Below are 115,343 nucleotides of genomic sequence, written 5' to 3' on the forward strand. Positions count from 1 at the left end.
GGCCGAGCATTTCCAGGGCCGCGTAGGTGGTGACCAGCTTCATGGTCGAGGCCGGGTTGACCGACACGTCGGCGTTGAACACGGTGGGTGTGCCCGGGCCATTGAGGGGAATCATCACCAGAGACAGAGCGTTGTTTTGCAGCTTGGCTTTCTGGAGGGCTTCCTGGACCTTGGGTGGCAAGGAAGTGTTGATCGGGGCAGCGGTAACGGAAAAGGCCAGGGGGAGAAGAAAACCGGCCAGTAACAATGGACGCAAAGATTTGATCATAAGAATTAAAACCCTACTGCTGAGGGGTAAAAAAGGTGAGGGGTATGTACGAAAAATCCCTCAATGGTCATGAAAGTGTCGGCATTATGCCCCAAGGCCGTCGCACTTGTGCCTGAACGATAGCTGCTATTCGCGGTTTTTTTTACTGGCACTCTGCCGCCTGTCCCAGAGAAGCGGGCAAAGGCCGGCTTAAACTGCTAAAGTGCCGCCCGTTATTACTTAAGAGGATTGTTCCAATGGCGACTAACCGTTCCCGGCGTCTGCGCAAAAAACTGTGCGTTGATGAATTTCAAGAGCTGGGTTTCGAACTGAACCTGGACTTCAAAGAAGGTTTGGACGATGAAGCGGTTGACGCTTTCCTCGAAGCATTCCTGACTGAAGCAATGGACGGCAACGGCCTGGACTACGTCGGCGGTGATGACTTCGGTCTGGTTTGCAAAGCCACCCGTGGTTCGGTCAACGAAGAACAGCGTGCTGCTGTTGAAGCGTGGCTGAAGGCTCGTCCAGAGCTGACCCGCGTTGAAGTCAGCGCCCTGTTGGACGCTTGGCATCCAGAAAAGCCGATCAACCCGGCAGTCTGATGTCATGAAAAAGCGACCCGTCCGGGTCGCTTTTTCGTTACTGGGTCTAAAGAATCAGGCCTTGCGCCAGTTCAGAATCACCAGCGTCAACACCCCCGCGACAATCCCCCAGAACGCCGAACCGATGGAAAACAACGTCAACCCCGACGCTGTGACCATAAAGGTGATCAACGCTGCTTCGCGTTCCTTCGGCTCATTCATGGCGATGCTCAGGCCATTGATGATCGAGCCGAACAACGCCAGTGCCGCGATCGACAGCACCAGCTCCTTGGGCAACGCAGCGAACAACGCGGCCAATGTCGCGCCAAACACCCCGGCAATCCCGTAGAAAATCCCGCACCAGACTGCGGCGGTGTAGCGCTTGTTGCGATCTTCGTGGGCATGGGGCCCGGTGCAGATCGCCGCGCTGATGGCCGCCAGGTTGATGCCATGGGAGCCAAACGGCGCCAGCACCAGCGAGGCCAGCCCGGTGGTGGTGATCAAGGGTGAAGCCGGCACGTTATAGCCATCGGCCCGCAACACCGCGACCCCGGGCATGTTTTGCGAGGTCATGGCCACCACGAACAGCGGGATGCCGATGCTGATGGTCGCGGCCAGGGAGAAGTGCGGTGTGGTCCACACCGGCGTTGCCACTTCGAGGTGAAAGCCACTGAAATCCAGCAGCCCCATCAGCCCGGACAGCGCCGTGCCGATCAGCAATGCCGCGAGCACGGCATAACGCGGTGACAGGCGCTTGATGACCAGGTAAGTGAAGAACATCCCCAGTACCAGACCGGTGCGGTGCTGCGCGGCGACGAAAATCTCGCTGCCGATCTTGAACAGAATCCCCGCCAGCAAGGCTGCCGCCAGGGAAGCCGGGATGCGCTTGACGAGTTTTTCGAAGCTGCCGGTCAACCCGCAGATCGTCACCAGCACCGCACAGGTGATGTAGGCGCCGATGGCTTCGCCGTAACTCACACCGCCCAGGCTGGTGATCAACAACGCCGCGCCCGGGGTGGACCAGGCAATGGTGATCGGCGTGCGATAGCGCAGGGACAGGCCAATGCTGCACACCGCCATGCCGATGGAGATCGCCCAGATCCACGAGGAAATTTGCGCCGTGGTCAGGCCGGCGGCTTGGCCAGCTTGAAACATCAGCACCAGGGAACTGGTGTAGCCGGTCATCATGGCAATGAAACCGGCGACGATGGCCGAAGGCGAAGTGTCGGCCAGTGGGCGTAATCGCGCTTGGGGGACGTCTGACATGGTGCGGTGTTCCTTTTACCGGGCTGTCTGTAGGAGCGAGCTTGCTCGCGAAGGTCGTTAACGGTGACGCTGGCATCCTGAATGAATGCGGTGCTTATACGTTTTTCGCGAGCAAGCTCGCTCCTACAAAGGAGAAAACGTGGAATCAAGCCTAAACTCAAACGTAACGATTCATTGCAATACAGCCGGCGCCGCAAACAGCCGTACAGTGTGTTGGCGCAGTGGGTTGTGTACAATGTGCGCTGATTTTACGCGATACTTGCCAGCGACCCTCTGCGCCGTATTACAGTCAACGTCAATTCGCCGCCGTTCTCCCGACCCGAGTGCCCATGAACGAACAGTTGCAGCCCCTCAAGAAACAACCGCGAGCCGGTAAGGCCGGTCGCAGTGGAACCCAGGACGATATCGTCTACGCGCATATCTTCGAGGCGATCCTCGAACAACGCCTGGCGCCCGGTACCAAATTGAGTGAAGAAGCGCTGGGCGAAATTTTCGGCGTCAGCCGCACCATCATTCGCCGTGCGCTGTCGCGCCTGGCCCATGAAGGCGTGGTACTGCTGCGGCCCAATCGCGGCGCTGTAGTGGCCAGCCCGAGTGTCGAGGAAGCCCGTCAGGTGTTCCTCGCCCGGCGTCTGGTGGAGCGAGCGATCACTGAATTGGCGGTACAGCATGCCACGGCCGAGCAACTGGCCGAGCTGCGGCAGATGGTCAACGACGAGCGCGACAGCTTTTCCCGGGGTGATCGCGGTGCGGGCATCCGGCTTTCTGGCGAATTCCACCTGAAACTGGCTGAGGCGGCGAAGAACGCCCCGCTGATCAGCTTCCAGCGCAGCCTGGTGTCCCAGACCTCGTTGATCATCGCCCAGTACGAAAGCGGCAACCGCTCCCACTGTTCCTACGATGAACACACCCAACTGATCGACGCGATCGAAGCGCGGGATGCGGGTCTGGCGGTGAACCTGATGATGCATCACATGGATCACATCGACAGCAAGCTCAACCTCGATGAGGAGAGCGCTTCGGATGATCTGCATGCGGTGTTCTCGCATTTGTTGCAGACCAAGAAGCCGGGGCGCTCGTCTGTAAAGTTGTGATGTGATCGACTCCACTGTAGGAGCGAGCTTGCTCGCGAAAACCGCATAGGCGCCGTGTTCATCCAGGATGCCAGCGTTATTGTTAACGACCTTCGCGAGCAAGCTCGCTCCTACAGAGAAGGGCGCAAAAAAATCCCCGGTTCAATGAACCGGGGATTTTTAGTTTCTGGACCGCTTAGCGTTGGTGCACCAATTGCCCCGCCGCATACGTCTGCAACACCGCCCGGTCATCTCCCAGCGTCATCAACACAAACAACGTCTCGGCAATGTTATTGGCCTGCTTCAGGCGATAGCTGAGCAGCGGGGTGGCGTTGTAATCCAGCACCAAAAAGTCCGCATCAGTGCCCGGCTGCAATGTGCCGATCTTGTCTTCCAACCGCAGTGCCCGCGCGCCGCCCAGGGTCGCGAGATACAGTGACTTGAACGGACTCAAGCGCGCGCCTTGCAACTGCATCACCTTGTACGCTTCGTTCAGTGTCTGCAGCAGCGAGAAGCTGGTGCCGCCACCGACATCTGTCCCCAGGCCCACATTCAGCTTGTGCTTCTCAGCCATTGGCAGATTGAACAACCCGCTGCCCAGGAAGAAGTTCGACGTCGGGCAGAATGCGACCGCCGACCCGGCTTCCGCCAACCGCGCGCATTCGTCATCGCACAGGTGCACACCGTGGGCGAACACCGAACGCTCACCCAGCAGTTTGTAATGGTCGTACACGTCCAGGTAGCCCTTGCGCTCCGGGAACAGTTCTTTCACCCACTCCACTTCCTGCAGGTTTTCACTGATGTGGGTCTGCATGTACAGGTCCGGGTATTCCCCCAGCAACTGCCCGGCGAGGGTCAGTTGTTCAGGCGTACTGGTCGGTGCGAAACGTGGCGTGACCGCGTAGTGCAAACGGCCCTTGCCGTGCCAGCGCTCGATCAGCGCCTTGCTTTCCTGGTAGCCGGACTCGGCGGTGTCTGTCAGATAGTCCGGCGCGTTGCGGTCCATCATCACCTTGCCGGCGATCATCCGCAGGTCGAGCTTCTCGGCTGCTTCAAAAAACGAGTTCACTGACTGCGGGTGCACGCTGCCGAATACCAGGGCGGTGGTGGTGCCGTTGCGCAGCAGTTCCTTGATGAAAATGTCCGCGACTTCTTCAGCGTGGGCCTTGTCGGCGAACTGGCTTTCACACGGGAAGGTGTAGGTATTGAGCCAGTCCAGCAACTGCTCGCCATAGGCACCGACCATGCCGGTTTGCGGCAGGTGAATGTGAGTGTCGATCAGGCCTGGGGTGATCAATGCGTCCTGGTAATGGGTGACTTCGATGTCAGCGGGCAGGGTAGCGAGCAATTCGCTGGCGTGGCCCAGGGCGCTGATCTGGCCGTTGTCGATCACCAGCAGGCCGTCTTCGAAATACTCGTAGGAGGCTTCGATTCCTACTTCGGCAGGGTCGGCGATGCTGTGCAAAATGGCGGCACGGTAGGCTTTGCGAGTCAAAGGCATGGTCGTCTCAGTTAGTCGCTTGGCTGCGGCGTGAAACCGGCAGCAGTTTGGCAATGGGTTCGGCGCTCGCAGTGTGCTGGCCGAAATTGGCGTTATAGGTGGCGATGATCTCGCCGGCGATGGAGATGGCGATTTCAACAGGCAGTTTGCCCTTGACCTCAGTCAGCCCCATCGGGCAATGCATGCGTTGCAGTTGCGCGGTGTCGAAACCGCGATCCCGCAGGCGGTGTTCGAACTTGGCGCGCTTGGTCTTCGAACCGATCAGGCCGAAGTAGGTGAAGTCATTGCGCTTGAGCAGGGCGGCGGTCAGCTCCAGGTCCAGTGCGTGGTTGTGGGTCATGACGATGCAGTAACTGCCCACAGGCAAGTGGTCGATTTCATCCACCGGCTCTTCGCTGACGATTTTACGCACGCCTTGGGGGATGTGTTCCGGGAATTCCTGTCCCCGGGAATCGATCCAGCGCACCCGGCACGGCAGGCTGGCCAGCAACGGCACCAGCGCGCGGCCCACATGGCCGGCGCCGAACACTGCGATCTGCGCCTGCACCTGGCCCATCGGTTCAAACAACAATACCGTCACGCCGCCGCAGCACTGGCCCAGGCTGGCGCCGAGGCTGAAGCGCTCCAGGTGCGTGTTCTGCTGGCCGCGCACGAGCATGTCCCGGGCGATCTGCATGGCCTTGTATTCCAGGTGCCCGCCACCGATGGTGTCGAACGTCTGGGCGGCACTGATGACCATCTTCGAGCCGGCATTGCGCGGCGTGGAGCCGAGCTCTTCGATGATGGTCACCAGCACGCAGGGTTCACCCTGGTTCTGCAGGTCGGCGAGGGCGCTGATCCAGTTGTTCATGTTTACCTCAGCATCTCTGTTGTCAGTTCGACCGCTATCGCAGGCAAGCCGGCTCCCACATTTGATTGGGTTCACACATCAGAATGTGGGAGCCGGGCTTGCTCGCGAAGGCAGCGCCTCGGTCTAGAGCGAAGCCAACTCGGTTTCAGTTTCCACAGCTTTTGCAGCGGTCAGTTGGCGCATCTGCTCACACCCCCACAACACCCGCTCCGGGGTCGCCGGTGCATCAATCTTCGGCTGATGACGATAGTCACCCAGGCTCGCCACGGCATCCTTGATCGCACACCACGAGGCGATGCCGAGCATGAACGGCGGCTCGCCCACGGCCTTGGAATGGAACACGGTGTCTTCCGGGTTCTTGCGGTTTTCCACCAGTTTCACCCGCAGGTCCAGCGGCATGTCGGCGACGGCCGGGATCTTGTAGCTGGCCGGGCCGTTGGTCATCAGCTTGCCTTTGTTATTCCAGACAAGCTCTTCCATGGTCAGCCAGCCCATGCCCTGGATGAAGCCGCCTTCGACCTGGCCGATGTCGATAGCCGGGTTCAGCGAGGCGCCCACGTCGTGCAGGATATCGGTGCGCAGCATTTTGTATTCGCCGGTCAGCGTGTCGACGATCACTTCGCAACAGGCCGCGCCGAACGCGAAGTAGTAGAACGGTCGGCCACGCGCCTGGCTGCGGTCGTAAAAGATTTTCGGGGTCTTGTAGAAGCCGGTGCTCGACAGTGAAACCTGGGCGAAATACGCCTGCTGGATCAGCGCTTCAAACGTCAGGATGTGATCGCGAACCCGCACATGCCCGTTGTGGAATTCAACGTCGGCCTCGCTGACTTCATACTTACGCGCCGCAAATTCCACCAGGCGCTGCTTGATGGTTTCGGCGGCATTCTGCGCGGCCTTGCCGTTCAGGTCGGCGCCGCTGGAAGCCGCCGTCGGCGAGGTGTTCGGCACCTTGTCGGTGTTGGTGGCGGTGATCTGTACGCGGTCGATTTCTACCTGGAAGATCTCGGCCACCACCTGCGCGACCTTGATGTTCAACCCCTGGCCCATTTCGGTGCCGCCGTGGTTCAGGTGGATGCTGCCGTCGGTGTAGATGTGGATCAGCGCACCGGCCTGGTTGAGGAAGCTGGCGGTGAAGGAAATCCCGAATTTCACCGGCGTCAGCGCCAGGCCTTTTTTCAGGATCGGGCTGTTGGCGTTGTAGCGACGGATCGCTTCGCGGCGCTCGAAATACTGGCTGCTTTGTTCCAGTTCGGCGGTCATCTCTTCGAGCATGTTGTGCTCGACGGTCTGGTAGTAGTGGGTGACGTTGCGCTCGGTCTTGCCGTAGTAGTTGGCCTTGCGCACGGCCAGCGGGTCGAGGGCCAGATGCCGGGCAATCGCGTCCATCACTTCCTCGATCGCGACCATGCCTTGGGGGCCGCCGAAGCCCCGGTAAGCCGTGTTGGACGCGGTGTTGGTCTTGCAGCGGTGGCCGTTGACCGTGGCGTCGCCCAGGTAATACGAGTTGTCGGAGTGGAACATCGCACGGTCGACAATCGAGTTCGACAGGTCCGGTGAGCAACCGCAGTTGCCCGCCAGTTCCAGATTGATACCGTGCAGGCGGCCGGTGTCGTCGAAGCCCACGTCGTACTCGATATAGAACGGGTGGCGCTTGCCGGTCATCAGCATGTCTTCCACGCGCGGCAGGCGCATTTTGGTCGGCTGGCCGGTGAGGCGCGCGACCACCGCACACAGGCATGCCGGGCTGGCGGCCTGGGTTTCCTTGCCGCCAAAACCACCGCCCATGCGGCGCATGTCGACCACGATTTTGTTCATCGAAACGTCGAGTACTTCGGCCACCAGCTTCTGCACTTCGGTGGGGTTTTGCGTGGAACAGTAGACGATCATGCCGCCGTCTTCGGTGGGCATCACCGAGGAGATCTGGGTTTCCAGGTAGAAGTGTTCCTGGCCGCCGATGTGCAGGGTGCCCTGGATGCGATTTTTTGCCGTCGCCAGCGCGCCCGCCGAATCGCCGCGTTGGTGGGTGTGGCTGTCCAGCACAAAATGCTTTTTGCGAAACGCCTCGACCACGTCCAGCACCGGCTCGAGGTCTTCGTATTCGATCACGGCAGCCATCGCGGCTTTGCGTGCGGTTTCCAGGTCGCGGGCGGCAACGGCCAGCACTACCTGGCCGACGAACTGCACGGTGTCGATGGCCAGCAACGGGTCGCCGGGCATCAACGGGCCGATGTCTTTCAGGCCCGGCACGTCTTCGTGGGTGATGACGATGCGCACGCCTTCAAAGGCGTAGCAGGGCGCAGTGTCGATGCTGATGATCTTCGCGTGGGCGCGGTCCGACATGCGTGCGTACAGGTGCAACTGGTTCGGAAACTCCAGGCGGTCATCGATGTACTGCGCCTCGCCCGAGACGTGCTTGGCGGCGCTGTCGTGCTTGACGCTGCGACCGACTCCGCTGGTGAGGTCCTTGGCGAACAGTTCGGCGAGTTCGGCCTGGGATTTTTCCACGGCATGATGGTTAGACATAAGCGGTCACCCGAGTCTCGATGTGCGGCGTTTGCAGTTCGATGAAGTATTTGCGCAGCAGGTTTTGTGCGCTGAGCAGGCGGTATTCCTTGCTGGCGCGGAAGTCCGATAGCGGGGTGAAATCTTCGGCCAGCGCGGCGCAGGCTTTTTCCACGGTGGCGGAATTCCAGGTGGCGCCGTTCAGTGCGGCTTCGCAGCTTTTCGCACGTTTTGGGGTGGCGGCCATGCCACCGAACGCCACGCGGGCATCGGCGATCACGCCGTTATCAATCTTCAGGTTGAAGGCGGCGCAGACGGCGGAAATGTCATCGTCCAGACGCTTGGAAACCTTGTAGGCACGGAACAGAGGCACGCCTTTGGGCACGATGATTTTTTCGATGAATTCGCTGTCCTGGCGGGCAGTGACACGGTAGTCGATGAAGTAGTCTTCCAGCGCCAGGGTGCGGCGGGTGTTGCCTTTGCACAGTACGATCTGCGCACCGAGAGCGATCAGCAGTGGCGGCGAATCACCGATGGGCGACGCGTTGCCGATATTGCCGCCCAGGGTGCCCTGGTTGCGGATCTGCAACGAGGCGAAGCGGTGAAGCAATTCGCCGAAGTCCGGGTATTCGTTGTTGAGTGCGGTGTAGCAGTCGGAGAGGGAAGTGGCGGCGCCGATTTCCAGGCGGTCGTCGAAGCTTTCGATGCGCTTCATTTCTTCGATATTGCCGACGTAGATCATCACCGGCAGCGTGCGGTGGAACTGCGTGACTTCCAGCGCCAGGTCGGTGCCGCCAGCCAACAGCCGGGCTTGTGGGTAAGCGTCGTAAAGGTCGGCCAGGTCGGCGACGGTCAACGGCACCAGGCAGCGTTTGTCGCCGCTGTTCAATTCGCCGGTTTGAGTCGGCGCGATGGATTTCAGGCGGGCGATGGTTTCGGCCTGGCGACTGTCGAACTGGTCCTGGGGCTTGTTGCAGCAGGCCTGTTCGGCGGCGGCGAGAATCGGGCGATAACCGGTGCAGCGGCAGAGGTTGCCGGCCAGGGCTTCATGGGCTTTCTGGCTGTCGGGTGCATCACTGTTTTTTTGCAGGGCGAACAGCGACATCACAAAGCCCGGGGTGCAGAAGCCGCACTGCGAACCGTGGCACTCCACCATGGCTTGTTGCACGCTGTGGAGTTGGCCCTGGTGCTTGAGGTCTTCGACGCTGATCAGTTGCTTGCCGTGCAGGGACGAGACAAAGGTCAGGCACGAGTTGAGGCTGCGATAGCGAATCTGCTCCGCGCCTTGATCGTCGGTGTGCAGCTCGCCGACCACCACGGTACAGGCGCCACAGTCGCCGCTGGCGCAGCCTTCCTTGGTACCGGATTTGCCCAGGTGCTCACGCAAATAGTTGAGCACAGTCAGGTTCGGGTCCAGGGCGTGCTCACTACGGAGTTCCTGGTTGAGTAAAAACTGGATCACGGAAGGCCTCGCAGACTCATTATTGTTGTTAACCGCTTTGCGCCGAATCTAGTCATGTCTGACTTTTCGGTCAACGATTTTCTGACCTAAGGGTCAAGAAAGTGCGATTTCAACATGCTTAATTATGGTCCAGTTCTCTGGAACCGCCGTTTTTGGGGGCTTCTGGACTTTAACGGCTGCTTATTTCATGCCAAATTCGTGCTTGTGGGCCGTACGCCATCAACCGGCAAGTGCGCTACACTGCCGCGCTTGTACCGATAGAAGATTTTGAAGGGAAAACATGACGTTCAAGGCGCCGGATAGTCTTGCCGAGCAAATCGCTCACCACCTCGCCGAACGTATCATTCGCGGCGACCTCAAGCCTGGGGAGCGGATCCAGGAGCAGAAGGTCACACTGGCGCTTAATGTCAGCCGTGGTTCCGTGCGCGAAGCCTTGCTGATCCTTGAGCGTCGGCACCTGATCGCGATCCTGCCGCGCCGTGGCGCCCATGTCACCGAGCTGACTGCCCACAAGGTGCAGAGCCTGTGCACGCTGATGGGCGAGCTGTATATCTTGCTGGGCAACGCCGTCGCCGCCGGCTGGCAGACCCAGGCTGACATGGCGCCGTTTGTGCAGATCCAGCAGCGCCTGGTCGCCAGCTTCGAACGCCAGGACATCCGTGCCTTCGTCGAGGAAAGCTTCAATGTGATGCGCGCTGCGTATCCGTTCGCCAACAACCCGTATTTGCAGGAAACCGTCGAGAACCTGCAGCCGGCGATGAACCGCGCCTATTACCTGGCGCTGGATCAACGCAAGGCGTCCATGAGCGAGTACCTGGTGCTGTTCGAGCAATTGCTCGCCGCCGTGCTGGCCCGTGACCTGCCACAGATTCGCGAAGTACTCTCGGCCTACGGCGAGCGCAGTTGCTCGCTGGTCATTGCTGCGTTGGCGGAAGCCTAAGCGTGCGGCTCAAGTGCATCAAACTGGCGGGGTTCAAATCCTTCGTCGATCCGACCACGGTGAACTTCCCCAGTAACATGGCGGCGGTGGTCGGGCCCAATGGCTGCGGCAAGTCGAACATTATCGACGCCGTACGCTGGGTGATGGGCGAGAGCTCCGCGAAAAACCTGCGTGGCGAGTCGATGACCGACGTCATCTTCAACGGCTCCACCAGCCGCAAGCCGGTGAGCCAGGCCAGTATCGAGCTGGTGTTCGACAACTCCGATGGCACCTTGGTGGGCGAGTACGCGGCCTATGCGGAAATTTCCATCCGCCGCAAAGTGACCCGCGACAGCCAGAACAGCTACTTCCTCAACGGCACCAAATGTCGCCGACGGGACATTACCGACATCTTCCTCGGCACCGGCCTGGGCCCGCGCAGCTACTCGATCATCGAGCAGGGCATGATCTCCAAGCTGATCGAAGCCAAGCCCGAGGACCTGCGTAACTTTATCGAAGAAGCAGCCGGCATCTCCAAGTACAAGGAGCGCCGCCGCGAGACCGAAAACCGTATCCGTCGTACCCACGAAAACCTCGCCCGCCTGACTGACCTGCGTGACGAACTGGAGCGCCAGTTGGAGCGCCTGCACCGCCAGGCCCAGGCCGCCGAGAAGTATCAGGAATACAAGGGCGAGGAGCGTCAGCTCAAGGCGCAACTGTCAGCCCTGCGCTGGCAGGCGTTGAACGACCAGGTGGGCCAGCGCGAAGCGATCATCGGCACCCAGGAAATCAGCTTCGAAGCCTTGGTGGCCGAGCAGCGCAATGCCGACGCCAGCATCGAGCGCCTGCGGGACGGTCACCATGACCTGTCCGAGCGCTTCAATCTGGTGCAGGGGCGCTTCTATTCGGTGGGCGGTGACATCGCCCGGGTCGAGCAGAGCATCCAGCACGGCCAGCAACGCTTGCGCCAGTTGCAGGACGACCTGAAGGAGGCCGAACGCGCGCGCCTGGAAACCGAATCGCACCTGGGCCACGACCGCACCTTGCTGCTGACCCTCGGGGAGGAGCTGGACATGCTCACTCCCGAGCAGGAAGTCACCAGCGCTGCCGCCGAGGAAGCCGCTGCGGCTCTGGAAGAATCCGAAACCACCATGCACGCCTGGCAGGAGCAGTGGGACACCTTCAACCTGCAATCCGCCGAGCCGCGCCGCCAGGCTGAGGTGCAGCAGTCGCGCATCCAGCAACTGGAAACCAGCATGGAGCGCCTGGCCGAGCGTCAGCGGCGTTTGGTGGAAGAGCGCGTGTTGCTCGCGGCCGACCCGGAAGACGCGGCGATCCTCGAGCTGAGCGAGAAACTCGCCGAAAGCGAAATGACGCTGGAAGAGCTGGAAGCCAGCGAAGAACAACAAGTGGAACGCTTGGAGCAATTGCGTCAGCAACTGCAACAGGCGACCCAGGCACAACAAACCGCCCAGGGTGATTTGCAGCGGCTTAACGGTCGATTGGCCTCCCTGGAAGCCTTGCAGCAAGCGGCGCTCGACCCGGGCACTGGCACGGCCGAATGGCTGCGCGATCAACACCTGGCCGAGCGCCCGCGCCTGGCCGAAGGCTTGAAGGTTGAAGCCGGTTGGGAGCTGGCGGTGGAAACCGTGCTCGGTGCCGACCTGCAAGCGGTGCTGGTGGATGACTTCGGCGGTTTTGACCTGGCGGGTTTTGCCCAGGGCGATCTGCGCTTGCTCAGTCCAGCGGCAGACGGCATACGCGTGCCGGGCAGCTTGCTGGACAAAGTCGAGGCGGCGATTGATCTGTCGCCCTGGCTCGGTCAGGTCAAGCCGGTGGACAGCCTCGAGCAGGCTCTGGCCCAGCGCGGCCAATTGGCGGCCGGGCAAAGCCTGATCAGCCGTGACGGTTTTTGGGTCGGCCGGCACTTTTTGCGGGTGCGTCGCGCCAGCGAAGCGGAAAGCGGCGTTCTGGCCCGCGGCCAGGAAATCGTCAACCTGACCGCCGAACGCGAAGAGCGCGAAGCCACACTCGAATCCCTGGAAAACCAGCTGCAAACCCTGCGCGCCACCCAGCGCCAGCAAGAGACCGGCCGCGAACACCTGCGCCGGCTGTTGCAGGACGAAGCGCGCCAGCAAGGCGAATTGAAAGCCCAGCTCTCGGCGAGCAAAGCCAAGGTCGAACAACTGACCTTGCGCCGCACCCGGCTCGATGAAGAAGTGGCCGAGATGGGCGAGCAGCGCGCCCTCGAACACGAACAAGTCGGCGAAGCGCGTCTGCAACTGCAGGAAGCCCTCGACAGCATGGCCCTGGACACCGAGCAGCGCGAGTTGCTGCTGGCCCAGCGCGACAGCTTGCGCGAGCGCCTCGACCGGGTGCGCCAGGAAGCCCGCCAGCACAAGGACCACGCCCATCAACTGGCCGTGCGCCTCGGCTCCCTGCGGGCGCAACACGACTCCACGCGCCAGGCCCTCGAGCGCCTGGAAATGCAGTCCGAACGCCTGACCGAAAAGCGCGAGCAACTGAGCCTCAACCTGGAGGAGGGCGAAGCCCCGCTGGAAGAGCTGCGCCTGAAGCTCGAAGAATTGCTCGACAAGCGCATGACCGTCGACGAAGAACTCAAGACTGCACAAATCGCCCTGGAAGATGCCGACCGCGAACTGCGCGACGCGGAAAAGCGTCGGACCCAGGCCGAACAGCAATCGCAACTGATCCGCGGCCAGCTCGAACAGCAGCGCATGGAATGGCAGGCCCTGACGGTTCGCCGCAAAACCCTGCAAGACCAGTTGCTGGAAGACGGCTACGACTTGCACGGCGTGCTCAATACCCTGACCGCCGAGGCCAACGAGAAAGAAGCCGAAGAAGAACTTGAGCGGATTGCTGCACGCATTCAGCGACTCGGTGCGATCAACCTCGCGGCCATCGACGAGTACCAGCAGCAGTCCGAGCGCAAACGTTATCTGGACGCGCAGAACGCCGATCTGGTGGAAGCCCTGGACACCCTGGAAAACGTGATCCGCAAGATCGACAAGGAAACCCGTAATCGCTTCAAAGATACCTTTGATCAGATTAATGGCGGTTTACAGGCGTTATTCCCGAAAGTTTTCGGTGGTGGCAGCGCTTACTTGGAACTGACGGGCGAAGATCTACTCGATACAGGGGTAACGATCATGGCGCGGCCTCCGGGCAAGAAGAACAGCACCATCCATTTGTTGTCCGGTGGCGAGAAGGCACTCACCGCATTGGCCCTGGTATTTGCGATCTTCAAGTTGAACCCGGCACCGTTCTGCATGCTCGACGAAGTTGACGCCCCGCTGGATGACGCTAACGTTGGACGGTATGCGCGACTGGTTAAAGAGATGTCCCAGACCGTGCAGTTCATCTATATCACCCACAACAAGATCGCCATGGAAATGGCCGATCAGTTGATGGGCGTGACGATGCACGAGCCGGGCTGTTCGCGATTGGTGGCGGTGGATGTCGAAGAGGCGATGGCGCTGGTGGAATCCTGAGGCGCACTTCGTAGGAAGATTTCCAGCGCGATGTATGGTGATTTACCGGTCTGGGAAAAGTGGCAAATGGACATATTTGTTCAAGGCATTTTGACAGACGGTGTAAAGTTATCTTTGGTCGTGCTAGTTTAATGTCAAATTTTCGTATGCGTGGGCAAAACGTCATTCAGAACATAGAGTTGGCGCCACGTTTTAAAGCGGTTTGCACGGTGCTAAACCCCTTATTTTTCAGCATTTTTTATTAGAGGCACGGGATTACATGGAAATCGGTCTGCGCGAGTGGCTGATCGTCATCGGCATTATTGTCATTGCCGGTATTCTTTTTGATGGCTGGCGTCGGATGCGCGGCGGCAAGGGCAAGTTGAAATTTCGCCTGGACCGCAACCTGTCCAATTTGCCGGACGACGACGGCAGCGCCGAGCTGCTGGGGCCTCCGCGTGTCCTGGATAACCATAAAGAGCCGCAATTGGACGAGCACGATCTGCCGTCGATGAGCGCACCGGTGCGTGAAGCCCGCGAGCCCAAGCGCGGCAAGCGCAGCGCGGCCAGCGAGCCATCCCAGGGCGACCTGAACCTGGACCTGGAAGAAGGCCCGAGCTTCAGCAGCCGTGATGATGACTTCCCGGATGAGTCCCCGACCAAGAGCGCCCATAAAGAATCCGTCAAGGATCAACCGGCTGCCGAAGAGGTGCTGGTGATCAGTGTGATCTGTCGCGACGCCGCCGGCTTCAAAGGCCCGGCCCTGCTGCAAAATATTTTGGAAAGCGGCCTGCGTTTCGGCGAGATGGATATTTTCCACCGCCACGAAAGCATGGCCGGCAACGGCGAAGTCCTGTTCTCCATGGCCAACGCGGTCAAGCCGGGCATCTTCGATCTGGACGACATCGACCATTTCAGCACCCCGGCAGTGAGCTTCTTCCTTGGTTTGCCAGGCCCGCGTCACCCGAAACAAGCGTTCGACGTGATGGTGGCTGCAGCCCGCAAGCTGTCCCAGGAGCTCAACGGCGAACTCAAGGACGACCAACGCAGCGTCCTGACCGCCCAGACCATCGAGCACTACCGTCAGCGCATCGTCGAGTTCGAGCGTCGCGCCCTGACACAGAAGCGCTAAGGTCCAAGCTTACGCGTTGCCTGTAGAATCCATGCACTAACATATTGAGCAGCTTCGGCTGCTCTTTTGCTTTATGAGAGAACACCCATGACCGCCGCCCACACCCGCATCCTCGAACTGCGCGCTGAACTGGATCAGCACAACTACCGTTACCACGTCCTCGACGAACCGAGCATCCCGGACGCCGAGTACGACCGGTTGTTCCACGAGCTCAAGGCCCTGGAAGCCGAGCATCCGGACCTGGTCACCCGTGATTCACCGACGCAGCGGGTCGGCAGTGCGGCGTTGTCGGCGTTCACTCAGGTGCGTCACGAAATTCCGATGCTCAGCCTGGGCAATGCCTTCGATGAAAGTACCATGCTCGAATTCGATCGCCGGGTCACCGAAGGCCTCGACCTGCCGGTGGGCGACCTGTTTGGCGGTGGCGCGGCGGTGGAATACAGCTGCGAGCCGAAGCTTGATGGCCTGGCGGTCAGCCTGCTGTATCAGGACGGTGAACTGGTGCGTGGCGCCACCCGCGGCGACGGCACCACCGGCGAAGACATCAGCGTCAACGTGCGCACCGTGCGCAATATTCCTTTGAAGCTGCACGGCACCGGCTGGCCGGCGACCCTTGAAGTGCGCGGTGAAGTGTTCATGTCCAAGGCTGGCTTCGAGCGGCTGAACGCCACGCAACTGGAAGTTGGCGGCAAGACCTTCGCCAACCCGCGCAACGCGGCGGCGGGCAGCCTGCGTCAGTTGGATTCGAAGATTACCGCCAGCCGCCCGCTGGAATTCTGCTGCTATGGCGTGACCACGGATATCAGCGACACCCATATCGGCAACCTGCAACAGTTGAAGAAGTGGGGCATGCCCATCAGCCATGAGCTGAAACTGGCAAAAGGGATTCAGGATTGCCTCGACTACTACCGCGATATCGGTGAGCGGCGTAATGCCTTGCCCTATGAAATCGACGGCGTGGTGTTCAAGGTCAATAGCATTGCCTATCAACGGGAACTGGGCTTCCGTGCCCGCGAACCGCGTTGGGCAATCGCCCATAAATTCCCGGCAATGGAAGAGCTGACCGAACTGCTGGATGTTGAATTCCAGGTTGGCCGTACCGGCGCTGTGACGCCCGTGGCACGCTTGAAACCCGTCAAGGTCGCGGGTGTGACCGTGTCCAATGCCACCTTGCACAACATGGACGAAGTGGCGCGCCTGGGCCTGATGATCGGCGACACCGTGATCATCCGCCGTGCCGGTGACGTAATCCCCCAGGTGGTGTCGGTGGTCACCGAGCGTCGCCCGGAAAACGCCCGCGCGGTGCAAATCCCCGAGAGCTGCCCGGTGTGCGGCTCCCACGTTGAGCGCACGCAACTGGTCAAGCGCAGCAAGGGCAAGGAGACCGTCAGCGAAGGCGCGGTATACCGCTGCGTCGGGCGCCTGGCCTGCGGTGCGCAGCTCAAGCAGGCGATCATCCATTTCGTCTCGCGCCGCGCCATGGACATTGATGGCCTGGGCGACAAGACCATCGAGCAACTGGTGGATGAGAAGCTGATCGGCTCCCCGGCTGACCTCTACAAGCTCAAGTACGATCAGATCATCGACCTGGAAGGTTTCGCCGACGTCTCCAGCAAGAAGCTGATCACCGCCATCGAAAACAGCAAGACGCCGACCCTCGCACGGTTCATCTATGCCCTCGGTATTCCCGATGTAGGCGAGGAGACGGCCAAGGTGCTGGCACGCTCCCTGGCGTCCCTGGAGCGCGTGCAGCAGGCCTTGCCGGAAGTGCTGACGTACTTGCCGGACGTTGGCCTGGAAGTGGCCCACGAGATTCACAGCTTCTTTGAAGACAGTCATAACCAGAAAGTGATCGGTGCCTTGATCTCCAAGGACGAGTGCGGGCTGGAATTGCAGGAGCAGGGCGACCTGAGCGCCGAGTTCGCGGCCAGCACCACGTTGGGCGGCTTGCTCGACAAGCTGCACGTACCGTCCGTAGGGCCGGGCGCCGCGCAGAAACTGGCCGACAAGTTTGGCTCCCTCGAAGGCGTGATCAAGGCCGACTGGCTCGACATGCGCCAGGCGTTGCCGGAGAAGCAGGCCAAGGCCGTCCGGGATTTCTTCGACATCGAAGAAAACGCCAATCGTGCGCTGGCCATCGAGCAACAGCTCAAGGACTTCGGCATGCACTGGCAGAGCGAGAAGAAAGTCGTCGAAGGTTTGCCCGAGGCGGGTCACACCTGGGTGCTTACCGGCTCCCTGGAACTGATGAGCCGCGATGTCGCCAAGGAAAAACTCGAAAGCCTTGGCGCCAAGGTAGCGGGCTCGGTTTCAGCGAAAACCCATTGTGTTGTGGCCGGGCCAGGTGCCGGGTCGAAGCTGGCGAAGGCCAGTGAGCTGGGCTTGAAGGTGCTGGATGAAGAGGCGTTCGTGGCGTTTTTGGCCAAGCACAACATCACGGTCTGATGCTTTTTGTGATGAGCGGGCTTGTTGTGGCGAGGGGGCTTGTCCCCTCGCCACAAGTAATAGGCTGCCAATAAAAAACTGGAACGATCAGCTCGTAACCATGATCTAGTCTTGGGCAGCCCAGGGAGAGATCGCCATGTACCGCTTCTTCGAACAACTCAGTTCGCGCATTGCCGCACCGTTCATGGCTGAGACCTCGCGCAACAGCAAGGTCTGGCAGTGCCGTTGCGGGCAGTCCCTGTTCTTTCGCAACAGCCAGTGTCTGGCCTGCTCGGCGCTGCTGGGCTATCAGCCGGAGCAGAGTCGCCTTTCATCCTTGCAACCCGGCCCGTACGCCGATACGTGGGTGCTCGACGCCGACTCTGAAGCGGGCGTATTTCGTCGCTGCGCCAACCTCGACACGCCAGCCGCCTGCAATTGGCTGCTGCCTGCCGACAATGGCCAGACCTTGTGCGTGGCGTGCAGCCTGAACCGCACCATTCCCGACCTGTCGATCCCTGAAAACCCCGAACGCTGGCGCAAGGTCGAAACCGCCAAGCGCCGCCTCGTGGCGCAACTCATCAGCCTGGGCTTGCAGGTCATTCCCAAGGCGGCCGATGAAGACACGGGCCTTGCGTTTGATTTCGTCGGCATCGACCTGGAAGGCAACGCACCTACCACCGGCCATGCCAACGGCCTGATCACCCTCGATATCAAAGAAGCCGACGACGCTCATCGCGAGCAGATCCGCGTACAGATGCGCGAGCCTTACCGCACCTTGCTCGGTCATTTCCGTCATGAGGTCGGCCATTACTACTGGGACCGCCTGATCGCCAACAGTCACTGGCTGGAGCCGTTCCGCAGCCTGTTCGGCGACGAGCGCGCCAGCTACGCCGAGGCCCTCGAGCACCACTACCAGAACGGCCCGCGCCCGGACTGGCAGCAAACCTGTGTCAGCGCCTACGCCACCATGCACCCGTGGGAAGACTGGGCGGAAACCTGGGCGCATTACCTGCACATGATGGACGCCGTCGACACTGCTCTGGGTTTCGGCATGAGTGCCCGGGAGATGGACCTGGACTACCAGCCATTCCCCCTGAGCACCCTCTACGACCCTGAACATCCCGGTGGAACGGCGTTCCTGTCATTCGTCAACGCATGGATCGAACTGGCCGGCATGCTCAACGAACTGTCCCGCAGCATGGGCCAGCCGGATTTCTATCCGTTCGTCCTGCCGCCGGCGGTGATTGCCAAGCTGCACTTCATTCACTTGGTGATCCAGCAAGAGGGCGGCAGGGCAGATGAGGTCGTGCTTTTGTAGGAGCAAGCTTGCTCGCGAAGGTCGTCAACGATAACGCGTCTGTCCTGAATGAGCGCAGTGTCTTTGGGTTCTTCGCGGGCACGCTCACTCCTGCTGGCAAGTACTTGAACCATCAGATATTTTTAATCCGGCGCGAACGGTTGTAACTTCCGATGAGATCGGTACAATGGCGCGGCTTGCCGAGAGGCGAGCGTCGTTATGGTGATCCCATCGGTCCCCCCGCAACGATTACCCGTGAACCTGGTCAGAGCCGGAAGGCAGCAGCCACAGCGGGAACATTGTGTGCCGGGGTGTGGCTGGTGGGGTTGCCTCCATAACGCCACCCTCCTTGATTCAAAAAAATACCTTTATGAAACCCTTCGCTGACAATCGTCACCTGCGAAGCGATTTCTGCTGTTCGTGCTTCAGCAAAGTGCTCACAAGCCCGAAAGCAATCGCTACCGGCAAAAGACTGTGAGGGCTCTTTCACAACTTCAAGCTTCCACTCTGGACAACCCAAAACCACCTTGCTAGTTTGCGCCAGTCACATATTTCAAAATATGTCGACGGTACGTGGATGATATTAAAGTGATAGCGCTTTATTGCTCATTCACCCTAACTAACAAGGATGTCGGTCATGAAAAGCCTGCAAGGGTTGCCCACGCTCATCAGCGCTTCCGTCGGTGCACCCGGCAAAGCCCGCAACTTGCCCGCCGACGTTCAGTGCATCCAGTATTTGTTCAACTTGATCATTCCCAAGTTGAGTTTCCCCCTGGCCGAAAATGGCAAGTGCGACGGCCAGTTGGTACAGTGCATCAGCCAGTATCAGTTTCGCTACCTCAAGTACGCCCATCCCGACGGGGTTATCGACCCCACCGGGCGCACCTTCAATAGCCTGATCGAAGAGGCGGTGAAGGTGGCGGTCAAGCCGAATCCTGCCCTGCGTATTCCGACCTTCCTGAATGTGTTCGGCAACACCAGTTCGGATATGGTCCAGGCCACGGTCAACCATTACCTGGATCGCATGCGGGCGATGATCGAGGCCGAGCGACGCAACCGGCAGATGATGCTCCAGGCCACGTGCGACGGGGGCACGACGCTCACGGACACGGACTTCCAGAACGCCGCCACGCAGTTGGGCAGCGGGATTTCGGTCAATATCATCAAGGCGTTTGCCACGGTGGAGTCGGGCGGGCGCTCCGGGTTCGGGCCGGCCAAGTTGCCGGTGATCGCTTTTGAAGGGCACCACTTTCGCAAGTACACCCACCATAAATACGATCAGACCCACCCGCTGTTGTCGTATCCCTACGTGAAAAAAGCCGGCCCCCAGTGGAAGGCCAATAACAAGGACCAGACCAAGGCCTGGGAAACCATGGCCACGGCCTTTGCGTTGGATCAGGAAGCGGCCTTGAAGTCGGCCTCCTGGGGTATGTTTCAGATAATGGGGTCCAACTTCACGGCATGTGGTTATAAAACGGTGTTTGAGTTTGTCGTGGCCATGAAGATTAATGCCGGGCATCAACTCAAGGGCTTCCTCGGTTTTTGCGGTCAGAGCCCGGCCCTGGTCAAGGCCATGAAGAACAAGGATTACGCCGCCATGGCGCTGAACTATAACGGCAAGGATTATGGCGACTATGACCATCGAATCAAAAAAGCCTACGAAGCACTTGAAGGGAAAAAATAGAATGCCGTTCAAACTTTGCCTGTCCCGATTGCTGGTTGCCTCTTTCGTTTGTGTTGCCGCGGGAACGCCGGCGTTTGCCGCTGCGCTGCACTCGGGCAAGTACGAAGGGCTGATGCTGGCCGTGACGCCTGAGCATCAGGTGGAAGGTTTTTATGCTGAAGAGATGGGCGAGGGCGTGACCCGCACGTGCACGTTCTTCCTGCAGGGCAAGGTCGAGGGTGCGAAGGCGTCGGTGTCCACGTGGCTGGATGCGACTTACCCGGGAACCGTTGCGGCTTCCTCGGATGGTGTGACGCTGACGGTGGAGAAGGGCCGCGAACATCCCGGTTGCATCAGCGTGCTGATGCCCGAAATCGCCACCGGCCTGGACCTGACCCAGACGGCTGCCAAGAAGTGGATTGGCCTGGTGACCGTTTCAGCCGACAAGGCCTTCTTGCAGAAGACCCCAGACGCCAAGGCCAGTCATCGTGCCTATGTGGTCAAGGACGATGTGGTCGCGGTGTTGGCGTTCAAGGATGGCTGGGCCCAGGTCGAGTTCATCAATGGCGAAGGCCGCTCTTCCAAGGGCTGGATCAGCCAGGACCAGTACGCCAGGCTGACCCCGGCAAAAAGCTGAGGGTACTCCCCGCGCCGCGGTGTGCCAGGCACGCCGCGGCTTTTTTATGCCTGCAATTCAGGCCTTGTTGCGGTTGAACAGCTTGCGGATAACGGCGAACAGCGCCACGACGCCGATCACCAGGAACTTCTTCGCCGCCAGCAGGAAGATGCCGATCTTGGCAAACAGCCCGGCCTTGGCCGCGATCCCGCCAGCAACCAGTGCGGCAAGGCCGTAGGTCGCGAGTTTGTCGGTCTTCGGGTTGAAGTCGGTGTACAGGTTGCCATCAGTGAAGTTGGTAAAGGCCAGGACCTTGGGCAACTCTTGCTTGATGGTGGCCAGGTCGGCCATGGCGGCGACGGCGTTGAGTTCCAGCACGCCTTCACGGCCCAGCACGCGGATGCTGTAGTTGAGGGTGGTTTGCTTGGCGTCGTCGGCTTTCAGTTCGCGGGCCCAGTACATCTTGTGGGTGGTGTCGTCGTAGTGCGGCGGCTCGGCCCAGCCCAGCCCAGCAGGTGCAGGCCTGCGTAGCCTTGTTTCTGGCGTTCTTTGTTGTCTTCGACGTCTTCTTCCTGCATTTGCTTGAGCAATTCGGTGTAGTCGATTTTCGCAGCGTCTTCGTCAGAAATGTGCCCGTCGGCCTTGTAGCTGACGATCACGCCCCAGCCGCGCTCCGATAATGGGCTGACGGCTTTTGGCACGATCATGCCCAGGGTCTTGAAGCCTGGCGGGTTGCCCCAACCATCGGTCAGCAGGCGCTCGGTGTCTGTGGGGTCGAGGTAGTAGAACTCGTCGTTGAGCTTGAGGGTCGCAATACCGCCGGGCAGGGTGACGGTACCGGTCTTCTGTTTGAGAGAGCCGAGAAAGTGTTCGGCGGTCTCGGGCGCTTCGGCGGATGCAGCGGCTTCAACGGGGGCAGGCTTGGCGGCAGCAAAGGCGGGCGCGACGGGCAGGCTCAGGGCGGCCGCCGCTAGCAATAGGCGGAAGTAATTCATGGTAGTCCCTTACAATTTGAATTAATTTCGCGCGAGGATAACTGAAACATGCTGTAACGGGTTAGCTGAATGTCTCCCGCAGCAGTCCCGCAAAGGCGTCCCGTGCCAGGTGGCGTTGGGTGTCTTTGTGCCAGAACAGCAGGTTATCCACGGCAGCCAATTCGTCGAAGCGGTAGGACGTCAATTGGTTGGCCTGCTCGTAGCGCGCCAGGATGCCTTCCGGCGCCAGCGCCACGCCAATCCCCGCGCTGACGCAGCCAATGATCGTGCCCCAACTGGCATAACTCGCGATGGCCGGCTTGATGTCGTGGGGCTTGAGCCAGTTTTCCAGGGCGGCGCGGTACGGGCAGCCGGGCGGCCAGACCAGCAAGGTGCGGCCGGCTAAGTCCCGGGCATCCTCGATAGGCGCGCTGGAGGCGCTGGTGATCAGCACCAGGCGCTCGCTGTAGACCACGCTTTGTTCGAGCTTCGGGCGTTTGCCGCCGGCGGCCACCAGCGCCGCATCGATGCGGTGATGTTGCAGGTCATCGAGTAACTGCGCCCAGGCACCGGTCACCAATTCCAATTCCACCTGTGGATAGCGCCGATGGTATTCAGCCAGCAACGGCGGCAGGCGGCCACTGGCACTCGACTCCACCGCGCCGATGCGCAGCTTGCCGCGTGGAATTGCATTGCTGTCGACGGCGCGCTTGGACTCTTCCACCAGCGCCAGGATGCGCTCGCAGTAGTCGAGAAACACTTCGCCGGCCGCACTGATCGACAACCCGCGCCCGGCACGAATGAACAGCGGGGTGCCCAACTCGCCTTCCAGTTGCTTGATGCGCGTGGTGATGTTGGACGGCACGCAGTGCAGTTGCAGGGCGGCCTGGGCCACGCTGCCGGTTTGCGCCACGGCTTTCACCATTTTCAGTTGGGCCAGTTCCATCGCTCAGTTCCAGTGATTACAGAAGTCAGAAACGGTTAATTGTCTTGCGCCGTGCCGGGGCCAAGACTGACGGCATTCCCACTGCTGGACGCCGTTCATGAATGCCCCATCACCCGTAAAGCTTACGCTAGTCACTGCCAGCGTCATCCTCTGTTGGGCATATTCGCCGATCGGCGTGCACATGGCCTTGCACAGTTACAGCCCGGGCCAACTGGCCTTGGGGCGGTTTCTGATTGCTTCGGTGTTGATGGCCGGCGTGGCATTGGTCGGGAAGATCGAGCGGCCACGGCTGCGGGACCTCCCGTGGCTGCTGGTGCTGGGGTTCTTCGGGATTTTCCTGCACCACCTCACGATCAATTTCGGCCAGCAATTTGTCACGGCTGCCGCTTCCAGTGTGCTGGCGCAGTCGGTTCCGCTGTTTACAGTGCTGGTGGCGTTTTTTGGCTTGAAGGAGCGGGTCACCGGCTGGCGCTGGGGTTGCGTGTTGCTGGGTTTGAGCGGGGTACTGGTGGTGATCTGGGGTGAGCATGGCCTGGGGGAGATTGACCCCCGTGGCTTGATGATCCTGGTGGCAGCGCTGTCGTGGAGCCTTTATTTCACGATCCAGAAACACTATTCCCGGCGCTACAGCCCGCTGACCACGGTGTGCTACACGGTGTGGTCGGGCACCTTGCTGCTGTGTGTGTATTTGCCGGATTTACCGGCAGTGGTGGCGCAGTCATCAGCCCAAGCCAACTGGGCGGTGTTGTTGCTCGGCGTGTTTCCCAGCGCCCTGGCGTACCTGGCCTGGGCCTACGTGTTGCGGCATGTCGAAGTCAGCCGCGCTTCAGTGGCGCTGTACCTGGTGCCGCCGGTGGCGATGGTGATGGCCGCCTCGCTGCTGGGCGAGCAGGTTTCGATGCGCGTGGTGCTGGGTGGCCTGATCGTGCTGGCCAGTGTCGGCGCCATCAGCCTGGAAGGGCGCAGGCGCCGCAAGCCGTTACGGGTTCACGGTGAACACCCGCAGGCGGTGACCGTCGGGGTCCTGGGCGACAAAGGTGTAGCCGAAATCCGCCTCGACCGGTGACTGGATGATGCTCAACCCCAGTTGCACCCAGCGCGCGTGCAGTTCATCGACCGCTGCTATATCAGCGACGCAGAATCCCACCTCGCCACCGCCGACGGTGGCCTGGGCAGCCGGCTCCACGGTATGGCGCGACCACAGCCCGAGTTTTACCCCGTTGTCGAGGATGAACAATGCGAAGGTCGGCCCCAGCTCTACAGGTGCATTGTCCAGCAGGCGGCTATAGAGGTTGGCGCTGGTGGCCGGGCTGTCGACGTACAACAAAAAGTAATGGGCAGTGCTATTCATGATGACTCCCTGATAGTGCGCAGCAATGCTGCGGCTCAGTCCCTAGTCTAAGGGGCTGTCCTGTCAGTTCATGTCAGGAGTCATCAAGCAAAGAGCAGACAGTCTCGCTGTCTGCTCTTTTTATTGCGTGCACTGGTGTTGCGAGCTCTAAGGCTTGGACAAGGCCTGGTCTACCGCTGCGATCAGCTTTCCCAGATCCTTCGGGGTGGCTTTATGAATGACACCGAACAGATAAGCGCGCTGTTCCTCTTCGTCGACCAAGTCTGCGAAAAAGACTTTCAGCTTCACTCCCAGCGCCTCTGCGAACAAGAACAGAGCCTCGACGCTGGGTGTATAGGTGCCGGTTTCGAAGCGGCTGATGGTTTTAGGGTCAAAACCGGTTTTTTCACCTAGTTCAGCCTGAGTAAGCCCTGCGACCTTGCGGTAACGTCTGATGGCCGGACCCAAACTTGAAATGTGCATCGCTCAATTCCCATTTAGAATCAAGAACTTAACGATAAATCTTAAAAATAGACAACCGCATATACCATCACCTTTTCTTGCAAAATGTGATGTAATTCGTAGAATCGGCATCTAGGACAAGTATTTGGTGGTCTCGTTTCAGAAGGCAGGTTTATGAAACAGGAAATCATTGCTTTCTCCTTACTCTCATAAATGTGCCCATAAAACGGACGCTTGGCAGGGACTGAAACGTCGCTCGTCAGTGCCACGCTTCATTGCGCCTCACGTGCTGGATACCCGAATTCAAGCCTAGTTGATCATCTCTGAATGGATGATGAATTGCTGTGCAAAATCGTGGGTTTGCGCCCGTTGCGGCCAACCAGCCGATCGACGGCGCAGCCCGACTGGAAATACGAATCCGCCTGTCCTGCCTACCCGGTAGTCGAGAGAGCGATCGAATGCTGTCCATGGAGCTTTAACGTGCGTCTCAACTTGCCGGTCACTGCTGTTGAACAGACTTTTGGGGAGCAGCAACGGCTAATTTCCGCGACTGACGTCAACAGCCACATTACCTACTGCAACGCCGAGTTTGCCGCCATGAGCGGTTTTACCCAGGCCGAGCTGATCGGCAGCACCCATAACCTGGTGCGCCACCCGGACATGCCGCCTGCCGTATTCCAACTGATGTGGAGCTACCTCAAGGCCGGGCAGAGCTGGATGGGCGTGGTGAAGAACCGCTGCAAGAACGGCAACTACTATTGGGTCAGCGCCTATGTGACGCCGATTCTCGAAGACGGGCGGCTGACCGGATACGAGTCGGTGCGGGTCAAGCCCACCCGCGAACAGGTACGGCGCGCCGAAGCGCTGTACGCGCGTTTGCAGGCCGGTGGTGCGGCGGTCGCGCCAGTGCGGCGCCTGGCGTCCGTGGCCCAGGCCTTGGCTTTGCCATTGGTGGCCGCCGCCGCCAGCGTCGCCGCCTTTCAATGGGCTCCGGGTGTGTGGGGTCAGGCGGTGACCGTTGGCCTGTTTCTCGGTGTAGGCATCTGGGCCCATCAACGCTTGGGACTACAGCTCAAGCGGATTGTGCAGAACACGCCCAATACCTTTTCCGACCCTATCAGCGCTATGACCTACAGCGATGCGCTGGGGCCGACCGCGCAGTTGGAAATGATCCTGATCAGCGAAGAAGCGCGACTTAAGACTGCCCTTACGCGCCTCAGCGATCTGGCCAACCAGATGGCCGAAGCGGCCGCCCATTCCAGCGTGCTGTCGAGCACCACCGAGTCGGCGCTGTTGGAACAACGTGCCGAGACCGACATGACTGCCGCCGCCATGACCGAGATGGCCGCGTCCATCGCCGAAGTGGCGGTGCACGTGCAGCAAACCGCCAGCGAAGCCCACACCGCCAACACCCTCGCCGAGCAGGGCAGCCAGGTGGCCGGCACGTCGCGCGAGGCGATCCAGTTGCTGGCCGGCACCGTCACCCAGATCAACCAGGCGGTGGGCAACCTCGCCGGGCAGACCCAGCAAATCCAGGTGGCCGCGAGCATGATCCAGGCGATCGCCGACCAGACCAACCTGTTGGCCCTCAACGCGGCCATTGAAGCGGCCCGCGCCGGTGAGCAGGGCCGCGGTTTTGCCGTGGTGGCCGACGAGGTGCGCGCATTGGCGGGCAAGACCCGCGAGTCGACCCAGCAGATCCAGGGCATCATCCAGAACCTGCGGGCCGGCGCCGATGAGGCGGTCGAGATCGCGAGCCTGGGCATTCACGAAGCCGAGCAGGGCGTGCAGCAGGTGCTTGAGGCGCAGCAGGCGCTGCAAGGTATTCGCCACGCGGTGGAGCGAATTACCGACATGAGTCAGCAAATGGCTGCCGCCTCCCAGGAACAATCCCACGTCGCCGAGGAAGTTTCACAACAGATCAATAACGTCGCCGCCACGGTGCAAAAGACAGCGGGCAATGCCAACGCTGCAGTCACCCGTGGCAGGGAACTCGATAGCATCTCTTCCGGGTTGCGCGCCCTGGTCGAGCGGTTCAACCGCTAGCCACAGTGAGCCTCACTCATGGAAGAGAAATACCGCAGGGCCGTGGATGCAGCCGCCATTTTCTCCGAGACTGACCTGGCGGGCTGCATCACTTACGTCAATGACCAGTTCTGCGGCATGTCCGGCTACGGGCGTGACGAGTTACTGGGGCAAAACCACCGGATCCTGAGTTCTGGCCTGCACCCTGCCGCATTCTTCCAGGGCATGTGGCAGGCCATCAGCGAAGGCCGGGTATGGCGTGGGGAAATCTGCAACCGGGCCAAGGATGGAACCCTGTATTGGGTGGACAGCACCATGGTGCCACTGGTCGATGAAAAGACCGGGCGGGTGCAGAAGTACGTGTCGATCCGCTTTGATGTGAGCGAAAAGCGCCAGTTGTTGCACACCCTGCAATGGCGGGTCGGCCACGACGTGCTGACCGGCTTGCCCAACCGTGCCTATCTGTCCGAGCTGCTCAATCAGTCCCTGGAGTTCTCCCGCAGCGAAAACATTCCGCTGGCGCTGTGCATGCTCGATCTGGATGGCTTCAAGGCGGTCAACGATGGCTATGGGCATGCCTGTGGCGATCTGTTGTTGGTGGAGGTGGCCACGCGGCTGCGGGAGATTATTCGCGGCGAAGATGTGGTCGCCCGGTTGGCGGGTGATGAGTTTGTGCTGATCCTGCGTTACGTGCGCGATATCGACGAGCTTAACGCCGCCTTGCTGCGCATCCTCAAGGCGATTTCCGAGCCTTACTCGATCCAGGGGGCCGAGCTGAACGTGTTCGCCAGCATTGGCGTCACCCTGTTCCCCTTGGATGACGAAGACGCCGACACCTTGCTGCGTCATGCCGACCAGGCGATGTATGTGGCCAAGCAGAGCGGGCGCAACCGTTACCAGTTGTTTGATGTGTCCCTGGAGCAGGAGGTGAAGGCCAGTCACCAGACCGTGGAGCAGATTCGCCAGGCCCTGGCGGCGGGCCAGTTGTGCCTGCATTACCAGCCCAAGGTCAATCTGCGCTGCGGCACGGTGGTGGGGTTCGAAGCGTTGTTACGCTGGCAGCACCCCGAGCGCGGGTTGGTGGCGCCGGGGGATTTCCTGCCGCTGATCGAGCAGACCGACCTGATTGTCGACATCGGCGAATGGGTGATCGACCAGGTGTTGGGGCAGATGCACCGCTGGCAGGTGCGTGGGCACTGGTGGTCGGTGAGCGTGAATATCGCGGCGCGGCATTTCCAGCGCGAGGATTTTGTCGAGCGGCTGCAGGATTTACTGGCGCAGTACCCGCAGGTGGAGCCGCACCGGCTGGACCTGGAAATCGCCGAGTCGGTGGCGGTCGACAACATCCAGCGCGTCACCCAGCACCTGCAAGCCTGCCAGGCCCTGGGCGTGCAGTTCTCCCTGGATGATTTTGGCACTGGCTATTCTTCCCTGAGTTACCTCAAGCGCCTGCCGACCCAGACCATCAAGATCGACAAGTCATTTGTGCGCGACATCCTGCACGACAAAGACGACCTGGCGCTGACCAAGGCGGTGATCGGCCTCGCCCGGGCGTTTGGTCGTGAAGTGATTGCCGAAGGTCTGGAAACCCTGGAGCACGGGCAGCTATTGATGCGCATGGGCTGCGAAGTGGCCCAGGGCTACTTCATCGCCCGGCCGATGCCGGCGGGCGAGGTCCCAGGTTGGGTGGAAGGGTTCAGGCCGCCGGCTCAGTGGCAAAAGCTTGAGTGATGTTTACTGTGGCGAGGGAGCTTGCTCCCGCTGGAGTGCGCAGCGCTCCCAAAGATCTTGGGGCCGCTACGCAGCCCAGCGGGAGCAAGCTCCCTCGCCACAAGGTAAATCAGGTGATCTCAAGGGGACGGCGCGCTGTTCCCGGTATAGAGATTGATGATTTCATCAATCTCACCGGACATTTTCATTCGCAACAACGTGCGCAGAATCTGCTGGACCGGCACCAGCGGGTCGTTGCGCACATAGCACCCCAGGCTTTGCTCCTCAATCACGGCCACCGTGTGCAGGCGCTGTGTGGGCGGTAACTGCTGATTGAAGCGGTCGAGAATCCATTCGTTGCTCACCGCGTACTTGAAGCGTCCGGCCACCAGTTTTTGCAGCACTTGCTCTTCACTGCGGCTGTCGTCGCGGCTGAGCTGACCGCTGGCGAAGCGTGCCTCCAGGGTCGGGTAGCTATAGCCGAGTACCGTGCCGATGTGTTGCGGCGCCAGTCTGTCCAGTACCACCGAAGGCGGCGGCACGTGCGCCGTGACCAGCACATTGCGCTGCACCAGCAGCGGGATGCTCCAGGTGTAGTCACCCGACAGGTTGTTCAGCCACGCCGGCGTCACGTAGCAGCGCACATCAACGTCGCCACGCTCCATGGCGGTGTCGATGCGCGCCCGGGGGAGTACATGGAATTTCGCGGGGCGCCCGACCTGGGTGGCCAGGCTCAACATCAGGTCATACAAAATCCCTTGGGTCGGCTGGCCCTGGTCGAGTTGCACCATGGGCATGGTCCAGCTGTCGGAAATCGAGAAACGCAGAGGTGCGGGCGCCGCCGCGCTGACCGTGGCGATCATCCACAAGGCGCCCAGGACTGCGCGCATAAACTCTCCGGGTTCAGCCTTTTACGGGCTTGGTTAGACCAGCTTAGTCAGATTAGACGAGCGTGCCGGATGCAATTTCCCCCTTGCTCCGCTAGCATTACCCGCTTCCGCTTCCCAGTTGCGACGGTTTTCGATGAGTTATCAGGTTCTTGCACGTAAATGGCGTCCGCGCTCGTTCCGCGAAATGGTCGGCCAGACCCATGTGCTCAAGGCTCTGATCAATGCCTTGGACAGCCAGCGGCTGCACCACGCCTACCTGTTCACCGGTACCCGCGGTGTGGGCAAGACCACCATTGCGCGCATCATCGCCAAGTGCCTGAACTGTGAAACCGGCATCACCTCGACGCCGTGCGGTACGTGCTCGGTGTGCCGGGAAATCGACGAAGGGCGCTTTGTCGACCTGATCGAGATCGACGCCGCGAGCCGCACCAAGGTCGAAGACACCCGCGAACTGCTCGACAACGTGCAGTACGCGCCCAGCCGTGGCCGCTTCAAGGTCTACCTGATCGACGAAGTGCACATGCTGTCCAGCCACTCTTTCAACGCGTTGTTGAAAACCCTGGAAGAGCCGCCGCCCTACGTCAAATTCATCCTGGCCACCACTGACCCGCAGAAACTTCCTGCAACGATCCTGTCGCGGTGCCTGCAGTTCTCCCTGAAAAACATGACCCCGGAGCGCGTAGTCGAGCATTTGACCCACGTGCTGGGTGTCGAGAACGTGCCGTTCGAAGACGACGCCCTGTGGTTGCTGGGCCGCGCCGCCGACGGCTCGATGCGCGACGCCATGAGCCTCACCGACCAGGCCATCGCCTTCGGTGAAGGCAAGGTTATGGCCGCCGACGTGCGGGCGATGCTCGGCACGCTCGACCACGGCCAAGTGTTCGATGTGCTGCACGCGCTGATCGAAGGCGACGCCAAGGCGTTGCTCGAAGCCGTGCGTCACCTGTCCGAGCAAGGCCCGGACTGGAATGGCGTGCTCTCGGAAATCCTTAATGTGTTGCACCGCGTCGCCATCGCCCAGGCCTTGCCTGAAGGTGTCGACAACGGCCATGGCGACCGCGACCGTGTGTTGGCCCTGGCCCAGGCGTTGCCGGCCGAAGATGTGCAGTTCTACTACCAGATGGGCCTGATTGGCCGACGTGACTTGCCGTTGGCCCCCGACCCGCGTGGCGGCTTCGAAATGGTCCTGCTGCGGATGCTGGCCTTCAGGCCCGCGGACACGGCGGATGCACCGAGACAGCCGCTAAAGCCAGTGGGGATCAGCCAGGCCACAGTTGATTCCGCCAAACCAGTGGCTGGCCCGGCTGTCGTCGCGCCAGTGGTTGCGCCGCCTGCGGCTGTTGCTCCCGCGCCAGCCCCGGTTGTCGCTGAGCCGGTGGCGCCTGTGGTCGTGCCTGAGCCGGTGGTCGAGCCTGCGCCCGTGCCTGAAGTCGACCTGCCGTGGAACGACCCGGTAGAGGCCGAGGTCGAGCTGCAGCCTGCCGTCGAGCCGGTGCTGGAAACCACCAGCGAGCAGCCTGAACTGACACCTATGCCCGCGCCGACCCCGGACAGCGTAGTGCCGGACGCCCCCGAGTGGGTTTCGGCCCCGGTGCCGGAGCCGACCGTCGCGCAAGTGGACGCTGCCACCCCGGGAACCGACCTCGACGACGAGCCGCCGCTGGACGAAGACTACATCGAGCCGGACATGGATTCGGCCTACAGCTACCTGGATGACTTGGCCAGCGAACACACCGCCGAGCCTGCCCCGGAGCCTGAACCTGAACCCGCAGCGATGCCGGCCACCGGCCTGGCGTTGCAATGGCTGGAACTGTTCCCGAAACTGCCGATCTCGGGCATGACCGGCAGCATCGCCGCCAACTGCACGCTGATTGCCGTGGATGGCGACCATTGGCTGTTGCACCTGGACCCGGCCCACAGCGCCCTGTTCAACGCGACCCAGCAGCGCCGGCTCAACGATGCCCTGAACCAGTTCCACGGCCGTACGCTGACCATCAGCATCGAGCTGATCAAGCCCGAACAGGAAACCCCGGCCCAGGCTGCGTCCCGCCGCCGGGTCAACCGCCAGCGCGAAGCTGAAGAGTCGATCCAGGGTGATCCGCTCATCCAGCAGATGATGCAGCAGTTTGGCGCGGTGGTGCGTCACGATACTATTGAACCTGTAGAAGCTCCGGTTCAGGCGTCATAAGCCGGGGCCAATAATTGATCCACGTACTTTTGAGGTGATTCCCATGATGAAAGGTGGCATGGCCGGCCTGATGAAGCAGGCGCAGCAGATGCAGGAAAAGATGGCCAAGATGCAGGAAGAACTGGCCAACGCCGAAGTCACCGGTAAAGCCGGTGGCGATATGGTCAGTGTGGTGATGACCGGTCGTCATGACATCAAGCGCGTGAGCATCGACCCAAGCGTATTGCCGGGCGTGGGCGAAGACGACCTGGAAATGCTCGAGGCGCTGTTTGCCGCGGCCGTCAACGACGCCGTGCGCAAGATCGAAGCCAACAGCCAGGACAAAATGTCCGGCGTGACCGCTGGCATGCAACTGCCGCCGGGTATGAAGCTGCCGTTCTGATCGGCAAGCGCAGCACCGAAAATGCCAGGCCCCGTGCCTGGCATTTTTTTTGCCGGCTATTTTCCATACCCGTAGCAGCTGTCGAGCACCAGCGAGGCTGCGTCGGCAGCGACTCGGCCCCACGTCTGGCATGAAATCAGCGGTGCGGCTAACGTAGCCTCGCTGGCGCTCGACAACTGCTACTGCGAGAGTTTTGTCGAACCCTGGGCCCTGTTTCGGGGTCTGCACCCTATACCGTTGAATTCAATCACCGATAGAAGGAGCCTCGCTGATGTCCGAAGCATTGACCCTCAACCAGCGCATTGTGCTGGTCTCACGCCCCCACGGCGCACCGGTGCCGGAAAACTTTCGACTGGAGCGCGTCGCGCTGCCGGAACTGGCCGACGGCCAGGTCCTGCTGAAAACCCTTTACCTGTCGCTGGATCCCTACATGCGCGGGCGCATGAGTGATGCGCCGTCCTACGCCGCGCCGGTGGAAATCGACGAGGTGATGACCGGTGGCGCTGTCAGCCGTATCGAGCAATCACGTAATCCCAAGTTCGAAGTGGGTGACCTGGTGGTCGGTTCCACCGGCTGGCAGAGCCACAGCATCTCCGATGGCCGCAACCTGATGCCGGTGCCCAAGGGCCTGGCCAGTCCGTCCATGGCCTTGGGCGTGCTGGGTATGCCCGGCATGACCGCTTACATGGGCCTCATGGATATCGGCCAACCCAAGTCCGGGGAAACCCTGGTGGTGGCGGCGGCTTCCGGCGCGGTGGGCTCGGTGGTCGGCCAGGTGGCGAAGATCAAGGGCCTTAGGGTGGTCGGCGTGGCGGGTGGGGCGGACAAGTGCCGCTATGTGGTGGACGAGCTGGGCTTTGATGCCTGCGTCGATCACAAGAGCGACAACTTTGCCGAGGAACTTGCCCAAGCGTGTCCCGAGGGCATCGACATCTACTTTGAAAACGTTGGCGGCAAGGTGTTCGACGCGGTTGTGCCGCTGCTGAATGCCAAGGCCCGAATCCCGTTGTGTGGCCTGATCGCCGGCTACAACGCCCACGAAGCCCCCAGCGGCCCCGACCGGCTGCCAGCGCTGCAGCGCACCCTGCTGACCAAGCGTGTGCGCATCCAGGGCTTTATCGTGTTCGACGACTATGGCGACCGTCAGCCGGAATTCCTCAGCGCCATGGCGCCGTGGGTGCGGGACGGCAAGATCAAGTTCCGCGAGGACGTTGTGGAAGGCCTGGAGCAGGCGCCCGAAGCCTTTATCGGTTTGCTGGAGGGGCGCAACTTCGGCAAGTTGGTGGTGCACGTCGCACAAGATTGAGCATTTGACGCTAATCCGGGGCGCGGGTATAAACCGCGTCTCGTTGTTTTGTCGGACCTTTCCCCATGAGCTTCAGCCCCCTGATTCGTCAACTGATCGACGCCCTGCGCACTTTGCCAGGCGTGGGTCAGAAAACCGCACAGCGCATGGCGCTGCAACTGCTGGAGCGTGATCGCAGCGGCGGCTCCCGACTGGCCCAGGCGTTGAGCCAGGCCATGGAAGGGGTAGGCCACTGCCGCCAGTGCCGCACCTTGACCGAGGAAGAACTCTGCCCGCAATGCGCCGACCCGCGTCGCGACGACACACTGCTGTGCGTCGTTGAAGGGCCGATGGACGTGTACGCGGTGGAGCAGACCGGTTACCGCGGGCGCTACTTTGTGCTCAAGGGCCACCTGTCGCCGCTGGACGGCCTGGGGCCGGAAGCTATCGGTATTCCGCAACTGGTGACGCGGATCGAGGAGCAGGGCACCTTCGTCGAGGTGATCCTGGCCACCAACCCTACGGTGGAAGGCGAAGCGACGGCCCATTACATCGCGCAGTTGCTGACCAACAAAGGCCTGATCACCTCGCGCATCGCCCACGGCGTGCCGTTGGGTGGCGAGCTGGAACTGGTGGATGGCGGTACCTTGGCGCATTCGTTTGCCGGGCGTAAGCCGATCGCCCTGTAACAAACACCGCAGGACAAAATGTGGGAGCTGGGCTTTATGTGGGAGCTGGCTTGCCTGCGATAGCATCACCTCGGTTTAACTGAAAGACCGAGTTGTCTGCATCGCAGGCAAGCCAGCTCCCACATTTGATCTTTACTGTTCATCTAAGTCTTCGTCAGGCTCTGCCTTATATCTTGATAACCAAGCAAGCGCTTGGTAAGTTCGCTCCACCTTCCCGTGGAGCTTGCCGATGTCTGCCTATCAGGAATACTTCGACCCCAGCCACCAATTGGTCCGCGACAGCGTGCGCCGTTTCGTCGAACGCGAGATGTTGCCGGGCATCGAGCAGTGGGAGGAAGCCGAGAGCTTTCCCCGGGAGTTGTACCTGAAGGCCGGCGCGGCGGGGATCCTGGGGATCGGTTACCCCGAAGCCCTTGGCGGCAGCCACGAAGGTGATCTGTTCGCCAAGGTCGCGGCCAGCGAAGAGCTGATGCGCTGCGGCTCCGGCGGTGTGGTGGCGGGGTTGGGCTCGCTGGATATCGGCTTGCCACCCATCGTCAAATGGGCCCGGCCTGAAGTACGCGATCGTGTCGCGCCGCAGGTTTTGTCCGGCGAGAAGATCGCCGCCCTGGCGGTCACCGAGCCTGGTGGTGGATCCGACGTCGCCAACCTGCAAACCCGTGCCGTGCGCGACGGTGATCATTACCGGGTCAGCGGCAGCAAAACCTTTATCACCAGCGGCCAGCGCGCCGACTTCTACACCGTCGCGGTACGTACCGGTGGGCCGGGCTTTGCCGGCATCAGCCTGTTGTTGATCGAAAAGGGCACGCCTGGTTTCACCACCGGCACACCGCTGAAGAAAATGGGCTGGTGGGCGTCGGACACTGCCGAATTATTCTTCGACGATTGCCGCGTACCCGTAGGCAATCTGATCGGCGCCGAGAACATGGGCTTCGCCTGCATCATGGGCAACTTCCAGAGCGAGCGGCTGGCCCTGGCGTTGATGGCCAACATGACCGCGCAGATGGCCCTGGAAGAAAGCCTCAAGTGGGCGGCCCAGCGCGAGGCCTTCGGCAAACCCATTGGCAAGTTCCAGGTGCTCAAGCATCGCTTGGCGGAAATGGCCACGGCGGTGGAAGTCTCCCGGGAATTCACCTACCGCCAGGCCGCCAAGATGGCCGCAGGCAAGAGTGTGATCAAGGAGATTTCCATGGCCAAGAACCTCGCCACCGATACCGCCGACCGCGTGACCTATGACGCAGTGCAGATCCTCGGCGGCCAGGGTTACATGCGCGGCAACCTGGTGGAGCGGCTGTATCGCGACAACCGCATCCTGTCCATCGGCGGCGGGACTCGGGAAGTGATGAACGAAATCATCAGCAAGCAGATGGGCTTGTAGAAAGCGCTTGTGTGGCGAGGGAGCAAGCTCCCTCGCCACACAAGCTCCCTGCCAAAGAAGCTCCCTCGCCACACGAATCCCGGGTTATTGGTCCGTCAGCGCAAACTGGGTCAGGCAGAACGTAGGAATTCCCATGTCTTCCAAACGCTGGGACCCACCCAGCTCCGGCAGATCAATGATCGCTGCCGCTTCGAAAATCCGTGCGCCCATGCGCCGCACCAGGTTGGCCGCCGCGATCAGCGTGCCGCCGGTGGCGATCAGGTCATCGAACATCAGCACCGAATCACCTTCACACAGGCTGTCGGCGTGCACTTCCAGGAAGGCTTCGCCGTACTCGGTCTGGTAACCCTCGGCCAGCACGTCAGCCGGCAATTTGCCTTGCTTGCGGAACAGGATCAGCGGTTTGTTCAACTGATAGGCAATGATCGAGCCGATCAAAAAACCGCGGGCATCCATCGCACCAATGTGGGTGAAGTCGGCTTCGACGTAGCGGTGCACAAAGGTATCGGCCACCAGGCGCAAGGCCTTGGGCGACTGGAACAGCGGCGTAATATCGCGAAAGATCACCCCAGGCTTGGGGAAGTCGATGACTGGGCGAATCAGGGATTTGATGTCGAACGAATCGAAGACCATCGTCGAGGAGTCCTGGGGAGGAAAACGGACTCGAAGTATACCTGCGGCCCAGCCGATTGGCTCGGCCGCAAGCGTCTGGATCAACCGTCGAGCGACCCGCCAGCGAGGGCGCAGAGCTGGATCGGGTCGAGGATATGCACTTCCTTGCCTTCAGCTGCAATCAGCTCATTCTGCTGGAAGCGGGTAAATACCCGGGACACGGTTTCCACCGCCAGGCCCAAATAGTTGCCGATTTCGTTGCGCGACATGCTCAGGCGGAACTGATTGGCCGAGAAACCCCGCGCACGGAACCGCGCGGAGAGGTTGACCAGGAAGGTAGCGATCCGCTCGTCGGCGGTTTTCTTCGACAGGAGCAGCATCATCTGCTGGTCGTCGCGGATTTCACGGCTCATCACGCGCATCAATTGGCGGCGCAATTGCGGCAACTGCAGGGCCAGTTCATCCAGGCGCTCGAACGGGATTTCACACACCGAGGTGGTTTCCAGGGCCTGGGCCGACACTGGATGAATCTCGGTGTCCATGCCCGACAGCCCCACCAGTTCGCTCGGCAGGTGGAAACCGGTGATCTGCTCTTCGCCGCCATCGCTCAGGCTGAAGGTTTTCAACGCGCCAGAACGTACTGCATAAACGGAATCAAACTTGTCGCCCTGGCGAAACAGAAACTCGCCTTTTTTAAGTGGGCGACCGCGTTTAACGATTTCGTCCAGCGCTTCCATGTCTTCCAAATTCAACGAAAGTGGCAGGCAGAGGGGGGCCAGGCTGCAATCCTTGCAATGGGCCTGGCTATGAGCGCGCAGTTTAACTGGCTCGGACATTTCTTAAATCCTTGTGGGAAAACACACATAAGACGTAAGGGTACCGCACTGGGGGATGATCCGGCCAGCGTGTACAAAAAAGCAGCAGCGGTATAAAGGTTTATGTATCGGCGCCGATACATGAACGTATCTCTATGAGCTGGAGCTCAGATCATGTCAGTGAGCACTGTCCAAAACCCGATTATCAACGCGCCTGCGGTGTCGATTTGGAAGGCTGCCGATGCAGCCAAGGAAAAAGAAGCCGCCGCCAAGGCGCCGGCCTCTGAAACCAAGCCTGCCGAGCCCAACGCCACTGAAGGCGTGAAGGTCATCATTTCCGGTGCGGGGATGGGCATGGCCTCGGCTGAGAAATCCTCCAATAGCGATATTGATGAGAGCAGCCTGAGCGACAGCGCCAAGCAGCTGTTGAAAATGATCCGCGAGCTGAGAAAGCAGTTAGCCGAAAAGATGGCTGAGCTCTCTGCCGTCATGGCCGACACATCCATGAGCCCGGAAGCGCGCCAGGCCAAAGTGGCAGGCTTGCAGGGCGAAGTGGCGGCCATTCAGGCCGGCTTGACGACAGCCCAGACGCAATTGGCCAAAGTCCTGAAAGACGAACCGCCTCAGGCTCAGATGGAAGCCATAAGCCTGATGGCGAAGTAACACGCGATCAGATGACCCTGGAGAAGCGCTGCCGGTTCTGGTGTTCGAGGTAGGCATCGAACACCATGCACACCGAGCGCACCAGCAGGCGTCCAGCCGGCAATACTCGGATGCCTTGTGGGTCGAGTTCGATCAGCCCGTCCTCGGCCATCGCTTCCAGTTGTGGCCACAGCTCATCGAAGTAACCACGAAAATCGATGTTGAAAGCCTGTTCGATCTTCTCGAATGCCAGGCTGAAATTGCAGATCAACTGCTGAATCACTTCCCGTCGCAACCGATCATCCGTGGTGCACAACAGCCCTCGGCTGGTAGCCAGTTGCGCGCCTGCCAGAGCGTTCTGGTAGTGGTTCAGGTCACTGCTGTTCTGGCAGTACAGGTCGCCAATCTGGCTGATCGCCGACACCCCAAGCCCGATCAAGTCGCAATGCCCGTGGGTGGTGTAGCCCTGGAAGTTGCGTTGCAGCCTGCCTTCCTCCTGAGCGACGGCCAGTTCGTCATCCGGCAGGGCAAAGTGGTCCATGCCGATGTAGCGGTAGCCGGCCTGGGTCAATTGTTCGATGGTGGTTTGCAGCATCAGCAGCTTTTCGGCCGGGGAGGGCAGGTCATCAGTATCGATCCGCCGCTGAGGCATGAAACGCTCCGGCAGGTGTGCGTAGTTGAACACCGAGAGGCGGTCCGGTTGCAGGCTGATTACTTCTTCCACGGTGCGTGCGAAATTCAGCGGCGTCTGTTTGGGCAAGCCGTAGATCAGGTCGATATTGATCGAACGAAACTGCAGGGTGCGCGCTGCGTCGATCACTGCGCGGGTTTCTTCCAGGCTTTGCAAGCGGTTCACCGCACGCTGCACTTCGGGATCGAGGTCCTGCACGCCGATGCTGACGCGGTTGAAGCCCAGCTCACGCAGCAGGCCCATGGTCGCCCAGTCGGCTTCTCGTGGGTCGATTTCGATCCCGTAGTCGCCGGAATCATCGTCCAGCAGGTTGAAGTGCTGTCGCAGCCGGCCCATGACCTGACGCAGCTCGTCATGGCTGAGAAAGGTCGGGGTGCCACCGCCAAAATGCAGTTGCTCCACCGGCTGCTTGGGGTCGAGGTGGCAGGCCACCAACTGGATTTCCTGCTCCAGGCGTTGCAGATAGGCGTGAGCCCGGCCGCGGTCCTTGGTAATGACCTTGTTGCAGGCGCAGTAGTAGCAAATATTCGCGCAGAACGGCACATGCACATACAGCGACAATGGCCGTGCGGCCTTGCGACTGTCGCGCAGGGCGTGGAGCAGGTCGAAGGTGCCGACCTGGCTGTCGAATTGTACGGCGGTGGGGTACGAGGTATAGCGCGGCCCCGCCAGGTCGTAGCGGTGAATCAGATCAGTGTCCCAACGAATGGCGTCGAGCATGCGGGCGTTCCCCCGGATAGGCTAGTGGGCCGAGTCTAGGGGCTGGGTGGGCAAGCCATCTTGATTTGCATCAACGGGGAGCGGCGCTATGCCACATAGCCTTTTAATGGCCCATTAGCCAGTGCTGGTGCGGGCCGGGTAGCGTCCACAGGCCAAATACAATCACCAGCACGCCACCGGTCATGCGCACGCTTCGTTTGCGCAACAGCGCGGTGACACGCTCGGCCGCCAGCCCAGTGGCCAGCAGTACCGGCCAGGTGCCGAGGCCGAAGGCGAGCATCAGCAATGCACTGTCCAGTGCGTTGCCCTGGCTGGCCGCCCACAGCAGAGTGCTGTAGACCAACCCGCACGGCAGCCAGCCCCACAGCGCGCCCAGCAGTAATGCCCGGGGCAGGCTGGACACCGGCAGCAACCGGTTGGCAACCGGCTGGATATGGCGCCACAGGCCGCGACCGAGGCTTTCGATACGGGTCAGGCCGCTCCACCAGCCGGCCAGGTACAAGCCCATGCAGATCAGCAACAGCCCGGCGAGGATGCGCATGAACATCGCCGCCGGGCTATTGGCCACGGCCCAGCCCGCCAGGCCGATCAACAGGCCGGCGGTGGCATAGCTGAGGATGCGTCCGAGGTTATAGGCCAGCAGCAGGCGAAAGCGGCGACTGCGTTGTTCCTTGGGAATCGCCAGCGTCAGCGCGCCCATCAGGCCGCCGCACATGCCCAGGCAATGGCCGCCGCCGAGCAGGCCGAGGATCACCGCCGAGACCAGCAGGGGCGCCAGTTCAAGCATGGGGCGGGTCTTTGGGCTTGGGCGGTTGCTCAGGGCCATTGGCTTCGTCGACGGCGGCCAGATGATTCGGGTCCTGGTCGTCGAACAGCACGCTGTGGGCCGGGCCATCGAGGTCGTCGTACTGGCCGCTGTCCACCGCCCAGAAGAAGATGTAAATGGCGATGGCCACGATCAACAGCGCCGCCGGGATCATCACGTAAAGAGCTGGCATCTGCACTCCATGCCCGCGCGGCTCAAGCCGGCAGCGGACGGGTTACGGGGGTGGAGCTCACGGCTGGCGCGCTCGGCATGCGAGTCAGGCGCAGGGCGTTGAGCACCACGGTCAACGAACTGAGGGACATGCCAATCGCCGCCCAGATGGGGGTGATCCAGCCGAGGGCGGCAAACGGCAACATCAGGCCATTGTACAGCCCGGCCCACAGCAGGTTTTCAATGATTACCCGACGGGTGCGCCGGGCCAGGGTAAAGGCTTGTACCAGGGCGTCGAGGCGGTTCGACAGCAGTACCGCGTCGGCACTGGTCTTGGCCAGGTCGGTGGCCGAGCCCATGGCCACGCTGATATCGGCGGCGGCCAGCACCGGCACGTCGTTGACGCCGTCACCGAGCATCAGCACCTTGCGGCCTTCCTTGTGCAACTGTTGCAGCATTTGCAGCTTGTCGTCTGGGCGCAGGCCGCCGTGGGCTTCATCGATGCCCAGCTCAAGGGCGACGCTGGCGACCATTGGCGAGCTGTCGCCGGACAACAGCAAGGTGCGCCAGCCGCGTGCCTTGCAGGCGGCGAGCAAGGCGGGGGCGTCGCTGCGCAGGCGATCATCCAGGACAAACCAGGCCAGTGCGCCGTCGGTGTCCCCCAGCAGCAACCATTGCCCGGCTTCTGTTGGCGAGGTGGGAAGCGCGCAGCCGCTCAATTCGCAGACAAAACCCGGCTGGCCAATGCGCAAGCGGCGTTTACCGACAATGCCTTCCAGCCCCAGTCCCGGCATGCTGAGCACTTCATCCGCCGCCAGTGGTGCGCGGCCGAATGCGCGGGCGATCGGGTGTTCAGAACGTTGCTCCAGCGCGGCAGCAAGGCTCAGGCATTCGTCGCTGCCCAGCACACCCAGCGCACGGATGGCGCGCAAGGCCAGGCGGCCTTCGGTGAGGGTGCCGGTCTTGTCGAAAATCACTGTGTCGATCTGGTTCAGGCCTTCCAGCACGTGGCCCCGTGTCAGTAGCAGGCCGAGTTTGTGCAGGGTGCCGGTGGCTGCCGTCAGGGCGGTTGGCGTCGCCAGGGACAGGGCACAAGGGCAGGTTGCAACCAGCATCGCCAGGACTATCCAGAACGCCCGTGACGAATCCAGCTCCCACCACACCAGGCCGATCACAGCAGCGGCGATCAACGAACACAGCAGGAACCATTGGGCGGCGCGGTCGGCGATTTCCGCCAGCCGGGGTTTTTCCGCCTGGGCCCGCTCCAGCAGACGCACGATGGCCGACAGGCGCGTGTCGTGGCCCAGGGCGCGGACTTCGACGGTCAGCGCGCCTTCGACGTTGAGGGTGCCGGCGGTAACCGCATCGCCGACCTGGCGCGGCTGCGGCAGGTACTCGCCGGTCAGCAGGGATTCGTCGATGCTCGACTGGCCGTCGAGGATGATGCCGTCCGCCGGCAGCACCGCGCCCGGGTGCACCAGCACCCGATCACCCAAGGCCAGCTCGCTGAGCAGGATCCGTTCACTTTGCCCATCAACACTCATGCGCAGGCACGAAGCCGGCAACAGGTTGACCAACTGCGCGGTCGCCGCCGCCGTACGTTCCCGGGCGCGGCGCTCCAGGTAGCGTCCGGCCAACAGGAACAGGGCAAACATGCCGACTGCATCGAAATACAGCTCGCCGGTGCCGGTGATGGCAGTCCAGATCCCGGCCAGGTACGCACCGCCGATCGCCAGCGACACTGAGACATCCATGGTCAGGTGGCGGGTGCGCAGGTCGCGCATCGCGCCTTTGAAGAAGGGCGCGCAGCTGTAGAACACGATTGGTGTTGTAAGAAACATCGCGACCCAGCGCAGGATCACGTGCAGCTCGGGGCTCAGGTCGATATTGAATTCCGGCCAGGTGGCCATCGTTGCCATCATTGCCTGGAACCACAGCAGCCCGGCGACGCCCAGTTGACGCAACGCCAGACGGTTTTCGCTGGCCAGTTGTTCGGCGGCGCGGTCGGCTTGGTACGGGTGGGCGGCGTAGCCGATGTGGCGCAACTCGCCGAGCAGTTGGCTCAGTGGCAGTTGCCCATCGGCCCAACGCACGTGCAGGCGGTGGTTGGACAGGTTCAGCCGCGCCTCGGCCACGGCCGGCAGGTTGCGCAGGTGTTTTTCGATCAGCCAGCCACAGGCGGCGCAACTGATGCCCTCCATCAACAGCGTGGCTTCCGACAGATCACCGTCGTGGCGCACGAAGGGCTTTTGCACATCCGCACGGTCATACAGCGCCAGCTCGTCCACCAGTTGCACCGGCAGCGCATCGGGGTTGGCCGAGGCTTCGCTGCGGTGCTGGTAATAGCTTTCCAGGCCACCGGCGACAATCGCCTCGGCCACCGCCTGGCAGCCCGGGCAACACAGCTCGCGGGACTCGCCGAGGATAACGGCAGTGAACCGGCTGCCGGGCGGCACGGGCAGGGCGCAGTGGTAGCAGGGGGTTGGGGTGGTCATGGCCGGTGCTATTTTTTCAGGTCTTCAGCACCCTGCAGCGGCTCGTCGCCCAGCAGCAAGTCCTTGTCATGGCTGACCTGTTCTTCTTCAAACATGCGCCAGGTCCTGTCGCCTTCCACACCCAGCAATTCGACGAAGCGGCGGCCTTCGACCTTGTCGGTCACCTGGCCGATGTAGCGGCCAGGCTCGCTGTCGCTGCGGGTCAGGATGATCTTGCGATCCTTCTCCGGCTGGGTCGGCGAAATCAGGTTCAGTTCCAGAGTGCCGGGCCCGCTGTTACCGGTCAGGTGCAACTCGACTTCGCCGGTCAGCTCGTCCAGGTGCACCTTGGCGCGCAGTTGCAGGGTCTGGGCCAGTAGCTCGCGGTCCAGTGAGCGGTTGATACCTTTGCCGGCCTCGTAGTAGTTGTCGTTGACCAGGTTGTCGGGGTTGTTCACCGCGATGGTCACCATGGACAAGGTCAACGTCACCGAGCACGCCAGGATCCCAATGATGATCCAGGGCCAGAGGTGCTTGTACCAGGGGCTTGCGGCAGTTGCTGCGGGCATTGTTCTGCTCTCTTGTTTAGCGAATTTGTGGGCCGATGAATCGGCTCTTGGCTTCAATGTGGACGCTGTCGTCATCGGCATCCTTGAGGATGAATTTCACCTCGTTGGTGCTCGACGGCAGCTGTTCCGGTGCGCTCGACAGCTCCACCGGCATGCTGAAGATCTCCCCGGCAGCCACCTTGATCTCGCGCCGGCCTTGCAGCTTGAGGTCCGGCAGGCCTGCGGCTTCCAGCACGTAAGTGTGGTCGCGCTGGTCCTTGTTCATGATCTTCAGGCTGTAGACGTTTTCGATCCGGCCTTCGGCGTTTTCGCGGTACAAAACACGGTCCTTGCTGACGTCGAAACCCACCAGCGAACGCATGAAGAATGCGCCTGCCAACAGGCCCATCATCGCCAGCAGCACCAAGGCATAACCGATCAGGCGCGGGCGCAGTTTATGGGTTTTCTGCCCCGACAGGTTGTGCTCGGTGGTGTAGCTGATCAGCCCGCGCGGATACTCCATCTTGTCCATGATGTTGTCGCAGGCGTCGATGCAGGCCGCGCAGCCGATGCATTCGATCTGCAGGCCGTCACGGATGTCGATGCCGGTGGGGCACACCTGCACGCACATCGTGCAATCGATGCAGTCCCCCAGGCCCTCGGCCTTGTAGTCGATACCTTTTTTGCGCGGGCCACGGGTTTCGCCACGGCGTGGGTCGTAGGAAACAATCAGGGTGTCCTTGTCGAACATCACACTCTGGAAACGCGCGTATGGGCACATGTAGATGCACACTTGCTCGCGCAGCCAACCGGCGTTGCCGTAGGTGGCGAGGGTGAAGAAACCTACCCAGAAATACGACCAGCCATCGGCCTGGCCGGTGAAGAAGTCGAACACCAGTTCACAGATCGGCGAAAAGTAGCCGACGAAGGTCATGCCGGTGACAAAGCCGATGACCAGCCACAGGCTGTGCTTACTGAATTTGCGCAGGAACTTGTTGGCGCTCATCGGCGCCTTGTCCAGTTTGATGCGCTGGTTGCGGTCGCCTTCGGTGACTTTTTCGCACCACATGAAGATCCAGGTCCACACGCTTTGCGGGCAGGTGTAGCCGCACCAGACGCGGCCGGCATACACGGTGATGAAGAACAGGCCAAACGCCGCGACGATCAGGATGCCCGACAGCAGGATGAAATCCTGAGGCCAGAAGGTCGCGCCAAAAATAAAGAACTTACGCTCCGGCAGGTTCCACCACACGGCTTGATGGCCACCCCAGTTCAGCCACACGGTGCCGAAGTAGAGCAGGAACAAGCCGGCGCCACCGAGCATCCGCAAATTGCGGAACAAACCGGTGAAGGCGCGGGTGTAGATTTTCTCCCGTGATGCGTAGAGATCGACAGTGTTGCTTGATTTTTTGGCAGGCGGGGTAACGTCATGTACCGGAATCTGGTTGCTCATCATTGCATCCCACGGCAGTGGAGATTTGCCTCGGCCAGTACGTGCCAACCGGGGTCAAAATAGGGGTGTTGCAGTGGCCTAATGATACGCCCCTGATACCCTTCGACGGGTGCGACCTTTGGTCGCGTTGGGAGAAATCAATTGATGGTGTACGTGATCTGGATCAATTGACTTGTGAAGTATGGACGGTTTTTGCTGTTGCGGTGGGCGGGCAGGTCCTGAATGCAGTCAGCCAAGAGACCCGGATCTTCAAAACACAGCAGGTCTGATGTGGGAGCGGGCTTGCTCGCGAATGCGCAGTGTCAGTCAACTTATTGGTTGCTGATACACCGCATTCGCGAGCAAGCCCGCTCCCACATTGGATCTTTGGTGGTTTCAAAAACAGCCCTGTCAGCTTCCGCTGGCGGGGCCGTTTTTTATACCGTTTTGCCTTACTCGGCGTCCGCCGGCTTGTCCCCATGGGACAGGCTGTAAACATACGCCGCCAGCAGGTGCACCTTGTCGTTCCCCTGCAACTGCTCTTGCGCAGGCATCTGGCCCTGACGGCCATAACGGATGGTCTGCTGCAGTTGCGCGAAGCTCGAACCGTAGATGAACGCGCCCGGGTGGGTCAGGTCAGGTGCGCCCATTGCGGGGGTACCTTTACCGGCGGGACCGTGGCATGCCACGCAGTTGGCGGCGAAGAGTTTCTCGCCGTTGGCCACGTCTGCCTTCGCGCCTTCCGGCAGTTTGCGGCCATCCAGGTTGGTCACCACAAAGCCGGCCACATCGGCCACGCCTTGCTCGCCAATGACTTCGGCCCAGGCCGGCATCACCGCGTGGCGGCCCTTCATGATGGTTTCCTTGATGGTGGCCGGGTCACCGCCCCAGCGCCAGTCGGCGTCGGTCAGGTTGGGGAAACCGTACGCGCCCTTCGCATCGGAACCGTGGCACACCGAGCAGTTGGAGGCGAACAGGCGGCCACCCATCTTCAAGGCTTGCGGGTCCTTGGCCACTTCTTCAATCGGCATGGCGGCGAACTTGGCGAAGATCGGCCCGAACCGGGCGTCCGACTTGGCCATTTCCTTTTCCCATTCGTGCACGCCGGTCCAGCCGGTCTGGCCATTGGCAAACGGGGTTTGCTTATCGTTGTCGAGGTAGTTGTAGCCCGGCAGCAGGCCTTTCCAGTTGCCCAGGCCGGGGTACAGCGCCAGGTAACCGAGGGCGAAGATGATGGTGCCGACGAACAGCATGAACCACCATTTTGGCAGCGGGTTGTCGTACTCCTCGATACCGTCGAACGAGTGGCCAACGGTTTCATCGGTTTGCTCGGCGCGCTGGCCCTTGCGGGTCGACAGCAGCAGCCAGGTCAGGGCGAAAATGGTACCCAGACTGAGGACTGTGACGTACAGACTCCAGAACGTAGTCATTCTTTGTTACTCCTAGACGCTTCTACGACGTGCTTGATGGCTTCGGGATCATCCGCGAAGGGCAGCAACGTCGCGTCTTCAAACTCCGACTTGCGCTTGGGGCTGAACACCCACAAGGCCAGGCCGATAAAGGCCACCATCACGACAACGGTGCCCAGGCCTCGAATCATCCCGATATCCATCTCGATCACCGTTTGCTTTTGATGATGGTGCCAAGGCCTTGCAAGTAGGCCACCAGTGCGTCCATTTCGGTCTTGCCCTTGACGGCAGCTGCCGCGCCGGCGATGTCTTCGTCGGTGTAAGGCACGCCGAGGGTGCGCAAGACTTCCATCTTCTTGGCGGTGTCCTTGCCGTCGAGTTTGTTTTCGACCAGGAACGGGTACGCCGGCATTTTCGACTCGGGCACGACGTTGCGCGGGTTGTACAAGTGCGCACGCTGCCAGTCATCGGAGTAACGACCGCCGACCCGGGCCAGGTCCGGGCCAGTGCGCTTGGAACCCCACAGGAACGGGTGGTCCCACACGCTTTCACCGGCTACCGAGTAGTGGCCGTAGCGTTCGGTTTCGGCGCGGAACGGACGGATCATCTGCGAGTGGCAGCCGACACAGCCGTTGGCGATGTAGACGTCGCGGCCTTCCAGTTCAAGGGCGGTGCGCGGCTTCATGCCTTCCACCGGCTTGTTGGTCACGTCCTGGAAAAACAGCGGAACGATCTGGGTCAGGCCGCCGATACTCACGGCGATGACCATGAAGAAGGCCAGCAGGCCGATATTCTTCTCGACTACTTCATGCTTCATCAGTGAGCTCCCACAACGGCGATCTGGCTGGCGGCTTCGGCTTCTTTAGGGTCGGAGGCACGCACGGTGCGCCAGACGTTGTAGGCCATGAAGAACATGCCGCTGGCAAAGATCGCACCGCCGAGGGCGCGCACGATGTAACCCGGATGGCTGGCTTGCAGCCCTTCGACGAAGGAGTAAGTAAGGGTGCCGTCGTCGTTGATCGCACGCCACATCAGGCCCTGGGTGATGCCGTTGACCCACATCGAGGCGATGTAGAGCACGGTACCGATGGTGGCCAGCCAGAAGTGTGTGTTGATCAGGCTGACGCTGTGCATCTGCGCACGGCCGAACAGTTTCGGGATCATGTGGTACAGCGCACCGATGGAGATCATCGCTACCCAACCGAGAGCGCCGGCGTGTACGTGGCCGATGGTCCAGTCGGTGTAGTGGGACAGCGAGTTGACGGTCTTGATGGCCATCATCGGGCCTTCGAAGGTCGACATGCCGTAGAACGCCAGGGATACCACGAGGAACCGCAGGATCGGGTCGGTGCGCAATTTATGCCAGGCACCCGACAGGGTCATCATGCCGTTGATCATGCCGCCCCAGCTTGGGGCCAGCAGGATGATCGACATCGCCATGCCCAGGGACTGTGCCCAGTCCGGCAACGCGGTGTAGTGCAGGTGGTGCGGACCGGCCCAGATGTACAGGGTGATCAGCGCCCAGAAGTGCACGATGGACAGGCGATAGGAGTAGATCGGACGCTCGGCCTGTTTCGGCACGAAGTAGTACATCATCCCCAGGAAACCGGTGGTGAGGAAGAAGCCTACGGCGTTGTGGCCGTACCACCACTGGATCATTGCGTCTGTCGCACCGGCGTAGGCCGAGTAGGACTTGAAGAAGCTCACCGGCAAGGAAGCGTGGTTGACGATGTGCAGCATCGCCGTCACCAGGATAAATGCCCCGTAGAACCAGTTGCCGACGTAGATGTGCTTGGTCTTGCGCTTGACGATGGTGCCGAAGAACACCACCGCGTAGGTCACCCAGACAATCGCCAGCAAAATGGCGATCGGCCATTCCAGCTCGGCGTATTCCTTGGTGGTGGTGTAGCCCAGCGGCAGGGTGATGATCGCGCCAACGATGACCGCTTGCCAGCCCCAGAAGGTAAAGGCAGCCAATGCATCGGAAATCAGTCGCGTTTGGCAGGTTCGCTGCACGACGTAGTAAGAAGTGGCAAACAGTGCACATCCACCGAAGGCGAAAATCACCAGGTTGGTGTGCAGCGGGCGCAGGCGTCCAAACGTCGTCCATGGCAGGCCAAAATTCAACTCTGGCCAAACCAGTTGCGAGGCGATGAAGACACCGAGCCCCATGCCAAGGATCCCCCAGACCACCGTCATGATGGCGAACTGGCGGACTACCTTATAGTTATAAGCAGTCGGACTGATTGCTGTGCTCATTCTAAGGTTCCACGGTTTAGGTTTTTTTATAGGGTAAAAATCGGTCGCAAGTATGGAGAAAGCAAGATTCCATTGCAACGCAAGGTGACCTGCGTCAATGCGTTCCAAACCAGATTCTGCGCCCTTTCCATGTTTGGTGTAAGGACAAAATTCAGGGTTAAAAGTTGACGACTTGGACAGGATTTTAAACGGGTCGAAGGTACTTGTAACTGAGTGTGTGTAAACAAGCAGCTCGGGTGACGAGTGGTCAGTGGCACGACAGCCGGTAAGTACCAGCCTTTGCGCCTGTCATCGAGCAGAAATGTTTCAACCCATCGAGTGCAAGTCGGCCGTCGACCGGCCAATGCCAGTCCACTGTGCAAACAAGCGTAGACCCGAATGGCAGGAGGGGAAAGTCGCTGATCGGAAGGGTGCGACAATGGGTCGCAAAAAAGCCGCGCCTGAATCAGGCGCGGCTTTTGGGTACTGCGCGATTACTCGGGTTGGCTGTCAGCCGTTGCGCCATCGGCGTTATGGGACAGGCTGTAGACGTAGGCCGCGAGCAAATGCACCTTGTCATTGCCTTGCAGCACTTCCTGCGCGGGCATCTGGCCTTGGCGGCCGTGGCGAATGGTCTGCTGCAACTGCGCCAGGCTGGTGCCGTAGATAAAGCCACTTGGCTGCGTCAGGTTCGGTGCGCCCATGGCTTCCACACCATGGCCTTGCGGACCGTGGCAGGCGACACAGGTGGTGCTGAACGCCACTTGGCCCGCCGCGACATCCGCCGTGCTGTCGGCCGGCAACGGCAGGCCCGCCAGTTCATGGCGCACGTAGGCCGCGACGTTTTTCACACCGTCTTCTCCCAGCACTTCACCCCAGGCCGGCATCGCTGCATGACGGCCATTCATGATGGTCATCTTGATTGCGTCCGCCGAGCCGCCCCAGCGCCAGATGTTGTCTGCCAGGTTCGGGAAGCCGTAGGCGCCCTTGGCATCCGAGCCGTGGCACACCGCGCAGTTGGAGGCGAACAGGCGGCCGCCCATTTTCAGCGCTTGCGGGTCCTTGGCGACTTCTTCTACCGGCATGGCCGCGAATTTGGCGAAGATCGGCCCGAACTTGGCGTCGGCCTTGGCCATCTCCTTGTCCCATTCCTTGGTCTGGGTCCAGCCGTCTTCATAGCCCGGCAACACGCCTTTCCAGTTGCCCAGGCCCGGGTAGAGGATCAGGTAGCCGACGGCAAACACCAGGGTGCCGGCGAACAGCATGAACCACCATTGCGGCAGCGGGTTGTCGTACTCCTCGATCCCGTCGAAGGCGTGGCCCATGGTCTGGTCCACGCTGCCCTTGGTCTCGCCCTTGCGGGTGCCGATCAACAGCCAGGTCAGGCCGATCAGGCTGCCGAGGGTCAGTACACAGATCCATGTACTCCAGAAGGTAGTCATGGCCGGTTGCTCCTTGTTGCAGGCTCTTCTTGAGCGTCGGGGGTTGGCGGTAGCGGTTCATCGGCAAACGGCAGCAGGCAGGCTTCGGCGAACTCCGCATTGCGCCGGGCGTTGAACACCCACAGCGACAAGCCGATGAAGGCGATGGCTACGACCAGCGTGCCGAGGCCGCGGATGGTTCCAGCATCGAAATCAAATCCCATGGCTCACCTCTTGCTCTTGATGGCAGTGCCGAGCACTTGCAGGTACGAAACCAGCGCGTCCATCTCGGTCTTGCCCTTGAGGGAGGCCACGGCGCCGGCGATATCGTCGTCGGTGTACGGCACGCCGAGGGTGCGCATCACTTTGAGCTTGGTCTCGGTGTGGCTGCTGTCGACCGCAGCGGTGACCAGCCATGGGTACGCCGGCATCTTCGATTCCGGCACCACGTTGCGCGGGTTGTACAAGTGCGCGCGGTGCCAGTCGTCCGAGTAGCGCGCGCCGACGCGGGCCAGGTCCGGCCCGGTGCGCTTGGAGCCCCACAGGAACGGGTGATCCCACACACTTTCACCGGCCACCGAGTAGTGGCCGTAGCGCTCGGTTTCGGCGCGGAACGGACGGATCATCTGCGAGTGGCACTGTACGCAACCTTCGCGGATGTAGATGTCGCGGCCTTCCAGTTGCAGCGCGGTGTAGGGCTTCATGCCTTCCACCGGCTTGTTGGTCACATCCTGGAAGAACAGTGGCACGATCTGGGTCAGGCCGCCGATGCTCACGGCGAGCACCATCAGCAGCATCAACAGGCCGACGTTCTTTTCAATGGTTTCGTGTTTCATCATCGACTCCTCAGGCCATCTGCGCGGCGTTGATCACTTCGGCAGGCTGCGCCGAACGCACGGTGCGCCACGTGTTGTAAGCCATCAGGAACATGCCGCTGAGGAAGATCGCCCCGCCCACCAGCCGCACGATGAAGCCTGGGTGGCTGGCCACCAGGGTTTCGACGAAGGAGTAGGTCAAGGTGCCGTCTTCGTTGACCGCACGCCACATCAGGCCCTGGGCAATGCCGTTGACCCACATCGAAGCGATGTAGAGCACGGTGCCGATGGTGGCCAGCCAGAAGTGCGCGTTGATCAGGCCGAGGCTGTACATCTGCTCGCGACCGAAGACTTTCGGGATCATGTGGTACAGCGCGCCGATGGAGATCATCGCTACCCAACCGAGGGCGCCGGCGTGAACGTGGCCGATGGTCCAGTCGGTGTAGTGGGAGAGGGCGTTGACCGTCTTGATGGCCATCATCGGCCCTTCGAAGGTCGACATGCCGTAGAACGCGAGAGACACGACAAGGAAGCGCAGGATCGGGTCGCTGCGCAACTTATGCCAGGCACCCGACAAGGTCATCATGCCGTTGATCATCCCGCCCCAGCTTGGCGCCAGTAGCACCAGCGACATCACCATGCCCAGGGACTGTGCCCAGTCCGGCAGCGCGGTGTAGTGCAAGTGGTGCGGGCCGGCCCAGATGTACAGGGTGATCAGTGCCCAGAAGTGCACGATGGACAGGCGATAGGAATACACCGGACGCTCGGCCTGTTTCGGCACGAAGTAGTACATCATCCCCAGGAAGCCGGCGGTGAGGAAAAAGCCTACCGCGTTATGCCCATACCACCACTGCACCATGGCATCCGTCGCACCGCCGTACAGCGAGTAGGACTTGGTCAGGCTGACCGGGATTTCCAGGTTGTTGACGATATGCAGAATGGCCACGGTGATGATGAACGCACCAAAGAACCAGTTACCCACGTAGATGTGCTTGGTGTTGCGCTTCATCACCGTGCCAAAGAACACGACGGCGTAGGCCACCCAGACGATGGTGATCAGGATGTCGATCGGCCATTCCAGCTCGGCGTATTCCTTGGAGCTGGTGTAGCCCAGCGGCAAGGTGATCGCGGCCAGCACAATGACCAGTTGCCAGCCCCAGAAGCAGAATTGCGCGATCTTGGGTGCGAACAGCTGGGTCTGGCAGGTGCGTTGCACCGAGTAGAAGGAGCTGGCAAACAGCGCGCAACCGCCGAAGGCAAAGATCACCGCGTTGGTGTGCAGCGGGCGCAAACGGCCGAAACTGGTCCAGGGCAAATTGAAGTTGAGTTCGGGCCATACCAACTGGGCTGCGAGAAAAACCCCGAGCCCCATGCCGACGATGCCCCACACCACCGTCATAATGGCGAATTGGCGGACCACCTTGTAGTTATAGGCGGTACTTAAAGTAGTGTTCATGGTTCCCCATCCACGGTTCAACCCAAGCAAATGCGGCACTTGGGCTGGAGTTATAGGCAGACTAAAAAGCGAGGCAAGCATGGGCAAAGAGCACAAGGCCAGTATTGACGGGGATCAATGGGCGCAGTGTGTGCGGGAGCGCGGCTGGTTGTGGGATGTCGCCACAGGGTCTATCGCGCGTACGCCCGCGACGTTGATCCTGGCCCACGGCGCGGGTGCGCCGATGGACTCGGGCTTCATGAACGACATGGCTGCACGCCTTGCCGGGCATGGCGTGAACGTGTTGCGCTTCGAGTTTCCCTACATGGCCCAGCGCCGTGTGGACGGGGGCAAACGCCCACCCAATCCAGCCCCGAAATTGCTGGAATGCTGGCGTGAGGTGTATGCCGAGGTGCGACGTCATGTCGCTGGGAAACTGGCGGTTGGCGGCAAGTCCATGGGCGGGCGGATGGCCAGTTTGCTGGCGGATGAACTGGGCGCGGATGCGCTGGTGTGCCTGGGTTATCCGTTTTATGCGGTGGGCAAACCGGAGAAGCCCCGGACCGAGCATCTGGCCGGGCTGAAGACGCCGACCTTGATTGTGCAGGGCGAGCGGGATGCGCTGGGCAATCGGGCGGCGGTGGAGGGGTATGTGTTGTCGGCGAGCATCGAAGTGATGTGGTTGGTGGCGGGGGATCATGATTTGAAGCCGTTGAAGGCTTCGGGGTTTAGCCATGAGCAGCATTTGGAGGCTGCGGCGGTGGCAGTCTCAGGGTTTCTCGCTGGTCTTGAGTGAAAACTGTGGCGAGGGAGCTTGCTCCCGCTGGGCTGCGTAGCGGCCCCAAAATCCAGGGAGCGCTGCGCACTGGAGCGCCAGCCCGGTCCAGCGGGAGCAAGCTCCCTCGCCACATGTGAGTCGATTACCGGTTAAACCGCTCCACCAGCGAGTACTGGGTATTGGCGGTATGCGTCAGCTCTTCACTCAACTGCGCCGAGTTCAACGCCTGTTCCGATGTCTGGTCCGCCAACAGCGCAATGGTGCTGATATTACGGCTGATCTCTTCCGCTACCGAGCTCTGCTCCTCGGTCGCCGCCGCAATCTGCGCCGTCATGTCGGTGATATGCGCCACCGCTTCACTGATCCCGATCAGCGCCTGGTCCGCTTCCATCACCCGTGCCACACCTTCCTCCGCCTGGCGATGCCCGGCGTCCATGGTCTGAACGGCGGCGTTGGCGGTTTGTTGCAGCTTGGCGATCAGCGCGTGAATCTGCCCGGTGGACTCGCTGGTACGCTGGGCCAATTGCCGCACTTCATCCGCCACCACCGCAAAGCCCCGGCCCATCTCGCCGGCACGGGCCGCTTCGATGGCCGCGTTCAGCGCCAGCAGGTTGGTCTGGTCGGCGATGCCTTTGATCACATCCACCACGCCGCCGATCTCATCGCTGTCCTTGGCCAGTTGGGTCACGGTCACGCCGGTTTCGCCCACGGCCACCGACAGGCGCTGAATCGCCTCGCGGGTTTCGCCGGCGATATCACGGCCACGCCCGGTCAGGCGATTGGCTTCCTGGGTGGCATCGGCGGTGCGTTGTACATGGCTGGCGACTTCCTGGGTCGTCGCGGCCATTTGATTGACCGCGGTGGCCACCTGTTCGGTCTCCACGCGTTGGCGTTCAAGACCGCTGGAGCTGTTATGCGCCAGGGTGTTGGACTGCGCCGCCTGGGAGTTGAGGTGTTCAGCCGTGTCCTGCAAACGGGTAAGACACGTCTTCAGGCGCGCCTCCTGGCTGAGGATCGACATCTCCAGGCGTGCCTGGGCGCCGCGGCTGTCGGTGTACATCTGCGCAATCAGCGGGTCGGACGTGGTCTGCTCGGCCAGGCGCAGCAAACGCTTCAGCCCGCGCTGTTGCCAGCTCAGGCCCAACAGGCCCAGCGGCACCGACAGTGCGGCGGCCAGGGCAAAGCCCCAATGAGAGTCGAGCCACACACCGATCAGGAAGCTCAGTTGGCTGACCAGGATAAACGGCAGCCAGTCCTGCAACACCGGCAACCACTTGTCACTGCTCGGAATCGCCGACTTGCCCTGGTTGATACGCTGGTAAAGCGCTTCGGCACGGCGGATCTGCTCGGCGGTGGGCTTGACCCGCACCGACTCGTAGCCGATCACCTGATTGCCGTCGAAGACCGGTGTCACATAGGCGTTGACCCAATAGTGATCACCGCTCTTGCAGCGGTTCTTGACGATGCCCATCCATGGCAAGCCTTGTTTGAGCGTCGACCACATGTGTGCGAACACAGCCGCCGGAACATCCGGATGACGAACCAGGTTGTGCGGGGCACGCAACAGTTCGTCATGGGAAAACCCACTGATTTCGACGAAGGCGTCGTTGCAGTAGGTGATCACGCCTTTGGCATCCGTGGTGGAGATCAACCGTTGCTGAGCGGGGAAGGTACGTTCGCGCTGGGTAACGGGTTGGTTATTACGCATGAGTTTTCAATCCGCGAGGCTTTGATTAGTTGTCGGCCGTTACGGGGGTTTATTTAACTTAATTTTTGCAACAATCGGCTCAGCCTCAGCCCGCCAGCATCGGATAGGTAAACAACCCGAAATGCAGCAGGTTCAAGCCGAAGTGCGTAACGATTGCCGCGCCCAACCCACCAAAGCGATACGCCAGGCCGTAGCCTACGCCTGCGATGGTCGCCAGCAACGTCCACTGCCAGCCGGCGCCCAGGTGTACCAGCCCGAACAGCAGGGCTGCCAACAACAGTGCGAGGTTTTCACCGTAAGGCAGTTGTTTGAAGCGACGGCTCAGGCCGCCCTGGATGTAACCGCGAAACAGCGCCTCCTCCACCAGCGTCACCAGCAGCAGGTTGTTCAGCACCCATAGCCACGCCTGCTCCGGCCACTTCGGAGCCCAACTGATAACCCCCAGCAACGCAGCACCGCCAAGTGCGGCAATCGCCGTCAGGGTCAATGCCAGCGCCGTGGCATAGATCGACAGTCGCAATGACCGTCGCGCCACAATCCATGGGCAGGCCAGCAGCAGCCAAAAGCCGATCAGCGGCTTGTCCTGGTTCAGGTACATCGAGAACGGCACGGCATCATCAGTAAAGCGCTGCGGTGCTATTCCGCGACCGTTGTAGAACCCCGGCAGCCAATGCATCGCCAGCCCAAGCGCCAGCACGATAAACAGGCCGTGGCCGAGATAGCGCACCCAAGGGTTTCGCTGCTGGCGCACAGCAAACCCGGCCAATAGCAACATCGCGACGGACAACGCTGCCATCAAACCCAGTTGCCCATAGCTCAAGGCGAGTACATAGCCGATGGAAAGAAGTGCCAGGTACAGCCATGGCAGAGCAAGCATGGGGAATCCTTGTGACTATCGAAATCTGAGGGCGGCAGTATAACGAGCGTCACCGACGGTAAAAATGAAAACACCGCCTGGGGAGGCGGTGTTTTGTGTAGCGCGTGTCAGTTACGAGGCAATCAGCTGCCGCAACACGTAGTGCAGGATCCCGCCGGCCTTGAAGTACTCGACCTCATTCAGCGTATCGATACGGCACAGCACTTCGACCTTCTCGCTGCTGCCGTCTTCACGGGTGATCACCAGCGTCAGGTTCATGCGCGGTTCGATCTCGGCATGGGTCAGCCCGAGGATGTCGATCTTCTCCTTGCCGGTCAGTTTGAGTGCCTTGCGGTTCTGGTCCAGCTTGAACTGCAGCGGCAGCACGCCCATGCCCACCAGGTTGGAGCGGTGGATCCGCTCGAAGCTCTCGGCGATCACCGCCTTGACCCCCAGCAGGTTGGTGCCCTTGGCGGCCCAGTCGCGGCTTGAGCCGGTGCCATATTCCTGGCCGGCGATCACCACCAGTGGGGTGCCCGAGGCCTGGTATTTCATGGCGGCATCGTAGATCGGCATTTTCTCGCCGGTAGGGATGTAGATCGTGTTGCCGCCTTCCTCACCGCCAAGCATTTCATTGCGGATGCGGATGTTGGCGAAGGTGCCGCGCATCATCACTTCATGGTTGCCGCGACGTGAGCCGTAGGAGTTGAAGTCCCGCGGTTCGACACCTTGCTCGCGCAGGTACTTGCCGGCCGGGCTGTCGGTCTTGATGTTACCGGCGGGGGAGATGTGGTCGGTGGTCACCGAGTCCCCCAGCAATGCCAGCACGTTGGCGCCCTTGACGTCTTCGATCACCGGCAGCGGGCCGCCAATGTCGTCGAAGAAGGGTGGATGCTGAATGTAGGTGGAATCCTTCTGCCACACGTAAGTAGCGGCCTGTGGCACTTCAATGGCCTGCCACTGTTCGTCGCCGGCAAACACCTCGGCGTATTCCTTGTGGAACATCCCGGTGCTGACTTGGGCGACGGCGTCGGCGATTTCCTTGCTGCTGGGCCAGATGTCCCGCAGGTACACCGGTTTCCCGTCCGAGCCGGTGCCCAGCGGTTCGCTGCTGATGTCCATACGCACCGTGCCGGCCAAGGCGTAGGCCACCACGAGGGGCGGGGAGGCCAGCCAGTTGGTTTTCACCAGCGGGTGCACCCGGCCTTCGAAGTTACGGTTGCCCGAAAGCACCGAGGCTACGGCCAGGTCGGCTTTCTGAATGGCTTTTTCGATCGGCTCGGGCAGCGGCCCGGAGTTGCCGATGCAGGTGGTGCAGCCATAACCCACCAGGGCGAAACCCAGCTTGTCGAGGTATTGGGTCAGCCCCGCCGCTTTGTAGTAGTCGGTGACCACCTTGGAGCCGGGTGCCAGGGACGTTTTCACCCATGGCTTGCTCTTCAATCCTTTCTCCACGGCCTTTTTCGCCACCAGGCCCGCCGCCATCATCACGCTGGGGTTGGAGGTGTTTGTGCAGGAGGTAATCGCCGCGATCACCACCGCGCCGTTTTTCAGGCGATAGGTCTGGCCTTCGAAGTCGTAGTCGGCTTCACCGATCAGGTCGGCGTTGCCCACCGCAACGCCACCGCCGCCTTCACTTTCCAGGCGGCCTTCTTCCTTGTTGGTGGGTTTGAATTGCAGGTCGAGGAAGTCGCTGAAGGCCTGGCCGACGTTCGGCAGGGAAACACGGTCTTGTGGGCGTTTCGGGCCGGCCAGGCTGGCTTCGACGCTGCCCATGTCCAGCGCCAGGCTGTCAGTGAAGATGGGCTCCTGACCGGCGTTGCGCCACAGGCCCTGGGCCTTGGTGTACGCCTCTACCAGCTTGACGGTTTCGGTAGGACGGCCCGACAGGCGCAGGTAGTCCAGAGTCACGTCGTCCACCGGGAAGAAGCCGCAAGTGGCGCCGTATTCCGGGGCCATGTTGGCAATGGTGGCACGGTCTGCCAGGGGCAGGTCAGCCAGGCCATCACCATAGAATTCGACGAATTTCCCGACCACGCCTTTTTTGCGCAACATCTGGGTGACGGTCAGCACCAGGTCGGTGGCGGTGATGCCTTCTTTCAGCTTGCCGGTGAGCTTGAAGCCGATCACTTCCGGGATCAGCATCGACACTGGCTGGCCGAGCATCGCGGCTTCCGCTTCGATCCCGCCCACGCCCCAGCCCAGTACGCCGAGGCCGTTGATCATGGTGGTGTGGGAGTCGGTGCCTACCAATGTGTCGGGGAAGGCGTAGGTGCGGCCGTCTTCATCTTTGGTCCAGACGGTGCGGCCGAGGTATTCCAGGTTGACCTGGTGGCAGATGCCGGTGCCCGGTGGCACTACGCTGAAGTTGTCGAAGGCGCTCTGGCCCCAGCGCAGGAAGGCGTAGCGTTCGCCGTTGCGCTGCATTTCGATGTCGACGTTTTCTTGAAAGGCGCCGGTGGTTGCGAACTTGTCGACCATCACCGAGTGGTCGATCACCAAATCCACCGGTGACAGCGGGTTGATGCGCTGCGGGTCGCCGCCGGCCTTGGCCACCGCGGCGCGCATGGCAGCCAGGTCGACCACCGCGGGCACGCCGGTAAAGTCTTGCATCAGTACACGGGCGGGGCGGTATTGAATCTCGCGGTCGGAGCGGCGCTCCTTGAGCCAGGCGGCAATGGCCTTGAGGTCGGCGCCGGTGACGGTCTTTTCGTCTTCCCAGCGCAGCAGGTTTTCCAGCAGCACCTTGAGGGACATTGGCAGTTTGTCCAGGTCACCCAGGCTCTTGGCGGCTTCGGGCAGGCTGAAGTAGTGATAGGCCTTGTCGTCAATCTGTAAGGTTTTAAGGGTTCTCAGGCTATCAAGGGATGACATTACATGACTCCTTATGGTCCGCACGGCTACGGACCTGACGGGACGAACAGAGCTTCTAAATTAGCCCTGTTTTAAGTAGCTGGCTAATTACTGGACTCTATGGACAAGTCCAAGGTTCCGAACTCGGCTATCATGCGCGCGTTTTCATGACAGGCATTGCGCTATAGCAAGCCCGTGATCCAGGAGAGTTGATGAACACCCTTTTTATGCACTGCCGCCCGGGTTTTGAAGGCGAAGTCTGTTCCGAGATCGCGGAACACGCCGCTCGCCTGAACGTTTCGGGCTATGCCAAGGCCAAGACCGGCAGCGCCTGCGCCGAATTTGTCTGTACCGAAGAAGACGGCGCCCAGCGCCTGATGCGCGGCCAACGCTTTGCCGAGCTGATCTTCCCGAGGCAGTGGGCGCGCGGGGTGTTCATCGATTTGCCGGAAACCGACCGAATCAGCGTGATCCTCGCGCACCTGCGGGATTTCCCGGTGTGCGGCAGCCTGTGGCTGGAAATGGTCGACACCAACGATGGCAAGGAACTCTCGAACTTCTGCAAGAAATTCGAAGTGCACCTGCGCAAGGCGCTGATGGCTGCCGGCAAGCTGGTGGAAGACGCCAGCAAGCCGCGCCTGTTGCTGACCTTCAAGAGTGGCCGTGAAGTGTTCATGGGCCTGGCCGAGTCGAACAACTCGGCGATGTGGCCGATGGGCATTCCGCGCCTGAAATTCCCACGGGACGCGCCAAGCCGTTCGACCTTGAAGCTGGAGGAGGCCTGGCACCACTTTATCCCCCGTGATCAGTGGGACGAGCGCCTGCACAGCGACATGACCGGCGTCGACCTCGGCGCCGCGCCTGGCGGCTGGACCTGGCAGTTGGTCAACCGTGGCATGCTGGTGACCGCCATCGACAACGGCCCGATGGCCGAAAGCCTGATGGATACCGGCCTGGTGCAGCACTTGATGGCCGACGGCTTCATCTACACCCCCAAGCAGCCGGTGGACTGGATGGTGTGCGACATCGTCGAGAAACCGGCGCGTAACGCGGCCCTGCTGGAAACCTGGATCGGCGAGGGGCATTGCCGCGAGGCGGTGGTTAACCTGAAGTTGCCGATGAAGCAGCGTTATGCCGAAGTGAAGCGCCTGCTTGAACGCATCGCGGAAGGCTTCAAGGAGCGGGGCATTCGGGTGGAGATTGGCTGCAAGCAGCTGTACCACGACCGTGAAGAAGTGACCTGCCATCTGCGTCGGCTGGATGTAAAGAAGCCAAAGGCCCGGTAACCGAGCGAGCTCGCTCGCGAAAACCTTGAGGGCGCCGCTGACTACCTGGCGCCCCGCATTACCGCTAAAATGCCGGCCTGTTTAGGAGTAAACCATGAGCCTGACCCCTGATTTGCCCGTCGATGGCATTCTCGACGCCACCGGCCTCAACTGCCCCGAACCGGTGATGATGCTGCACCAGCACATCCGTGACCTGGCGCCCGGCGGCTTGCTCAAGGTGATCGCGACCGATCCGTCGACCCGTCGCGATATCCCCAAGTTCTGCGTGTTTCTCGACCATGAGCTGGTGGACCAACAGGAACAGGCTGGCACCTACCTGTACTGGATCCGCAAGAAGTCCCTGTAGGAGCGAGCTTGCTCGCGAAGGTCGTTAACGATAACGCGGGCTGCCAGGCTTAACGCGGCGCTCCAGGGTTTTTCGCGAGCAAGCTCGCTCCTACAGTTTTTTCTCGTGGCGAATCCGCTTGCGTGCACTGCGCACCAGGCGGATTACCAGCATCGCCGCCGCACAGCTCAGGCCCACGATCAGGCCCTGCCACAAGCCACTCGGGCCGCGTGCCTGGCCCAGCCACTCGGTCAACCCCAGCGCGTAGCCCACCGGCAAGCCCACACCCCAATACGCAAACAGCGTCAGCACCATGGTCACCCGTGTGTCCTGGTAACCGCGCAAAGCGCCGGCTGCCGTGACCTGAATCGCGTCCGAGAACTGAAACAACGCCGCAAACACAATCAGCATCGCCGCCACCTGGATCACCAGCGGGTCTTGGGTGTAGATGGTGGCGATCTGTTCGCGAAACAGCAGCATCAGGCTGCAGGACAGGCAGGCATACACCAGCGCCGTGCCCATCCCAACACCTGCCGCGAAGCGCGCTTCACGGGGTTCGCCGCGGCCGAGGGCCTGGCCGACGCGCACGGTGACCGCCATGCTCAGGGAGTAGGGAATCATGAACACCAGCGAGCTGAAGTTCAGCGCGATCTGGTGCCCGGCTACCACGGTGGCGCCGAGGCTGCCGATCAGCAGCGCGATCACCGCAAAGATGCTCGACTCGGCAAACACCGCGATCCCGATCGGCAAGCCAATGCTCAGCACGCGCTTGATCACCGACCATTGCGGCCAGTCAAAGCGCTTGAACAGCTCGCTGCTCTGATACACCGGCGCCCAGCGGGTCCAGGCGGCCAGGCCGAGCATCATTACCCACATCACGATCGCCGTGGCCCAGCCACAACCAATACCGCCCATGGCCGGCACGCCGAAGTGGCCGTAGATAAACACATAGTTCAGCGGAATATTCAGCGCCAGCCCGCACAGGCCCATGACCATGCTCGGCCGCGTTCGGCCCAGGCCGTCGCTGAAACACCGCAATACGTAATACAGCGCAATGGCCGGCATGCCCGAGGCGATGCCGTGCAGGTAGCCCATGCACGGCTTGATCAGCTCGGGATCGACCTTCATCAAATGCAGGATCGGTTCGGCGCTGATCAGCAACAGCAGCGCGGTAATCCCCACCACCAGGGCCAGCCACATCGACTGTCGCACCAGCGGGCCGATTTCGCCGTGGGTGCCGGCGCCAAAGCGCTGGGCGACTTTCGGCGTGGTGGCCAGCAGCGTGCCGGTCATCAGCAGGTACACCGGGATCCAGATGGAGTTGCCCAAGGCGACCGCCGCCAGGTCCCGGGAGCTGACACGCCCGGCCATGACCGCATCGACAAAACCCATGGCCGTGGTCGCCAGTTGCCCGATCATGATCGGCAAGGCCAGGGCCAGCAGGTTGCGTACTTCAAGGCTGACGCGGGCGGGGCGGGAGAGGGCGGTGGTGGCAGTGTTCACGTACAGATGTCCGATAAGGGGAAGCGCAGGACGGCGCATTCTACGCCTTGACGTGTTGGTCAGGAAAAAACCTGTGTTGTGGATTTGTAAACACATCCCAGCGCAAATGTTGCTTTTTGTGGCGAGGGAGCTTGCTGTGGCGAGGGAGCTTGCTCCCGCTGGGCTGCGCAGCAGCCCCCCCCCAGAACGGGCAACCGATGTGTACCTGAAAAAACACGGCGCTTCATTCGGGAGCGCTCCGCACTCCAGCGGGAGCAAGCTCCCTCGCCACACGGAAAACCGCTGTACACTGCTGATCCGCGAAAGGAGCCTGCCATGCTGATTGTTGCCGACGAAAATATCCCGCTGCTCGATGCATTCTTCGAAGGATTCGGCGAGATTCGCCGGGTTCCGGGCCGGTCCATCGACCGCGCGACCATCGAACAGGCCGATGTGCTGCTGGTGCGTTCGGTGACCAACGTCACCCGTGCCTTGCTCGAAGGCTCGCCAGTGCGGTTTGTCGGCACCTGCACCATCGGCACTGATCACCTCGACCTTGATTATTTCCAGCGCGCCGGCATCCAGTGGTCCAGCGCTCCCGGCTGCAACGCCCGTGGCGTGGTCGACTATGTGCTGGGCAGCCTGCTGACCCTCGCCGAGATCGAAGGCGCCGACCTGGCCCAACGTACCTACGGCGTGGTGGGCGCCGGTGAAGTCGGCGGGCGCCTGGTCAAAGTGCTCAAGGCGTTGGGCTGGAAGGTGCTGGTGTGCGACCCGCCCCGGCAAATCGCCGAGGACGGTGACTACGTGAGCCTGCAGCAGATTGTCGAGCAGTGCGATGTGATCAGCCTGCACACGCCGCTGAACAAATCCGGCAACGGGTCTACCTGGCACTTGTTCGATCGCGAGCGCCTCAACCAGCTCAAGCCCGGCGCCTGGCTGATCAACGCCAGCCGCGGCCCGGTGGTGGACAATGCCGCCCTCAGGGACGTGCTGCTGGAGCGCGAAGACCTGCAGGCGGTGCTGGATGTGTGGGAAGGCGAGCCCCAGGTGGACGTCGATCTGGCCGACTTGTGTGTGCTGGCCACCCCGCATATCGCCGGCTACAGCTTGGACGGCAGGCAGCGCGGCACGGCGCAGATCTACCAGGCGCTGTGCCGGTATCTTGGGCAAGAGGCGACCATTCAACTCCGCGACTTGCTGCCGGAACCGTGGTTGGCCGAAGTTACCCTCAACGCCAATACCGACCCGGCCTGGGCGCTGGCGGCCCTGTGCCGTGGGGTGTACGACCCGCGCCGTGATGACGCGGATTTTCGCCGCAGCCTGGTAGGCACCGTGGACGAGCAGCGCAAGGCGTTTGACCAACTGCGCAAGCACTACCCGCCGCGGCGCGAGATTGAGGGTTTGAAGGTGCGAATCAGCGGCGACTCTGCGGCTTTGTCTAACATCGTGGCGGCATTGGGCGCGCAGGCAATCTGAAGGCATAAAAAACCCGGCCATCAAGGCCGGGTTTAAAAGAGCGTGGGCGATTCAGCCTCGCTTGGCAGGCTTGACCAATTTCTGTTCCAGTTCGGCGCAGGCGCTCTGGATCATCTCTTCGGTGATTTGCACTTCGCGGCCTTGAGCGTCGATGTATGAGCAAGGCAACTGCTGCGGTTGGCGGATCACTTCAATTTTGGCGTTGCTGCTGTTTTGCAAGGACATGGCCCGTCTCCTCATCAGGTTGTGTACCTACTTTAAAATCACCGCGTGACCGCGTTGTTACAACTCCTTTCGCGGTCAGCAGATCGAATGCCCAGTCCAGCAGAAACCGATACAAATTTCCAGCCGGGCCTTAGACCGATAGCCTCTAGGGCCTAGGTTCGGTAAGCATAATTAACCTGACTCATTGTGATTCGCTCAAGTTCCCCCCATGTAGCTACGTAGGTTCCCGTCTCCCACCCTCAGGTGAAACCCTCCATGCTCTCAGCCCGTCAACGCCGCGCAATTCGCCTGGCCAGCCGCTTCGTCGCTCCCTACCGCTGGCAGGCCCTGGGGGCCTTGTTGGCGTTGATCGTCACCGCCGGCATCACCTTGTCCATGGGGCAGGGCATTCGCCTGCTGGTGGACCAGGGCTTCATGACCCAGTCGCCGCACCTGCTCAACCAGTCCATCGGCCTGTTCATGATTCTGGTGCTGGGCCTGGCGGTGGGCACCTTTGCGCGGTTTTACCTAGTGTCGTGGATCGGCGAACGGGTAGTGGCAGACATCCGGCGGCAGGTGTTCAACCATTTGATCTACCTGCACCCGGGCTTCTATGAAAACAACCGCAGTTCGGAAATCCAGTCGCGCCTGACCACCGACACTACCTTGCTGCAATCGGTGATCGGCTCCTCGCTTTCACTGTTCCTGCGCAACGCCTTAATGGTGATCGGCGGGATCGTGCTGTTGTTTGTCACCAACCCCAAGCTCACCAGCATCGTGGTAATAGCGCTGCCACTGGTACTGGCGCCGATCTTGATCTTCGGCCGCCGGGTACGCAGCCTGTCGCGCCAAAGCCAGGACCGGATCGCCGATGTCGGCAGCTACGTGTCCGAGACCCTCGGCCAGATCAAGACCGTGCAGGCCTATAACCACCAGGTGCAGGACGAGCAGCGCTTTGCGGTGACGGTGGAAGAGGCGTTCACCACCGCACGCAAGCGTATCCTGCAGCGTTCGTGGCTGATTACGTTGGTGATCATGCTGGTGCTGGGCGCCGTGGGCGTGATGCTTTGGGTGGGCGGCATGGACGTGATCGGTGGGCGTATTTCCGGCGGAGAGCTGGCCGCGTTCGTGTTCTACAGCCTGATCGTCGGCAGTGCCGTCGGCACCTTGAGTGAAGTGTTGGGCGAATTGCAGCGAGCGGCCGGCGCGGCAGAGCGGATTGGCGAATTGCTGCAATCGAGCAATGAGATCAAGGCGCCTGAGGCAAACGTGATCAAGCTGCCGGAGCGGGTCAGCGGCCGCCTGGAAATCCAGGATCTGCGCTTCTCCTATCCGTCGCGCCCAGATCGTTTTGCTATCGACGGCTTGAGCCTGAGCATCAATGCCGGTGAAACCCTGGCGCTGGTCGGCCCCTCCGGCGCGGGTAAATCGACGATCTTCGATCTGTTGCTGCGTTTCTACGATCCGCAGCAAGGCCGGATCCTGCTTGAAGGTCAGCCGCTGACCGAACTGGACCCGCTGGACCTGCGCCGCTGTTTCGCCCTGGTGTCCCAGAGCCCGGCGCTGTTCTTCGGCACTGTCGAAGAGAACATCCGCTACGGCAATCCGTCGGCCACCTTTGCCCAGGTCGAAGAAGCGGCGCGCATCGCCCATGCCCATGATTTTATCCTGCAAATGCCCGACGGTTACCAGACCCACCTCGGCGATGGCGGCATGGGCCTTTCCGGCGGCCAGCGTCAACGCCTGGCCATCGCCCGGGCGCTTTTGGTGGACGCACCGATCCTGCTGCTGGACGAAGCCACCAGCGCACTGGATGCCCAGAGCGAACACCTGATCCAGCAAGCGCTGCCACAGTTGATGGAAGGGCGCACCACGCTGGTGATTGCCCACCGGTTGGCCACCGTGAAGAACGCAGACCGGATTGCCGTGATGGACCAGGGCAAGCTGGTGGCGGTGGGGACGCACCAGCAGTTGATCGCCAGCAATCCGCTCTACGCGCGGTTGGCGGCGTTGCAGTTCAGTGATGGTGCTGAAGTTGATTGAGGCTGTGGTGTGACCGTCCCTTAGGGCATTATGTTGGCTTTCGTTACAGACTTGGATGAGGAAATGAGCCGTTATCAACCTCCGTTGACCCTGACTGCCAAGATGTTGAGTCTGGTTGCTGATATCAGTGAGCAGATTGGTCAGCTTTCAGCTGGCGACGACAGCCGGCAGACCCCGCAATTGAGGCGTGGCAACCGGATTCGTACGATTCAAGCGTCGTTGGCCATCGAGAACAACACCCTGAGTGTCGAACAGGTGACCGCTGTGCTGGAAGGCAAGCGTGTGTTGGGCTTGCCCCGGGAGATTCAGGAAGTACGCAACGCTTTTTCCGCTTACGAGGCTATGCCGCAGTGGGCACCGGGCGAACGTGGGGACCTGCTGCGTGCCCATGAGTTATTGATGTATGGATTGATCGACGATGCGGGTCGGTTTCGTCAAGCGGGCGTAGGGATCTATCGGGGCGAACAGTTGGTGCACATGGCGCCGCCGGCGAGCCGTGTTACGCATTTGGTTGATGATTTGCTGAAGTGGCAGTCGGCCTCTGACTGGCATCCACTGATCGTCAGTTGCGTCTTCCACTACGAATTCGAGTTTATCCATCCTTTTGCCGATGGAAACGGGCGCATGGGCCGCTTATGGCAAACCCTGATTCTCAGTCAGTGGCGCCCGGTGCTGGCTTACTTGCCGGTAGAGGCGGTGATTCGCGATCAGCAGGATGCTTATTACGCCGCATTGTCGGCGGCGGACCAGCAGGCAGAGGTAACTCCCTTTGTCGAGTTCATGCTGCAAGCCTTGAGCCTTGCGCTGGCAGAAGCGGGGCAAAGCGAGTCCCCGGCAGCGCCATAAAAAATGCCCGCATCTCTCATTGCGGGCATTTTTCTTTCAGCTTCAAGCTTGCTGCTTGCAGCTGCTCCCCTTACTGATCATCAAAATACCGCTCATGCCAATCCACCAGCGGCTGTGGCGCATTGAGCTTCTGCCCGTAGATCACTGAATAAGACAGCACGTTCTGCACGTACTGACGGGTTTCGTCGAACGGGATGCTTTCCACCCACACATCGAAACTCAGGTGATCGGCGCCGCGCAGCCATTGGCGTACACGGCCCGGGCCGGCGTTGTACGCGGCGGTGGCGAGCACGCGGTTGCCGTTGAACTGGGCATGAACCTGGCTCAGGTACGCCGCGCCGAGCTGGATGTTCTTGTCCGGGTCGAGCACCTGCTGTTGCGAGGCCAGGGGGATGCTGAACTTGCGTGCGGTCTCTTTGGCGGTGCCGGGCATCAGTTGCATCAGGCCGGTGGCACCGACGCCGGAACGCGCGTCGTCCATAAAGGCGCTTTCCTGGCGGGTGATTGCAAACACCCAGCTTGAATGCACGCCGCGGACCTTGGCTTCACGCACCAGGGTATCGCGGTGGGCCATCGGGAAGCGGATGTCCAGGTCGTCCCAGTACTGGGCCTGGCTGATGGTGCGGATCGCCGGGAAGTACCACTTCATGTCGTAGGCCAGCTTGGCCTGGGCGACCATTTCGTCACGGTTGAAGTGCCGGCTGACGTGGTACCACTCGCGACGGCCATCAACGATCTGGCCGCGGGCGTAGAACTCCAGGGCGCGGCGTACGCCTGGGGTGTTACGCACCTTGTTCATCAGCGCCTGGCTCATCACCAGCGGCTTGTTGTTCAGCTGGTACGGCGACTGGGAGCGATCCGCGGCCAGGAAGCCGTAAAAGTCTCGTTCCTTGGCCAGGCCCTTGTACATCACCAGGGCTTGCGGGTTCTTCGGCTCTGCCAATTCCAGGCTGCGGGCCTGCCAGTAGCGCCAGCGGTTGGTGGTGGCCAAATCCTGGGGCAGCTTGCGGGTCAACTGGTAAGCGTCTTCCCAACGGGCCAGGCGCAACAGCAGGCGCAGGCGCCATTCGGAGACGGTGTTGTCCCGCAGTTCCGGATCGTATTTGGTCATCACGTCGAGGGCGCGCGGGTCGTAGCGGCGCGCCAGGGTCAGGCCGATTTCCCGGGCGATCGACACTTTTTCGTCACGAGAGAAGTGCATGCTGCTGGCATAACCGTCGAGCAGGGCCATGGCCTTGTCCGGGTCCTGGCGTGCCAGGCGGCGAAGGCCCAGGCCGACGGCGTCGGACATGGCTTCGTTGGCCGGCAGGAAGCGCGACGGGTCGCTGAGCATGTCGGGCTTCTGCGCCACGTCCACCATCAGGCGGCCTTGAGCGCCGAGGGTCGGCAGGGTTTTTACCAGGCTGTTGGCCAGCGGGTAGTTGCGGGCTTCGGCAGCGAGTTTGGCGCGGTCCCAGATTTTCTGTTCGGTGAGTTGGCCGTCGGCGGCCCACTGGCCAAAGGTTGCATCACAGGCAGCAGGCTGGGATTTACCGGTCAGCCACAGCTTCTCGGTGGTTTTATAACCTTCGGCTTTTTGGTTATGGGTCAGTTGGAACTGGCCGTGCAGGCAGTCCAGTTCGACGAAATTGAGTTTGGCGTCGTAGTACTTTTCAAAGGTTTGCCAGTCGCCACGGTCGGCCAGCCAGCGCAACCAGCGCAGCTTCATCCAGTTGGCCTGGGGCAGGTCGCCGTTCTTGGCAAGGAATTGTTCGATTTCCTCGTTGCTGGCGGTTTTCAGGCGCGCGGTCAGTTCGTCGTAGGCGAGGTACGGCGTCAAGGGGTAGTCGGCCAGGGCCTGGCTGTATTGGAAATACGGGCCGCTGTCGCCTTTGGCGAGGGCTCGTTTGGCTTCATCGTAATATTGACGTTGGGTGGTGAGGTCCACGGCCTGGGCAGATTGAACGGCGGTGGCAGAAAGAAGCAGACAAGATAAAAAGCTGAAAAGGCGACTGCGCATGAGACGTCCGTGCAGAGGAATCTGGACTAGTGCCGACGTCGCCGACACTGATTGCCCCTAGCTTAGCCTTTTGGCTGCAACCGGTGAAAGCTTTGCCGGTCGCTTCGTTCAAGTTCATCTGAAATGTCCGACAGAACATGTCAGCGACGAAAATGCCGGCCGCCTCGAGCCCTAAGTCAGGTAGAATGCGCGCCCAGTTTTTGGAGAAGCGTATGACCCTGCTCAAATTCAGCGATGTGTCCCTTGCTTTCGGCGCTATGCCGTTGTTGGACAAGGTGTCCTGGCAGATCGCCCGTGGTGAGCGGGTGTGCATCATCGGCCGCAACGGCACCGGCAAGTCCAGCATGATGAAGCTGGTAAAAGGCGACCAGAAGTCCGACGAAGGCTCTGTATGGCGCGCGCCGGGCCTCAAGATCGGCGAATTGCCGCAAGAATTGCCGGTGGCCGACGGACGGACAGTATTCGACGTGGTTGCCGAAGGCCTGGATGGCGTGGGCGCACTGCTCGCCGAATACCATCACCTGGCACAGAACTGCGTCACCGAAGAAGACCTGGACAAGCTGATGCACGTCCAGCAAGACCTTGAAGCCCGTGACGGCTGGCGCTTGCAGCAATTGGTCGACAGCACGTTGAGCCGCCTGCAACTGCCGGCCGACAAGACCCTCGCCGAATTGTCCGGCGGCTGGCGTCGCCGCGTCCTGCTGGCCCAGGCGCTGGTTTCCGAACCAGACCTGCTGCTGCTCGACGAACCGACCAACCACCTGGACATCGGCGCAATCGCCTGGCTGGAAGAAGCCCTCAAGGATTTCCAGGGCGCCGTGCTGTTCATCACGCACGACCGTTCCTTCCTGCAAAACCTCGCCACGCGCATCCTCGAACTGGATCGCGGCGGCCTGATCGACTGGAACGGCGACTACGCCAGCTTCCTGGTGCACAAGGAAGCCAGCCTGGCTGCCGAAGACACCGCCAACGCGCTGTTTGACAAGAAACTGGCCCAGGAAGAAGTCTGGATCCGCCAGGGCATCAAGGCGCGTCGCACCCGTAACGAAGGTCGCGTCCGCGCCCTCAAGGCCCTGCGTAACGAGCGCAGCGAGCGTCGTGAGCGCACCGGCAAGGCCAACATTCAGCTGGATACCGCCGACAAGTCCGGCAAGCAAGTGATGGTCCTGGAAAATGTGAGCTTCCATCACCCGGACGGCCCGTTCCTGATCAAGGACTTCTCCATGGTCCTGCAGCGCGGCGACCGTATCGGCCTGCTTGGCGCCAACGGTACCGGCAAGACCACCTTGCTCAAGCTGATGCTCAACGGCCTGCAACCGACCAGCGGCACAGTGGAAGAGGGCACACGCATCGACGTGGCCTACTTCGACCAGTTGCGCCACCAGTTGGACCTGGAAAAAACCGTGATCGACAACGTCGCCGAAGGTCGCGACTTTATCGACATCGACGGCCAGAGCCGCCACGTGTTGAGCTACCTGGGCGACTTCCTGTTCAGCCCGCAGCGTGCGCGTACGCCGGTTAAAGCCTTGTCTGGTGGTGAGCGTGCGCGCCTGCTGCTGGCCAAGCTGTTCAGCAAGCCAGCCAACCTGCTGGTGCTCGACGAACCGACCAACGACCTCGACGTTGAAACCCTGGAACTGCTGGAAGAGGTCTTGCTGACCTTCAACGGCACCGTGCTGATGGTCAGTCACGACCGGGCATTCCTCGACAACGTGGTCACCAGCACCCTGGTCTTCGAAGGTGAGGGCAAGGTACGTGAATACGTCGGTGGTTATCAGGACTGGCTGCGTCAGGGCGGCTCGCCGCGCTTGCTGGGCGTGACCGAGAGCAAATCCGGCAAGGCTGACTTGACCTCGGCCGTGGTTGCCCCGGTGGCTGCTGCCGCTTCTGCTCCTGTGCAAGAAGCGCCTGCAGCCAAGAAGAAGCTCAGCTACAAGCTGCAACGTGAGCTGGAAGCGCTGCCGGGCGATATCGACGCCAAGGAACAGCAGATCGCTGCCGTTGAAGCTGAAATGGCTGACGCGGGTTTCTATCTGCGTCCTGCTGCAGAAACTGCCAAGGTGATTGCATCCCTCGAGCAGTTGAACAGCGAGCTGGAAGCTCTGGTTGAGCGCTGGGCCGAGCTGGATGCCTGAGTGATTCAAGCGCAATAAAAAACCCGGCGCTCATTTGTATGAGCACCGGGTTTTTTGTATGAAACGCGGTTCAAATGTGGGAGCGGGCTTGCTCGCTCCCACATTAGATTGCCGTTGGTCTTACGAGCTCTTTACCAGTTTCACTGCCAGCACATCGCAAGGTGCGCCGTGCAGCACGTCATTGGCGGTGGAGCCCAGCAGCAAGGCCAGGCCGTGACGGCCGTGGCTGCCGACCACGATCAGGTCGCAACCCTGTTCCTTGGCCAAGTGGTGTATTTCCTGGCGCGGCTGGCCGTAGGTCAGGTGGCTCTGGTCTTTTTTCAGGGCGGGATACTTGTTGATCAGTCGATCAAGACGCTCCTTGGCCTGGTCGAACTGCTGCTGTTGCAGTTGGGAAAGGTCCATTGGCACGTCGCCACCAAAGGCCATGGCCATCGGTTCGACGATATGCACCAGGGACAGTTTCACCGAGTCGCCTGCAAGGCCTACGGCCCGCTTGATCACGGGGTCGCATTCTTCGGTCAGGTCCACGGCGACCAGAATATGTTCGTAGGGCATGAGGGGTTTCTCCAAAGGAAAGCGATAAGTTCAGTATGGCTGGTTTCAAGCGGATGGGGTTGGGTCAGGTCAAATCCGCTCTTCAAGAAATTCGGGAGTACACATATGACGGTCTGGATAGTGGTGTCAATCCTTGCGCTGGTTTTAAGCCCCCTGGCGTGGCTGCGTCCTTCGCGCCATTCAAGCGGGCGCATGGCGTTGCGCATGGAGGCACGGCGCATCGGTTTGACCATGCAACTGACACCTCAGGAATGGCCGCACTGGCTCAAGCATGAGCCGCCCAGCCCGTGTGCGCAGTATCACCGGCCACGACGCGGTACCAAGCGGGTGACCTGGAGTTATTGGCAGTTGGAACCGGGGATTTGGGTCAATCAGTGGCAGGAAACCTGCGTTGATGAAAAGTTGTTGCCGCATTTTGCGACGCTGCCTGCGAACGTCTACAAAGTCGAAGCGGACAAGCAAATGATCACCCTGTACTGGGGCGAGAAGGGCGAGTTGAGTGTGTTGCAGGACATTGACGCGGTGCTCAAGGCGCTGGCCTGAGGTTCCTGCGGGCATTAAAAAGCCCGAAAGTATCATCGGGCTGGAGTTGGCCAGGCAGGCCGGTAATTCGTTTTACATGCCGCTAGCCTAGCCGCATATTCGGTTCTGTACAGCCCTTTAAATCAAAATTCACATTATTGATTTCGCGAATGATTAAACATTGGCGGGGCGATGCCGGCTGCCTCGGGTTCTGAAATGACTGAAAAGTCGCGTTTTTCCGGCCCTTTCGAGCGATTGACAATTCTTCGGATTTGGCTGAAGGTGACGTACCCAAATCAAACGGGCGTATGAATTGAGCGTTTGTCTTTCAGACCGTTCGTACAGAATCCCGACTATCGCGTTGGCGGGTGTGCCTGGCAAATTGGCGTTAGCATCGACGGTAACGTCAGTGTCTACGCTGAATCCTGCGTCCGACGTGTACTGTTCAGCTTCCATATCGTGGAGATCAGTTGATGATTTACGAAGGTAAAGCCATCACGGTTAAGGCTCTTGAAAGTGGCATCGTCGAATTGAAATTCGACCTCAAGGGTGAGTCCGTCAACAAGTTCAACCGTCTAACCCTGAATGAATTGCGTCAGGCCGTAGACACCATCAAAGCAGATGCATCGGTCAAGGGCGTGATCGTCTCCAGCGGCAAGGACGTGTTCATCGTCGGCGCTGACATCACCGAATTCGTCGACAACTTCAAGCTGCCCGATGCCGAGCTTGTGGCTGGCAACCTCGAAGCCAACAAGATTTTCAGCGATTTCGAAGACCTCAACGTGCCGACCGTTGCCGCGATCAATGGCATCGCCTTGGGCGGCGGTCTGGAAATGTGCCTGGCCGCCGACTTCCGCGTGATGTCTGCCACCGCGAAAATCGGCCTGCCGGAAGTGAAACTGGGCATCTACCCAGGCTTCGGCGGTACCGTGCGCCTGCCGCGCATCATCGGTGCCGACAACGCCATCGAGTGGATTGCCGCCGGCAAGGAAAACCGTGCTGAAGACGCGCTGAAAGTCGGCGCCGTGGATGCTGTGGTCGCTCCCGACAAGCTGGCAGAAGCCGCACTGAACCTGATCAAAGGCGCCATCAGCGGCGAATTTGACTACAAGGCAAAGCGTCAGCCAAAGCTCGAAAAACTCAAGCTCAACGCCATCGAACAGATGATGTCGTTCGAAACCGCCAAAGGTTTCGTGGCTGGCCAGGCCGGCCCGAACTACCCGGCGCCGGTTGAAGCGATCAAGACGATCCAGAAGGCCGCGAACTTCGGTCGCGACAAGGCCCTGGAGATCGAAGCCGCTGGTTTCGTCAAACTGGCCAAGACCTCTGCTGCGCAGAGCTTGATCGGTCTGTTCCTGAACGACCAGGAACTGAAGAAAAAGGCCAAGGCCTACGACGAAATCGCCCGCGACGTGAAGCAGGCCGCCGTACTCGGCGCCGGTATCATGGGCGGCGGTATCGCCTATCAGTCGGCGTCCAAAGGCACGCCGATCCTGATGAAAGACATCAACGAGCACGGTATCGAGCAGGGTCTGGCAGAAGCCGCGAAACTGCTGGTTGGCCGCGTTGATAAAGGCCGCATGACTGCAGCGAAAATGGCTGAAGTGCTTAACGGCATTCGTCCTACGCTGTCCTACGGCGATTTCGGCCACGTCGACCTGGTGGTCGAAGCGGTTGTCGAGAACCCGAAGGTCAAGCAGGCGGTACTGGCTGAAGTTGAAGCCCAGGTTAAAGAAGACACCATCCTGGCTTCCAACACATCGACCATTTCCATCACCTTGCTGGCCAAGGCCCTCAAGCGTCCGGAAAACTTTGTCGGCATGCACTTCTTCAACCCGGTGCACATGATGCCGCTGGTGGAAGTGATCCGTGGCGAGAAGTCCAGCGAGTTGGCCGTTGCCACCACCGTTGCCTACGCCAAGAAAATGGGCAAGAACCCGATCGTCGTCAACGACTGCCCGGGCTTCCTGGTCAACCGCGTGCTGTTCCCATACTTCGGCGGTTTCGCCAAGCTGGTCAGCGCCGGTGTGGATTTCGTGCGCATCGACAAAGTCATGGAAAAATTCGGCTGGCCAATGGGCCCGGCGTACCTGATGGACGTGGTCGGCATCGACACCGGCCACCACGGTCGTGACGTGATGGCTGAAGGCTTCCCGGATCGCATGAAAGACGACCGCCGCTCGGCGATCGACGCGCTCTACGAAGCCAAGCGCCTGGGCCAGAAGAATGGCAAGGGTTTCTACGCTTACGAGACCGACAAGAAGGGCAAGCAGAAGAAAGTGGCCGACCCGTCGGTTCACGAAGTACTCGCGCCGGTCATCTACGAACAGCGTGAAGTGTCCGACGAGGACATCGTCAACTGGATGATGATCGCCCTGTGCCTGGAAACCGTGCGCTGCCTGGAAGACGGCATCGTTGAAACCGCAGCCGAGGCCGACATGGGCCTGGTCTACGGTATTGGTTTCCCTCCATTCCGTGGTGGTGCGCTGCGTTACATCGATTCCATCGGTGTGGCCGAGTTCGTTGCCCTGGCTGATCAATACGCTGATCTGGGCCCGCTGTACCACCCGACTGCGAAGCTGCGTGAGATGGCCAAGAACGGCCAGAGCTTCTTCGGTTAAGTGCCCAGACGACTAGAGCGAGAATATTTATGAGCTTGAATCCAAGAGACGTCGTGATTGTCGACTTCGGTCGTACTCCGATGGGCCGCTCCAAGGGCGGCATGCACCGCAACACCCGCGCTGAAGACATGTCGGCGCACCTGATCAGCAAATTGCTGGAACGCAACGTCAAGGTCGACCCGAACGAAGTCGAAGACGTCATCTGGGGCTGCGTCAACCAGACCCTGGAGCAGGGCTGGAACATCGCCCGCATGGCTTCCTTGATGACGCAGATCCCGCACACCGCTGCCGGCCAGACCGTCAGCCGCCTGTGTGGCTCGTCCATGAGCGCGTTGCACACCGCTGCCCAAGCGATCATGACCGGTAACGGTGATGTGTTCGTGGTCGGCGGCGTGGAGCACATGGGCCACGTCAGCATGATGCACGGTGTCGATCCGAACCCGCACATGTCCCTGTACGCGGCGAAAGCCTCGGGCATGATGGGCCTGACCGCAGAAATGCTCGGCAAAATGCACGGCATTACCCGCGAAGCCCAGGATGCATTCGGCCTGCGCTCCCACCAGCTCGCCCACAAGGCGACCCTGGAAGGCAAGTTCAAGGATGAAATCATCCCGATGAACGGCTACGACGAGAACGGTTTCCTGAAACTGTTCGACTACGACGAAACCATTCGTCCGGACACCACCCTGGAAAGCCTGGCGGCCTTGAAGCCTGCCTTCAATCCAAAGGGCGGCACCGTGACAGCCGGTACTTCGTCGCAGATCACCGACGGTGCTTCGTGCATGATCGTGATGTCGGCCCAGCGTGCCCAGGACCTGGGTATCCAGCCGATGGCGGTGATTCGTTCGATGGCAGTCGCAGGTGTGGACCCGGCAATCATGGGCTATGGTCCAGTACCGGCCACACAAAAAGCATTGAAGCGCGCAGGCCTGAGCATCTCCGACATCGACTTCTTCGAGCTCAACGAAGCTTTCGCCGCACAGGCCCTGCCAGTGCTGAAAGATTTGAAAGTGCTCGACAAGATGAACGAGAAGGTTAACCTGCACGGCGGCGCGATTGCCTTGGGTCACCCGTTTGGGTGTTCCGGCGCTCGTATCTCCGGCACGTTGCTTAACGTGATGAAGCAAAATGGCGGCAACCTTGGGGTTGCGACCATGTGCATTGGCCTCGGCCAAGGCATCTCCACCGTCTTCGAACGTATCTAAACGTTTCGCTGACGGAAGCCGGGGCCCAGTGCCCCGGTTTTTGTTTTTTGGAATTTTTTTATATTTTTTTTTAACAAATTTTGTAAGAGGGCCAGAGCATGAAAGTCGAACCAGGGCTCTACCAGCATTATAAAGGTCCGCAGTACCGCGTTTTTAATGTGGCGCGGCATTCCGAGACCGAAGAGGAAGTGGTGTTTTACCAAGCACTGTATGGCGATTACGGCTTTTGGGTGCGTCCCTTGAGCATGTTCCTGGAGACCGTCGAAGTTGACGGCGAACAGGTCCCGCGCTTTGCTTTGATCCAGGTCGAACCCAGCCTTTTTTCCGCGCAATAAAGGCAGGCCGCGCAGAATGCTGCGCTTGACCTCACCTTGTTGCCACTATATATAGCGTTGCCGCGTCAGGCGCCAACCGCCTTTCACTTCTCGAATTCAGGAATTTTCCGATCCATGGGCAAATCGCTGGTCATTGTGGAATCCCCGGCTAAGGCCAAGACCATCAACAAGTACTTGGGTAACGAGTACGTGGTGAAGTCGAGTATCGGCCATATCCGAGACCTGCCCACCAGCGGTTCGGCTAGCGCCAGCAAGGAGCCTGCCGCCAAACGCGGCAAGGCGGCTGCGGGCGAAGGTCCGGTGCTCACGCCTAAAGAGAAAGCGCGCAAGCAGCTCGTCTCGCGCATGGGTGTCGATCCCGATCATGGCTGGAAAGCCAAGTACGAGATCCTCCCGGGCAAGGAAAAGGTCATCGAAGAGCTGCGCCGGCTCGCCAAAGATGCTGACACCATCTATCTCGCAACCGACTTGGACCGCGAAGGGGAGGCTATTGCCTGGCACCTGCGGGAAGCCATCGGTGGTGACGACAGCCGCTACAAGCGCGTGGTGTTCAACGAAATTACCAAGAAGGCGATCCAGGAAGCCTTCTCCAAGCCGGGCGAACTGGACATTGACCGCGTCAATGCCCAGCAGGCCCGCCGCTTCCTCGACCGCGTCGTGGGTTACATGGTTTCGCCGCTGCTGTGGGCGAAGATCGCCCGTGGCCTGTCCGCCGGCCGTGTGCAATCGGTGGCGGTAAAGCTGGTCGTAGAGCGTGAACGCGAGATTCGTGCGTTCAACCCCGAAGAATATTGGGAAGTGCACGCTGACCTGGGCACCGCCAAGGGCAACAACGTGCGCTTTGAAGTGGCCCGCGAGAAAGGCGAGGCCTTCAAGCCGCTCAACGAAGCCCAGGCCATGGCCGCGCTGGAGAAGCTCAAGGCTTCCAGCTACAGCATCGTCAAGCGTGAAGACAAGCCCACCAGCAGCAAGCCGTCGGCGCCGTTCATCACTTCCACCCTGCAACAGGCTGCGAGCAACCGCCTGGGCTTCGGGGTGAAGAAGACCATGATGATGGCCCAGCGTCTGTATGAAGCGGGCTACATCACGTATATGCGTACCGACTCCACCAACCTGTCGCAAGACGCGGTGGCAATGGCGCGCACTTATATTGAAAGCGAGTTCGGCAAGAAGTACCTGCCGGAGAGGCCGAACGTCTATAGCAGCAAGGAAGGCGCACAAGAGGCTCACGAAGCGATTCGTCCCTCCGACGCCAACACCGAGCCAAGCAAGCTGAGCGGCATGGAGCGCGACGCTGAGCGCCTCTACGAGCTGATCTGGCGCCAGTTCCTGGCCTGCCAGATGCTGCCGGCGCAATACCTGTCTACTACTGTCAGCGTGGGTGCTGGTGACTTCGAGCTGCGTGCCAAGGGCCGTATCCTCAAGTTCGACGGTTACACCCGCGTGATGCCGCAAATCGCCAAGCCAGGCGACGATGACGTGCTGCCGGACATGGCCCAGGGCGATGTGTTGAAGCTGATCAAGCTCGACCCGTCCCAGCACTTCACCAAGCCGCCGGCGCGTTATTCGGAAGCCAGCCTGGTCAAGGAGATGGAAAAACGCGGTATCGGTCGTCCTTCGACCTATGCGGCGATCATTTCCACCATCCAAGACCGCGGCTACGTCGCCTTGCACAACCGTCGTTTCTATTCGGAAAAGATGGGCGACATCGTCACCGAGCGCCTGTCCGAGAGCTTCTCCAACCTGATGGACTACGGCTTCACCGCCGGCATGGAAGAGAATCTCGATGACGTGGCCCAGGGCGAACGCGACTGGAAAAACGTGCTCGATGAGTTCTACGGCGACTTCAAGAAGAAACTCGAAGTAGCTGAAAGCGCCGAGAACGGCATGCGTGCCAACCAGCCGGTGATGACGGATATTCCGTGCCTCACCTGCGGTCGCCCGATGCAGATTCGTACGGCATCCACCGGCGTGTTCCTCGGTTGCTCGGGTTACAGCCTGCCGCCGAAAGAGCGCTGCAAGGCCACCGTCAACCTGGTGCCGGGCGATGAAATCGCTGCCGATGACGAGGGTGAATCCGAGTCGCTGGTATTGCGTGGCAAGCACCGTTGCCCGATCTGCAGCACGGCGATGGACGCTTACCTGCTGGATGAGAAGCACAAGTTGCACATCTGCGGTAACAACCCGGATTGCAATGGCTATGAGATCGAAGAAGGCACTTACCGCATCAAGGGCTACGAAGGTCCGAGCCTGGAATGCGACAAGTGCGGCAGCGAGATGCAGCTCAAGACCGGCCGTTTCGGCAAGTTCTTCGGTTGCACCAACCCGACGTGCAAGAACACCCGCAAACTGCTGAAAAGCGGTGACGCGGCGCCGCCGAAGATGGACCCGGTGAAGATGCCTGAACTCAAGTGCGAGAAGGTTAACGACACCTACATCCTGCGTGATGGCGCTTCGGGGCTGTTCCTGGCTGCCAGCCAGTTCCCGAAAAACCGCGAGACCCGTGCTCCGCTGGTGATCGAGATCGTGCCTCACAAGGACGAGATCGATCCTAAGTACCACTTCCTTTGCGAAGCGCCGAAGAAGGACCCAGACGGTCGTCCGTCTGTGATCCGCTACAGCCGCAAGACCAAGGAGCAGTACGTGCAGACCGAAGTGGAAGGCAAGCCTACCGGCTGGAAAGCGTTCTACGACGGCGGCAAGTGGAAGGTCGAGGACAAGCGCCAGGGCGCTTGATACGATCAGCCACATGAACAAAGGCCGCCTTGATAGGCGGCCTTTTTTTGCGCTTGCAGTGGACTTGGCTGATCCGTGACACTGTTCAGCCAGCACGCCTTATTCGTTGTGGAGACTGCCTTCATGGCCAACGAACTCTATACCCGTACCAACCAGAAAATTTACTTCGCGGGTTTGTCCCTGGAAGCCCTCGGCCGCGCCGAGGAAGGAACGGAGATGAACGCTATCGCGCTGGTACAGGCCGGGCGTGAAGCGGCGCTGTTCCACCTGTATGGCGCCTTGCTTGGCCTGTGCCATGAGATTGCCGGGTTCTATCGCTTGCCTCAGGCCGGTTCACCGCGTGCAGAGATGATCATCAACCGTGACGTGCTGGAGACCATGGCCATCCCGGAGTTGGCCGAGTTGGTGGAAATGGCGCAGAGCCCGGACAGCTGGCTGGCCCGATTGCTGGTAGCCCACGCCGATATGTTTCAGCCGCCACGGGTGAAACACACCCCCAAAGGCGATGTGACCCAGCCGCTGATCGTGGCCGTGAGCCTGGACGAAGAAGGGCCTGAGCCATTAAGCCGAGAGGAGCTGGAAAGCTGGAGGCAGGAGTTGAAGAAACTGGCCATTCGGTTTCGAGATGGATTGAACGAGTGCTGAGTTAAGTTGGGCACCATTCATCAAGCCGTAAAGAAAGCTGTCCAGATCCTGAGCGAGGCCGCGCTGATGACTGATATAATGCCGGCCTTTCGTGGAGAACAGACTTTTATGCCAACGTCCTTTCTGGAAATTGTTGAATTGCCCGACGGCCGAATCGAGCTGCGCCGGGCTGAGGACGAGGGTTCTCTGGTTATTTTGGATTTTTCCGAAGACGCAAAAGCATTCCTGCAAGGCCAGCACGTGGAAGTGGCAAAAGCCATGTTGAGCGTAGGTGTGCAGATGGCAGGGCGCCTGGCTGAAGGCGAGCCGGAGAAGGAAGACGGCCCACGGATTCTTCACTGAGTCCGTTTGTCGGTTTTTTGTAAGATTGAATCGTGAAGATCGGCTTCTCAATCCTGAAGAAGCCTCGCGTCATGGCAGACCCTGACAGACGTCAGTTATCCGCGCATCGTTTTATCCCAACCGAATGTTCAAGCTCTGTGCATCGCCCGTACGTGCGGCGCTGATCAGCTGTTGCCTGGCCGCTGTCGTCAGCGGGTTCAGCCAGCTGACTACCGTATGGCTACGGCCCAGGCGCAAGGCTTCGCAGGTCAACTGCTGGGCACTTTGGGCACCGCGGGGTTGCAGCAACAGGATGCGCTCGCGGTTCAGGCCTGCGTCCCGCAGCCAGGCCTGGGTCAGGCTGGACGGCGGGGCGATCAGCGTCAGCCAGCGTGCGTCCTGCTCTTCGCTCAATTCGCGAAGGATCGGCGCCAGCAGGCTCAGGCAGCTCCCGGCAGCACCGCGCAACGACAGTTCACTGAACGCCTCGGGTTCGGCGCTCCAGGGCGCTTCGACCGTTTCCTTGAGGATGGGCGCAAGGGGCTGGGCCATAAAGGCCTCAAACAGCGACAGCTGAGTGTGTTGTGGGGTCTGTAGGAACTGCATGATGCCTCCGTTAGCGGCGAATAACGCCGACGCTCAAGCCTTCAATCACCAGGTCCTGATCCTTCAGGTTCACTTCAATCGGCGCAAACTCAGGGTTCTCGGCCAGTAGCCAGACCTTGCTGCCTTCGCGCTTGAAGCGTTTGACCGTCACTTCATCGCCAATACGGGCGACGACGATCTGGCCATTGCGGGCTTCACGTGTGGTATGGACGGCCAACAGGTCGCCGTCGAAAATACCCACGTCCTTCATGCTCATGCCATGGACTCGCAGCAGGTAGTCGGCACGGGGATGGAAGAACGTCGGGTTGATGTTGCAGGATTCCTCGACGTGCTGTTGCGCCAGGATCGGCGCACCGGCTGCGACCCGGCCGATAATCGGCAGTGTCGACTCGTCGGCCTTGGCTTCGAAGCCAGGGATACGAATGCCCCGTGAGGCACCCGGGGTCATCTCGATCGCGCCTTTGCGGGCGAGAGCCTTGAGGTGTTCTTCAGCGGCGTTGGGCGACTTGAATCCCAGTTCCAGCGCAATTTCCGCTCGGGTCGGCGGGTAGCCGTTGTCATCGAGGCAGCGCTTGATAAAAGCCAGAATCTCAGCTTGGCGTGGCGTCAGTTTTAGCATGTTGATCGCTCTGTCTTTTTATACAGTGACTGGGATTATATACAGTGGACTGCGCTTGGCAATCACCGTTTTCAGTCACTCCGCTGGACGGTCGTTTGTCATCCGTCCTACAGGGTTAAAACAGCGCCGCCTACAGACGTTGGCGAATGTGATTAAATGGCCATGAAATCGGTGACCGACCAGCCGCAAACGGACCTGCAGGCTTGACAAGACATAGCTTGAAACGTATGTTTCAAACAAGTGTTTGTCAGGCGGAGTAGCCATGGCCCAGTCGGAAACCGTTGAACGCATTCTCGATGCTGCCGAGCAGTTGTTCGCGGAAAAAGGATTTGCTGAAACCTCATTGCGGCTGATCACCAGCAAGGCCGGGGTCAACCTGGCAGCAGTGAACTACCATTTCGGCTCCAAGAAGGCGCTGATCCAGGCCGTGTTCTCACGTTTCCTGGGGCCTTTCTGCATCAGCCTCGACCGTGAGCTGGAACGTCGCCAGGCCAAGCCTGAAAACAAGCCAAGCCTGGAAGACCTGCTGGAAATCCTCGTCGAGCAAGCCTTGGTGGTCCAGCCTCGCAGCGGTAACGACCTGTCGATCTTCATGCGCCTGTTGGGCCTGGCATTCAGCCAGAGCCAGGGCCACCTGCGTCGCTACCTGGAAGACATGTACGGCAAGGTATTCCGCCGCTATATGTTGCTGGTCAACGAAGCCGCACCGCGTATTCCGCCGATCGAGCTGTTCTGGCGCGTGCACTTCATGCTCGGTGCTGCAGCGTTCAGCATGTCCGGGATCAAGGCCCTGCGTGCGATTGCCGAGACCGACTTTGGCGTCAACACCTCCATCGAGCAGGTGATGCGCCTGATGGTGCCGTTTCTCGCCGCCGGCATGCGTGCCGAAACCGGCGTTACCGACCAGGCCATGGCCGCCGCCCAGTTGCGTCCCCGCAGCAAGTCCGTACCGGTCCCGGCCAAGGTTTAACCCCGTCCGGGTGTGCGCGGCCGCTTGCATCCGCTAAGCTAGCCGCCCATGCCGATTTCAGCTATTTACCCACAGCCCGTTGCTCCCGCTGAGCGTCCGTTTCCAGATTCAATCCTGGCGATGCGATCTCGCGAGGGCTCCGGGCTGCGCGCGTTATTTAAGGAAGCTTTATGACCCAAGCCCTGCAAGGCTCTTTGATGGTGGACGTCGCCGGTACCTGGCTGACGGCTGAAGATCGCCACCTGTTGCGCCAGCCCGAAGTGGGCGGCCTGATCATTTTTGCACGCAATATCGAGCACCCGCGCCAAGTGCGTGAGTTGAGCGCCGCGATTCGCGCCGTACGCCCGGACCTGTTGCTGGCGGTCGATCAGGAAGGCGGCCGCGTGCAGCGCTTGCGTCAGGGCTTTGTCCGCCTGCCGGCGATGCGCGCCTTGGCCGACAATCCGAATGCCGAGCAACTGGCCGAGCAGTGCGGTTGGGTCATGGCGACAGAAGTGCTGGCAGTCGGCCTGGACCTGAGCTTCGCGCCGGTGCTGGACCTCGATTACCAGCGCAGCGCAGTCGTGGGCACGCGCGCATTCGAAGGCGACCCCGAGCGAGCTGCCGTGCTTGCCGGTGCCTTTATCCGCGGGATGAACAGCGCCGGCATGGCGGCCACCGGAAAACACTTCCCCGGCCACGGCTGGGCTGAAGCCGATTCCCACGTCGCAATTCCCAATGATGAACGCAGCCTGGAACAGATTCGCGCCAATGACCTGGTGCCTTTCGCACGCCTGAGCAAGCAGTTGGCGGCCGTCATGCCGGCCCACGTGATTTATCCACAGGTCGACGCGCAACCGGCCGGCTTCTCCCGGCGCTGGTTGCAGGACATTCTGCGCGGTGAGTTGCAGTTCGACGGGGTGATTTTCAGTGATGACCTGTCGATGGCTGGCGCCCATGTGGTCGGTGATGCTGCGAGCCGTATCGAGGCGGCGCTGACTGCGGGCTGCGACATGGGCCTGGTGTGCAACGATCGTGCGGCCGCTGAATTGGCCCTGAGTGCTGCCCAGCGCATGAAGGTCACCCCGTCGGCGCGCATTGCGCGGATGCGGGGCCAGCCTGTGGCTTCGACCGAGTACAAGCAGGATCCGCGTTGGCTGGCAGCGCTTGGTGCGCTGCGAGATGCTCAGTTAATCGACTGACAACTGCGGTGCGCCCTTCGCGAGCAAGCCCGCTCCCACATTCGACCGTGTATCTCCTGAGGAAATGCGATCGAATGTGGGAGTGGGCTTGCTCGCGAAGGCGATCTAACAGTCAGCGCTTTTCTTGCTTGTGAGGCAACGGCGCAAACAACGCCTCAATATCCTCATTCCCCAGCTTCCAGTCCCCCGTCGTCCGCCCATCCAGAACGCCCGCCGCAAGATCAGACTTTTCCTTCTGCAAATGCTGGATTTTCTCTTCCACGGTGCCCCGGGCAATCATCTTGTAGACGAACACCGGTTTCTCCTGGCCAATACGATACGCACGGTCGGTCGCCTGGTTTTCTGTCGCCGGGTTCCACCACGGGTCGTAGTGAATCACCGTGTCCGCTTCCGTCAGGTTAAGCCCGACGCCACCGGCCTTCAGGCTGATCAGAAAGATCTGCAGCTTGCCGCTCTGGAAATCCTTCACCGGCGTGCGCCGATCCCGGGTTTGCCCGGTCAGCAGCGCATAGGCAACGCCACGCTTCTTCAGTTCGGCTTCGATCAGACTCAGCATCGAGGTGAACTGGGAAAACAGCAGAATCCTGCGGCCTTCGGCAAACAGCTCTTCGAGCATCTCCATCAAGCTGTCGAGCTTGCCCGAGCTGCTGCCCTTCGCCGGCAATGTCGCATCATTGACCAGGCGCAAGTCACAGCACACCTGACGCAACTTGAGCAGCGCTTCCAAGATGATGATCTGGCTGCGGGCCACGCCTTTGCGGGTGATCTCGTCGCGGACTTTCTTGTCCATCGCCAGACGCATGGTCTCGTATACGTCGCGCTGCGCTTCGTTGAGGTCGACCCAATGAATGATCTCGGTCTTGGGCGGCAACTCCGTCGCCACCTGCTCCTTGGTACGGCGCAGCAGGAACGGCTTGATCCGACCATTAAGGTGCTGCAATCGCACATCGCTGCCGCGTTTTTCGATTGGCACGCGGTAATCGCGGTTGAAGCTTTTCACATCCCCGAGCCAACCCGGCAGCAGGAAGTGGAACAGCGACCACAGCTCGCCCAAGTGGTTTTCCAGCGGTGTACCGCTGAGGCACAGGCGCTGGCGGGCGTTCAGCTCGCGGGCAGCCTGGGCGGCCTTGCTGTTGGGGTTCTTGATGTACTGCGCTTCGTCGAGGATCAACACGTGCAAGGGCAGGGCGGCCAGTTGCTCGATGTCCTTGGGCAGCAGGGCGTAGGTGGTCAGCAGCAGGTCGTAGTCCTGCAATTGAGCGAAATGTTTCTTACGCCCGGCACCGTACAGCGCCAATACTTTGAGCTGCGGCGTGAAGTGCGCCGCTTCGTCGAGCCAGTTCGGGATCAGGCTGGTGGGCATCACCACCATGCACGGCCGGTCCAGGCGCCCGGCGATTTTCTCGCTGAGAATATGCGCCAGGGTTTGCAGGGTTTTGCCCAGGCCCATGTCGTCCGCAAGAATCCCGCCGACGTCGAGCTGACGCAGCGACTGCATCCAGCTCAGGCCTTCCAGCTGATAAGGGCGTAACGTCGCGTTCAAGCCTTCGGGCGCTTCGCAGCTGAAATCCTTGATGTCCCGCAGACGCTGGGCGAAGTTGCGGATCTTTTCGCCGCCTTCCCATTGCAGCGGCAAGTCTTCCAGCGGGTTCAGGCGAATGGCGTCGGCCTTGGCCAGGCGCAGCGCAGTGGTACCGGGCTCTTGCAGGTAGAACTCGCCCAGGGTCGCCAGCACCGGTTTCAGCCGCCCGTAAGGCAGCGCCACTTGCAGCGGGCCGTGGCCGTTGGGCAGGCCGGGAATGTTCACCAGGATCAGTTCGTCATCGCGGCGCCGGGCGAGTTTTTCCGGGTTGAGGATCTCGGTGTGGGAGCGCATCAGGTTCAGCAGGATCGGCAGCAAACTCAGGCGTTCGCCGTTGACGATGATCCCCAGTTCCAGGTCGAACCAGTCACGCTCCGGCACTTCGTCGACGCTGGCATACCAATCGTCTACGGCGCTCAGGTCAAAACCGAAATCTTCGTCGATCTGCAATTCCCAGCCCTGGGCGCGCAGAGTCGGCGATGCATTCAAAGTGAAGTTCAGCCACGCGCTGTCATTGACCATCTCGAACAGCTCGCCGGCGCTTTCCGGCAGGGCCTTGCTCTGCCGCGTGGCGATCTTGAAGCCCAGCAGGCGCAGTTGTTCGCGAAACTGCTGCTCCACCTCGGGGTGGCGCTTGATCCGCAGGCTCTGCTGTTCCTGGCGCACGATAATGTCGGCGTTCTTCTGGCCGCTGACGTAGTTGCCCAAATAGTTGAAGGACAACGCTGCACGGTGCTGGATATAACGCTGCATCTTGCCGTTGCGCGGCTCGAAGGCGCTGAACTCGATACTCGCCAGCCACAAGCGTGGCACCGGCTGCACGTCTTCCATCACCACTTGCGGCAGCACCACGCGGTTATCCAGCACTGCCTGGAGCTTCTCCAGCAACTCCGCGTCCTGAGCCGCCGCCGGGTAGGCCAGGGTTTCCTGGACCTTGAGCAGCACCGCGGCGATGTGTTTGCAGTTGGTGTGCACGGGGCAGGTGCAGCGGCTGTCCACCAGGATCAGCGTGCCCTTGGCGGACTCGCGCAGGGAGATGGTCTGGCGGTAGACATTGCCGCCCGAGCCTTCGCAGCTGGCAATGATGGTGCTGTCGCCGGACTCGACGATCCGCACGCGGTTTTCCAGGGCGTAGCGTCGGCCGCGCTCAAGGCTTTGCTCTTTAAAGCGATTGGCCCACGAAGGGGCCAGGGGTTTGGTCAACGACGACGTCAGGGGCATGGCGCTGGATCAGTCCTGCACGTCGGGCGGTGGTGCGCTGGGCGGCTTGGCGGTCAGCGAAGTGATCTTGATCAGCAGGGCGAGGTGGCCGCCGTCCAAATAGTTGAGCTGGTTGTTCTTGGTGCGCACGTCTTGCTGGCTGAGGTGTTCGCTGGCAACGACACTGCCGTTGGCGTCGAACTGGTTGACCCAGAAGTCGGCGTCGATATCGGTAAAGCGCCCGAGCTGCAGGCTCAGGGTGCCTTCGATGGGAAACTGGCCGAACTGTTCCTGGCCGTCGCTGATGGCCAGCTTCACCGGTTGTTCGCCGAGGTTCTGATCCCATGCCCGGTGCAGCAACACGGTGTAGTTATTGTCGGCGCTGAGCTTGTCGACGATGTTGCCCAGCCGCGGCGGGCTCATTTTGTCGGCCGGCAGGCGAGGGGCCCCCGCGTCCCAGTCTTCCGGCGCCGCACGACTATTGATCACCGGCTCGGCGTTCTGGCGCACCAGAATCATTTCCACCAGGTACGGGCTGTCGGCGAACGCCGAAGGCGCAACGACCACCAACAACAAGCTCAAAATGCGGAACAGGCGCATTGGGGCGTCCTTCAAGCAGATTTCGGGATGAGGCGCTCAAACAGCGCCTCCAGTGTATTAAAGCGTTCTTCGGCGCGTTCCATCGGCACCATGAACTTGAACAGCGTAGCCCCTTCGAACTTGTAGCGATTGGGCTGGCCCTGAATCAGCTTGATCAGCACCAGGGGGTCCACCGGCGTCTGCGCTTCGAACTCGATACGCCCACCTTGCGGCCCGGCGTCGACCTTCTTGATGCCCAACTGCTCGGCCTGCAATTTGAGCAGGGTCAGGCGCACCAGGTTCTTGGTCGGTTCCGGCAACAGGCCGAAACGGTCGATCATCTCCACTTGCAGGTCCTTGAGACCGTCTTCGTCGGTGGCCGAGGCGATGCGCTTGTACAGGATCAGGCGTGCGTGCACATCCGGCAGGTAGTCTTCGGGAATCAATGCCGGCAAGCGCAGGTTGATTTCCGGGCCGCCACCCAGCGGTTGGTCGAGGTTCGGTTGCTCGCCCTTGCGAATGGCTTTTACCGCCCGCTCGAGCATTTCCATGTAAAGGGTGAAACCCACGGCCTGGATCTGCCCGCTCTGGCCATCGCCCAGCAGTTCACCGGCACCACGGATTTCCAGGTCGTTGGTGGCCAGCACAAAGCCGGCGCCGAGGTCCTGGGTATTGGCGATCGCTTCCAGGCGCTTCTCGGCGTCGGAAGTGATCTGTTGGCGCGGCGGCGTCAGCAAATAAGCGTACGCCTGGTGGTGACTGCGCCCAACCCGGCCGCGCAACTGGTGCAGCTGGGCCAGGCCGAACTTGTCGGCGCGCTCGATGATGATGGTGTTGGCGCTCGGCACGTCGATGCCGGTCTCGATGATGGTCGAGGCGATCAGCACGTTGAAGCGCTTGTGGTAGAAGTCGCTCATCACCTGTTCGAGTTCGCGTTCGCGCATCTGCCCGTGGCCGATGGCGATCCGCGCTTCCGGTACCAGTTCGGCGAGGTCGGCGGCGCATTTCTCGATGGTTTTCACATCGTTGTGCAGGTAGTACACCTGGCCACCACGCAGCAACTCACGCAGCAGGGCTTCCTTGACCGTGCTTTTGTTCTGCTCCATGACGAAGGTGCGCACCGACAAACGCCGCGCCGGCGGCGTGGCGATGATCGACAGGTCACGCATGCCCGACACCGCCATGTTCAGCGTGCGCGGGATCGGCGTGGCGGTGAGGGTCAGGATGTCGACTTCACTGCGCAGGGCCTTGAGCTGTTCCTTCTGACGGACACCGAAGCGGTGCTCTTCGTCGATGATCACCAGGCCGAGGTTCTTGATCTTCACGTCGTCCGACAGCAGTTTGTGGGTACCGATGACAATGTCGATCTTGCCTTCCGCCAGGTCGGCGATGGCCGCATTCACTTCCTTGGCGGATTTGAAGCGGCTCATCACTTCCACGGTCACCGGCCAGTCGGCAAAGCGGTCGCGGAAGCTGTTGTAGTGCTGCTGGGCGAGCAGGGTGGTCGGTACGAGGATCGCCACTTGGCGGCCGCCATGCACCGCGATGAAGGCCGCGCGCATCGCCACCTCGGTCTTGCCGAAGCCCACGTCGCCGCACACCAGGCGGTCCATCGGCTTGGGCGCCAGCATGTCGGCGCGCACGGCGTCGATGGTGGTTTGCTGGTCCGGGGTTTCTTCAAAGGCGAAGCCCGCGCTGAAGGTGGCGTAGTCGGCTTTGGGGTCGGCGAAGGCATAACCTTCGCGGGCGGCACGGCGGGCATAGATGTCGAGCAGTTCGGCGGCCACGTCGCGTACCTGTTCGGCGGCCTTGCGCTTGGCTTTCTGCCAGGTCTCGGAACCGAGGCGGTGCAACGGCGCGAGGGCGTCGTCGCTGCCGGTGTAGCGGGCGATCAGGTGCAGGTTGGCCACGGGCACATAAAGCTTGGCGCCCTCCGCGTATTCCATGGTGAGGAATTCAGCCACCTGGTTGTCGATTTCGAGGGTTTGCAGGCCCAGGTAACGGCCCACACCGTGGTCGATATGCACCACCGGCGCGCCTTCGCGCAGTTCGGTGAGGTTCTTGATCACCGCGTCGTTGTTGGCGTCGGCGCGTTTTTCGCGGCGGCGGCGCTGCATCACCCGCTGACCGAACAGCGGGCTTTCGGCAATCAGCGCCAGGGCCGGGTCGTCCAGCAGCAAGCCTTCGTCCAGCGGCGCGATGGTGATCGCCAGGCGATCCTTGCTCGCGACAAAGTCCGGCCAGCTGTCGACGGTTTTCGGCCGCAGCTTCAGGCGTTCCAGCAACTCCAGCAGCACCTCGCGGCGCCCGGCGGACTCGGCGGTAAACAGCACGCGCCCGGGGAAGTCGCCGAGGAAATTCGACAGCGCTTCCAGCGGCTGGTTGGCCTTGGCTTCAATTGCCAGGTTCGGCAGCGCTTGTGCCGGGAAGCGCTCGCGGCCGGCACCGGCGTCCACGTCCTGTTGGCTGGCGACTACGCGCGGCCAGTTTTTCAGGCGGGCGAAGCAGTCTTCCACCGGCAGAAACAGCTCGGCCGGTGGCAATAAAGGACGCGACGGGTCGACGCGGCGTTCTTCATAACGGTTGCGCACGTCATTCCAGAAGTTCTCCGCCGCTTGTTCGATGCCTGGCAGCGAGAACACTTGGGTGTCCTGGGGCAGGTAATCGAAGAGGGTCGAGGTTTCGTCGAAGAACAGCGGCAGGTAGTACTCGATACCGGCGGGCGTAATCCCGCTGCTCAAGTCCTGGAAGATCGGGCAGCGGCGGAAGTCCACGTCAAAGCGCTCGCGGAAACGCGCCTTGAAGCGCGTGACCGCGTCTTTTTGCAGCGGGAACTCCCGGGCCGGCAGCAGCTTGACCGAGTCGACCTTGTCGATGGAGCGCTGGTTTTCCGGATCGAAGGTACGCAGGGTTTCGATTTCGTCGTCGAACAGGTCGATCCGGTAGGGCAGTTTGCTGCCCATCGGGAACAGGTCGATCAGCGCGCCACGCACCGCGAACTCGCCGTGCTCGTACACCGTGTCGACGCAGCGATAGCCACTGGCCTCAAGCCGGGTGCGCATTTGTTCCACATCGAGCTTCTGGCCGATATCCAGCACCAGGCTGCTGCCCAGCAGGAACTTGGTCGGCGCCAAGCGATGCAGGGCCGTGGTGATCGGCACCACCAGCACGCCGTGGGCCAGTTCCGGCAAGCGGTACAGGCTGGCAATGCGCTGGGAAATGATGTCCTGGTGCGGCGAGAACAGATCGTAGGGCAGGGTTTCCCAGTCCGGGAAATGCAGCACCGGCAAATCGGGGGCGAAGAAACTCAGCTCCTGTTCCAGCCGCTCGGCACTTTGGCTGTCGGCGGTGAGCAGCAGGGTAAAGCGCTTGGCAGCGCTGGCAGCCTCGGCGATGGCCAGGCTCAGGGCGGCACCGGGCAGATTGCCCCAGTGCTGTTTACCTGCCGCGGCAGGGAGAAGCGGTAGACGCAGAACGGGCACGGAAGGTTGAGCTCCAAGCGTTGCGACAAAGTCGGTAATTGTAACGGCCCGGAGTGCCGCCTGTCAGTTGCTGACTGAGCCTATTACGGTTTCTAGGAAATGTAGTGGCTAAGACAAACAATGGCGTCTTTTGACTCATTATGTAGTGCCGAAATCGGTGTATGTTTCGGAGGGTTACGGACACTTTGTCACAATGGCCCAGAAGGGGGTGCGCTGGAAGCCACGTATTTACTGGGCTCCAGCGGGGTGATATTTTTTTGCAAGGGGTTTTGTTGTGGTGCGCGCATTGCTCCGAGGGCGGTCGGGCGGCATAATGTAGCCCCTTTTTTCTGCCCCTACATGTGGAAGGTTCCCGTGACTCAGAAGCCCGACCAGTGTCTTGGTGAATGGATCGACCGTGAAGCACTCGCTGAAGCGATGATTCCGCTTATCGGTCAGCTCTACCGCAATAACAACGTGGTGAGCTCGATCTATGGCCGCAGCCTGATCAACCAATCAGTCATCGCGATTCTCAAGGCTCATCGCTTTGCTCGCCATCGTTCCGCCGACGACAGCGAACTCTCCGTCCACGAAACATTCCCCCTGCTCAAGGCCATGAGCGAGCTCAAGCTCGGCGCGGCCTCGGTAGACCTGGGCAAGCTGGCCTATAAATTCCGCAAAGAAGGCGCTGGCCGCACCGCCGAGCAGTTCGTGCGTGAAGAAATGGCCGATGTGGTTGGCCAGCAAAACGCTGCTGCCCGCAAAGGCACTGACGTTGTGCTGTACGGCTTCGGTCGTATCGGCCGCCTGCTGGCGCGCATCCTGATCGAAAAAACCGGTGGTGGCGACGGCCTGCGCCTGCGTGCCATCGTGGTGCGTAAAGGTGCAGAAAACGACCTGACCAAACGCGCCAGCCTGCTGCGTCGCGACTCGGTACACGGTCCGTTCAACGGCACCATCGTCATCGACGAAGAAAACAACACCATCACCGCCAACGGTAACCTGATCCAGGTGATCTACGCGAAGAACCCGGCTGAGGTGGATTACACCCAGTACGGCATCAAGGACGCATTGCTGGTGGACAACACCGGTGTGTGGCGTGACGCCGAGGGCCTGGGCCAGCACCTGGCTTGCCCGGGTATCGACCGCGTTGTCCTGACTGCGCCTGGCAAGGGCAAGCTGAAGAACATCGTGCACGGCATCAACCATGCTGAAATCACCGCTGACGACAAGATCGTGTCCGCCGCTTCCTGCACCACCAACGCCATCGTGCCGGTGCTGAAAGCCGTGAACGACAAGTTCGGCATTGTTAACGGTCACGTTGAAACGGTTCACTCGTACACCAACGACCAGAACCTGATCGACAACTTCCACAAGGGTGATCGCCGTGGCCGTAGCGCCGCGCTGAACATGGTAATCACCGAGACCGGTGCTGCCACCGCTGCTGCCAAGGCCCTGCCTGAGCTGGCCGGCAAGCTGACCGGTAACGCGATCCGTGTTCCGACGCCGAACGTGTCGATGGCCATTCTCAACCTGAACCTTGAGAAAGCGGCCACCCGTGAAGAGATGAACGAGTACCTGCGCTACATGGCGCTGCACTCCGATCTGCATAAGCAAATCGACTTCGTCAACTCGCAGGAAGTGGTTTCCACCGACTTCGTTGGCTCGCGCCACGCCGGTGTGGTGGACGCTGAAGCGACCATTACCCAGGATAACCGCGTTGTTCTGTACGTCTGGTACGACAACGAATTCGGTTACAGCTGCCAGGTGGTTCGTGTGATGGAAGACATGGCTGGGGTTAACCCGCCAGCATTCCCGCGCTAAGCATCAGCGGTAAATGAAAAAGCCCCGACTGGTTCGGGGCTTTTTTATGTCTGTTGTTTTTGTGTTGCTTGTACCGGCCTCATCGCAGGCAAGCCAGCTCCCACATTTTGATTTGTGAATACATTTCAAATGTGGGAGCTGGCTTGCCTGCGATAGCGATCTATCAAGCGCCGCCGACTATCGACGCCTGCGCAGTCCGCAGTTCATGCCGATTGCCTTTAAACAGGACCAATGTGGCGATCAAGCCCAGCACTGCCGCGCCGCTGAGCCAGATGCCCGGTGCCGCCTTGTTGTCCAGCACGTGGATCAGGTAGGTACAGGCTGCCGGAGTAAAGCCGCCAAAGGTCGCCGTCGCCAGGCTGTAGGCCAGGGAGAAACCGGTGGTGCGCACTTCTACTGGCATGATTTCGGTCAGCGCTACAACCATCGCGCCGTTGTACGAGCCATACAGGAACGACAGCCAGAGCAGCACGATCAGCAGATGGCTGAAGCTCGGGTTGACCACCAGCCAGGACAGCGCCGGATACGCGGTGAGGATCGCCAGAATCGTCGCCCCCAGCAGCAGGGGTTTACGCCCGATCTTGTCGGACACCGCACCCATCACCGGCAGCCAGATGAAGTTGGAGATGCCGACGCACACGGTTACCAGCAAGGCGTCGAAGTCCGACAGGTGCAATTCGGCCTTGCCGAAGGTCGGGGTGTAGGCGGTGATCAGGTAGAACGACACGGTGGTCATTACCACCAGCGCCATGCCGGCGATCACGATGCCGAAGTTCTGGCCGATCGAGCGGACGATTTCCTGCAGGGTAGGGCGGTGTTTGCGTGCCTGGAATTCCGGAGTTTCTTCCAGGGAGCGACGAATCACGAAGATCACCGGCACGATCAGGCAACCGATCAGGAACGGCACGCGCCAGCCCCAATCACCCATTTCTTCCGGGCTGAGCCAGTGGTTCAGGCCCACGCCCAACAGACCGGCGAATACCACCGCGGCTTGCTGGCTGGCGGACTGCCAGCTGACGAAGAAGCCTTTGCGGCCCGGGGTGGCGATTTCCGCCAGGTACACCGACACGCCGCCCAGCTCGACACCGGCGGAGAAGCCTTGCAGCAGGCGACCGAACAGCACGATCAGCGGCGCCGCGACACCCAGGGTGGCGTACCCGGGCACGCAGGCGATCAGGACGGTACCGGCAGCCATCATCGCCAGGGTGATCACCAGGCCCTTTTTACGGCCGTGACGGTCGATGTAGGCACCGAGGAAAATTGCGCCCAGCGGACGCATCAGGAACCCGGCACCAAAGGTCGCCAGGGAAAGCATCAGGGACGCGAAAGCGCTGTCGGTGGGGAAAAATGTCTTGGCAATGGCCGTGGCGTAGAAGCCGTAGACCATGAAGTCGAACATCTCAAGGAAGTTACCGCTGACAACGCGAAAGATCGCCTTGCCCTTGCCCGTTGTAGTGGACATGTCATGCACTCATTTTGGCTATCTTATTGGTAATCCCTGGTCGCAACCGTCCTTGCTGTTGAAGCTCTGGCACGAGGCTGGCGCTGAACAGTTTTGTAACGATATGTGTATAAGCCACCACAGGCAACAAAAAACCGATAGCAAGCTGGCAAATTGCCGCAGGCCTCCGGGTGATGAAAATCCAATGTGGGAGCGGGCTTGCTCGCGAAAACGGTGTGTCAGTCAGCTTATGAGTCACTGATACATCGCATTCGCGAGCAAGCCCGCTCCCACCGGGTTTTTGCGATCAGTTGAGGAGGGTATTGCGCAGGCTGTCGGACAAGCCCTTTGGTGCCAGCCAGATTCCCAGATAAGCCTTGGCCAACTCGTCATTGCGACTGCTGAACACCACCGTGCCGTTGATTTCCAGGTTCAGGCCGCGTTGAGGCTGGAAGTCCAGCGCATAACGGTCGCCGCTGCGGATGTTGCGAAAGCTTTTGTGCAATTGCTCCAGTTCAGGTTTCAGGCGGGCGAGGGCGGCGGGTGTTTGCTGGCGTTCAAGGGTGGCGGTGGCGGCCTTGATGACATCGTTGCGGTCGATATCGCGAAAGTAATACAGCTCCAGGCGCAGGTCTTTTTGCCGGTCCAGGGCCTGTTTGGCGTTCAGGTCAGCTTGGGCGAACAGTGCTGCTGCATACACATCTGCCCAGAGATAGGTCAGGACAGCCTGGCTTTTCAGAACCAGTTGATGAGATTGCGCCGGAAAATTGGCTTGTTTGAGGCGATCAGCCTCATTCGCCAGCGCCGGGATGGAAAACATCAGCAATAAACAAACAATCACATGTCGCATAATGGCCCGTCCTGAAAGGTGCTTGCCTACAGGTTAATTCAATAACGAACGCTGTGTAGTAAAGGCAAAACTGGCCTACGACGCGACCAAGGGTTAATGTGCGCGGCGTTGAGCCTTCTATAGACTGTGCCCCGGCTCACACACTTGAGCCACATTGATCCTTCATGACCGCTGGCCGCGGCATGATTTAGCCAGGCGCCCAACCGTGCGCCCTGGCCTGTTCTGAGGAGTACGCATGGCTGTCTACAACTACGACGTAGTGGTACTGGGTTCCGGCCCAGCTGGAGAAGGTGCGGCGATGAACGCCGCCAAAGCAGGGCGCAAGGTGGCGATGGTCGATAGCCGTCGCCAGGTCGGCGGTAACTGCACCCACCTGGGTACCATCCCGTCCAAGGCCTTGCGTCACTCGGTGCGCCAGATCATGCAGTTCAACACCAACCCGATGTTCCGGGCCATTGGTGAGCCGCGCTGGTTCTCGTTCCCGGACGTGCTCAAGAGCGCTGAAAAAGTCATTTCCAAACAGGTTGCCTCGCGTACCGGCTTCTATGCCCGTAACCGCGTCGACCTGTTCTTCGGCACCGGCAGCTTCGCCGACGAGCAAACCGTCGAGGTGGTCTGCGCCAACGGCGTGGTCGAGAAGCTGGTGGCCAAGCACATCATCATTGCCACCGGCTCGCGTCCGTATCGCCCGGCGGATATCGATTTCCACCACCCGCGTATCTACGATAGCGACACCATCCTCAGCCTGGGCCACACCCCGCGCAAACTGATCATCTACGGCGCCGGCGTGATCGGCTGTGAATACGCCTCGATCTTCAGCGGCCTGGGTGTATTGGTCGAGCTGGTGGATAACCGCGACCAGTTGCTGAGCTTCCTCGACTCGGAAATTTCCCAGGCGTTGAGTTACCACTTCAGCAACAACAACATCACTGTGCGCCACAACGAAGAGTACGAGCGGGTCGAAGGCCTGGACAACGGTGTGATCCTGCACCTGAAATCCGGCAAGAAGATCAAGGCCGACGCCTTGCTGTGGTGCAACGGCCGTACCGGCAACACCGACAAGCTGGGCATGGAAAACATTGGTGTGAAGGTCAACAGCCGTGGCCAGATCGAAGTCGACGAGAACTACCGCACCTGCGTGACCAACATTTACGGTGCCGGTGACGTGATCGGCTGGCCAAGCCTGGCCAGTGCCGCCCACGACCAGGGCCGCTCGGCCGCTGGCAGCATTGTCGACAACGGCAGCTGGCGCTACGTCAACGACGTGCCGACCGGGATCTACACGATTCCCGAGATCAGCTCCATCGGCAAGAACGAGCACGAACTGACCAAGGCCAAGGTGCCTTACGAAGTCGGCAAGGCGTTCTTCAAGAGCATGGCGCGTGCGCAGATCGCCGGTGAGCCCCAGGGCATGCTGAAGATTCTGTTCCACCGCGAGACGCTGGAAGTGCTCGGCGTGCATTGCTTCGGCTATCAGGCGTCGGAGATCGTGCACATCGGCCAGGCGATCATGAACCAGCCGGGTGAGCAAAATACCCTCAAGTATTTCGTCAACACCACGTTCAACTACCCGACCATGGCTGAAGCCTATCGGGTAGCGGCCTACGACGGCCTCAACCGGCTTTTTTGAGCGGCTCCGGCCGGTGGCCTGAGCCGGCCGGGGAGACCGATTTCAGTAATTCCCGAGGGTGGCAGTGGCCAAACCGGGAAAGTCTGTAATCAGGCTATCTACGCCGAAGTCGGCGAGCCTGCGCATCAGCGCGGGTTCGTTGACTGTCCATACGGACACGTGCAAACCCTGGCGCTGGGCTTTTTCCAGACGCTCAGGGGTGCACAACGTCCAGTTCAACGCCAGAATCTCACAGCCATAGTTGGCCGCGACCTTCAACGGGTCGAGCCAGGCGTATTCGGCTACCAGTCCGCGGGACAGGTCCGGAGTGAGGTCCAGCGCTGCCTTCAACACTTCTCGCGAGCTTGAGGTCACGGTGACCTTGTCCATCAGCCCGAAACGCTGAGCCATTTCACGGATCGCCAGCACGGTGGTTGCCGCGCGGGTGCGCGATGCGCTTTTGACTTCCAGTTGCCAGTGATCGAAGTCGCACTGTTCGAACAGCTCTTCCAGGCGTGGGATCGGGCAGGGAGTGACCCAGCCCGGGCCGCCTTTGCGTGCGTCCATCTTGACCAGGTCGGCAGCCGAATACTCGACGACCTTGCCGCGCCGGTCGGCGGTGCGCTTGAGCGTCGGGTCGTGAATGACCATCAGCTCGCCGTCCATGGACAGGTGCAAATCCAGTTCGCAACGGCGCACGCCGTGCTTGAGGCATTCCTGGAAGCTGGTCAGGGTGTTTTCCGGTGCTTCGCCTTTGGCACCGCGGTGGCCATAAATCAGGGTCACAGTTGCTCCTTTACGCCAGGATTGCTGGCTGGATGGATGACGCGACGCGCCATTCAGTGTTCGTATTCAGGTGTCGGATTCGTCGCTTTTTTCCCGCGCCAGGCGCCGTTCCTGGGCCTGTTTCTGCAGGATATAGCGCGCCAGCAACTGGCGTTGGGCATCGGTCATGGCTTCGAATTCCGTGCCGATTTCAAAGCCGCCGGTCTTGGCGTCGCAATGGGTGACCTTGGCCCGCAGCAACAGGCCGAGGGCTTGTGGCATCAGCACCAGCTTGACCGCCAGGTGGCTGTCGGGCTGGATCGCCGTGGGGCTGAGGAACTCGATGCCGCCTTCGGAAATGACCACGGGCTGCGGCGTACCGATCTTGCCCAGCAGGCTTTGCGCCATGATCTGGCTGAGCAGATCCATGCGTTTGTTCTGCACTTTGAGGAAGGCGGCCAGGGTGCGGTCCCGCTCGCCGATCTGGCGCAGCAGGTGCTGGGATTCGAATTCACTCAGGTGCAACTCGCTGAGCAGATTGAACAGCGGCGAATCATCCAGCAACACTTCCTTGCTCTGCGCTTCCGGGCCCGACAGCGGGGTAATTTCCAGTGCGATCATGTCCTCGATACGGTAGTATTCGCGGCGATCTTCTTCATCTAATGTCGACATGGCGAACCCAAGGCAGCGGTGATGGTCTGAGTGTAAAGCTGCTTACCTGACCCCGCCACAAGGACGTCTTCTTTTCCTCCGAACAAGCCCCGACATGTTCAGACCTCTCTTCGTATTTATTGGCACGCGTTATACCCGTGCAAAACGTCGCAATCATTTTGTGTCGTTCATTTCCTTGACCTCGATGATCGGGCTCGCCCTTGGCGTTGTCGTGATGATCGTGGTGCTGTCGGTGATGAACGGCTTCGATCATGAGATGCGCACCCGCGTGCTGGGCATGGTGCCCCACGCGACCATCGAGTCGGGTGAGCCCATCAGCGACTGGCAAAGCCTGGCCGCCAAGGTCAAGCAGAACCCCAAAGTGCTGGCGGTTGCGCCCTTCACCCAGATGCAGGGCCTGTTGACCAATGACGGCAAGGTGCAGAAAGTCCTGCTCAATGCCATCGACCCGGCGCAGGAACGCAATGTCTCGATCATCGATAACTTCATGCAACAGGGCAAACTGGACGACTTGTCGCCCGGCAGCTTTGGCATTGCTATCGGCGACAAGGCCGCGGCCAAGCTCGGCGTGGGCATCGGCGACAAGCTGACCTTTGTCGCGCCGGAAGTCACCGTGACTCCGGCCGGCATGTTCCCGCGTATGAAGCGCTTCACCGTGGTCGGCATCTTCCATGTCGGCGCCGGTGAAATCGACGGCTACCTGGGCCTCACCAACCTGACCGACCTGGCCCGCCTGCATCGCTGGAAGCCGGATCAAGTACAGGGGCTGCGCCTCAAGTTCAACGACCTGTTCGACGCACCGCGTACCTCGTGGGAAATCGCCCAGCACCTGGGCGAAAACCAGTACTACGCCCGCGACTGGACCCGAACCCACGGCAACCTGTACCAGGCCATCCGCATGGAAAAAGCCATGATCGGCCTGCTGTTGCTGCTGATCGTCGCCGTCGCCGCCTTCAATATCATTTCCACGCTGGTGATGGTGGTGAATGACAAGAAGGGCGATATCGCCATCCTGCGCACCCTTGGCGCCACGCCGGGGCAGATCATGGCGATCTTCATGGTCCAGGGCACGGTGATCGGCGTAGTCGGCACCTTGATTGGCACCGTGGTGGGGATTCTCGCCGCGTTGAACGTGAGTGCCGCCATCGCCGGGCTGGAAGTGTTGATCGGCCACAAATTCTTGAACTCCGACGTCTACTTCATCGACTACTTGCCGTCCCAGGTGCAGAGCCAGGACGTGTTGATGGTCGGCGCTTGCGCGTTGGTCCTGAGTTTCCTTGCCACCCTGTATCCAGCCTGGCGCGCGGCACGTACCCAGCCGGCGCAGGCTTTACGTTATGAGTGAATCGGGCATGATTGAAAAAGCAATCCTGAGCTGCCGCAACCTGGGCAAATCCTACGAGGAAGGCCCGGAATCCGTGGTGGTGCTGTCCAACCTGCAGCTGGAACTGCACCCGGGCGAGCGCGTGGCGATCGTCGGCAGTTCCGGTTCCGGCAAAAGTACCTTGTTGAACCTGTTGGGCGGCCTTGATACGCCGTCCCAGGGCAGCGTCTGGCTGGCTGGCGAAGAACTGTCGGCCCTGGGCGAGAAGGCCCGTGGCCAGTTGCGCAACCGTTCGCTGGGTTTTGTGTACCAGTTCCACCACTTGCTGCCTGAGTTCACCGCCCTGGAAAACGTCTGCATGCCGCTGTTGATCGGCAAGACCGCGATTCCCGAGGCGCGTCAGCGTGCCAAGGCGTTGCTGGAGCGGGTCGGCCTGGGCCATCGCCTGGAGCACAAACCGGCTGAATTGTCCGGCGGCGAGCGTCAGCGTGTGGCGATTGCCCGTGCCCTGGTCAACAACCCGGGCCTGGTGATGCTCGACGAGCCCACCGGCAACCTCGACTCCCACACCGCCCAGGGCATCAAGGACTTAATGCTGGAACTAAGCACCCAGATGCGCACCGCGTTCCTGGTGGTGACCCATGACATGAGCATGGCCCGTCAGATGGACCGTGTGCTGCACCTGCAGGAAGGTCATCTGGTCGCCATCTGACCTGTTTCAAGCCCGGCGCCCGGCGCCGGGTTTTCTATTTTTTCAACGGTGCCCGCGAATGTTCAGACCGTTATCGATTTTCATCGGCACGCGCTATACCCGCGCCAAGCGCCGCAACCGTTTTGTTTCGTTTATCTCGATGACCTCGATGATCGGCCTCGCGCTGGGCGTGCTGGCGATGATCGTGGTGTTGTCGGTAATGAACGGCTTCCAGCGGGAAATGAGCTCACGCATCCTTGGCATGGTGCCCCACGCGACCATCGTTGGTGTGAAGCCGATCAGCGACTGGCAGCCGGTGGCCGCCGCTGCAATGAAGAACCCTGAAGTGACCGCCGCCGTGCCGTTCACCGAGATGGACGGCATGCTGTCCTACAAGGGCGCGATGCAGCCGATCCAGATCAGCGGTGTGGACCCGGCCCAGGAAGGCAAGGTGTCGATTGTTGCCCAGCATATCGTCCAGGGCCATCTGGAAGACCTGAAACCGGGCGAGTTTGGGGTGGTGATCGGTGAGATCACGGCACGGCGTTTCCGCCTGAACGTCGGCGACAAGCTGACCCTGATCGTGCCGGAAATCAGCAGTGCACCCGGTGGAATCACCCCGCGCATGCAGCGCTTGAACGTGGTCGGTGTATTCAAGGTAGGCGCTGAGCTGGATGGCTCCATGGCCTTGATCCACATGGCCGACGCCGCCGAGATACAGCATTGGGAGCCGAACCAGGTGCAAAGCGTGCGCCTGGCGGTGAAAGACTTGTATGCCGCACCCAAGGTCTCGGCGGATATCGCCGCCAGCCTCGGCGCTGACTACAAGGCCGATGACTGGACCCACACCCAGGGCAGTCTGTTCAGCGCGATGAAGATGGAAAAGACCATGATCGGCCTGTTGTTGCTGATGATCGTCGCGGTGGCGGCGTTCAACATCATCGCGACCTTGATCATGGTGGTGAACGACAAGGGCGCTGACATTGCGATCCTGCGCACCATCGGCGCCACGCCACGGCAGATCATGGCGATCTTCATGGTGCAGGGCACGGTAATCGGGATCGTCGGTACCTTGATCGGCGGCATTCTCGGCGTGATTGCTGCGCTCAACGTCAGTGAACTGGTGGGTTGGCTGGAGCGGGTCACCGGGCAGCATATCTTTAGTTCGGACGTGTATTTCGTCAGCAACCTGCCTTCGGAATTGCAGGGCGGGGATGTATTGCTGATTTGCTCGGCAGGGTTTGTGTTGAGCTTTTTGGCGACGATCTATCCGGCGTATCGGGCGGCGAAGATTGAGCCGGCGCATGCCCTCAGGTATTCGTAATTCTTAAGGCCGCCTTCGCGAGCAAGCCCGCTCCCACACTTTGACCGCGTTCTTCCTGAACGCACTCGGTCAAAATGTGGGAGCGGGCTTGCTCGCGAAAGGGCCGGTACAGCTTGCATCAATACCCCCGCGGCAACGCCATCACAAATCTCGTCCAGCCCGCCCCCGACTCACAGAAAATCCGCCCTCCATGGGCTCGCACAATCGACTGGGTAATCGCCAACCCCAGCCCCGCATGCTCGCTGCTCCCTTCATGACGCGCCGGATCTGCCCGGTAAAACCGGTCAAACAACCTTGGTAACAACGCCTCTGGAATACCTTCCCCGGTGTTTTCCACGCTCAACGTTACGCCTTGCATACCCTCGACAATCCGCACACTGACATCGCCACCCGGTGGGGTGAACCGCAGCGCGTTATCCAGCAGATTGGAAATCGCCCGGCGCAACATGCTGCGGTCACCTGAGGTGTTGGCACCCCCTTCCCGAACCAACCGCACCTGGAGGTCCTCCGCCAACGGCGCAAAAAACTCCAGCAATGCATCCACTTCGTCTGCCAGCACCAGGGTTTCGCGCTTGGGCGCCAGCAGCCCATGGTCCGACTTGGCCAGGTACAACATGTCATTGACCAACTGTGCCATCCATTGCAGTTCCTCGAGGTTGCTGTGCAGGGCCTCGCGGTAGTCTTCCAGCGCCCGTGGCTGCGTGAGAATGACCTGAGTCTGTGTCAGCAAATTCGACAGTGGCGTGCGCAGTTCATGGGCGATGTCGGCAGAGAACGCCGAAAGGCGCTGAAAGGCATCGTCCAGGCGCCCGAGCATCGCGTTGAAGGACTGGGCCAGTTCCGCCAGTTCGACCGGCATTTGTTCCTGGGGCAGGCGCTGGGTCAGGGAGTGGGCGGACACGCTGCCGGCCACTTCGCTCATGCGCCGCAGTGGTCGCAACCCGCTGCGGGCGGCCCAGGCACCGAGCAGGGCAGTGGCCAGGGCGGAAAGGCTGACGGTCAACCAGATCAGATGCTGCATGCGTTGCAGGAAGTGTTGGTGGTGGGTGATGTCGAGCATCAGTGTCAGTCGTGGAGAGTCCGCGTTACCAGGCACCAGCGGCACGTTGTATACGCGGTAATCGGTTCCGGCGCTCTGCATGCTGTGCAGGCCAGGCGCCTGGGGCAGGGTGATGCCGGGGGCACCGTCGAACCAGCGCTCATCGCCAGCGGTAATGCGCAGGGCCAGGTCGGGCTGGCGATTGAGCTCCTCCCGCAGCTTTGTTTCTCGTAAGGCAAATCGTTCGGGCGTGTCGGCACCTTGCAATGTGCTGCGCAGCGCTATCAGCTTGCCGTCGAGCAACTGCTGGTCCAGCTCGATAAAGTGCGCCTCGCTGGCATGGTTGAACAGCACGCCGGCCAACAGCGAAACCACGGCGGTACAACCGGCAAACAGCAGTGCCAGGCGGCTGGCCAGGGAAATCCGTTTCATCAACCGAACCTCTCCTCAAGCACGTAGCCCATGCCGCGCACGGTATGGATCAACTTGTTGGGAAAGTTATCGTCGACCTTCAGGCGCAGGCGGCGGATCGCGACTTCGATGATGTTGGTGTCGCTGTCGAAGTTCATGTCCCACACCTGGGAGGCAATCAGCGACTTGGGCAAGACTTCGCCCTGACGTCGCAGCAGCAGTTCCAGCAGGGAAAACTCCTTGGCCGTCAGGTCGATGCGCTGGCCTTCGCGCTCTACCCGGCGGCGGATCAGGTCCATGCGCAAGTCGGCCAATTGCAGGCTGGTTTCCTGGGGCGGGCTGCTGCCACGGCGCAACAGGCTGCGTACCCGGGCAAGCAGTTCGGAAAAGGCAAAGGGCTTGACCAGATAGTCGTCGGCGCCCAGTTCCAGGCCATGCACCCGGTCTTCCACGGCGTCCCGGGCGGTGAGGAACAGCACCGGCATGTCGAGCCCGGCATTGCGTACGGCCTGGAGGATTTGCCAGCCATCGCGACCCGGCAGCATCACATCGAGGATCAACAGGTCGTAGTCACCGGTCAGCGCCAGGTGCTGGCCGGTGGTGCCGTCGGCCACCAGTTCGGTGTTGAACCCGGCCTCGGCCAGGCCCTGGCGCAGGTAGTGGCCGGTTTTCGGTTGGTCTTCGACGATCAGCAGTTTCATGGGCGGCTCATGGTTTTACGTAAACACAGACTTTATACAGCGCAGGTCCTGAGGCAGGCTCAAGCTGACGAAGTTGTAATCTGGCCGTCAGCTGGCTGGCAGCGGCGCATTCGTAAAGTGTCCCACATACTGATTCCGAACTTTTGGAGTGTGACCATGTTTTTGCATAAATCCTGGCTGTTGGCGGGCTGCCTGATGGCGCTGAGTCTTCCGGTGCTGGCATCTCCAGCTGAAACCTTCGCCTTCGGTGAGGCTGCGCCCGCCGCCAAGGCCACGCGGACGGTGGAAGTGGTGCTGCAGGATATTTCCTTTTCGCCCAAGGCCATCGATGTAAAAGCCGGTGAGACTGTGCGCTTTGTGCTGGTCAACAAAGGCCAGTTGCTCCACGAGTTCAATCTTGGCGACGCTGCGATGCACGCCGCGCATCAGCAAGAAATGCTCAAGATGCAGGCCAGCGGCATGCTGACGGCCACCGGCATGAAAATGGGCGATATGGACCACAGTGCGATGGGCCACGGCGACATGGGCGGCATGAAACATGACGATCCCAACAGCGTGCTGGTAGAGCCCGGCAAGACGGCCGAACTGACCTGGACCTTCACCAAAGCCACCGGCCTGGAGTTTGCCTGCAACATCCCCGGTCACTACCAGGCGGGCATGGTCGGCAAGCTGACGGTCAGCCAGTAAGCCATTGACGGGCAAAGGCGGGTAGAATGGCGGCGTTTATTTAGCCAGGTTTCCGCCATGCATCCCGCAGCCGAACATTCGCCGCTGGGCAAGTCCAGTGAATACATCTCCACCTACACCCCGTCGTTGCTGTTCCCGATTCCCCGCGCTGCCAAGTGGGCCGAGCTGGGCCTGAGCGCCGAGACCCTGCCGTATAAAGGCGTGGACTTCTGGAACTGCTTCGAACTGTCTTGGCTCCTGCCCTCCGGCAAGCCCGTGGTGGCCATCGGTGAATTCAGTATCCCGGCCGACTCGCCGAACATCATCGAGTCGAAGTCGTTCAAGCTGTACCTCAATTCGCTGAACCAGACCGCGTTTGTCGATGTGCAAAGCCTTGAGGCCACCTTGCGTACCGACCTGAGTGCCGCGGCCGGCAAGCCGGTTGGCGTGCGCATCCGCAGCCTGAGCGAGGTTGAAGCCGAAGGCGTGGTCGCGTTGCCGGGTGTGTGCATTGATGACCTGGACATTACCGTCAGCAACTACGAGCACCCGCGCCCGGAACTGCTGCGCTGCGACGATTCGCGCGTGGTGGAGGAGAGCGTCCACAGCCATCTGCTCAAGTCCAACTGCCCGGTGACCAGTCAGCCTGACTGGGGCAGTGTGGCAGTGGAGTACCGCGGCGCGGCGCTGGATCACGCCAGCCTGCTGGAATACCTGGTGAGCTTCCGCCAGCACTCGGACTTCCATGAACAGTGCGTGGAGCGGATCTTTCTCGACCTGCAGCGCTTGCTCAAGCCGGAAAAGCTGACGGTGTATGCGCGGTACGTGCGTCGCGGCGGGCTGGATATCAACCCGTATCGCAGTACTGAAGATCTGCAGTTCCAGAACCTGCGCCTGGCTCGTCAGTAGCCTTCACACAAAATAAATGTGGGAGCGGGCTTGCTCGCGAAAGCGGTGTATCAGCCAGCCTATGTATCAGCTGACGGACCGCATTCGCGAGCAAGCCCGCTCCCACATTTGATAGGCGTCCGGCTATTAAATCCCGATGTTACCCAGGGTCACCACAATATTGCGCAAGGTCCCGGCAATGCCCGGGTGGTCCAGTTCAAAGCGTTCTACCGCCAGGTTCACACCATCTGCGATGCTTGGATCCTGAATGGCGCCTTCCAGTGGCTCCTGAACTTCCAGTTCAGCAATCAATGTTTGCAGCTCTTCACGCTTTTCGAGGGGCATTTCTGGATTCTGATCCAATTGCTCGCGCAAAGTTTTGACCTGTTCTTGCAGTTGTTCGCGGGCAGGCATGGCGTTCTTCCTTTTATCGATAGGCACTGGCATAGACCGCGGCACGCCGTGAAAGGTCTACGGGCTGACCTTTAGATTAATCCACTGGCGCCGACTGTGCATGATCTCGATCAGGGCTTCTCGCCTTTGAGCTGGCGCAGGCTGATGTCGGCCAGACAGGTGTGCAGCTCGCCAAGGTGGTCAATGACCGAATGCACGCCCAGGCCATAGAGCGCGACAGTGGCTTTGGCGCGCTTATGCTCGCGTTCCTTCTCGGTAAGTGCTTGCCATTGCTCCGGGGAAAGCCCGCACAGTGAGCCGCAGGACGCCAGGCCGATGGTCCACAGGCCGGCGTTGAGCCCCGATTGCAGCAGGCGCGGTTCGCCACTGACCAGGACGCAGCCTTCCAGGCGCTCGATGTTCAGCTCCATCAAGGCCTGCCAGCACGCGTGGGGCGCGGGCCAGCGGGTGGAGGAGGGTTTAGCGGCCTTGATCCAGCGTGGTAGCCCTGCAGCCAGAGGTGTGGAAACCGAAAGGGGTAGCTCGTCCAGCCATGCGCAGGGGATGCGCTGTTCTTCGAGGCTGCGCAGGATCTTCAGGGCGCCGACAGTGGCATGCGGATCGCTTGAAGGTGTGGAGTCGGCACGGGCCTGGGAACCAAAATCCACCAGGCAGCCACTCAGCCCGAACAGTACGGCCGTCAAGGACGGGGCGCTGGCAGTAACAATTTCGGCGTGTGGCATTTCGACGTCCCTGAAATAGCAGTGACGCTATCGAACGCGGATGACAAGCAAGTTACATCTGCGGCATTTGTAGGGTTTTTGTGCATTTACTTGAATGACATTTCTGCAAGGCTGCCTAATCTGACACTTCCGTCATATACTGACGGCCTCATTCAGGGCATAGCGCCCATGACAGACCATTCAAGGAGTTCAAGCTATGCGCTGGAGCCAATGTCTAGCTCAGCTGTCCGTATGTGCGAGTATTTTGCTGGTTCCTTTCGTGGCCCAGGCGGCCTCGGAAGATGATCCATGGGAAAGCGTCAACCGCCCGATCTTCACCTTCAACGACACCGTTGACACCTACGCCCTCAAGCCTTTGGCCCAAGGCTATCAGTTCGTGACCCCGCAGTTCGTGCAGGACGGCGTGCATAACTTCTTCCGCAACATCGGCGACGTCGGCAACTTTGCCAACGACGTGTTGCAACTCAAGCCGCACGCGGCTGGCGTCGACACGGCTCGCCTGCTGATGAACACCACGTTCGGCGTGCTGGGTTTCATTGATGTCGGCACCAAAATGGGGCTGCAACGCAACGATGAAGACTTTGGCCAGACTCTCGGCCACTGGGGCGTTGACAGCGGCCCTTACGTGATGCTGCCACTGCTGGGCCCAAGCACCCTGCGTGACGCGCCGTCCAAATATGTGGACAGCTACACCCAGCCATACCGCTACATGAACGATATCGGCTGGCGCAACAGCACCTTCGGCCTGAATATCGTCGACACGCGTGCCAGCCTGCTGTCCTCCGAGAAGCTGATCAGCGGCGACAAATACACCTTCATCCGCAACGCCTACTTGCAGAATCGCGAGTTCAAGGTCAAGGATGGGAAGGTTGTGGACGACTTTTAAGCCCCTGGCTTGAAAGAAGAAGGCGGCCCTCGGGTCGCCTTTTTTGTGGACGACATTCGAGGTTTATCCGTGGGTTACGTGCTTACTTTAAGTCGCGGTTTTATGCGTTCTTATAACTACCGGTGATTTGCGATGTAAAGACGCCCGGCGACCATCGCCATGAGCTTGAAACCCCTGGCGGATGGGAGTACCGTCTGCGCCTTAGAAGGGCACCTCTGCTTTACCTTTGTGCATGGGCAATATCCCGGCGCTTTGTAGGACAGAGAGGCTAGAAAGCGAATCCAGTAGTACGCCCGGCCATTGTCGAGCTGCCTACGCCAACCTAATTCTGGCGCCGTTTGCCCACATGCAGAAAACCAGTGCCACGCTGCTGATAATCGATGACGACGAAGTAGTACGCGCGAGTCTCGCGGCCTATTTGGAAGACAGTGGCTTCAGCGTCCTGCAGGCCAGCAACGGCCTCCAGGGTCTCCAGGTATTCGAGCGCGACAAGCCCGACCTTGTGATCTGCGACCTGCGCATGCCCCAGGTGGGCGGCCTCGAGCTGATCCGCCAGGTGACTGACCTTTCCCCGCAGACGCCGGTGATTGTCGTGTCCGGTGCCGGTGTGATGAATGATGCGGTCGAGGCCTTGCGCCTGGGCGCTGCCGACTACCTGATCAAGCCCCTGGAAGATTTGGCCGTACTGGAGCACTCGGTGCGCCGTGCCCTGGATCGTGCACGGTTGCTGCTGGAAAACCAGCGTTACCGTGAAAAGCTCGAAACCGCCAACCGCGAACTCGAAGCCAGCCTGAACCTGCTCCAGGAAGACCAGAACGCCGGTCGCCAGGTGCAGATGAACATGCTGCCGGTGAGCCCGTGGAGCATCGACGAGTTCAAGTTTGCCCACCAGATCATCCCGTCGCTGTACCTGTCGGGTGATTTCGTCGATTACTTCCGCGTTGATGAGCGGCGTGTCGCGTTCTACCTGGCCGACGTTTCCGGCCACGGCGCCTCCTCGGCATTCGTGACCGTGTTGTTGAAGTTCATGACCACACGGCTGCTGTTCGAATCCAAGCGCAATGGCACCTTGCCGGAGTTCACGCCTTCGCAAGTGCTGGGCCACATCAACCGGGGCCTGATCAGCTGTAAGCTGGGCAAGCACGTGACGATGGTCGGCGGCGTGATTGATGAAGAAACAGGTCTTTTGACCTACAGCATTGGCGGTCACCTGCCATTGCCGGTTTTATACACTCCAGACAGTGTGCGCTACCTGGAAGGGCGTGGTTTGCCAGTGGGCTTGTTCAATGAAGCCACCTACGAAGACCACATTCTGGAACTGCCGCCGACTTTCAGCTTAACGCTGATGTCCGACGGTATCCTGGACCTTTTGCCAGAGCCTACACTCAAAGAGAAAGAAGCCGCCTTACCCCAACGGGTCAGGTCGGCGGGCGGCAGCCTGGATGGCCTGCGGCAGGTTTTTGGATTGGCCACGCTAGGGGAGATGCCGGATGATATCGCCCTATTGGTGTTGAGCAGGAATCTTTGATGAGTACCGGAAGAATCCAATTCGCCGAGCAAGACGGGACTTTTGTCCTGAAGTTTGTCGGTGAAGTGCGCCTGACCTTGTGTTCGGCGCTGGATGCGACGATTGAGCGGATCTTCACAGCCTTGAATTTCTCGGCGATCGTGATCGATCTGACCGAAACCCGCAGCATCGATAGCACCACCCTTGGGCTGTTGGCCAAGTTGTCCATTCTGTCTCGGCAGAAGGTCGGACTGCTGCCGACCGTCGTCACCACCCACGAAGACATCACCCGTCTGTTGCAGTCCATGGGCTTCGATCAAGTGTTCAACATCGTTGACCGCCCGATCCCGTGCCCGGAATGCCTGACCGACCTGCCATCCCAGGACCAGTCCGAGGAAGTGGTACGGGTCAAGGTGCTGGAAGCCCACAAGATCCTGATGGGCTTGAACGACTCCAACCGCGAGGCGTTCCACGACTTGGTGAATGCGCTGGAGCGGCACTAATTTCCAGCTGAAACAGTGTCAAAGTGTGGGAGGGGGCTTGCCCCCGAAAGCGGCGGCTCAGTAGTGAATGTAGCGACTGACGCCCTGTATTCGGGAGCAAGCCCCCTCCCACATTTTTAACTGAGTTCGGCTCGAAAACGGCTAATACAAAAAAAGGGCGGCACCCTCACAGGTGCCGCCCTTTTTGTCGCCGGCGCTTTTACAGCTTGGCGGCCAACAGCGCTTCGAGTTTTTCCTGGTCGCGGGCGAACTGACGAATGCCCTCGGCCAGCTTCTCGGTAGCCATCGCGTCTTCGTTGGATTCCCAGCGGAACTGCGCTTCGGTCAGGTGCACACGCGCTTCACCGGCATGGCCTGGCGCCAGCTTGCGCTCCAGCTTGCCATTGTCGGCAGCCAGTTTTTCCAGCAAGTCCGGGCTGATGGTCAGGCGGTCGCAACCGGCCAGCTCTTCGATCTGACTCAGGTTACGGAAGCTCGCACCCATTACCACGGTTTTGTAGCCATTGGCCTTGTAGTAGTTGTAGATGCGCGTCACCGACTGCACCCCCGGATCCTCGGAACCGGTGTAGTCATTGCCGTTGGCCTTCTTGTACCAGTCGTAGATACGGCCTACGAACGGCGAAATCAGGAACACGCCGGCTTCAGCGCAAGCCACGGCCTGTGCGAAGGAGAACAGCAGCGTCAGGTTGGTCTGGATGCCTTCCTTTTCCAGCTGCTCGGCGGCGCGGATGCCTTCCCAGGTGGAAGCGATCTTGATCAGTACGCGGTCGCGGCCAACGCCGGCCTTGTCGTACAGGTCGATCAGGCGATGCGCACGCTTGAGTACGGCGTCAGTGTCGAACGACAGACGGGCATCCACCTCGGTGGAAATGCGGCCGGGCACCACTTTCAGGATTTCCTGGCCGACGGCTACCGCAAAACGGTCGCTCGCCAGGCCTACGTCGCCGTTGCAGTCGGCAACGCACTCGTCCAGAAGCTTGGCATAGCCTGGAATCGACGCGGCCTTGAGCAGCAGGGAAGGGTTGGTCGTGGCATCTTGCGGCTTGAGCTTGGCGAGGGTAGAAAAATCGCCGGTATCGGCTACTACGGTGGTGAATTGCTTGAGTTGTTCCAGCTTGGAAGTCATGGGCGTGCTCTGTCCTGTGGGTCTGATGACATTACCCGAGCGCTGACAGCCGCTCAAGGGCGCAAATGCATTCGATCGTTTGCGAGGGCAACAACCTGAAAACAGCCGTTTGAATCACCGGCCAATGCTGAATAGGAGGCCAAAACAGCCGGCAGGTTCAACCCAACTGCCCGATGACCACCCGATCAAACGTTGGGAGCAGCCTTGCCTCTGCAGCCACCCCCATCTTCCTGACATCCCCCCATCCAAATGTGGGAGCGGGCTTGCTCGCGAAGGCGTCGTGTCAGCCACCAAATAAACCCACTGACACCCAAATCACCGCCCCTCCAGCAACTCCCCAGCCTTATCCAGCAACGCCAGCGGATCACTGGCCTTATGAATATCCACCGACAACAACTGCCGAAACTTCCGCGCCCCCGGGAAACCCGTCCCCAGCCCCAGTACGTGGCGCGTGATGTGATGCATCGAGCCGCCTGTCGCCAAGTGTTCGGCTATATAAGGACGCAACTGCGCGAGCGCCTCGGCGCGGGTGATCACAGGTTCAGTGCTGCCAAACAGCTGTTGATCCACCTCCGCCAACAAATACGGATTGTGATAAGCCTCGCGACCCAACATCACACCGTCGAAGGTCTGTAGATGTTCCTGGCACTGTTCGAGAGTCTTGATACCGCCGTTGAGGATGATCTCAAGCTCAGGAAAGTCCTGTTTCAACTGCGCCGCCACGTCATAGCGCAACGGAGGAATGTCCCGATTCTCCTTCGGTGACAGCCCTTCCAGAATGGCGATCCGTGCATGCACGGTAAAACTGGTGCAGCCCGCGTCCTTCACCTGGCCGACGAAATCGCACAGCTCGGCATAGCTGTCCCGGCCGTTGATGCCGATGCGGTGCTTTACCGTCACTGGGATCGAGACGGCGTCCTGCATCGCCTTTACGCAATCCGCCACCAAGGCAGGGTGGGCCATCAGGATCGCGCCAATCATGTTGTTTTGCACCCGGTCGCTGGGGCAGCCGACGTTGAGGTTCACTTCGTCGTAGCCGGCGTCCTGGGCCATGCGGGCGCAGGCGGCCAGGTCCGCCGGGACGCTACCGCCCAACTGCAGGGCGAGTGGATGCTCGGCCTCGTTGTGACGCAGGAAACGTTCGTGGTCGCCGTGGAGGATTGCGCCGGTGGTGACCATCTCGGTGTAGAGGAGGGCGTTTTTGGAGAGCAGGCGCAGGAAGTACCTGCAGTGCCTGTCAGTCCAATCCATCATCGGAGCAACAGAGAAGCGACGGGAGAGCGATGGCGTTGGTGCTATAGGTGAGGACATTAGGATCTGAGATGGATAAGGCGAAGGGCCGACAGTTTAACAGGAATGCTCCTGGTCCCGTGGTGGTCAGTGCCAGAGCTTCAGCGACCCTGGCACGGTTTTCAGCTTATTTCTTCTTTTTGTCCGGCGCTTGAGTCAGCGCTGAAGCCGCCACCGATTTCACATCCGGCGGAGTGGTTGGATCCGCCAGCAGCTTGGCTGCTTTTGAAGCGACGCTTTCACTGGTTTTTTCGTCTTTAGCCATTACTTGAGCTTCCCTCTACGTAGACCGCCGGTTCATCTGAATTGATAACTGGTCGGCTTTAATATGTAGGGGCTAGCTGTTGATATCGCCAATCAGAATATGTGCCGGGATAATTCGTCGCCAAAACGACATCAACCTGAACCGATCCTGTCCCACGGCAAAGTTTCATAATTCCCACCATCATTGAGGCCTACGCTCAGCCCATAAGCCCAAAGGGAACTGAAAAAATGATCTCCAATCTCTTCAAGGTCGTGATGGTCGCTGGCACTTTGCTGTTAGCCGCTTGTTCGACGGGGTCGTCGGACGTGAGTAGCGACCCTTGTTTTTCAGGAGGATGCCAGGCCTTTGGCGACCACAGCCCCAGCAAAGCCGCCAAGATGAATTTTGGAGGCAGTGCGCTTGGGAGTAGTTATGGGGAGTACGGTTCGGGGTTGTTGCATGATGACTGACTGAGCGGGTGGGGCAGTCATTTACTCAGTGACTGACCCACCGCTTTCGCGAGCAAGCCCGCTCCCACATTGGATTGAGGGCGGGCGTTGGAGGTGTGGCGTCAGTGACCGCCTTTCATACGTCGGGCGATCAGGTAGATGCCCAAGCCAACCAGCGCCGTGGCAGCGCCAATGTACCCCGTGCTGGTCCACCCATACCCCGCCGTAATCGCCATCCCACCCAGCCACGGCCCCAGCGCATTCGCCAGGTTGAATGCCGCGTGGTTGGACGCCGCCGCCAGGCTCGGTGCCTCATGCGCAATGTCCATCAAGCGGATTTGCAGCGGCGCGGCCATGGCGATCATGGTGCCGACCAGGCCGATGCCCAGCAGTACGCTCCACAGCGAACTCGCGGCGAAGGTGAAGAAGATCAGCACGGCCATCGACCACACCATAATCCAGCCCACTGCGCGAAATTGCAGGCGATCAAACAGCTTGCCGCCGGCGATGTTGCCGATGATGCCGCCTACGCCAAACGCGGCCAGACCGAATGGAATCCACTGCGGCGAGACTTTGGTCACTTCGAGCATGGTCGGCGCCAGGTAGCTGAACACGCAGAACATCCCGGCAAACCCAATAGCGCCAATCGATAGCGCCATCCACACCTGCGGTTTGGTGAAGGCGCGCAGTTCTTTGCGTGGATCGCTGCGGGGTTCGTCGTGGCGATCCGGTACGAATTGCCAGACCAGCGCGATGGTGCACAGGGCGATGGCGCTGACCAGTGCAAACGCCGAGCGCCAGCCAAAATGTTGACCGAGGAAGGTGGCGATGGGGTTGCCGAGCAGCATGGCCAGGGTCAGGCCCATCATCACCCGCGCGACCGCGCCGGCACGTTTGTCGTTGGGCACCATGCTGGAGGCGACCACGGCGGCGATGCCGAAGTAGGCACCGTGGGGCAGGCCGCTGATAAAGCGGAAGGCTACCAGCGAGCCGAAGGTCGGGGTAAACGCCGTGGCGAGGTTGCCCAGGGCATACAGCCCCATCAGCAGCAGGAGCATGTGTTTGCGCAGCAACTTGGCGCCGAGGATGGCCAGCAGCGGCGCGCCAACCATCACGCCCAACGCATAGGCGCTGATGGCATGGCCGACTTGCGGTTCGCTGAGGTTGAGGTTGTGGGCGATGTCGGGCATCAAGCCCATGATGGCGAATTCGCCGGTGCCGATCGCAAAGGCGCCCACGGCCATGGCCGCTTCCATTTTGGCGGCGCTGCGCGCGGGCAGCAGGTGCCCGGGGGTTTGCTGGATAGTCATGGGTAACTCTGTTTGATGAAGTGCACGAAGGACAGCCGCCGATGCTACGCAAGCAGCGGCGAAGGTGTCTAGAACAGCGTGTTGCGCGAGAGTTCCATCGGCGTAAGCAGTGCGGGGCTTTGAGATCCGTCTTATTCAACTACCCTCTCGCCCCGCTTACTCTTTTGGTGATGAAGCTCAAACATTTCCTGCAACCACTCGACTCTTCTTTTTCGACGCCCAAGGCCGCGCGCAAGTTGTTGCGGCTGTTCGCCCTGGCATTGGTGCTCGGCGTGTATGTGGGTGCCTATAGCTACTTGCGTGCGGCGTTGAATGAGGAAATTTCGCTACGGCGCAGTTATATGAATGAGGCGATTTCCGATGCGCAGAGTTTTTTTGTCAGCCGCCAGACGCTGCTCAAAAGCCTCGGCCTGTCGACGGTTCGCCATGTCACGCCACCCGTCGGCAACCTCAATAATGTGCCGGCCGAAGAGGTGCACATCACCTTGGGCGAGGCGGGCAATATGTGGAGCCTTTGGCTGACTAGGCGCCTGCTTGATTACCTGCAGGTCAACCAGGTCAACCTGATCTACGTCGCCCAGCGTGCCGAGCCGGTGGTGGAGCGCCTGTTTACCGTTGGGGCGGCCCCGGAGAATGTGCCCCAGCCGGTATTGCAGCGGTTGATGGCGGTGGACACCGGCAAGGTCTCGGTCAGCGATGAGTTGTGGCTGACTGAGCAGAGCCGCCTGGATTCACCGCTATACATCTTCACCCGCCTCGACGACCGTAGCCCCACGTCGGGTTGGCTCGGGTTGGAGGTGGACGGCCCGGACCTGATCAACGCCCTGCAGCATGAAAAAGCCGGGGACTTCATGTTGCTTGACGGCGCCGGGCAGCTGATTTTCAGCAGCACGCCGCATCAACCGTCGGCTGCGCAGGTGCTGCGCCAGTATCACGCCACGGCCAGCTTTGGTTGGGAAGGCAGCCGCTGGCTGCCGGATCGCTTGGCCATTCGCAAGCACCTGGGTTACTCCCAGTGGCAGATCGTCTACAGCCTGGAGATGAGTTCACTGTTGCCCAGCCTGGCCATGCCGTTGCTGCTGTGCCTGCTGTTGTGCGCAGTGGCCAGCTTGTTGATGGTGCGGTTGGTGCGGCGCATCGATCAGCGCTTGATTATCCCGGCAGCCAATCGCATCGAAGCGCTGGTGGAGAGTGAGGCATTCAGCAGCGCGGTGATTCGCATCGCGCCAGTGGCCTTGTGCGTGCTGCGCCGCAGCGACGGCGAGGTGGTGCTGGAAAACCCCCTGTCCCGACAATGGCTGGGCAACGGCCACGAGCGCCAGCAACTGTGTCACGGCTGGATTCGCCGCGCGTTCGATGAGTCGGAACAAAGCAGCACCGACGAACTGCAAATGGCCGACGGTCGTCACCTGTATCTGAGTTTCGCGCCAACCCGTTACCAGCGTGAGGAGGTGCTGATCTGCGCCTTCAGCGACATCACCGAACGCAAGCAGGTGGAGTTGGCCTTGCAGCAGGCGCGCACGCTGGCGGACGCGGCGAATGAGGCCAAGACCCTGTTCCTGGCAACCATGAGCCATGAGATCCGCACGCCGTTGTATGGCGTGCTGGGCACCCTGGAATTGCTTGCGCGCACCGACCTTAACAGCCAGCAGCGCGGCTACCTGAATGCCATCGAAGGCTCGTCGGCGAACTTGCTGCAAATGATCTGCGATGTGCTGGACGTGTCGAAAATCGAAGCGGGGCAACTGTCCCTAGAGTTCAGCACGTTCTCACCGATCGAGTTGGTGCAGGAAGTGATCCAGGGCTACGCAGGCGCCGCCCAAAGCAAGGGCCTGCAGTTGTTCGCCTGCCTCGACCCGCAGTTGCCCGACCGCGTGCGCGGGGATGTCACACGCATCCGCCAGATCCTGAATAACCTGCTGAACAACGCGCTGAAATTCACCGAAAGCGGCCGGATTGTCTTGCGTCTGCGCCTGGAAAGCCGTGAAGGCGAGCGCACGATGTTGCAGTGGCAGGTAGTCGACACCGGCAAGGGCATCGCCGAGGAAGACCAGCGGTACCTGTTCGAGCCGTTCTTCCAGGCCAGCGGCAATGCGAATGTGGTCGCCGGCAGTGGCCTTGGCCTGTCGATCTGCAAGCGCCTGATGCACTTGATGAACGGCACCTTGCGGGTGGTCAGCGAGCCAGGCCTGGGCAGCAGCTTTTCCTTCACCTTGCCGCTGGAGCAAGTCAACGACGACGACCGGGCTCCTTGGGCGCAACCGCTGCTCGGCGAGCGGGTGTATGTGGTGTCGCCGGTGCGTGAGCTGGCAGAAAGTGTCGGCGGCTGGTTGCGCCGCTGGGGCGCGCGGGCGCAGCTCGGTGCGCCGGAGTCTGCCGAGGCCGATCCCGGCGCGGTGCTGGTCGAGCTGTATCCGGGCCCGACCGAGCCCGACCAGTTGCTGCATTGGTCCGGGCCGCGGGTGATGGCCGCGGTCGACGAGCATGGCGCTTATCCCTGGCAGATCGGCCTGAACAACCTGCAGGCGCTCAACCGTGCGGTCAGCCGCGCCCAGGGCAGCGAAGAGTTGTTGTCGCCGAGGATCTGCGAGAAGCCCACTGAGTTCAGCCTCAACCTGCGCCTGCTGGTGGCCGAAGACAACCTGATCAACCAGTTGATCCTGCGCGACCAGTTGGAAGAGCTCGGCTGCAGCGTGGTGCTGGCCGGCGACGGCATTGAAGCGCTGTCACTGTGGGGCGATACCGCGTTCGACATGATTCTCACCGACGTCAACATGCCGCGCATGAACGGCTATGAACTCACCGAACAACTGCGTCGCCTGGGTTGCTCACTGCCGATCATCGGGGCCACCGCCAACGCGATGCTCGACGAAGCCGAGCGCTGCCTGAACGCTGGCATGGATCATTGCCTGGTCAAGCCGTTCACCCTGCGCGCCCTCTACCAGTGCCTGCATCGCTATCAGAGGAGGGTGCTTTGAGCGCCTATCGCGTACTCATCGTGGAAGACCATCCTTTCCAGCATGAGTACTTGATCAACGTCTTCCAGGCCATCGGCGGGTTTGACGTCGATGTGGTCTGGGATGGCGCCGCCGCGCTGCAACGCCTGGCCCGCCAGCGCTACGATCTGCTGCTCAGCGACTTGATGATGCCGGGAATGGACGGCGTGCAACTCATCCAGCAACTGGCGCGGATGCACGCGCCGCCCGCGTTGGCGCTGATGAGCGTGGCCTCGCGGCGCATGCTGGTGGGCGCCGGGCAGGTGGCCGGGAACCTTGGCTTGACCGTCGCCGGGCTGATCTCCAAGCCGGTGCGCGAACGCGAGGTGCGCACCCTGCGCGATTGCCTCGACAAACTCGCCGAGCGGGCGCGTACGCCGTGTTGCCACCGGGGCGTCAGTCACGCTCGCGAGAACCTGGTGCGCGCCTTGGCCAACGGTGAGATCCAGGCCTGGTTCCAGCCGAAAAAATCCCTGCATGACGGGCGGATCGTCGGCGCCGAAGCCCTGGCGCGCTGGGTACACCCGGAGGAAGGATTATTGATGCCCGGCGTGTTTCTCGACGAAATCGAGCGCCTTGGCCTGGAAACCCGGCTGCTCACCTGCATCCTGGGCCAGGCTCTCAGCGCCCAGGCGCAGTGGGCGCAACTGGGTTACCGGCTGCCGGTGTCGATCAACCTGCCCACGCATTTGCTCGACCAGAGCGACCTGGTCGACCGCCTGCTCGCCCAAGTGCAAAGTCGCGACGCCGAACCCCGGCAAATCACCTTCGAATTGATGGAAAGCTCCACCACACAGTTGCCCAGTAACTACTACGCTGGAGCATGTCGCTTGCGCATGATGGGCTTTGGGTTGGCGCAGGATGACTTCGGCAAGGGGTTCAGTTCCTACTTCAACCTGGTGTCGACGCCGTTTAACGAGGTCAAGATCGACCGGTCACTGGTGCATGGCTGTGCCGAGAACGAAAGCCTGGCGTCGGCCTTGCAAAGCATTGTCGAGCTGGGCCGCAAACTCGGGCTGACCACCATCGCCGAGGGCGCCGA

At 60.7% G+C, this 115,343-nt stretch carries 95 protein-coding genes, 1 other RNA gene and 4 pseudogenes (2 of these 100 cut by a window edge); 49 read left to right on the forward strand and 51 right to left on the reverse strand.

From position 1 onward, the window contains the following. On the reverse strand, positions 1-268 hold the beginning of the coding sequence (gene dacB, locus ACA046_RS08350; RefSeq protein WP_497676259.1) for a D-alanyl-D-alanine carboxypeptidase/D-alanyl-D-alanine endopeptidase. It extends 1,193 nt beyond the left edge of the window; 268 of the gene's 1,461 nt are visible here — the first part of the coding sequence; it begins with the start codon at positions 266-268; the stop codon falls past the left edge of the window. Positions 269-504: 236 nt separating this feature from the next. Between dacB and ACA046_RS08355 the strand changes: the two genes are divergently transcribed. After that, positions 505-849, forward strand: coding sequence for a YggL family protein (locus tag ACA046_RS08355; RefSeq protein ID WP_003219101.1), 345 nt, complete (start codon positions 505-507; stop codon positions 847-849). Positions 850-903: 54 nt separating this feature from the next. Here ACA046_RS08355 and ACA046_RS08360 read toward each other — a convergent pair whose 3' ends face one another. Next, on the reverse strand, positions 904-2,094 hold the full coding sequence (locus ACA046_RS08360) for a benzoate/H(+) symporter BenE family transporter (protein WP_017477152.1): 1,191 nt from the start codon (positions 2,092-2,094) through the stop codon (positions 904-906). Between the two features lie 329 nt (positions 2,095-2,423). On the opposite strand from ACA046_RS08360, the gene ACA046_RS08365 reads away from it, so the two are divergent. Further along, positions 2,424-3,188 (forward strand): GntR family transcriptional regulator, encoded by a 765-nt coding sequence (locus ACA046_RS08365; RefSeq protein WP_017477154.1) that lies wholly within the window; start codon positions 2,424-2,426, stop codon positions 3,186-3,188. 175 nt (positions 3,189-3,363) lie between these two features. On the opposite strand, the gene guaD is transcribed toward ACA046_RS08365, so the two are convergent. From guaD to xdhA, 4 genes are all read right to left on the reverse strand, one after another. Next, complete coding sequence (gene guaD / locus ACA046_RS08370) at positions 3,364-4,668, reverse strand: guanine deaminase (protein ID WP_076017190.1); 1,305 nt, start codon at positions 4,666-4,668, stop codon at positions 3,364-3,366. 7 nt (positions 4,669-4,675) lie between these two features. Continuing rightward, positions 4,676-5,518 (reverse strand): xanthine dehydrogenase accessory protein XdhC, encoded by an 843-nt coding sequence (gene xdhC, locus ACA046_RS08375; RefSeq protein WP_459026977.1) that lies wholly within the window; start codon positions 5,516-5,518, stop codon positions 4,676-4,678. A gap of 123 nt (positions 5,519-5,641) precedes the next feature. After that, entirely contained in the window at positions 5,642-8,041 is a 2,400-nt protein-coding gene (gene xdhB / locus ACA046_RS08380; RefSeq protein ID WP_318302856.1) for a xanthine dehydrogenase molybdopterin binding subunit, read from the reverse strand. Continuing rightward, on the reverse strand, positions 8,034-9,482 hold the full coding sequence (xdhA, locus tag ACA046_RS08385; RefSeq protein ID WP_076017193.1) for a xanthine dehydrogenase small subunit: 1,449 nt from the start codon (positions 9,480-9,482) through the stop codon (positions 8,034-8,036). Before xdhA ends, xdhB begins: the two co-directional genes overlap by 8 nt. A gap of 280 nt (positions 9,483-9,762) precedes the next feature. Between xdhA and ACA046_RS08390 the strand changes: the two genes are divergently transcribed. The 8 genes from ACA046_RS08390 to ACA046_RS08425 all read left to right on the forward strand — a co-directional run bounded on the left by ACA046_RS08390 (position 9,763) and on the right by ACA046_RS08425 (position 21,048). Then, complete coding sequence (locus ACA046_RS08390) at positions 9,763-10,422, forward strand: GntR family transcriptional regulator (protein ID WP_076017194.1); 660 nt, start codon at positions 9,763-9,765, stop codon at positions 10,420-10,422. 2 nt (positions 10,423-10,424) lie between these two features. Beyond that, positions 10,425-13,913 (forward strand): chromosome segregation protein SMC, encoded by a 3,489-nt coding sequence (smc, locus tag ACA046_RS08395; RefSeq protein WP_459026981.1) that lies wholly within the window; start codon positions 10,425-10,427, stop codon positions 13,911-13,913. 259 nt (positions 13,914-14,172) lie between these two features. After that, positions 14,173-15,024: a cell division protein ZipA gene (gene zipA / locus ACA046_RS08400; RefSeq protein WP_076017196.1), complete on the forward strand. Its 852-nt coding sequence runs from the start codon at positions 14,173-14,175 to the stop codon at positions 15,022-15,024. A gap of 87 nt (positions 15,025-15,111) precedes the next feature. Further along, on the forward strand, positions 15,112-17,469 hold the full coding sequence (ligA, locus tag ACA046_RS08405) for an NAD-dependent DNA ligase LigA (protein ID WP_497676260.1): 2,358 nt from the start codon (positions 15,112-15,114) through the stop codon (positions 17,467-17,469). A 136-nt stretch (positions 17,470-17,605) separates the two neighbouring features. After that, positions 17,606-18,769, forward strand: a complete 1,164-nt coding sequence (locus ACA046_RS08410; protein WP_459026985.1) for a zinc-binding metallopeptidase family protein — start codon at positions 17,606-17,608, stop codon at positions 18,767-18,769. A 208-nt stretch (positions 18,770-18,977) separates the two neighbouring features. Beyond that, positions 18,978-19,074: signal recognition particle sRNA small type (gene ffs, locus ACA046_RS08415), an RNA gene on the forward strand. Positions 19,075-19,385: 311 nt separating this feature from the next. Then, positions 19,386-20,432, forward strand: a complete 1,047-nt coding sequence (locus ACA046_RS08420; protein WP_459026987.1) for an N-acetylmuramidase family protein — start codon at positions 19,386-19,388, stop codon at positions 20,430-20,432. Position 20,433: 1 nt separating this feature from the next. Continuing rightward, positions 20,434-21,048: an SH3 domain-containing protein gene (locus tag ACA046_RS08425; RefSeq protein ID WP_459026989.1), complete on the forward strand. Its 615-nt coding sequence runs from the start codon at positions 20,434-20,436 to the stop codon at positions 21,046-21,048. A gap of 57 nt (positions 21,049-21,105) precedes the next feature. Here ACA046_RS08425 and ACA046_RS08430 read toward each other — a convergent pair. Beyond that, positions 21,106-22,022 (reverse strand): annotated as a pseudogene (locus ACA046_RS08430) (DUF2167 domain-containing protein). A 61-nt stretch (positions 22,023-22,083) separates the two neighbouring features. Then, entirely contained in the window at positions 22,084-22,947 is an 864-nt protein-coding gene (locus ACA046_RS08435) for a LysR family transcriptional regulator (protein WP_497676261.1), read from the reverse strand. 97 nt (positions 22,948-23,044) lie between these two features. On the opposite strand from ACA046_RS08435, the gene ACA046_RS08440 reads away from it, so the two are divergent. Continuing rightward, positions 23,045-24,013, forward strand: coding sequence for a DMT family transporter (locus tag ACA046_RS08440; protein WP_497676262.1), 969 nt, complete (start codon positions 23,045-23,047; stop codon positions 24,011-24,013). Here the strand turns inward: ACA046_RS08440 and ACA046_RS08445 are convergent. Together ACA046_RS08445 and ACA046_RS08450 are read right to left on the reverse strand one after the other, a co-directional pair. Then, positions 23,927-24,298 carry a VOC family protein gene (locus ACA046_RS08445; RefSeq protein WP_497676263.1) on the reverse strand — a complete coding sequence of 124 codons (372 nt, stop codon included), beginning with the start codon at positions 24,296-24,298 and terminating at the stop codon, positions 23,927-23,929. The two genes, ACA046_RS08440 and ACA046_RS08445, sit on opposite strands and share 87 nt — an antisense overlap. Before the next feature lie 147 nt (positions 24,299-24,445). Continuing rightward, complete coding sequence (locus ACA046_RS08450) at positions 24,446-24,760, reverse strand: helix-turn-helix domain-containing protein (protein ID WP_003219061.1); 315 nt, start codon at positions 24,758-24,760, stop codon at positions 24,446-24,448. 306 nt (positions 24,761-25,066) lie between these two features. On the opposite strand from ACA046_RS08450, the pseudogene ACA046_RS08455 reads away from it, so the two are divergent. The 3 genes and pseudogenes from ACA046_RS08455 to ACA046_RS08465 form a co-directional block, all read left to right on the forward strand. Continuing rightward, positions 25,067-25,546 (forward strand): annotated as a pseudogene (locus ACA046_RS08455) (PAS domain-containing protein); the annotation flags it as partial. Between the two features lie 747 nt (positions 25,547-26,293). Beyond that, positions 26,294-26,785, forward strand: a pseudogene (locus ACA046_RS08460) (methyl-accepting chemotaxis protein); the annotation flags it as partial. A gap of 18 nt (positions 26,786-26,803) precedes the next feature. After that, on the forward strand, positions 26,804-28,495 hold the full coding sequence (locus ACA046_RS08465) for a putative bifunctional diguanylate cyclase/phosphodiesterase (RefSeq protein ID WP_459026999.1): 1,692 nt from the start codon (positions 26,804-26,806) through the stop codon (positions 28,493-28,495). A gap of 119 nt (positions 28,496-28,614) precedes the next feature. On the opposite strand, the gene ACA046_RS08470 is transcribed toward ACA046_RS08465, so the two are convergent. Next, positions 28,615-29,364, reverse strand: coding sequence for a substrate-binding periplasmic protein (locus ACA046_RS08470; RefSeq protein WP_497676264.1), 750 nt, complete (start codon positions 29,362-29,364; stop codon positions 28,615-28,617). A 133-nt stretch (positions 29,365-29,497) separates the two neighbouring features. Here ACA046_RS08470 and dnaX point away from each other — a divergent pair, with 133 nt between their 5' ends. From dnaX to ACA046_RS08495, 5 genes are all read left to right on the forward strand, one after another. Further along, positions 29,498-31,552, forward strand: coding sequence for a DNA polymerase III subunit gamma/tau (gene dnaX / locus ACA046_RS08475; RefSeq protein WP_459027003.1), 2,055 nt, complete (start codon positions 29,498-29,500; stop codon positions 31,550-31,552). Positions 31,553-31,595: 43 nt separating this feature from the next. After that, a complete protein-coding gene (locus ACA046_RS08480; protein WP_003193199.1) occupies positions 31,596-31,934 on the forward strand; it encodes a YbaB/EbfC family nucleoid-associated protein in 339 nt (112 codons plus the stop codon). Between the two features lie 271 nt (positions 31,935-32,205). After that, positions 32,206-33,240, forward strand: coding sequence for an NADPH-dependent curcumin/dihydrocurcumin reductase (gene curA, locus ACA046_RS08485; protein WP_076017208.1), 1,035 nt, complete (start codon positions 32,206-32,208; stop codon positions 33,238-33,240). Positions 33,241-33,305: 65 nt separating this feature from the next. Then, a complete protein-coding gene (gene recR / locus ACA046_RS08490) occupies positions 33,306-33,908 on the forward strand; it encodes a recombination mediator RecR (protein WP_003219049.1) in 603 nt (200 codons plus the stop codon). A gap of 229 nt (positions 33,909-34,137) precedes the next feature. After that, on the forward strand, positions 34,138-35,286 hold the full coding sequence (locus ACA046_RS08495) for an acyl-CoA dehydrogenase family protein (RefSeq protein WP_497676265.1): 1,149 nt from the start codon (positions 34,138-34,140) through the stop codon (positions 35,284-35,286). A gap of 84 nt (positions 35,287-35,370) precedes the next feature. Here ACA046_RS08495 and ACA046_RS08500 read toward each other — a convergent pair whose 3' ends face one another. Together ACA046_RS08500 and fnr are read right to left on the reverse strand one after the other, a co-directional pair. Next, positions 35,371-35,919: an adenine phosphoribosyltransferase gene (locus ACA046_RS08500; RefSeq protein ID WP_330208230.1), complete on the reverse strand. Its 549-nt coding sequence runs from the start codon at positions 35,917-35,919 to the stop codon at positions 35,371-35,373. Between the two features lie 80 nt (positions 35,920-35,999). Then, a complete protein-coding gene (gene fnr / locus ACA046_RS08505) occupies positions 36,000-36,734 on the reverse strand; it encodes a fumarate/nitrate reduction transcriptional regulator Fnr (RefSeq protein WP_003219044.1) in 735 nt (244 codons plus the stop codon). A gap of 153 nt (positions 36,735-36,887) precedes the next feature. Between fnr and ACA046_RS08510 the strand changes: the two genes are divergently transcribed. After that, a complete protein-coding gene (locus ACA046_RS08510) occupies positions 36,888-37,376 on the forward strand; it encodes a hypothetical protein (protein WP_497676266.1) in 489 nt (162 codons plus the stop codon). 7 nt (positions 37,377-37,383) lie between these two features. On the opposite strand, the gene hemN is transcribed toward ACA046_RS08510, so the two are convergent. The 14 genes from hemN to ccoN (ACA046_RS08580) form a co-directional block, all read right to left on the reverse strand. After that, a complete protein-coding gene (gene hemN / locus ACA046_RS08515; protein WP_076017212.1) occupies positions 37,384-38,766 on the reverse strand; it encodes an oxygen-independent coproporphyrinogen III oxidase in 1,383 nt (460 codons plus the stop codon). 103 nt (positions 38,767-38,869) lie between these two features. After that, the gene (locus ACA046_RS08520) at positions 38,870-39,553 is read right to left on the reverse strand and encodes a sulfite exporter TauE/SafE family protein (RefSeq protein ID WP_459027011.1); all 684 of its coding nucleotides are present in this window, start codon (positions 39,551-39,553) and stop codon (positions 38,870-38,872) included. Continuing rightward, the gene (gene ccoS, locus ACA046_RS08525; RefSeq protein WP_003219033.1) at positions 39,546-39,764 is read right to left on the reverse strand and encodes a cbb3-type cytochrome oxidase assembly protein CcoS; all 219 of its coding nucleotides are present in this window, start codon (positions 39,762-39,764) and stop codon (positions 39,546-39,548) included. Before ccoS ends, ACA046_RS08520 begins: the two co-directional genes overlap by 8 nt. 22 nt (positions 39,765-39,786) lie before the next feature. Beyond that, complete coding sequence (locus ACA046_RS08530) at positions 39,787-42,237, reverse strand: heavy metal translocating P-type ATPase (protein WP_497676267.1); 2,451 nt, start codon at positions 42,235-42,237, stop codon at positions 39,787-39,789. Positions 42,238-42,245: 8 nt separating this feature from the next. Then, positions 42,246-42,785 carry a FixH family protein gene (locus ACA046_RS08535; protein WP_010176382.1) on the reverse strand — a complete coding sequence of 180 codons (540 nt, stop codon included), beginning with the start codon at positions 42,783-42,785 and terminating at the stop codon, positions 42,246-42,248. Positions 42,786-42,801: 16 nt separating this feature from the next. Further along, positions 42,802-44,217, reverse strand: coding sequence for a cytochrome c oxidase accessory protein CcoG (ccoG, locus tag ACA046_RS08540; RefSeq protein WP_497676268.1), 1,416 nt, complete (start codon positions 44,215-44,217; stop codon positions 42,802-42,804). Positions 44,218-44,648: 431 nt separating this feature from the next. Beyond that, on the reverse strand, positions 44,649-45,626 hold the full coding sequence (ccoP, locus tag ACA046_RS08545; protein ID WP_497676269.1) for a cytochrome-c oxidase, cbb3-type subunit III: 978 nt from the start codon (positions 45,624-45,626) through the stop codon (positions 44,649-44,651). After that, on the reverse strand, positions 45,623-45,808 hold the full coding sequence (locus ACA046_RS08550; protein ID WP_008437575.1) for a CcoQ/FixQ family Cbb3-type cytochrome c oxidase assembly chaperone: 186 nt from the start codon (positions 45,806-45,808) through the stop codon (positions 45,623-45,625). Before ACA046_RS08550 ends, ccoP (ACA046_RS08545) begins: the two co-directional genes overlap by 4 nt. Before the next feature lie 5 nt (positions 45,809-45,813). Further along, positions 45,814-46,422, reverse strand: coding sequence for a cytochrome-c oxidase, cbb3-type subunit II (gene ccoO / locus ACA046_RS08555; RefSeq protein WP_003193167.1), 609 nt, complete (start codon positions 46,420-46,422; stop codon positions 45,814-45,816). Beyond that, positions 46,422-47,864, reverse strand: a complete 1,443-nt coding sequence (ccoN, locus tag ACA046_RS08560; RefSeq protein WP_177026881.1) for a cytochrome-c oxidase, cbb3-type subunit I — start codon at positions 47,862-47,864, stop codon at positions 46,422-46,424. The genes ccoO (ACA046_RS08555) and ccoN (ACA046_RS08560) overlap by 1 nt, the downstream gene beginning before the upstream one ends. Before the next feature lie 473 nt (positions 47,865-48,337). Then, entirely contained in the window at positions 48,338-49,285 is a 948-nt protein-coding gene (ccoP, locus tag ACA046_RS08565) for a cytochrome-c oxidase, cbb3-type subunit III (protein ID WP_459027024.1), read from the reverse strand. Next, positions 49,282-49,488 (reverse strand): cbb3-type cytochrome oxidase subunit 3, encoded by a 207-nt coding sequence (locus ACA046_RS08570; protein ID WP_459027026.1) that lies wholly within the window; start codon positions 49,486-49,488, stop codon positions 49,282-49,284. Before ACA046_RS08570 ends, ccoP (ACA046_RS08565) begins: the two co-directional genes overlap by 4 nt. Positions 49,489-49,491: 3 nt before the next feature. Next, the gene (gene ccoO / locus ACA046_RS08575; protein ID WP_076017220.1) at positions 49,492-50,100 is read right to left on the reverse strand and encodes a cytochrome-c oxidase, cbb3-type subunit II; all 609 of its coding nucleotides are present in this window, start codon (positions 50,098-50,100) and stop codon (positions 49,492-49,494) included. A 10-nt stretch (positions 50,101-50,110) separates the two neighbouring features. Then, positions 50,111-51,535 (reverse strand): cytochrome-c oxidase, cbb3-type subunit I, encoded by a 1,425-nt coding sequence (ccoN, locus tag ACA046_RS08580; protein ID WP_497676270.1) that lies wholly within the window; start codon positions 51,533-51,535, stop codon positions 50,111-50,113. A 79-nt stretch (positions 51,536-51,614) separates the two neighbouring features. Between ccoN (ACA046_RS08580) and ACA046_RS08585 the strand changes: the two genes are divergently transcribed. Further along, positions 51,615-52,310 (forward strand): alpha/beta family hydrolase, encoded by a 696-nt coding sequence (locus tag ACA046_RS08585; protein WP_497676271.1) that lies wholly within the window; start codon positions 51,615-51,617, stop codon positions 52,308-52,310. Positions 52,311-52,434: 124 nt separating this feature from the next. Here the strand turns inward: ACA046_RS08585 and ACA046_RS08590 are convergent, their stop codons facing one another. From ACA046_RS08590 to acnA, 3 genes are all read right to left on the reverse strand, one after another. After that, complete coding sequence (locus ACA046_RS08590; RefSeq protein WP_167662629.1) at positions 52,435-54,000, reverse strand: methyl-accepting chemotaxis protein; 1,566 nt, start codon at positions 53,998-54,000, stop codon at positions 52,435-52,437. 85 nt (positions 54,001-54,085) lie between these two features. Next, a complete protein-coding gene (locus ACA046_RS08595) occupies positions 54,086-54,877 on the reverse strand; it encodes a CPBP family intramembrane glutamic endopeptidase (RefSeq protein WP_497676272.1) in 792 nt (263 codons plus the stop codon). A gap of 111 nt (positions 54,878-54,988) precedes the next feature. Beyond that, positions 54,989-57,730, reverse strand: a complete 2,742-nt coding sequence (gene acnA, locus ACA046_RS08600) for an aconitate hydratase AcnA (protein ID WP_497676273.1) — start codon at positions 57,728-57,730, stop codon at positions 54,989-54,991. Positions 57,731-57,921: 191 nt separating this feature from the next. On the opposite strand from acnA, the gene rlmM reads away from it, so the two are divergent. Then, entirely contained in the window at positions 57,922-58,995 is a 1,074-nt protein-coding gene (gene rlmM, locus ACA046_RS08605) for a 23S rRNA (cytidine(2498)-2'-O)-methyltransferase RlmM (RefSeq protein ID WP_003219000.1), read from the forward strand. Positions 58,996-59,089: 94 nt separating this feature from the next. Further along, on the forward strand, positions 59,090-59,341 hold the full coding sequence (gene tusA / locus ACA046_RS08610; protein WP_459027037.1) for a sulfurtransferase TusA: 252 nt from the start codon (positions 59,090-59,092) through the stop codon (positions 59,339-59,341). 90 nt (positions 59,342-59,431) lie between these two features. On the opposite strand, the gene ACA046_RS08615 is transcribed toward tusA, so the two are convergent. Continuing rightward, complete coding sequence (locus ACA046_RS08615) at positions 59,432-60,823, reverse strand: MATE family efflux transporter (protein ID WP_167662628.1); 1,392 nt, start codon at positions 60,821-60,823, stop codon at positions 59,432-59,434. A 315-nt stretch (positions 60,824-61,138) separates the two neighbouring features. Here ACA046_RS08615 and pdxB point away from each other — a divergent pair, with 315 nt between their 5' ends. Then, entirely contained in the window at positions 61,139-62,281 is a 1,143-nt protein-coding gene (gene pdxB / locus ACA046_RS08620; RefSeq protein WP_497676274.1) for a 4-phosphoerythronate dehydrogenase PdxB, read from the forward strand. Between the two features lie 51 nt (positions 62,282-62,332). On the opposite strand, the gene ACA046_RS08625 is transcribed toward pdxB, so the two are convergent. Then, positions 62,333-62,506 (reverse strand): PA1571 family protein, encoded by a 174-nt coding sequence (locus tag ACA046_RS08625; protein WP_010176367.1) that lies wholly within the window; start codon positions 62,504-62,506, stop codon positions 62,333-62,335. 255 nt (positions 62,507-62,761) lie between these two features. Here ACA046_RS08625 and ACA046_RS08630 point away from each other — a divergent pair, with 255 nt between their 5' ends. Then, a complete protein-coding gene (locus ACA046_RS08630; RefSeq protein ID WP_459027042.1) occupies positions 62,762-64,528 on the forward strand; it encodes an ABC transporter transmembrane domain-containing protein in 1,767 nt (588 codons plus the stop codon). Between the two features lie 63 nt (positions 64,529-64,591). Further along, positions 64,592-65,356: pseudogene (locus tag ACA046_RS08635) on the forward strand (Fic family protein); the annotation flags it as partial. An 88-nt stretch (positions 65,357-65,444) separates the two neighbouring features. On the opposite strand, the gene ACA046_RS08640 reads toward ACA046_RS08635, so the two are convergent. Then, a complete protein-coding gene (locus ACA046_RS08640) occupies positions 65,445-67,373 on the reverse strand; it encodes a transglycosylase SLT domain-containing protein (RefSeq protein WP_076017232.1) in 1,929 nt (642 codons plus the stop codon). 212 nt (positions 67,374-67,585) lie between these two features. Between ACA046_RS08640 and ACA046_RS08645 the strand changes: the two genes are divergently transcribed. Further along, positions 67,586-69,508, forward strand: a complete 1,923-nt coding sequence (locus ACA046_RS08645; RefSeq protein ID WP_497676275.1) for an ATP-binding cassette domain-containing protein — start codon at positions 67,586-67,588, stop codon at positions 69,506-69,508. A 120-nt stretch (positions 69,509-69,628) separates the two neighbouring features. On the opposite strand, the gene ACA046_RS08650 is transcribed toward ACA046_RS08645, so the two are convergent. Then, positions 69,629-70,066, reverse strand: a complete 438-nt coding sequence (locus ACA046_RS08650) for a universal stress protein (RefSeq protein ID WP_003218985.1) — start codon at positions 70,064-70,066, stop codon at positions 69,629-69,631. A gap of 105 nt (positions 70,067-70,171) precedes the next feature. On the opposite strand from ACA046_RS08650, the gene ACA046_RS08655 reads away from it, so the two are divergent. The 7 genes from ACA046_RS08655 to ACA046_RS08685 all read left to right on the forward strand — a co-directional run bounded on the left by ACA046_RS08655 (position 70,172) and on the right by ACA046_RS08685 (position 78,472). Further along, positions 70,172-70,609, forward strand: coding sequence for a hypothetical protein (locus ACA046_RS08655; protein ID WP_076017235.1), 438 nt, complete (start codon positions 70,172-70,174; stop codon positions 70,607-70,609). A gap of 452 nt (positions 70,610-71,061) precedes the next feature. After that, positions 71,062-73,209 (forward strand): fatty acid oxidation complex subunit alpha FadB, encoded by a 2,148-nt coding sequence (gene fadB / locus ACA046_RS08660; RefSeq protein ID WP_063032264.1) that lies wholly within the window; start codon positions 71,062-71,064, stop codon positions 73,207-73,209. A gap of 29 nt (positions 73,210-73,238) precedes the next feature. Continuing rightward, on the forward strand, positions 73,239-74,414 hold the full coding sequence (gene fadA, locus ACA046_RS08665) for an acetyl-CoA C-acyltransferase FadA (RefSeq protein WP_076017236.1): 1,176 nt from the start codon (positions 73,239-73,241) through the stop codon (positions 74,412-74,414). A gap of 98 nt (positions 74,415-74,512) precedes the next feature. Further along, positions 74,513-74,749 carry a DUF1653 domain-containing protein gene (locus ACA046_RS08670; RefSeq protein WP_010176359.1) on the forward strand — a complete coding sequence of 79 codons (237 nt, stop codon included), beginning with the start codon at positions 74,513-74,515 and terminating at the stop codon, positions 74,747-74,749. Between the two features lie 114 nt (positions 74,750-74,863). After that, the gene (gene topA, locus ACA046_RS08675) at positions 74,864-77,485 is read left to right on the forward strand and encodes a type I DNA topoisomerase (RefSeq protein ID WP_497676276.1); all 2,622 of its coding nucleotides are present in this window, start codon (positions 74,864-74,866) and stop codon (positions 77,483-77,485) included. Positions 77,486-77,608: 123 nt separating this feature from the next. Continuing rightward, positions 77,609-78,130 (forward strand): DUF6586 family protein, encoded by a 522-nt coding sequence (locus ACA046_RS08680; protein ID WP_459027046.1) that lies wholly within the window; start codon positions 77,609-77,611, stop codon positions 78,128-78,130. 108 nt (positions 78,131-78,238) lie between these two features. Further along, positions 78,239-78,472, forward strand: coding sequence for a hypothetical protein (locus tag ACA046_RS08685; protein WP_003218969.1), 234 nt, complete (start codon positions 78,239-78,241; stop codon positions 78,470-78,472). 111 nt (positions 78,473-78,583) lie between these two features. Here the strand turns inward: ACA046_RS08685 and sulA are convergent, their stop codons facing one another. After that, positions 78,584-79,057, reverse strand: a complete 474-nt coding sequence (gene sulA, locus ACA046_RS08690; protein ID WP_258344405.1) for an SOS-induced cell division inhibitor SulA — start codon at positions 79,055-79,057, stop codon at positions 78,584-78,586. 10 nt (positions 79,058-79,067) lie between these two features. Continuing rightward, complete coding sequence (lexA, locus tag ACA046_RS08695) at positions 79,068-79,676, reverse strand: transcriptional repressor LexA (protein WP_003172575.1); 609 nt, start codon at positions 79,674-79,676, stop codon at positions 79,068-79,070. Between the two features lie 262 nt (positions 79,677-79,938). Between lexA and psrA the strand changes: the two genes are divergently transcribed. Both psrA and nagZ read left to right on the forward strand, forming a co-directional pair. Continuing rightward, positions 79,939-80,646: a transcriptional regulator PsrA gene (gene psrA / locus ACA046_RS08700; protein ID WP_003218964.1), complete on the forward strand. Its 708-nt coding sequence runs from the start codon at positions 79,939-79,941 to the stop codon at positions 80,644-80,646. 170 nt (positions 80,647-80,816) lie between these two features. Further along, positions 80,817-81,827 carry a beta-N-acetylhexosaminidase gene (gene nagZ / locus ACA046_RS08705; protein ID WP_459027047.1) on the forward strand — a complete coding sequence of 337 codons (1,011 nt, stop codon included), beginning with the start codon at positions 80,817-80,819 and terminating at the stop codon, positions 81,825-81,827. A 112-nt stretch (positions 81,828-81,939) separates the two neighbouring features. Here nagZ and ACA046_RS08710 read toward each other — a convergent pair whose 3' ends face one another. Genes ACA046_RS08710 through mfd form a run of 3 tightly spaced genes read right to left on the reverse strand, consistent with a single transcriptional unit; the run spans position 81,940 to position 88,670 of the window. Beyond that, a complete protein-coding gene (locus ACA046_RS08710) occupies positions 81,940-84,630 on the reverse strand; it encodes a DEAD/DEAH box helicase (protein WP_459027048.1) in 2,691 nt (896 codons plus the stop codon). A gap of 9 nt (positions 84,631-84,639) precedes the next feature. Then, positions 84,640-85,209 carry a CsiV family protein gene (locus ACA046_RS08715; protein WP_459027049.1) on the reverse strand — a complete coding sequence of 190 codons (570 nt, stop codon included), beginning with the start codon at positions 85,207-85,209 and terminating at the stop codon, positions 84,640-84,642. A gap of 11 nt (positions 85,210-85,220) precedes the next feature. After that, entirely contained in the window at positions 85,221-88,670 is a 3,450-nt protein-coding gene (gene mfd, locus ACA046_RS08720; protein WP_017477206.1) for a transcription-repair coupling factor, read from the reverse strand. 339 nt (positions 88,671-89,009) lie between these two features. Here mfd and ACA046_RS08725 point away from each other — a divergent pair, with 339 nt between their 5' ends. Beyond that, positions 89,010-90,473, forward strand: coding sequence for a glyceraldehyde-3-phosphate dehydrogenase (locus tag ACA046_RS08725; protein WP_076017242.1), 1,464 nt, complete (start codon positions 89,010-89,012; stop codon positions 90,471-90,473). Between the two features lie 163 nt (positions 90,474-90,636). On the opposite strand, the gene ACA046_RS08730 is transcribed toward ACA046_RS08725, so the two are convergent. Together ACA046_RS08730 and ACA046_RS08735 are read right to left on the reverse strand one after the other, a co-directional pair. Then, positions 90,637-91,935 carry an MFS transporter gene (locus ACA046_RS08730; RefSeq protein ID WP_497676277.1) on the reverse strand — a complete coding sequence of 433 codons (1,299 nt, stop codon included), beginning with the start codon at positions 91,933-91,935 and terminating at the stop codon, positions 90,637-90,639. Between the two features lie 286 nt (positions 91,936-92,221). Beyond that, on the reverse strand, positions 92,222-92,764 hold the full coding sequence (locus tag ACA046_RS08735) for a chalcone isomerase family protein (RefSeq protein WP_497676278.1): 543 nt from the start codon (positions 92,762-92,764) through the stop codon (positions 92,222-92,224). A gap of 235 nt (positions 92,765-92,999) precedes the next feature. Between ACA046_RS08735 and sthA the strand changes: the two genes are divergently transcribed. Continuing rightward, positions 93,000-94,394 (forward strand): Si-specific NAD(P)(+) transhydrogenase, encoded by a 1,395-nt coding sequence (sthA, locus tag ACA046_RS08740; RefSeq protein ID WP_076017245.1) that lies wholly within the window; start codon positions 93,000-93,002, stop codon positions 94,392-94,394. Between the two features lie 42 nt (positions 94,395-94,436). On the opposite strand, the gene ACA046_RS08745 is transcribed toward sthA, so the two are convergent. Both ACA046_RS08745 and ACA046_RS08750 read right to left on the reverse strand, forming a co-directional pair. Then, entirely contained in the window at positions 94,437-95,159 is a 723-nt protein-coding gene (locus ACA046_RS08745) for a glycerophosphodiester phosphodiesterase (RefSeq protein ID WP_459027055.1), read from the reverse strand. 66 nt (positions 95,160-95,225) lie between these two features. Beyond that, positions 95,226-95,810, reverse strand: a complete 585-nt coding sequence (locus ACA046_RS08750; RefSeq protein ID WP_497676279.1) for a PilZ domain-containing protein — start codon at positions 95,808-95,810, stop codon at positions 95,226-95,228. A 94-nt stretch (positions 95,811-95,904) separates the two neighbouring features. Here ACA046_RS08750 and ACA046_RS08755 point away from each other — a divergent pair, with 94 nt between their 5' ends. From ACA046_RS08755 to ACA046_RS08765, 3 genes are read left to right on the forward strand one after another with little or no spacing between them, the layout of a single operon-like run. Then, positions 95,905-97,155: a lipoprotein-releasing ABC transporter permease subunit gene (locus ACA046_RS08755; RefSeq protein WP_076017246.1), complete on the forward strand. Its 1,251-nt coding sequence runs from the start codon at positions 95,905-95,907 to the stop codon at positions 97,153-97,155. Positions 97,156-97,162: 7 nt separating this feature from the next. After that, complete coding sequence (gene lolD, locus ACA046_RS08760; protein ID WP_445573021.1) at positions 97,163-97,846, forward strand: lipoprotein-releasing ABC transporter ATP-binding protein LolD; 684 nt, start codon at positions 97,163-97,165, stop codon at positions 97,844-97,846. A 58-nt stretch (positions 97,847-97,904) separates the two neighbouring features. Beyond that, complete coding sequence (locus ACA046_RS08765) at positions 97,905-99,149, forward strand: lipoprotein-releasing ABC transporter permease subunit (protein ID WP_076017248.1); 1,245 nt, start codon at positions 97,905-97,907, stop codon at positions 99,147-99,149. Between the two features lie 118 nt (positions 99,150-99,267). Here the strand turns inward: ACA046_RS08765 and ACA046_RS08770 are convergent, their stop codons facing one another. Both ACA046_RS08770 and ACA046_RS08775 read right to left on the reverse strand, forming a co-directional pair. Beyond that, positions 99,268-100,620, reverse strand: a complete 1,353-nt coding sequence (locus tag ACA046_RS08770) for a heavy metal sensor histidine kinase (protein WP_497676280.1) — start codon at positions 100,618-100,620, stop codon at positions 99,268-99,270. Then, positions 100,620-101,300: a heavy metal response regulator transcription factor gene (locus ACA046_RS08775; protein WP_459027062.1), complete on the reverse strand. Its 681-nt coding sequence runs from the start codon at positions 101,298-101,300 to the stop codon at positions 100,620-100,622. Before ACA046_RS08775 ends, ACA046_RS08770 begins: the two co-directional genes overlap by 1 nt. A 156-nt stretch (positions 101,301-101,456) precedes the next feature. Between ACA046_RS08775 and copI the strand changes: the two genes are divergently transcribed. Then, complete coding sequence (gene copI / locus ACA046_RS08780) at positions 101,457-101,987, forward strand: copper-resistant cuproprotein CopI (RefSeq protein WP_076017251.1); 531 nt, start codon at positions 101,457-101,459, stop codon at positions 101,985-101,987. 57 nt (positions 101,988-102,044) lie between these two features. After that, entirely contained in the window at positions 102,045-102,875 is an 831-nt protein-coding gene (gene queF / locus ACA046_RS08785) for an NADPH-dependent 7-cyano-7-deazaguanine reductase QueF (RefSeq protein WP_219272457.1), read from the forward strand. Positions 102,876-103,001: 126 nt separating this feature from the next. On the opposite strand, the gene ACA046_RS08790 is transcribed toward queF, so the two are convergent. Together ACA046_RS08790 and pcrP are read right to left on the reverse strand one after the other, a co-directional pair. After that, a complete protein-coding gene (locus ACA046_RS08790; protein ID WP_076017253.1) occupies positions 103,002-103,268 on the reverse strand; it encodes a DUF4404 family protein in 267 nt (88 codons plus the stop codon). 110 nt (positions 103,269-103,378) lie between these two features. Further along, complete coding sequence (gene pcrP, locus ACA046_RS08795; RefSeq protein WP_318303275.1) at positions 103,379-103,990, reverse strand: HAD superfamily inactivated hydrolase PcrP; 612 nt, start codon at positions 103,988-103,990, stop codon at positions 103,379-103,381. Between the two features lie 196 nt (positions 103,991-104,186). On the opposite strand from pcrP, the gene ACA046_RS08800 reads away from it, so the two are divergent. The 3 genes from ACA046_RS08800 (at position 104,187) to rssC (ending at position 106,886) form a co-directional block, all read left to right on the forward strand. Beyond that, the gene (locus ACA046_RS08800) at positions 104,187-104,876 is read left to right on the forward strand and encodes an MlaA family lipoprotein (protein ID WP_167662614.1); all 690 of its coding nucleotides are present in this window, start codon (positions 104,187-104,189) and stop codon (positions 104,874-104,876) included. 346 nt (positions 104,877-105,222) lie between these two features. Beyond that, complete coding sequence (gene rssB / locus ACA046_RS08805; protein WP_017477221.1) at positions 105,223-106,404, forward strand: two-component system response regulator RssB; 1,182 nt, start codon at positions 105,223-105,225, stop codon at positions 106,402-106,404. Next, a complete protein-coding gene (gene rssC / locus ACA046_RS08810) occupies positions 106,404-106,886 on the forward strand; it encodes an anti-sigma factor antagonist RssC (protein WP_003218919.1) in 483 nt (160 codons plus the stop codon). Before rssB ends, rssC begins: the two co-directional genes overlap by 1 nt. 199 nt (positions 106,887-107,085) lie before the next feature. Here rssC and tal read toward each other — a convergent pair whose 3' ends face one another. From tal to ACA046_RS08825, 3 genes are all read right to left on the reverse strand, one after another. Continuing rightward, positions 107,086-108,012: a transaldolase gene (gene tal, locus ACA046_RS08815; RefSeq protein ID WP_076017257.1), complete on the reverse strand. Its 927-nt coding sequence runs from the start codon at positions 108,010-108,012 to the stop codon at positions 107,086-107,088. 315 nt (positions 108,013-108,327) lie between these two features. Beyond that, a complete protein-coding gene (gene dusA / locus ACA046_RS08820; RefSeq protein WP_497676281.1) occupies positions 108,328-109,323 on the reverse strand; it encodes a tRNA dihydrouridine(20/20a) synthase DusA in 996 nt (331 codons plus the stop codon). Between the two features lie 106 nt (positions 109,324-109,429). After that, positions 109,430-109,567, reverse strand: coding sequence for a hypothetical protein (locus ACA046_RS08825; RefSeq protein WP_167410166.1), 138 nt, complete (start codon positions 109,565-109,567; stop codon positions 109,430-109,432). A gap of 227 nt (positions 109,568-109,794) precedes the next feature. Between ACA046_RS08825 and ACA046_RS08830 the strand changes: the two genes are divergently transcribed. Continuing rightward, positions 109,795-110,016 (forward strand): hypothetical protein, encoded by a 222-nt coding sequence (locus ACA046_RS08830; RefSeq protein WP_497676282.1) that lies wholly within the window; start codon positions 109,795-109,797, stop codon positions 110,014-110,016. Positions 110,017-110,117: 101 nt separating this feature from the next. On the opposite strand, the gene ACA046_RS08835 is transcribed toward ACA046_RS08830, so the two are convergent. Then, positions 110,118-111,305: an MFS transporter gene (locus tag ACA046_RS08835; protein ID WP_497676283.1), complete on the reverse strand. Its 1,188-nt coding sequence runs from the start codon at positions 111,303-111,305 to the stop codon at positions 110,118-110,120. A gap of 170 nt (positions 111,306-111,475) precedes the next feature. Between ACA046_RS08835 and ACA046_RS08840 the strand changes: the two genes are divergently transcribed. Both ACA046_RS08840 and pvrR read left to right on the forward strand, forming a co-directional pair. Beyond that, positions 111,476-114,283 (forward strand): ATP-binding protein, encoded by a 2,808-nt coding sequence (locus tag ACA046_RS08840; RefSeq protein WP_459027091.1) that lies wholly within the window; start codon positions 111,476-111,478, stop codon positions 114,281-114,283. Next, on the forward strand, positions 114,280-115,343 hold the 5' portion of the coding sequence (gene pvrR, locus ACA046_RS08845; protein WP_017477279.1) for a response regulator cyclic di-GMP phosphodiesterase PvrR. The gene runs 136 nt beyond the window's last position; the window shows 1,064 of its 1,200 coding nt (coding positions 1-1,064); it begins with the start codon at positions 114,280-114,282; the stop codon falls past the right edge of the window. Before ACA046_RS08840 ends, pvrR begins: the two co-directional genes overlap by 4 nt.

This window comes from Pseudomonas sp. LBUM1641 (assembly GCF_059716235.1).

Bases quoted from the DNA above. Each gene is read 5' to 3' on its own strand.
- hemN (WP_076017212.1), bottom strand. From the start codon at position 38,766: ATGCTCGACGCCATTCGTTGGGACACTGATCTGATTCACCGCTACGAC.
- ACA046_RS08800 (WP_167662614.1), top strand. From the start codon at position 104,187: ATGCGCTGGAGCCAATGTCTAGCTCAGCTGTCCGTATGTGCGAGTATT.
- guaD (WP_076017190.1), bottom strand. From the start codon at position 4,668: ATGCCTTTGACTCGCAAAGCCTACCGTGCCGCCATTTTGCACAGCATC.
- ACA046_RS08670 (WP_010176359.1), top strand. From the start codon at position 74,513: ATGAAAGTCGAACCAGGGCTCTACCAGCATTATAAAGGTCCGCAGTAC.
- pdxB (WP_497676274.1), top strand. From the start codon at position 61,139: ATGCTGATTGTTGCCGACGAAAATATCCCGCTGCTCGATGCATTCTTC.
- psrA (WP_003218964.1), top strand. From the start codon at position 79,939: ATGGCCCAGTCGGAAACCGTTGAACGCATTCTCGATGCTGCCGAGCAG.
- ACA046_RS08355 (WP_003219101.1), top strand. From the start codon at position 505: ATGGCGACTAACCGTTCCCGGCGTCTGCGCAAAAAACTGTGCGTTGAT.
- ACA046_RS08840 (WP_459027091.1), top strand. From the start codon at position 111,476: ATGAAGCTCAAACATTTCCTGCAACCACTCGACTCTTCTTTTTCGACG.
- fadA (WP_076017236.1), top strand. From the start codon at position 73,239: ATGAGCTTGAATCCAAGAGACGTCGTGATTGTCGACTTCGGTCGTACT.
- ACA046_RS08595 (WP_497676272.1), bottom strand. From the start codon at position 54,877: ATGCTTGCTCTGCCATGGCTGTACCTGGCACTTCTTTCCATCGGCTAT.
- ACA046_RS08790 (WP_076017253.1), bottom strand. From the start codon at position 103,268: ATGCCTGCCCGCGAACAACTGCAAGAACAGGTCAAAACTTTGCGCGAG.
- ACA046_RS08775 (WP_459027062.1), bottom strand. From the start codon at position 101,300: ATGAAACTGCTGATCGTCGAAGACCAACCGAAAACCGGCCACTACCTG.
- lolD (WP_445573021.1), top strand. From the start codon at position 97,163: ATGATTGAAAAAGCAATCCTGAGCTGCCGCAACCTGGGCAAATCCTAC.
- ACA046_RS08535 (WP_010176382.1), bottom strand. From the start codon at position 42,785: ATGCCCGCAGCAACTGCCGCAAGCCCCTGGTACAAGCACCTCTGGCCC.
- ACA046_RS08725 (WP_076017242.1), top strand. From the start codon at position 89,010: ATGTGGAAGGTTCCCGTGACTCAGAAGCCCGACCAGTGTCTTGGTGAA.
- ACA046_RS08835 (WP_497676283.1), bottom strand. From the start codon at position 111,305: ATGACTATCCAGCAAACCCCCGGGCACCTGCTGCCCGCGCGCAGCGCC.
- fadB (WP_063032264.1), top strand. From the start codon at position 71,062: ATGATTTACGAAGGTAAAGCCATCACGGTTAAGGCTCTTGAAAGTGGC.
- copI (WP_076017251.1), top strand. From the start codon at position 101,457: ATGTTTTTGCATAAATCCTGGCTGTTGGCGGGCTGCCTGATGGCGCTG.
- topA (WP_497676276.1), top strand. From the start codon at position 74,864: ATGGGCAAATCGCTGGTCATTGTGGAATCCCCGGCTAAGGCCAAGACC.
- ACA046_RS08640 (WP_076017232.1), bottom strand. From the start codon at position 67,373: ATGCGCAGTCGCCTTTTCAGCTTTTTATCTTGTCTGCTTCTTTCTGCC.
- ACA046_RS08680 (WP_459027046.1), top strand. From the start codon at position 77,609: ATGGCCAACGAACTCTATACCCGTACCAACCAGAAAATTTACTTCGCG.
- ACA046_RS08685 (WP_003218969.1), top strand. From the start codon at position 78,239: ATGCCAACGTCCTTTCTGGAAATTGTTGAATTGCCCGACGGCCGAATC.
- ACA046_RS08440 (WP_497676262.1), top strand. From the start codon at position 23,045: ATGAATGCCCCATCACCCGTAAAGCTTACGCTAGTCACTGCCAGCGTC.
- ACA046_RS08755 (WP_076017246.1), top strand. From the start codon at position 95,905: ATGTTCAGACCTCTCTTCGTATTTATTGGCACGCGTTATACCCGTGCA.
- fnr (WP_003219044.1), bottom strand. From the start codon at position 36,734: ATGTCCGAGCCAGTTAAACTGCGCGCTCATAGCCAGGCCCATTGCAAG.
- ccoO (WP_076017220.1), bottom strand. From the start codon at position 50,100: ATGAAACACGAAACCATTGAAAAGAACGTCGGCCTGTTGATGCTGCTG.
- ACA046_RS08420 (WP_459026987.1), top strand. From the start codon at position 19,386: ATGAAAAGCCTGCAAGGGTTGCCCACGCTCATCAGCGCTTCCGTCGGT.
- ccoP (WP_459027024.1), bottom strand. From the start codon at position 49,285: ATGACTACCTTCTGGAGTACATGGATCTGTGTACTGACCCTCGGCAGC.
- curA (WP_076017208.1), top strand. From the start codon at position 32,206: ATGTCCGAAGCATTGACCCTCAACCAGCGCATTGTGCTGGTCTCACGC.
- zipA (WP_076017196.1), top strand. From the start codon at position 14,173: ATGGAAATCGGTCTGCGCGAGTGGCTGATCGTCATCGGCATTATTGTC.
- ACA046_RS08570 (WP_459027026.1), bottom strand. From the start codon at position 49,488: ATGGGATTTGATTTCGATGCTGGAACCATCCGCGGCCTCGGCACGCTG.
- ACA046_RS08465 (WP_459026999.1), top strand. From the start codon at position 26,804: ATGGAAGAGAAATACCGCAGGGCCGTGGATGCAGCCGCCATTTTCTCC.
- ACA046_RS08710 (WP_459027048.1), bottom strand. From the start codon at position 84,630: ATGCCCCTGACGTCGTCGTTGACCAAACCCCTGGCCCCTTCGTGGGCC.
- sthA (WP_076017245.1), top strand. From the start codon at position 93,000: ATGGCTGTCTACAACTACGACGTAGTGGTACTGGGTTCCGGCCCAGCT.
- ACA046_RS08470 (WP_497676264.1), bottom strand. From the start codon at position 29,364: ATGCGCGCAGTCCTGGGCGCCTTGTGGATGATCGCCACGGTCAGCGCG.
- queF (WP_219272457.1), top strand. From the start codon at position 102,045: ATGCATCCCGCAGCCGAACATTCGCCGCTGGGCAAGTCCAGTGAATAC.
- dnaX (WP_459027003.1), top strand. From the start codon at position 29,498: ATGAGTTATCAGGTTCTTGCACGTAAATGGCGTCCGCGCTCGTTCCGC.
- ccoN (WP_497676270.1), bottom strand. From the start codon at position 51,535: ATGAACACTACTTTAAGTACCGCCTATAACTACAAGGTGGTCCGCCAA.
- ACA046_RS08735 (WP_497676278.1), bottom strand. From the start codon at position 92,764: ATGCGACATGTGATTGTTTGTTTATTGCTGATGTTTTCCATCCCGGCG.
- ccoN (WP_177026881.1), bottom strand. From the start codon at position 47,864: ATGAGCACAGCAATCAGTCCGACTGCTTATAACTATAAGGTAGTCCGC.
- ACA046_RS08410 (WP_459026985.1), top strand. From the start codon at position 17,606: ATGTACCGCTTCTTCGAACAACTCAGTTCGCGCATTGCCGCACCGTTC.
- tal (WP_076017257.1), bottom strand. From the start codon at position 108,012: ATGACTTCCAAGCTGGAACAACTCAAGCAATTCACCACCGTAGTAGCC.
- lexA (WP_003172575.1), bottom strand. From the start codon at position 79,676: ATGCTAAAACTGACGCCACGCCAAGCTGAGATTCTGGCTTTTATCAAG.
- ccoP (WP_497676269.1), bottom strand. From the start codon at position 45,626: ATGACTACGTTCTGGAGTCTGTACGTCACAGTCCTCAGTCTGGGTACC.
- ACA046_RS08550 (WP_008437575.1), bottom strand. From the start codon at position 45,808: ATGGATATCGGGATGATTCGAGGCCTGGGCACCGTTGTCGTGATGGTG.
- ACA046_RS08450 (WP_003219061.1), bottom strand. From the start codon at position 24,760: ATGCACATTTCAAGTTTGGGTCCGGCCATCAGACGTTACCGCAAGGTC.
- ACA046_RS08630 (WP_459027042.1), top strand. From the start codon at position 62,762: ATGCTCTCAGCCCGTCAACGCCGCGCAATTCGCCTGGCCAGCCGCTTC.
- rssC (WP_003218919.1), top strand. From the start codon at position 106,404: ATGAGTACCGGAAGAATCCAATTCGCCGAGCAAGACGGGACTTTTGTC.
- ACA046_RS08435 (WP_497676261.1), bottom strand. From the start codon at position 22,947: ATGGAACTGGCCCAACTGAAAATGGTGAAAGCCGTGGCGCAAACCGGC.
- xdhB (WP_318302856.1), bottom strand. From the start codon at position 8,041: ATGTCTAACCATCATGCCGTGGAAAAATCCCAGGCCGAACTCGCCGAA.
- ACA046_RS08715 (WP_459027049.1), bottom strand. From the start codon at position 85,209: ATGCGCCTGTTCCGCATTTTGAGCTTGTTGTTGGTGGTCGTTGCGCCT.
- ccoO (WP_003193167.1), bottom strand. From the start codon at position 46,422: ATGAAGCATGAAGTAGTCGAGAAGAATATCGGCCTGCTGGCCTTCTTC.
- ACA046_RS08390 (WP_076017194.1), top strand. From the start codon at position 9,763: ATGACGTTCAAGGCGCCGGATAGTCTTGCCGAGCAAATCGCTCACCAC.
- ACA046_RS08445 (WP_497676263.1), bottom strand. From the start codon at position 24,298: ATGAATAGCACTGCCCATTACTTTTTGTTGTACGTCGACAGCCCGGCC.
- ACA046_RS08730 (WP_497676277.1), bottom strand. From the start codon at position 91,935: ATGTCCACTACAACGGGCAAGGGCAAGGCGATCTTTCGCGTTGTCAGC.
- ACA046_RS08530 (WP_497676267.1), bottom strand. From the start codon at position 42,237: ATGACCACCCCAACCCCCTGCTACCACTGCGCCCTGCCCGTGCCGCCC.
- tusA (WP_459027037.1), top strand. From the start codon at position 59,090: ATGAGCCTGACCCCTGATTTGCCCGTCGATGGCATTCTCGACGCCACC.
- pcrP (WP_318303275.1), bottom strand. From the start codon at position 103,990: ATGCCACACGCCGAAATTGTTACTGCCAGCGCCCCGTCCTTGACGGCC.
- ligA (WP_497676260.1), top strand. From the start codon at position 15,112: ATGACCGCCGCCCACACCCGCATCCTCGAACTGCGCGCTGAACTGGAT.
- ACA046_RS08365 (WP_017477154.1), top strand. From the start codon at position 2,424: ATGAACGAACAGTTGCAGCCCCTCAAGAAACAACCGCGAGCCGGTAAG.
- ACA046_RS08500 (WP_330208230.1), bottom strand. From the start codon at position 35,919: ATGGTCTTCGATTCGTTCGACATCAAATCCCTGATTCGCCCAGTCATC.
- ACA046_RS08480 (WP_003193199.1), top strand. From the start codon at position 31,596: ATGATGAAAGGTGGCATGGCCGGCCTGATGAAGCAGGCGCAGCAGATG.
- ACA046_RS08655 (WP_076017235.1), top strand. From the start codon at position 70,172: ATGACGGTCTGGATAGTGGTGTCAATCCTTGCGCTGGTTTTAAGCCCC.
- ACA046_RS08830 (WP_497676282.1), top strand. From the start codon at position 109,795: ATGATCTCCAATCTCTTCAAGGTCGTGATGGTCGCTGGCACTTTGCTG.
- recR (WP_003219049.1), top strand. From the start codon at position 33,306: ATGAGCTTCAGCCCCCTGATTCGTCAACTGATCGACGCCCTGCGCACT.
- ACA046_RS08645 (WP_497676275.1), top strand. From the start codon at position 67,586: ATGACCCTGCTCAAATTCAGCGATGTGTCCCTTGCTTTCGGCGCTATG.
- nagZ (WP_459027047.1), top strand. From the start codon at position 80,817: ATGACCCAAGCCCTGCAAGGCTCTTTGATGGTGGACGTCGCCGGTACC.
- ccoS (WP_003219033.1), bottom strand. From the start codon at position 39,764: ATGCCAGCTCTTTACGTGATGATCCCGGCGGCGCTGTTGATCGTGGCC.
- ACA046_RS08510 (WP_497676266.1), top strand. From the start codon at position 36,888: ATGTCAGTGAGCACTGTCCAAAACCCGATTATCAACGCGCCTGCGGTG.
- ACA046_RS08590 (WP_167662629.1), bottom strand. From the start codon at position 54,000: ATGCGTAATAACCAACCCGTTACCCAGCGCGAACGTACCTTCCCCGCT.
- ACA046_RS08585 (WP_497676271.1), top strand. From the start codon at position 51,615: ATGGGCAAAGAGCACAAGGCCAGTATTGACGGGGATCAATGGGCGCAG.
- ACA046_RS08765 (WP_076017248.1), top strand. From the start codon at position 97,905: ATGTTCAGACCGTTATCGATTTTCATCGGCACGCGCTATACCCGCGCC.
- rlmM (WP_003219000.1), top strand. From the start codon at position 57,922: ATGAACACCCTTTTTATGCACTGCCGCCCGGGTTTTGAAGGCGAAGTC.
- ACA046_RS08625 (WP_010176367.1), bottom strand. From the start codon at position 62,506: ATGTCCTTGCAAAACAGCAGCAACGCCAAAATTGAAGTGATCCGCCAA.
- ACA046_RS08770 (WP_497676280.1), bottom strand. From the start codon at position 100,620: ATGAAACGGATTTCCCTGGCCAGCCGCCTGGCACTGCTGTTTGCCGGT.
- acnA (WP_497676273.1), bottom strand. From the start codon at position 57,730: ATGTCATCCCTTGATAGCCTGAGAACCCTTAAAACCTTACAGATTGAC.
- ACA046_RS08825 (WP_167410166.1), bottom strand. From the start codon at position 109,567: ATGGCTAAAGACGAAAAAACCAGTGAAAGCGTCGCTTCAAAAGCAGCC.
- ACA046_RS08650 (WP_003218985.1), bottom strand. From the start codon at position 70,066: ATGCCCTACGAACATATTCTGGTCGCCGTGGACCTGACCGAAGAATGC.
- dusA (WP_497676281.1), bottom strand. From the start codon at position 109,323: ATGTCCTCACCTATAGCACCAACGCCATCGCTCTCCCGTCGCTTCTCT.
- ACA046_RS08520 (WP_459027011.1), bottom strand. From the start codon at position 39,553: ATGCTTGAACTGGCGCCCCTGCTGGTCTCGGCGGTGATCCTCGGCCTG.
- ACA046_RS08425 (WP_459026989.1), top strand. From the start codon at position 20,434: ATGCCGTTCAAACTTTGCCTGTCCCGATTGCTGGTTGCCTCTTTCGTT.
- ACA046_RS08750 (WP_497676279.1), bottom strand. From the start codon at position 95,810: ATGTCGACATTAGATGAAGAAGATCGCCGCGAATACTACCGTATCGAG.
- ACA046_RS08360 (WP_017477152.1), bottom strand. From the start codon at position 2,094: ATGTCAGACGTCCCCCAAGCGCGATTACGCCCACTGGCCGACACTTCG.
- ccoG (WP_497676268.1), bottom strand. From the start codon at position 44,217: ATGAGCAACCAGATTCCGGTACATGACGTTACCCCGCCTGCCAAAAAA.
- ACA046_RS08495 (WP_497676265.1), top strand. From the start codon at position 34,138: ATGTCTGCCTATCAGGAATACTTCGACCCCAGCCACCAATTGGTCCGC.
- sulA (WP_258344405.1), bottom strand. From the start codon at position 79,057: ATGCAGTTCCTACAGACCCCACAACACACTCAGCTGTCGCTGTTTGAG.
- xdhC (WP_459026977.1), bottom strand. From the start codon at position 5,518: ATGAACAACTGGATCAGCGCCCTCGCCGACCTGCAGAACCAGGGTGAA.
- rssB (WP_017477221.1), top strand. From the start codon at position 105,223: ATGCAGAAAACCAGTGCCACGCTGCTGATAATCGATGACGACGAAGTA.